The organism is Enhygromyxa salina, from assembly GCF_000737335.2.
In the GTDB taxonomy this organism is placed as follows: Bacteria; Myxococcota_A; Polyangia; order Nannocystales; family Nannocystaceae; genus Plesiocystis; species Plesiocystis salina_C.
Window position 1 is genome coordinate 1 of the sequence record NZ_JMCC02000001.1, and the last position, 115,343, is coordinate 115,343.

At 66.8% G+C, this 115,343-nt stretch carries 95 protein-coding genes (1 of these 95 running past the window's edge); 41 read left to right on the forward strand and 54 right to left on the reverse strand.

Annotation, left to right across the window (positions count from 1 at the left end; genetic code table 11):
- Window positions 1-701: 701 nt before the first annotated feature.
- Complete coding sequence (locus tag DB30_RS00005; RefSeq protein WP_052545841.1) at window positions 702-2,288, reverse strand: hypothetical protein; 1,587 nt, start codon at window positions 2,286-2,288, stop codon at window positions 702-704.
- A gap of 183 nt (window positions 2,289-2,471) precedes the next feature.
- Between DB30_RS00005 and DB30_RS00010 the strand changes: the two genes are divergently transcribed.
- Both DB30_RS00010 and DB30_RS00015 read left to right on the forward strand, forming a co-directional pair.
- Window positions 2,472-4,238, forward strand: a complete 1,767-nt coding sequence (locus DB30_RS00010) for an IgGFc-binding protein (RefSeq protein ID WP_240480133.1) — start codon at window positions 2,472-2,474, stop codon at window positions 4,236-4,238.
- Between the two features lie 335 nt (window positions 4,239-4,573).
- A complete protein-coding gene (locus DB30_RS00015) occupies window positions 4,574-5,119 on the forward strand; it encodes a hypothetical protein (RefSeq protein ID WP_052545844.1) in 546 nt (181 codons plus the stop codon).
- Here DB30_RS00015 and DB30_RS00020 read toward each other — a convergent pair.
- On the reverse strand, window positions 5,116-6,093 hold the full coding sequence (locus tag DB30_RS00020) for a hypothetical protein (RefSeq protein WP_052545845.1): 978 nt from the start codon (window positions 6,091-6,093) through the stop codon (window positions 5,116-5,118). The genes DB30_RS00015 and DB30_RS00020 overlap by 4 nt on opposite strands.
- A gap of 162 nt (window positions 6,094-6,255) precedes the next feature.
- On the opposite strand from DB30_RS00020, the gene yaaA reads away from it, so the two are divergent.
- The 3 genes from yaaA (at window position 6,256) to DB30_RS00035 (ending at window position 9,488) form a co-directional block, all read left to right on the forward strand.
- Window positions 6,256-7,047 carry a peroxide stress protein YaaA gene (gene yaaA, locus DB30_RS00025; protein ID WP_052545846.1) on the forward strand — a complete coding sequence of 264 codons (792 nt, stop codon included), beginning with the start codon at window positions 6,256-6,258 and terminating at the stop codon, window positions 7,045-7,047.
- 24 nt (window positions 7,048-7,071) lie between these two features.
- Window positions 7,072-7,602, forward strand: coding sequence for an AgmX/PglI C-terminal domain-containing protein (locus tag DB30_RS00030; protein WP_052545848.1), 531 nt, complete (start codon window positions 7,072-7,074; stop codon window positions 7,600-7,602).
- A 179-nt stretch (window positions 7,603-7,781) separates the two neighbouring features.
- On the forward strand, window positions 7,782-9,488 hold the full coding sequence (locus DB30_RS00035; RefSeq protein ID WP_052545850.1) for a vWA domain-containing protein: 1,707 nt from the start codon (window positions 7,782-7,784) through the stop codon (window positions 9,486-9,488).
- 76 nt (window positions 9,489-9,564) lie between these two features.
- Here DB30_RS00035 and DB30_RS00040 read toward each other — a convergent pair whose 3' ends face one another.
- Window positions 9,565-11,214: a zinc-dependent metalloprotease family protein gene (locus DB30_RS00040; RefSeq protein ID WP_052545852.1), complete on the reverse strand. Its 1,650-nt coding sequence runs from the start codon at window positions 11,212-11,214 to the stop codon at window positions 9,565-9,567.
- 212 nt (window positions 11,215-11,426) lie between these two features.
- Between DB30_RS00040 and DB30_RS00045 the strand changes: the two genes are divergently transcribed.
- Window positions 11,427-12,569, forward strand: a complete 1,143-nt coding sequence (locus DB30_RS00045; RefSeq protein ID WP_146657705.1) for a sensor histidine kinase — start codon at window positions 11,427-11,429, stop codon at window positions 12,567-12,569.
- A gap of 16 nt (window positions 12,570-12,585) precedes the next feature.
- Here DB30_RS00045 and DB30_RS00050 read toward each other — a convergent pair whose 3' ends face one another.
- Window positions 12,586-13,446 (reverse strand): hypothetical protein, encoded by an 861-nt coding sequence (locus DB30_RS00050; protein WP_052545855.1) that lies wholly within the window; start codon window positions 13,444-13,446, stop codon window positions 12,586-12,588.
- Between the two features lie 411 nt (window positions 13,447-13,857).
- Here DB30_RS00050 and DB30_RS00060 point away from each other — a divergent pair, with 411 nt between their 5' ends.
- The 4 genes from DB30_RS00060 (at window position 13,858) to DB30_RS41140 (ending at window position 19,262) form a co-directional block, all read left to right on the forward strand.
- Window positions 13,858-15,636, forward strand: a complete 1,779-nt coding sequence (locus DB30_RS00060) for a DUF1549 domain-containing protein (protein ID WP_052545856.1) — start codon at window positions 13,858-13,860, stop codon at window positions 15,634-15,636.
- A gap of 16 nt (window positions 15,637-15,652) precedes the next feature.
- Entirely contained in the window at window positions 15,653-17,059 is a 1,407-nt protein-coding gene (locus DB30_RS00065; protein ID WP_052545858.1) for a DUF1501 domain-containing protein, read from the forward strand.
- A gap of 10 nt (window positions 17,060-17,069) precedes the next feature.
- Window positions 17,070-18,422, forward strand: coding sequence for a hypothetical protein (locus DB30_RS00070; protein WP_240480128.1), 1,353 nt, complete (start codon window positions 17,070-17,072; stop codon window positions 18,420-18,422).
- Between the two features lie 360 nt (window positions 18,423-18,782).
- Window positions 18,783-19,262 carry a hypothetical protein gene (locus tag DB30_RS41140; protein ID WP_052545860.1) on the forward strand — a complete coding sequence of 160 codons (480 nt, stop codon included), beginning with the start codon at window positions 18,783-18,785 and terminating at the stop codon, window positions 19,260-19,262.
- Window positions 19,263-19,326: 64 nt separating this feature from the next.
- Here the strand turns inward: DB30_RS41140 and DB30_RS00080 are convergent, their stop codons facing one another.
- Window positions 19,327-21,393 carry a cation:proton antiporter domain-containing protein gene (locus DB30_RS00080; protein WP_052545861.1) on the reverse strand — a complete coding sequence of 689 codons (2,067 nt, stop codon included), beginning with the start codon at window positions 21,391-21,393 and terminating at the stop codon, window positions 19,327-19,329.
- Window positions 21,394-21,504: 111 nt separating this feature from the next.
- On the opposite strand from DB30_RS00080, the gene DB30_RS00085 reads away from it, so the two are divergent.
- Entirely contained in the window at window positions 21,505-22,260 is a 756-nt protein-coding gene (locus DB30_RS00085) for a hypothetical protein (protein ID WP_052545863.1), read from the forward strand.
- A gap of 216 nt (window positions 22,261-22,476) precedes the next feature.
- On the opposite strand, the gene DB30_RS00090 is transcribed toward DB30_RS00085, so the two are convergent.
- The 4 genes from DB30_RS00090 to DB30_RS00105 all read right to left on the reverse strand — a co-directional run bounded on the left by DB30_RS00090 (window position 22,477) and on the right by DB30_RS00105 (window position 29,694).
- The gene (locus DB30_RS00090; protein ID WP_146657708.1) at window positions 22,477-26,610 is read right to left on the reverse strand and encodes a pilus assembly protein; all 4,134 of its coding nucleotides are present in this window, start codon (window positions 26,608-26,610) and stop codon (window positions 22,477-22,479) included.
- Between the two features lie 11 nt (window positions 26,611-26,621).
- On the reverse strand, window positions 26,622-27,335 hold the full coding sequence (locus tag DB30_RS00095; protein WP_240480129.1) for a hypothetical protein: 714 nt from the start codon (window positions 27,333-27,335) through the stop codon (window positions 26,622-26,624).
- 371 nt (window positions 27,336-27,706) lie between these two features.
- Complete coding sequence (locus tag DB30_RS00100) at window positions 27,707-28,276, reverse strand: DUF3501 family protein (protein WP_052545870.1); 570 nt, start codon at window positions 28,274-28,276, stop codon at window positions 27,707-27,709.
- Window positions 28,273-29,694: a heterodisulfide reductase-related iron-sulfur binding cluster gene (locus DB30_RS00105; RefSeq protein WP_052545871.1), complete on the reverse strand. Its 1,422-nt coding sequence runs from the start codon at window positions 29,692-29,694 to the stop codon at window positions 28,273-28,275. The genes DB30_RS00100 and DB30_RS00105 overlap by 4 nt, the downstream gene beginning before the upstream one ends.
- Window positions 29,695-29,921: 227 nt before the next feature.
- Between DB30_RS00105 and DB30_RS00110 the strand changes: the two genes are divergently transcribed.
- Window positions 29,922-30,515 (forward strand): hypothetical protein, encoded by a 594-nt coding sequence (locus DB30_RS00110; RefSeq protein ID WP_052545872.1) that lies wholly within the window; start codon window positions 29,922-29,924, stop codon window positions 30,513-30,515.
- 9 nt (window positions 30,516-30,524) lie between these two features.
- Here the strand turns inward: DB30_RS00110 and DB30_RS00115 are convergent, their stop codons facing one another.
- Window positions 30,525-31,085 carry a hypothetical protein gene (locus DB30_RS00115; protein WP_052545873.1) on the reverse strand — a complete coding sequence of 187 codons (561 nt, stop codon included), beginning with the start codon at window positions 31,083-31,085 and terminating at the stop codon, window positions 30,525-30,527.
- A 131-nt stretch (window positions 31,086-31,216) separates the two neighbouring features.
- Between DB30_RS00115 and DB30_RS00120 the strand changes: the two genes are divergently transcribed.
- Window positions 31,217-32,134 (forward strand): PAS domain-containing protein, encoded by a 918-nt coding sequence (locus DB30_RS00120; RefSeq protein ID WP_052545874.1) that lies wholly within the window; start codon window positions 31,217-31,219, stop codon window positions 32,132-32,134.
- A gap of 5 nt (window positions 32,135-32,139) precedes the next feature.
- Here the strand turns inward: DB30_RS00120 and DB30_RS00125 are convergent, their stop codons facing one another.
- The gene (locus DB30_RS00125) at window positions 32,140-33,162 is read right to left on the reverse strand and encodes a poly-gamma-glutamate hydrolase family protein (RefSeq protein ID WP_052545875.1); all 1,023 of its coding nucleotides are present in this window, start codon (window positions 33,160-33,162) and stop codon (window positions 32,140-32,142) included.
- A gap of 289 nt (window positions 33,163-33,451) precedes the next feature.
- On the reverse strand, window positions 33,452-34,297 hold the full coding sequence (locus tag DB30_RS00130) for a poly-gamma-glutamate hydrolase family protein (RefSeq protein WP_052545876.1): 846 nt from the start codon (window positions 34,295-34,297) through the stop codon (window positions 33,452-33,454).
- A gap of 221 nt (window positions 34,298-34,518) precedes the next feature.
- Between DB30_RS00130 and DB30_RS00135 the strand changes: the two genes are divergently transcribed.
- Complete coding sequence (locus DB30_RS00135) at window positions 34,519-34,695, forward strand: hypothetical protein (protein WP_153258163.1); 177 nt, start codon at window positions 34,519-34,521, stop codon at window positions 34,693-34,695.
- 247 nt (window positions 34,696-34,942) lie between these two features.
- The gene (locus DB30_RS00140; RefSeq protein ID WP_146657711.1) at window positions 34,943-36,289 is read left to right on the forward strand and encodes a sigma 54-interacting transcriptional regulator; all 1,347 of its coding nucleotides are present in this window, start codon (window positions 34,943-34,945) and stop codon (window positions 36,287-36,289) included.
- 429 nt (window positions 36,290-36,718) lie between these two features.
- On the opposite strand, the gene DB30_RS00145 is transcribed toward DB30_RS00140, so the two are convergent.
- Window positions 36,719-37,138: a rubrerythrin family protein gene (locus tag DB30_RS00145; protein ID WP_052545878.1), complete on the reverse strand. Its 420-nt coding sequence runs from the start codon at window positions 37,136-37,138 to the stop codon at window positions 36,719-36,721.
- A 159-nt stretch (window positions 37,139-37,297) separates the two neighbouring features.
- Between DB30_RS00145 and DB30_RS00150 the strand changes: the two genes are divergently transcribed.
- Window positions 37,298-37,765: a redoxin domain-containing protein gene (locus tag DB30_RS00150; protein WP_052545879.1), complete on the forward strand. Its 468-nt coding sequence runs from the start codon at window positions 37,298-37,300 to the stop codon at window positions 37,763-37,765.
- Between the two features lie 96 nt (window positions 37,766-37,861).
- Here DB30_RS00150 and DB30_RS00155 read toward each other — a convergent pair whose 3' ends face one another.
- The 7 genes from DB30_RS00155 to DB30_RS00190 all read right to left on the reverse strand — a co-directional run bounded on the left by DB30_RS00155 (window position 37,862) and on the right by DB30_RS00190 (window position 46,415).
- Window positions 37,862-38,857: an LLM class flavin-dependent oxidoreductase gene (locus DB30_RS00155; protein ID WP_052545880.1), complete on the reverse strand. Its 996-nt coding sequence runs from the start codon at window positions 38,855-38,857 to the stop codon at window positions 37,862-37,864.
- 73 nt (window positions 38,858-38,930) lie between these two features.
- Window positions 38,931-39,233, reverse strand: coding sequence for a hypothetical protein (locus DB30_RS00160; RefSeq protein WP_052545881.1), 303 nt, complete (start codon window positions 39,231-39,233; stop codon window positions 38,931-38,933).
- 98 nt (window positions 39,234-39,331) lie between these two features.
- A complete protein-coding gene (locus DB30_RS00165) occupies window positions 39,332-39,532 on the reverse strand; it encodes a hypothetical protein (RefSeq protein ID WP_052545882.1) in 201 nt (66 codons plus the stop codon).
- Window positions 39,533-39,639: 107 nt separating this feature from the next.
- Window positions 39,640-40,590, reverse strand: a complete 951-nt coding sequence (locus DB30_RS00170; protein ID WP_205632874.1) for a hypothetical protein — start codon at window positions 40,588-40,590, stop codon at window positions 39,640-39,642.
- Window positions 40,591-40,601: 11 nt separating this feature from the next.
- On the reverse strand, window positions 40,602-42,296 hold the full coding sequence (locus DB30_RS41145) for a serine/threonine-protein kinase (RefSeq protein WP_146657712.1): 1,695 nt from the start codon (window positions 42,294-42,296) through the stop codon (window positions 40,602-40,604).
- Window positions 42,297-42,317: 21 nt separating this feature from the next.
- The gene (locus DB30_RS00180; RefSeq protein WP_146657713.1) at window positions 42,318-44,534 is read right to left on the reverse strand and encodes a DUF4215 domain-containing protein; all 2,217 of its coding nucleotides are present in this window, start codon (window positions 44,532-44,534) and stop codon (window positions 42,318-42,320) included.
- 573 nt (window positions 44,535-45,107) lie between these two features.
- Entirely contained in the window at window positions 45,108-46,415 is a 1,308-nt protein-coding gene (locus DB30_RS00190; RefSeq protein WP_165703554.1) for an FG-GAP repeat domain-containing protein, read from the reverse strand.
- A gap of 158 nt (window positions 46,416-46,573) precedes the next feature.
- Here DB30_RS00190 and DB30_RS00195 point away from each other — a divergent pair, with 158 nt between their 5' ends.
- A complete protein-coding gene (locus DB30_RS00195) occupies window positions 46,574-47,536 on the forward strand; it encodes a PEGA domain-containing protein (RefSeq protein ID WP_165703555.1) in 963 nt (320 codons plus the stop codon).
- 168 nt (window positions 47,537-47,704) lie between these two features.
- Here DB30_RS00195 and DB30_RS00200 read toward each other — a convergent pair whose 3' ends face one another.
- The 3 genes from DB30_RS00200 to DB30_RS00210 are packed head-to-tail and all read right to left on the reverse strand — an operon-like array spanning window position 47,705 to window position 50,103.
- Window positions 47,705-48,250 (reverse strand): hypothetical protein, encoded by a 546-nt coding sequence (locus tag DB30_RS00200; protein WP_052545888.1) that lies wholly within the window; start codon window positions 48,248-48,250, stop codon window positions 47,705-47,707.
- On the reverse strand, window positions 48,247-48,966 hold the full coding sequence (locus DB30_RS00205) for a metallopeptidase family protein (protein WP_052545889.1): 720 nt from the start codon (window positions 48,964-48,966) through the stop codon (window positions 48,247-48,249). Before DB30_RS00205 ends, DB30_RS00200 begins: the two co-directional genes overlap by 4 nt.
- A 9-nt stretch (window positions 48,967-48,975) precedes the next feature.
- Complete coding sequence (locus DB30_RS00210; RefSeq protein WP_165703556.1) at window positions 48,976-50,103, reverse strand: cobalamin-binding protein; 1,128 nt, start codon at window positions 50,101-50,103, stop codon at window positions 48,976-48,978.
- 149 nt (window positions 50,104-50,252) lie between these two features.
- Here DB30_RS00210 and DB30_RS00215 point away from each other — a divergent pair, with 149 nt between their 5' ends.
- Window positions 50,253-51,008, forward strand: a complete 756-nt coding sequence (locus tag DB30_RS00215; RefSeq protein ID WP_052545890.1) for a 5'-methylthioadenosine/S-adenosylhomocysteine nucleosidase family protein — start codon at window positions 50,253-50,255, stop codon at window positions 51,006-51,008.
- A 12-nt stretch (window positions 51,009-51,020) separates the two neighbouring features.
- Window positions 51,021-51,662 carry a hypothetical protein gene (locus tag DB30_RS00220; RefSeq protein ID WP_146657718.1) on the forward strand — a complete coding sequence of 214 codons (642 nt, stop codon included), beginning with the start codon at window positions 51,021-51,023 and terminating at the stop codon, window positions 51,660-51,662.
- A gap of 60 nt (window positions 51,663-51,722) precedes the next feature.
- Here DB30_RS00220 and metG read toward each other — a convergent pair whose 3' ends face one another.
- Window positions 51,723-53,807, reverse strand: coding sequence for a methionine--tRNA ligase (gene metG, locus DB30_RS00225; protein ID WP_052545892.1), 2,085 nt, complete (start codon window positions 53,805-53,807; stop codon window positions 51,723-51,725).
- Window positions 53,808-53,877: 70 nt separating this feature from the next.
- On the opposite strand from metG, the gene DB30_RS00230 reads away from it, so the two are divergent.
- Complete coding sequence (locus tag DB30_RS00230; protein ID WP_146657719.1) at window positions 53,878-54,963, forward strand: Rieske 2Fe-2S domain-containing protein; 1,086 nt, start codon at window positions 53,878-53,880, stop codon at window positions 54,961-54,963.
- 533 nt (window positions 54,964-55,496) lie between these two features.
- Here the strand turns inward: DB30_RS00230 and DB30_RS00235 are convergent.
- Entirely contained in the window at window positions 55,497-56,723 is a 1,227-nt protein-coding gene (locus tag DB30_RS00235; RefSeq protein WP_052545895.1) for a serine/threonine protein kinase, read from the reverse strand.
- 377 nt (window positions 56,724-57,100) lie between these two features.
- Between DB30_RS00235 and DB30_RS00240 the strand changes: the two genes are divergently transcribed.
- Window positions 57,101-57,364: an RNA recognition motif domain-containing protein gene (locus DB30_RS00240; RefSeq protein ID WP_240480130.1), complete on the forward strand. Its 264-nt coding sequence runs from the start codon at window positions 57,101-57,103 to the stop codon at window positions 57,362-57,364.
- Between the two features lie 380 nt (window positions 57,365-57,744).
- Here the strand turns inward: DB30_RS00240 and DB30_RS00245 are convergent, their stop codons facing one another.
- Both DB30_RS00245 and DB30_RS00250 read right to left on the reverse strand, forming a co-directional pair.
- A complete protein-coding gene (locus DB30_RS00245) occupies window positions 57,745-58,734 on the reverse strand; it encodes a hypothetical protein (protein ID WP_052545897.1) in 990 nt (329 codons plus the stop codon).
- A gap of 251 nt (window positions 58,735-58,985) precedes the next feature.
- Window positions 58,986-59,942 (reverse strand): hypothetical protein, encoded by a 957-nt coding sequence (locus DB30_RS00250; protein WP_146657720.1) that lies wholly within the window; start codon window positions 59,940-59,942, stop codon window positions 58,986-58,988.
- A 428-nt stretch (window positions 59,943-60,370) separates the two neighbouring features.
- Between DB30_RS00250 and DB30_RS00255 the strand changes: the two genes are divergently transcribed.
- The 4 genes from DB30_RS00255 to DB30_RS00270 all read left to right on the forward strand — a co-directional run bounded on the left by DB30_RS00255 (window position 60,371) and on the right by DB30_RS00270 (window position 62,836).
- Window positions 60,371-60,667, forward strand: coding sequence for a hypothetical protein (locus DB30_RS00255; RefSeq protein ID WP_146657721.1), 297 nt, complete (start codon window positions 60,371-60,373; stop codon window positions 60,665-60,667).
- A gap of 396 nt (window positions 60,668-61,063) precedes the next feature.
- Window positions 61,064-62,173 (forward strand): hypothetical protein, encoded by a 1,110-nt coding sequence (locus DB30_RS00260; protein ID WP_146657722.1) that lies wholly within the window; start codon window positions 61,064-61,066, stop codon window positions 62,171-62,173.
- A gap of 64 nt (window positions 62,174-62,237) precedes the next feature.
- Window positions 62,238-62,495 carry a hypothetical protein gene (locus tag DB30_RS00265; protein ID WP_146657723.1) on the forward strand — a complete coding sequence of 86 codons (258 nt, stop codon included), beginning with the start codon at window positions 62,238-62,240 and terminating at the stop codon, window positions 62,493-62,495.
- Entirely contained in the window at window positions 62,492-62,836 is a 345-nt protein-coding gene (locus DB30_RS00270) for a hypothetical protein (protein ID WP_052545901.1), read from the forward strand. The genes DB30_RS00265 and DB30_RS00270 overlap by 4 nt, the downstream gene beginning before the upstream one ends.
- A gap of 662 nt (window positions 62,837-63,498) precedes the next feature.
- On the opposite strand, the gene DB30_RS00275 is transcribed toward DB30_RS00270, so the two are convergent.
- The gene (locus DB30_RS00275; protein WP_052545902.1) at window positions 63,499-65,148 is read right to left on the reverse strand and encodes a GMC family oxidoreductase; all 1,650 of its coding nucleotides are present in this window, start codon (window positions 65,146-65,148) and stop codon (window positions 63,499-63,501) included.
- A 109-nt stretch (window positions 65,149-65,257) separates the two neighbouring features.
- Here DB30_RS00275 and DB30_RS00280 point away from each other — a divergent pair, with 109 nt between their 5' ends.
- Complete coding sequence (locus DB30_RS00280) at window positions 65,258-66,367, forward strand: serine hydrolase domain-containing protein (protein ID WP_052545903.1); 1,110 nt, start codon at window positions 65,258-65,260, stop codon at window positions 66,365-66,367.
- 66 nt (window positions 66,368-66,433) lie between these two features.
- On the opposite strand, the gene DB30_RS00285 is transcribed toward DB30_RS00280, so the two are convergent.
- Both DB30_RS00285 and DB30_RS00290 read right to left on the reverse strand, forming a co-directional pair.
- Window positions 66,434-67,633, reverse strand: coding sequence for an FIST signal transduction protein (locus tag DB30_RS00285; protein WP_146657724.1), 1,200 nt, complete (start codon window positions 67,631-67,633; stop codon window positions 66,434-66,436).
- 93 nt (window positions 67,634-67,726) lie between these two features.
- Window positions 67,727-68,377, reverse strand: a complete 651-nt coding sequence (locus DB30_RS00290) for a YukJ family protein (protein ID WP_052545905.1) — start codon at window positions 68,375-68,377, stop codon at window positions 67,727-67,729.
- A gap of 157 nt (window positions 68,378-68,534) precedes the next feature.
- Between DB30_RS00290 and DB30_RS00295 the strand changes: the two genes are divergently transcribed.
- Window positions 68,535-69,647: an agmatine deiminase family protein gene (locus DB30_RS00295; protein ID WP_052545906.1), complete on the forward strand. Its 1,113-nt coding sequence runs from the start codon at window positions 68,535-68,537 to the stop codon at window positions 69,645-69,647.
- 40 nt (window positions 69,648-69,687) lie between these two features.
- On the opposite strand, the gene DB30_RS00300 is transcribed toward DB30_RS00295, so the two are convergent.
- Together DB30_RS00300 and DB30_RS00305 are read right to left on the reverse strand one after the other, a co-directional pair.
- Window positions 69,688-70,845 carry a hypothetical protein gene (locus DB30_RS00300; protein WP_052545907.1) on the reverse strand — a complete coding sequence of 386 codons (1,158 nt, stop codon included), beginning with the start codon at window positions 70,843-70,845 and terminating at the stop codon, window positions 69,688-69,690.
- A 103-nt stretch (window positions 70,846-70,948) separates the two neighbouring features.
- Window positions 70,949-72,094, reverse strand: a complete 1,146-nt coding sequence (locus DB30_RS00305; protein WP_165703558.1) for a hypothetical protein — start codon at window positions 72,092-72,094, stop codon at window positions 70,949-70,951.
- A gap of 276 nt (window positions 72,095-72,370) precedes the next feature.
- On the opposite strand from DB30_RS00305, the gene DB30_RS00310 reads away from it, so the two are divergent.
- The 4 genes from DB30_RS00310 (at window position 72,371) to DB30_RS00325 (ending at window position 76,768) form a co-directional block, all read left to right on the forward strand.
- Window positions 72,371-72,985 (forward strand): DsbA family oxidoreductase, encoded by a 615-nt coding sequence (locus tag DB30_RS00310; protein WP_052545909.1) that lies wholly within the window; start codon window positions 72,371-72,373, stop codon window positions 72,983-72,985.
- Between the two features lie 33 nt (window positions 72,986-73,018).
- A complete protein-coding gene (locus DB30_RS00315) occupies window positions 73,019-74,617 on the forward strand; it encodes a class I adenylate-forming enzyme family protein (protein WP_146657728.1) in 1,599 nt (532 codons plus the stop codon).
- A gap of 34 nt (window positions 74,618-74,651) precedes the next feature.
- Window positions 74,652-76,118, forward strand: coding sequence for a B12-binding domain-containing radical SAM protein (locus DB30_RS00320; RefSeq protein ID WP_052545911.1), 1,467 nt, complete (start codon window positions 74,652-74,654; stop codon window positions 76,116-76,118).
- Between the two features lie 92 nt (window positions 76,119-76,210).
- A complete protein-coding gene (locus tag DB30_RS00325; RefSeq protein ID WP_052545912.1) occupies window positions 76,211-76,768 on the forward strand; it encodes a hypothetical protein in 558 nt (185 codons plus the stop codon).
- 204 nt (window positions 76,769-76,972) lie between these two features.
- Here DB30_RS00325 and DB30_RS00330 read toward each other — a convergent pair whose 3' ends face one another.
- The 12 genes from DB30_RS00330 to DB30_RS00390 all read right to left on the reverse strand — a co-directional run bounded on the left by DB30_RS00330 (window position 76,973) and on the right by DB30_RS00390 (window position 91,470).
- Window positions 76,973-77,233, reverse strand: a complete 261-nt coding sequence (locus DB30_RS00330) for a hypothetical protein (RefSeq protein ID WP_146657729.1) — start codon at window positions 77,231-77,233, stop codon at window positions 76,973-76,975.
- Window positions 77,234-77,424: 191 nt separating this feature from the next.
- Window positions 77,425-78,216, reverse strand: coding sequence for a DUF3050 domain-containing protein (locus tag DB30_RS00335; RefSeq protein ID WP_052545915.1), 792 nt, complete (start codon window positions 78,214-78,216; stop codon window positions 77,425-77,427).
- A gap of 7 nt (window positions 78,217-78,223) precedes the next feature.
- Window positions 78,224-79,942 (reverse strand): asparagine synthetase B family protein, encoded by a 1,719-nt coding sequence (locus DB30_RS00340; protein ID WP_165703559.1) that lies wholly within the window; start codon window positions 79,940-79,942, stop codon window positions 78,224-78,226.
- Window positions 79,943-79,944: 2 nt separating this feature from the next.
- On the reverse strand, window positions 79,945-80,733 hold the full coding sequence (locus DB30_RS00345) for a hypothetical protein (protein WP_052545917.1): 789 nt from the start codon (window positions 80,731-80,733) through the stop codon (window positions 79,945-79,947).
- Window positions 80,734-80,858: 125 nt separating this feature from the next.
- Entirely contained in the window at window positions 80,859-82,622 is a 1,764-nt protein-coding gene (locus tag DB30_RS00350; protein WP_052545918.1) for an asparagine synthetase B family protein, read from the reverse strand.
- 33 nt (window positions 82,623-82,655) lie between these two features.
- Window positions 82,656-83,375, reverse strand: a complete 720-nt coding sequence (locus DB30_RS00355; RefSeq protein WP_146657731.1) for a hypothetical protein — start codon at window positions 83,373-83,375, stop codon at window positions 82,656-82,658.
- A 19-nt stretch (window positions 83,376-83,394) separates the two neighbouring features.
- Window positions 83,395-85,281 carry a hypothetical protein gene (locus DB30_RS00360; protein ID WP_052545920.1) on the reverse strand — a complete coding sequence of 629 codons (1,887 nt, stop codon included), beginning with the start codon at window positions 85,279-85,281 and terminating at the stop codon, window positions 83,395-83,397.
- A 61-nt stretch (window positions 85,282-85,342) separates the two neighbouring features.
- Entirely contained in the window at window positions 85,343-86,023 is a 681-nt protein-coding gene (locus tag DB30_RS00370) for a hypothetical protein (RefSeq protein ID WP_052545921.1), read from the reverse strand.
- A 2-nt stretch (window positions 86,024-86,025) separates the two neighbouring features.
- Window positions 86,026-86,802, reverse strand: a complete 777-nt coding sequence (locus DB30_RS00375; protein ID WP_052545922.1) for a hypothetical protein — start codon at window positions 86,800-86,802, stop codon at window positions 86,026-86,028.
- Window positions 86,799-88,553, reverse strand: a complete 1,755-nt coding sequence (locus tag DB30_RS00380) for an asparagine synthetase B family protein (protein ID WP_052545923.1) — start codon at window positions 88,551-88,553, stop codon at window positions 86,799-86,801. The genes DB30_RS00375 and DB30_RS00380 overlap by 4 nt, the downstream gene beginning before the upstream one ends.
- A gap of 141 nt (window positions 88,554-88,694) precedes the next feature.
- On the reverse strand, window positions 88,695-89,909 hold the full coding sequence (gene rocD, locus DB30_RS00385; protein ID WP_052545924.1) for an ornithine--oxo-acid transaminase: 1,215 nt from the start codon (window positions 89,907-89,909) through the stop codon (window positions 88,695-88,697).
- Between the two features lie 250 nt (window positions 89,910-90,159).
- Window positions 90,160-91,470 carry a hypothetical protein gene (locus DB30_RS00390; protein WP_052545925.1) on the reverse strand — a complete coding sequence of 437 codons (1,311 nt, stop codon included), beginning with the start codon at window positions 91,468-91,470 and terminating at the stop codon, window positions 90,160-90,162.
- A 460-nt stretch (window positions 91,471-91,930) separates the two neighbouring features.
- Between DB30_RS00390 and DB30_RS00400 the strand changes: the two genes are divergently transcribed.
- From DB30_RS00400 to DB30_RS00415, 4 genes are all read left to right on the forward strand, one after another.
- Window positions 91,931-93,373: a serine hydrolase domain-containing protein gene (locus tag DB30_RS00400; protein ID WP_165703562.1), complete on the forward strand. Its 1,443-nt coding sequence runs from the start codon at window positions 91,931-91,933 to the stop codon at window positions 93,371-93,373.
- A gap of 132 nt (window positions 93,374-93,505) precedes the next feature.
- Window positions 93,506-94,531 carry a protein NO VEIN domain-containing protein gene (locus tag DB30_RS00405; RefSeq protein WP_052545927.1) on the forward strand — a complete coding sequence of 342 codons (1,026 nt, stop codon included), beginning with the start codon at window positions 93,506-93,508 and terminating at the stop codon, window positions 94,529-94,531.
- Between the two features lie 262 nt (window positions 94,532-94,793).
- A complete protein-coding gene (locus tag DB30_RS00410; protein ID WP_052545928.1) occupies window positions 94,794-95,990 on the forward strand; it encodes an ImmA/IrrE family metallo-endopeptidase in 1,197 nt (398 codons plus the stop codon).
- Window positions 95,987-96,574, forward strand: coding sequence for a hypothetical protein (locus DB30_RS00415; protein WP_052545929.1), 588 nt, complete (start codon window positions 95,987-95,989; stop codon window positions 96,572-96,574). The genes DB30_RS00410 and DB30_RS00415 overlap by 4 nt, the downstream gene beginning before the upstream one ends.
- Here the strand turns inward: DB30_RS00415 and DB30_RS00420 are convergent.
- From DB30_RS00420 to coaD, 4 genes are all read right to left on the reverse strand, one after another.
- On the reverse strand, window positions 96,567-98,612 hold the full coding sequence (locus DB30_RS00420; RefSeq protein ID WP_052545930.1) for a TolB-like translocation protein: 2,046 nt from the start codon (window positions 98,610-98,612) through the stop codon (window positions 96,567-96,569). The two genes, DB30_RS00415 and DB30_RS00420, sit on opposite strands and share 8 nt — an antisense overlap.
- A gap of 104 nt (window positions 98,613-98,716) precedes the next feature.
- Complete coding sequence (locus DB30_RS00425; protein ID WP_165703563.1) at window positions 98,717-98,893, reverse strand: hypothetical protein; 177 nt, start codon at window positions 98,891-98,893, stop codon at window positions 98,717-98,719.
- A 15-nt stretch (window positions 98,894-98,908) separates the two neighbouring features.
- A complete protein-coding gene (locus tag DB30_RS00430) occupies window positions 98,909-99,541 on the reverse strand; it encodes a hypothetical protein (RefSeq protein ID WP_052545931.1) in 633 nt (210 codons plus the stop codon).
- Window positions 99,541-100,086, reverse strand: coding sequence for a pantetheine-phosphate adenylyltransferase (gene coaD / locus DB30_RS00435; protein WP_052545932.1), 546 nt, complete (start codon window positions 100,084-100,086; stop codon window positions 99,541-99,543). Before coaD ends, DB30_RS00430 begins: the two co-directional genes overlap by 1 nt.
- A gap of 23 nt (window positions 100,087-100,109) precedes the next feature.
- Between coaD and DB30_RS00440 the strand changes: the two genes are divergently transcribed.
- From DB30_RS00440 to DB30_RS00450, 3 genes are all read left to right on the forward strand, one after another.
- Window positions 100,110-101,057, forward strand: a complete 948-nt coding sequence (locus tag DB30_RS00440; RefSeq protein ID WP_052545933.1) for a hypothetical protein — start codon at window positions 100,110-100,112, stop codon at window positions 101,055-101,057.
- Window positions 101,058-101,072: 15 nt separating this feature from the next.
- Window positions 101,073-102,140 (forward strand): phosphotransferase enzyme family protein, encoded by a 1,068-nt coding sequence (locus DB30_RS00445; protein ID WP_052545934.1) that lies wholly within the window; start codon window positions 101,073-101,075, stop codon window positions 102,138-102,140.
- 61 nt (window positions 102,141-102,201) lie between these two features.
- Entirely contained in the window at window positions 102,202-102,870 is a 669-nt protein-coding gene (locus DB30_RS00450) for a hypothetical protein (protein WP_146657733.1), read from the forward strand.
- Window positions 102,871-102,873: 3 nt separating this feature from the next.
- Here the strand turns inward: DB30_RS00450 and DB30_RS00455 are convergent, their stop codons facing one another.
- The 3 genes from DB30_RS00455 to DB30_RS00465 are packed head-to-tail and all read right to left on the reverse strand — an operon-like array spanning window position 102,874 to window position 108,995.
- Window positions 102,874-104,658, reverse strand: coding sequence for an NACHT domain-containing protein (locus DB30_RS00455; protein WP_146657734.1), 1,785 nt, complete (start codon window positions 104,656-104,658; stop codon window positions 102,874-102,876).
- A 17-nt stretch (window positions 104,659-104,675) separates the two neighbouring features.
- The gene (locus DB30_RS00460) at window positions 104,676-105,977 is read right to left on the reverse strand and encodes a hypothetical protein (protein ID WP_052545937.1); all 1,302 of its coding nucleotides are present in this window, start codon (window positions 105,975-105,977) and stop codon (window positions 104,676-104,678) included.
- Window positions 105,978-106,007: 30 nt separating this feature from the next.
- Window positions 106,008-108,995 carry a DUF4215 domain-containing protein gene (locus DB30_RS00465; protein WP_052545938.1) on the reverse strand — a complete coding sequence of 996 codons (2,988 nt, stop codon included), beginning with the start codon at window positions 108,993-108,995 and terminating at the stop codon, window positions 106,008-106,010.
- Between the two features lie 287 nt (window positions 108,996-109,282).
- Between DB30_RS00465 and DB30_RS00470 the strand changes: the two genes are divergently transcribed.
- Entirely contained in the window at window positions 109,283-109,852 is a 570-nt protein-coding gene (locus tag DB30_RS00470; protein WP_146657736.1) for an FxLYD domain-containing protein, read from the forward strand.
- Window positions 109,853-109,877: 25 nt separating this feature from the next.
- Here DB30_RS00470 and DB30_RS00475 read toward each other — a convergent pair whose 3' ends face one another.
- Together DB30_RS00475 and DB30_RS00480 are read right to left on the reverse strand one after the other, a co-directional pair.
- Window positions 109,878-110,603, reverse strand: a complete 726-nt coding sequence (locus tag DB30_RS00475; RefSeq protein ID WP_146657737.1) for a dsRNA-binding motif domain-containing protein — start codon at window positions 110,601-110,603, stop codon at window positions 109,878-109,880.
- Between the two features lie 166 nt (window positions 110,604-110,769).
- Entirely contained in the window at window positions 110,770-111,102 is a 333-nt protein-coding gene (locus DB30_RS00480) for a hypothetical protein (protein ID WP_146657738.1), read from the reverse strand.
- Window positions 111,103-111,199: 97 nt separating this feature from the next.
- On the opposite strand from DB30_RS00480, the gene DB30_RS00485 reads away from it, so the two are divergent.
- A complete protein-coding gene (locus DB30_RS00485) occupies window positions 111,200-111,490 on the forward strand; it encodes a hypothetical protein (RefSeq protein ID WP_052545942.1) in 291 nt (96 codons plus the stop codon).
- Between the two features lie 24 nt (window positions 111,491-111,514).
- Here DB30_RS00485 and fumC read toward each other — a convergent pair whose 3' ends face one another.
- Entirely contained in the window at window positions 111,515-112,897 is a 1,383-nt protein-coding gene (fumC, locus tag DB30_RS00490) for a class II fumarate hydratase (RefSeq protein ID WP_052546015.1), read from the reverse strand.
- Between the two features lie 40 nt (window positions 112,898-112,937).
- Between fumC and DB30_RS00495 the strand changes: the two genes are divergently transcribed.
- Window positions 112,938-115,343: the 5' portion of an ion transporter gene (locus DB30_RS00495; RefSeq protein WP_052545943.1), read on the forward strand. Its footprint extends 618 nt past the window's final position; 2,406 of the gene's 3,024 nt are visible here — the first part of the coding sequence; its start codon is at window positions 112,938-112,940; its stop codon lies beyond the right edge, outside the window.

Genomic DNA, 115,343 nt, shown 5'->3' on the forward strand with positions numbered 1-115,343 from the left:
TTTTTGTGGGGGCAGCCTAGTCTTCGCCTGGTCCGTGGGCGAATCACTGATCCAACGACCAAATCGGCGACTCCGAGTCTGGTCCTCCGGGTGGCGCTCCTCCCCCTATTCCTAACGTGATCCAACGACCAAATCGGCGACTCCGAGTCCGGTCCTCCCTATTCCTATTCCTAACGTGATCCAACGACCAAATCGACGACTCCGAGTCCGGTCCTCCGGTCCTCCCGGTCCTCCGAGTCAGTCCGGTCCTCCCGAGTCCGGTCCTCCTCCGCTCCCCCTTTTCCTAACGTGATCCAACGACCAAATCGACGACTCCGAGTCCGGTCCTCCGAGTCCGGTCCTCCAAATCGGCGACTCCGAGTCCGGTCCTCCCGTTCAGGCGACTCCGAGTCCGGTCCTCCGGTCCGAGTCCGGTCCTCCGGTCCTCCTATTCCTAACGTGATCCAACGACCAAATCGGCGACTCCGAGTCCGGTCCTCCTAGTGTGCACTCGGTCCTCCTATTCCTAACGTGATCCAACGACCAAATCGGCGACTCCGAGTCCGGTCCTCCTAGTGTGCACTCGGTCCTCCTATTCCTAACGTGATCCAACGACCAAATCGGCGACTCCGAGTCCGGTCCTCCTAGTGTGCACTCGGTCCTCCTATTCCTAACGTGATCCAACGACCAAATCGGCGACTCCGAGTCCGGTCCTCCTAGGCTCACGGGTCGGCTCCATTCGGCCACAGCAGCCACCACAGCGCAACTAACGGAAGCAGGCTCACGGGCCCAGGCAGCCCCAACAGCCGCCCCAAATTCGTCGCCATACCCGGAGATGACGGCGCAAACAGCTTTGGAACCGCATACGCCCAGATCGGGTTGCCGTGGCTCGGCGCCTCGGGCCCGGCCGCGGTGATCAGCACGATCTGCAGACACGCCACGGCCCCAAGCACCGCGGTGGCCCAGGGAACCCGTCGCAACGCCGGTCCAAAGCCCACTGCCAAAAAGGCCAACATCGGGACCGCATGGCGGGGACCCAACGACGCGCCGCCGTCCCACATGTAATAGCCGCTGTTGAGCAGCAGGTACCAAGCGATGATCGCAACCGCCAGCAACAGGTCGCCGCGCCGCAATGGCGCTGCCGACCCTGGGTCCGACGCAGCCTCCCGCGACGCCGCCTCGGTGTCCGACTCGGCGGCGTCCGACTTGGCGAGCGCGCGCGTCCCCGATACGAGCCGCAGCCCGAGCCCCCACGCGGCGAGCAACAACACCGGCGAGAGGTAGAACAGACCGCGGTAGCTGCCGAACAGCAGCTGCCCGAGCACGGCCAGATCCGGCCGCCCGATCCCGTAGTTCACGGCCATGCCCGCGGCGAACTCGTCGAGGTACACGAAGTCGTAGCCAGTCTTCAGCGGCCCCCCAAACGCCCACGCGTGGTAGCCAGCCAGCACCAGCGCCCACGGCAGCCCGCCCACGCACACCCACGCGCCAAACCGCGGGCCGCGGCGCCAGCTGGCCCAGGCGACGATCAACGCGACCGGGATCGCGGCCGTGTACTCGCTGAGCACCGCCCACCCCAGCAGCGCGCCGACCAAGATCGGCAACGAGGCGGCGACCCGTTCGTGCGCGTCGCTGAGCACGACCAACGCAAACCCGGCGATCAGCAGATCCGCCGTGAGCTGGTGGCCATAGAACCCGCAGGCGTAGCCGAGCGCCGGGGTCGCCAACAACCACGCGAGGGTCGCCCAGGTCGCGGTCCGCCGATCCCCGCCGAGCTCGCGCAACATCAGCAGATAAAACAGCGCGCCGGCCACCAGCGTCGGCAGGCTGACCGCGAACATCCGGCACAGCCACAGGGCCACCAGCGTCGCGGGGTTGTAGACCAACACGTCACCGGGCTCGCGCTGTTCGGGCGCAGGCGTGAGGCCAGCGGCCTCGACCGCCGGATCCAGCGGCTGGACCCGCACGCTCGGCAGCTCGCCACCGGTCGCCCGCCGCGCCACGTAAAAGCCGGCGTAGGGCAGCGCGGCCAGCAGCGAGGTCCCCGGCGCCTTGTCGCTGTAGAAGTGCCCGTCGCGGTAGCTCTTGTCGCCGGTCGTCACGTGCCAGTCGTCGATCTGCACGCTGCCGTGCTCGACGAGCGCCCGGGTCAGCGCCAGGCGCGAATTTTGGTTCCAGGCGGGGGGCCCGACAAAGAACGCGAAGGTGCACGCCAGCGCGAGCGCGAGCGCTGATCCGCGCGGATGCTCGCGCAGCCGTGCGAGCAGCTGGCGCGCGAAGGCGCGGAGGGTGAGGGGGGCTCGTGACACGGGAACGAGAATTTGGGGCGGACCTGCGCGGAGCGTGCCCGCCCAGCCGGTCCTGGCGCAAGGGCGAGACTTCGCTGCACGCCATGGCTCCGGGACGCTGAGGCGACCGGGAGCGGGCGAGAAAGCTCGTGCGGGCTGAAAACAGCGCGGACACCCACGCGGCCGTGCTATCGATCGTGGGTGATGCGTCTTACCTTGCTCGAGCCCCGAACCCTGCGCCTGCTCGCGCCGCTGCTACTACTGGCCGCGAGCACGATCGCCTGCACAGAGCCGCCAAGCACCGACAACGGCACCGGCGACGGGGACGGCGACAACGACACCAGCGGCGACGGCGACGGCGACGGCGACGGCGACGGCGGCGACGAGAGCCCGCAGATCGTCTGCATGCCCGGCGAGACCCGCTGCGCCGACCTCGACACCCTCGAGATCTGCGAGCCGACCGGCCTGGCGTGGGAGCAGGTCCCCTGCGAGGGCTACGAGCAGTGCGACCCAACGATCATGAACGAAGAGGGCGAGACCATCACCGTGTGTGCGGGTCCGTGTGAGAAGCTCGAGGGCTCGTCGTCCTCGGAGGGCTGCTCGTTCTTCACGACGAGCATGTACCAGGCCACGCTGCCGTTCAACGTGACCGAAAAGCCGGCCGACGCGATCGTCATTGGCAACCCGCAGATCGACCGAGACGCGACCGTCGAGCTGCGCTTCATCCCTTACGGAAGCCACAAAGAAGAGGTCGTCGAGGGCCCGATCGTGATCCCGCCGGGCGAGCAGCACACCTTCTTGCTCGACCCCGAGATCACGATCTACCAGGGCGAGCAAGACACGTCGCTGTATCGCTCGGGCGTGGTCTATCACGCGGTCAGCGATCTGCCCGTCGTTGGCTACCTGCACGCCCCCTACGAGGGCCAGAACTCCAACGGCTCGACCCTGCTGCTGCCCGAGAACGTGATGCAGAACGACTACGTGGTCTACAGCCACGGCGCGTGGCAGACCCCCAACTACTTCACCGTCATCGCGCTGCACGACCAGACCACCGTGACGTGGAATCCCAGCGTCGAGACGGCCGGCAACGGGTGGCCGCTCGACTTCGTCGACGCCGGAAACTCCGGCACCCAGCTGCTCAACCGCTACGACAACATCCGCATCGACACCTCGATCAAGTACGACCGGCTCAAGTGCGAGCAGGACCTGTCGGGCACCGTGGTCAGCGCGGACAAGCCGATCTGGCTGGTCTCGGCGGTTCGGGTGCTGCGGCTGCCCTGGTGCGGCGGCGTGGTCCCGGGCTGCAACGACGTCGCCGACAGCAGCTGCAACTACGGCTCGGACTTTGCGATGGAGCAGAACCTGCCGCTCGACTACTGGGGGCAGAAGTACGTGGGCCCGGCCTCGCCAGTGCGCGGCGCCGAGCAGCACTACTGGCGGGTGTTCGCGGGTGACGACGACGTGACGATCAACGTGACCCCCGCCCAGCCAGGCACGCCGATCAACCTCGCCAAGCGCGGCGACTGGCAAGAGATCGTGGTCCCAGCCGGCACGGATCTGGTGTTCGAGGGCAACGGCGCGTTCATGCCCGTGCAGTACGTGACCGGGCACTACGACAACGCCAACAACGTTGGCTCGCCGGCCATGATCCAGATGGTCCCAACCGCCCAGTTCCTGGATCGCTACCTGTTCTCGACCGGCAAGAACTACAAGGTGCACTACGTCCAGGTGATCCGCGAGAGCGGCACCGCGGACGTCTTGCTCGACGACGCCAGCGTCAGCGGCTGGACACCGGTTGGGGACTGGGAGATCGCCACGGTCGAGGTCGGCGAGGGCCCGCACGAGATCCACAGCGCCGGCTCGTTTGGCATCGTGCAGTACGGCTACTCGGACTTCATCAGCGCCGAGCAAAACTCCGCGGGCTACGGCTACATGGGCGGCATGAAGGCCGAAGTGATCTTCATCCCCTAGAGAGGCGGACCGTGCCAGGGTGCGTCTCGGGCCGTTCCTGACAAGGAGCGAGGCCGAAGCTGGATCGGGATACTGGTGCGTGGGATTCAGCGGTTCGCCTCTCCAGGCTGCCGCCTGCGCTTCGTCGGCCGCGCGCCAGCTGCCTGTGTTTAGGCGCTGGTCGCCGATGTCGTGCTCGAGCGTGGCGAGACCGAGGCGCCGACCCGCGAGTGACCGGGTTCGCTGCGCGAGCTTCGTGGGCCAGGCTAAATAATCTGGCTCGAGCAGTGATCGATGCGCGAGGTTTGGGGCACGATAGAGCCGTGCGCCTCACGAAAGGATTTCTTCTCGTTGCGATGACCGCGAGTCTTGCGCTTGCCTCGGGCGACGCGCTCGCAACCGGATCGGGCGGTGGCGACACCGGGGGTATTCCCGGCGACTTCACCTCTGCATGGTTTATCGCGCCGCTGCCAAACGCCGCCTACGAGGGCGCGCCCGTGACGATCGACGCCGAGGTCGGGGTCCACCAGGGCGTGGACGACGAGCCGATCGCGTCGGTCGAGGTGTTCGTTGGCGGGGAGTCGGTTGGCTCGCAGCCCTGCGACGCAGGCTGCACCTTCCCTGACATCGAGCTCGCCAAGGGCGTACATCTGTTCGAGCTCGTGGCTGACACCGGCTACGCCACGAGCGTCACGGTCTACGTCGACGAGGATCCGCCAGAGGATCCGGCCGACACCGGCCAGGATGAGGACGGCGGCGGCACAATGGGTGGCGGCGGTGGCGGTGGCGGTGGCGGTGGCTGCAGCGTCGGGGCTCAACCAGTCTCGCCCTGGGCTGTGATGACGCTGCCGATGCTGTTGCTGGTCCCCGGTCTTCGTCGGCGGGGTAAGCCCCCACTCTAAACGCAGGTCTGGTTGGGGATGTCGCAGGTCTGCCCGTCGGGGCAGTCGGGGGTGGCGGTGCACGGTGTGTGGCCTGCGACCTCGAGCGTGGCGTCGCGGTGCGAGCGGACCTGGAGCTCCACGCAGCCATTGTCGGTGATCGTGGAGTCGACGGTGCGCCGGTACGCGTGGCCGGTGGGAAACCCCGAGATGCCGGCGTCGAGCAGGGCGTCGATCATGGTGGCGGGCACCTCGAAGCTGCCGGTGTCCGGGCCTTCGCAGACCAGCGTGGACGGCGAGATGCCGTGTTGGTCGACGTTGATCGTCAGATAGAAGCGCGCCTCGCCGTCGTCCTCGGCCACCCAATTGACGATCAGCGGTTGGCCGGGCTGCGCGATCCAGGCGGACTTGGCCAGCTCGATCGGCGCAAACCCGCGGCCGCTGAGCTCGAGCGGGCCAACTTCGCCGCCGCTGCTGGTCAGGCGGATCGCCGTACCCGGGCTGAACACCGGGTGCGGCAGGGTGGTCTCGAAGTAGCGCTTGTCCGCGCGCGGCTGCATGACGACGCCAACCGCGAGCCCGTCGATCGTGACCGTGCCCGTGTCTTGTCGCTCGGGGTAGGGGATGCAGCTGCCCGCGTGGGTGCAGGCTTCGCCGGTTCCACACGCCGGATCGCAAAACGGGTTGTCGCGCGTGAGCAGCTGGCAGCCACCGGCCGCGAGCGTCTCTTGCACGATCGTCGCCGGGATCACGGCTTCGTTGATCTCGCCGTCGACGGCCGAGTAGTCGGCCTCGTGGACGACGCTGAACAGGCCAACGCGCTCGTTGAGCGGGCACGCGCCGTCGAGCTCACCGGGCTCGACGACGCTGGTGTCGGCGTCTTCGTCACCGGGCGCCGTGGTACACGCGATCGTGCCCGAACACGCGAGCAGACAGGACAGCGCCGCGGTGGCGCGCGGTGAAAGGTGGCGTGACGGTTGGCGAGGTCGCGGCATGGCTGCGTCCACCAGCCTACTGCGCCGAGGCTGGTTGGGTTGAGATAGTTTTCAGCTCGGGTCGACTGGCTCACCGTGGGCAGCGAAGACTCGCACGATGACGGACTGCGGCCAGGGTACGCTGTTCTCGCTTCCACGCATCGAGTAGCCTGCGACCGCCCAATGCTCGCTGTCCTGTCTCCCGCCAAGAAGCTCGATTTCTCTCCAGCGTCCGCGTCCGTTCACCCGACAACGCCTTCGCTCATGAAGGACGCGGAGTCGCTGATGCGTACGACCCGGGGCCTGAGCCAGACCAAGATCCGCGAGCTGATGCACCTGAGCGCTGATCTGGCCAAGCTCAACTACGATCGCTACCACAGCTTCGAGCTGCCGTTTGGCCCAGACAACGCGATGCCGGCCGCGCTGGCGTTCAACGGCGACGTCTACCGGGGGCTCGACGCCCGCTCGCTGTCGGCCACGGATCTTGGCTGGGCGCAGGATAAGGTCATGATCCTCTCGGGCATGTTCGGGTTGCTGCGGCCCTTGGATCTGATCCAGCCCTATCGGCTCGAGATGGGCACCAAGCTGGCCACCCGGCGCGGTCGTGACCTCTATCAGTTCTGGGGCTCTCGGATCCGCGAGCTGATCGACGCGACGCTCGAGGGCCACCCCGACCCCAGCCTGATCAACCTCGCCAGCAACGAGTACTTCAAGGCCGTGCAGGCCAAGCAGCTCAACCGGCGCACGATCACCTGCGTGTTCGAGGACTACAAGCAGCGCCCCGACGAGGGCAAGGTGATCAGCTTCTTGGCCAAGATCGCGCGGGGCACGATGGCCCGCTACATCATCACGGAGCGGCTCGATCGCGCCGAGGGGCTCAAGGACTTCGCGCTGGATCGCTATCGCTTTGACGCGGCTCGATCCACGGACACGCGCTGGATCTTCTCGCGCAAATTCATCCCCGTCGCCAAGTGAGCTGGGGCGAGTAAGATCGCCGCGATGGCTTCGCTCGCCTGGCTCGTCACGCTCACGACCGCGGTTGCGATGGTCGCCTGTGTCAACACTCCGGCTCGGACGATCAAGCCTGATGTACAGGCGGATCCGCAGGCAGATCCGCAGGCAGATCCGCAGGCAGATCCGCAGGCAGATCCGCAGCCCGATCCGCAATCGGTCGAGGAGCCCGAGCCCACGCCCGCGTCGCAACCTCCACCAGCGCCGGAGCCCGATCCCGAGGCCGACGCGCAGACCAAGCAGGCCCTGCGCGCCTCGATCCAGACCTACCTCCGCGATCTCCAAGCTTGCTACGAAGCCGCGCTCGTCGACGACGCCACGCTCGCCGGCAAGATGACCTACACGATCACGATCGAGCCCAGCGGCGAGGTCAGCGGCGTCATCATCGAGTCCGACACCGTGGGCAGCGAGGCGGTCGCGGCCTGTGTGCGCGTCGAGATCCAAAGCTGGGTGTTTGACCCGCAGCGCGGGACGGAGGCGTCCGAGGTCACCTTCTCGGCCAAGTTCGTGGCGATCTGAGTAGTTGGCAGTTTGGCTGCCAACTGCCAACCAGGTTGACGTGCGGTTGGCGCTCGGGCCCGCTTCGCTTGTAAAATCACTAAGAAAATCGGCTGGCCCCAACCTTGCTTTGAGTGACCGTAGCCTGACCTCAGTTGGTCAGGCTCCACCTCATCGATTTGCGTCGTCGGAGCAAGAACATGTCACGCCTCAGCCTTGGACCCACCCTCACCCTCCTCACCGGCTGCGCCATGGCGATGGCCATGACCAGCGGCTGTCTCAACCACCCGCTCAAGCCGGTCGAGCTCGAGAAGGGCGAAGAGAAGACCCGCCCGGTGCAGCTGACGGTCAACAAGGACGTCGACATCCTGTTCGTGATCGACAACTCCGGTTCCATGGGTGAGGAGCAGGCGATCCTCGCCAACAACTTTGGCTCGTTCATCCAGAAGCTCGAGGAAAAAGACGTCGAGGCCAACTACCGGCTTGGGATCACGACCTCCGACAACGGCAATGAGTGGTGCGGACTCGGTGCGACCACGCCCGAGGCCGGCAACCTGGTGCTGAGCTCGTGCAAGTCGCGAATTGGCGACTTCATCTTCAACAGTGGCGAGACCGACGTGACCGACCTCGCCTGCAACGACATCTGTACGCTCGACGCGGACGCGCTCGAAGTGCTGCCCAGCACGACCGACTACGACAGCACGCCCAAGCCGCGAAAGTGGCTCGAGAACATCGAGGGCAAGAAGAACATCCCCGAGGGCACCAGCACCGAGGACGCGTTCAAGTGCTTCGGGCCGCAGGGCATCAACGGGTGCGGCTTCGAGTCGCAGCTCGAGTCGATGTACCTCGCGCTGATCCGAGCCCAGAACGCCGAAGAGGTGGACAGCTACGGGTTCCTGCGTGCCAGCGCGATCCTGGCGGTGGTGTTCGTGACCGACGAGGCCGACTGCTCGTACAACAAGACCTACGCCGAGATCTTCAAGCAAGACGGCAACCGCGTGTTCTGGTCGGATCCAGCCGCCGCGTTCCCGACCTCTGCGGTGTGTTGGAACGCTGGCGTCGACTGCGAGGGCGATCCCAACAACTACGACACCTGCAGCGCGGTCAACAAGGACGTCAACGGCAACAGCGGCGTCGACAACAGCCAAGCGGTGTTGCATCCGATGAGCCGCTACATTGGCCTGCTCGACGGTCTCGAGAAAGAGAAGCAACAGGTCAACGAGGCGCAAGAGGTCATCGTCGCGCTGATCGGCGGCGTGGCGAATGACGGCACGCCCTTCTACGGCGACGTCGGCGGCACCAACCCCATGTTCCAAAACAGCTTTGGCATCGGACCTGGCTGCGAGGCCCCCAACCCGATCAACCCGGCCGAGCCCGTGCAGGCGGTCCCGCCCGTGCGTCTGCGCGACCTCGTCGAGGAGTTCACGCCTGGCAACATGTTCTCGATCTGCCAGCAAGACTACTCGGACGCGATGGTGGCGATCGCCGATCGCATCCGCGAGCAGATCCAGCCGGCTTGCTACGCCAACTGCGTCAAGGACACCGACGCCTCCACGGAGATCGTCGAGCCCGAGTGCACCGTTGAAGAGGACCCGCCCGGCGACGGCAACGACGTGAAGATCGAGGAGTGCCTCAAGGACGCCGCGGGCTACATCGTTGATGGCGACGGCGCCTACACCATGCCCGGTCCGAGCGTGAACGTCTGCTACGTGCTGCTGACCGACAACATGGGGATCACCAACTCGCCGGCCGACGACATGTCGGACGAGTGCGTCGACCTCAACTACAACTTGGAGTTCAAGGTCGAGCGTCGGCCTGGGTTCCCGGCCGTGGGCGGAACCTCGATCTCGGCGACCTGCTCGCTCGCCGACTTCGAGAACGTCAGCTGCCCCGGCATCGGCGGCTGAGCCAGCCAGCTCCGCCCGCGCGGTCGGGCTGCCAAGATGCGCTCACGAGGCTCGTGGGCGTATCTTGCTTTGTGGCCTACCGTCGGCTCAGCTGCACGCGGCTCTTGGGCAACGAGTGAGCCTGCTGCAGGTCGTCGAAGCGCACGATCTCGTCGATCCCTTCGAGCCCCTCGAGCTCGGTTGGCAGCTCGGCGGTCAGCCACGCGGTCGAGTAGTCGTTGGTGTAGCGCACGATCGCCGGCAGCAGCGCGACCAGCTCACCGGCGTTGCGCAGCTCGATGTAGTGATCGTAGTCGTCACCGTAGACGTCAGCGTTGGCCGGCAGCGTGCCGTGGGCGGTCCACCAAAACTCGGTGGCGTCGCCGTTGATCGAGCCGATCAGCAGCTGCTTTTCTTCGTAGCCAGCGGGCCCCAGGGTGAGGTCGAACCCGCCGCTGCCAGCGTCCGCGTAGTCCCAGCTGGTCAGGGTCTTCGCGCGGGTGAAGGTCTTGGTCCAGCTCCACTTCGAGACCCACGAAGGCCCGCAGTAGCTCATGTAGTCGTAGTGGTTGTCGGGCGAGTACAGCTTGAAGCTGAGCACGCCAAACCCCCAGGTCCCGAGCAGACCGTTCTGGTAGGGGTAGGTCGGGTCTGGGCTCGCGGCGGCGGCGAACGGGCAAAACACGTGCTGCAGGCCCTCGTTGTGGCCGATCTCGTGGACGACCGTACCCGCGGTGTTGTTGGGGCTGTTGCCGAGCGCGCTGACGGATACGCGGCTCTCGCCTTCGCCCTTGCCGTCGCCGGGAACCGAGGCCACGCCCGCGACCCCGGCCACGCCGCCGTTCGGGACCGGAAACAGCGCGTGGTAGTACTCGTTCGGGAACGCCATCTCGTTGTCGCGCAGCGCCGACATCGGCCCCAGCACCGACCCCAGGTTGTCCATTGGCAGCTCCCACAGGACCGGCTCGTGGACCTCCCAGATCAGCTCCTCGATCGGGTTTTGCTCGAACAGCGCGTCGGTGATGATCTTCATCGTCTCGTCGGTGGTCTGGGCGACGCGATCGATGTTCTCGTACAGGTGGTGATAAGGGACGAACACGATCTTGAGCTCGACCGGCTCGGGCTGGATACCGACCTGGTCGGGCTTAGCCGGGGTCTGCCACACGCCCTCGGTCTCGCCTGTGCCCGCGCCCGCCTCGACCTCGTGGAGCTCGACCTTGTAGGTCATGCCCGGGGCCACCTCGCCCTGCTCGGCGACCAGCCCGAAGTAGAAGATCTCTTGCAGGGTGTTGGCCTGGCTCGGGCCCGTGATCTGGCGGACCTGGGTGCGGGTCGTGGTCGTGCCGTCGGGCAGCTCGAGCAGCAGGCGCGCCTCGATCTCGCGCGGGGTAAAGCTCGGGTCGATCTCGTAGTGGACGCGGATCAGCGTGTCGCGGTTCTTGACCAGCGGCGCGAGCCGTTCGGCGCCAGGGACCCACTCTCCGTTCTCGCCAATGATCACCGCGGTGCCCTGGTTGGCCTCGACCTGGGTGATCGAGATCCCCATGGCGGGGAACTGCTCCATGGGCGTGGGATCGGAGGTGTCCTCGCTGGTCGAGGTGTCGTCGCCGTCGCCGTCGCCGTCGCCGTCGCCGTCGCCAGTCGCGTCGTCGAGTGTCGGGTCAGTCGTGTCGCTGCCGCAGCCAAGCAAGGCGAGCGAGAGCACGGCCAACCCGGTGGCCACGCGGTTGAGCTTCGGTAGGAACATCAGGCCTAACATACGCAAATCCACGCTAGGACGGAAGATGGGCCCTTCATTCCTGATCTTGCCAGTTAAATGGCCATGGATACCCAATCCAGACTTCTAGCACCACACGAGATGCCATTCGCCACCCTAATTTTGCCTGTATAGCCAGTTCTGGTCACGAACATACGGTCATCTGAATTACGTCTGTTCATTGAAGAGTGTAGGCTGGAACCGTGAGCTGGCCCGGCAGGATGGTGATGGGGACGTGGCTGGTGATCACCGTCGCGCTCTATTTCAACGCCGTCCAGGATCGCTCGCTGGCGATGGTCATCTGCATTCCAGTGTGCGCGACCTCGTGGGTGTTTGGGCTGCGCGGGGCTATCTACGCCGGCCTCGCCGCGCTGCCGCTGAGCCTTGGCATGCTGGCACTCGGTAGCCTCGATCTGAGCGACGTGCTGCGTGATCCCCCGACGGTCGTCGGCCACTTCATGACGGTGTTGGTTGGGCTCGTCATCGGCTACCTGAGCACGCTGCGCACGCGCCTCGAGCTCGAGACCCAGCGCCGGACCCACAGCGAGCGAGCCAAGCTAGAAGCCGAGATGGACGCCCACATGGCCCGCGCGGATCGGCTTGCGACGATCGGCGCGCTGGCGTCTGGGGTCGCGCACGAGATCAACAACCCGCTCACGTACTTGCTCAGCAACCTCGAGTTTGCCCAAGACGACCTGCAGCAGCTGCGCTCGGCGAAGGGGGAAGAGGCGGCTTGGGCCGAGATCTGGGAGCGGCTGCGGACCAGCCTCGAGGAGTCGCGCGAGGGGGTCGAGCGCATTCACAAGATCACGCGCGAGCTGCAGCTGTTCGTGCGCGACCGGCCCGGCTCGATGCGGTCCGTCGACATCCGACGGGTCGTCGAGGCGTCGATCGAGCTGAGCCGCGGCGAGCTCGAGGACGGCACCAAGATCGAGTTTCAGCAGCAGCGGGTCGCGCCGATCTGCGGCGACGGTGGCAAGCTCACCCAGGTGTTCGTCAACCTGCTGACCAACGCGGCGCAAGCGATCCCGCCAGCGCGCGGCCACGGTCGGATCTTTGTCGCGGTCGAGCCCGGCGAAGCCGACACGGTCATCGTCACGGTCACCGACGACGGCGTGGGCATGGCGCCCGAGGTCGCCAGCAAGATCTTCGAGCCCTTCTTCACGACCAAGGCCGCGGGCACGGGGCTGGGGCTGTCGGTGGCCGCCAGCGTCATCCGCAACCACGAGGGCGAGCTCGTGTGCGAGAGCGTGCGTGGGCGCGGGACCACCTTTCGCGTGCACCTGCCAAGCTTCGCCGAGCAGGCCAAGCTCGAGCCGGGCTTGGCTGGCGCGAGCACGAAGTGAGGGGGCTCTTGAAAGTCTACTTGTGCTTGTTGGCGCCGAAGTAATAGGTGATCGACAGACCGAAGAACACGCCGCCGTGCTCGCCAAGCTCGAAGCCGAGACCCGGTCCGTTGCTGGTGCCGAGCCGCTCGCCGGCGCCGCTGCCAGGGTTGCTGTCCGAGTTGTCTTGCTCGTCCGGCTCGCGGTTGCCCGGGATGATGCGCGCCACGAACCCAAACTCTGGCGTGATCGCGACCGAGTCGCCAATGAACACGCTGGTCGTGATGGGGATCTCGACGTCGATCTCCATTGGGCGATCGAGGGTGTCGGGGTTGTCGTCGCCCGGGCCAAAGCCAACGTACACGACGCCGCGGGCGCCGAACCCAAAGTCAGCCGAGATGTACTTGTTGCGGTCGCCGACGACGGGCCAGTAGAAGCCTTGCAGCCCGGCCCCGAGCAGGCCGACCGTGCGGGTCTGCTGATAGTCGCCGTTGTCGTCGGGCTCTTTGTGGGAGAAGGTTGCGAAGCCAACCAGCGCGCCAAGGCTGAACTTGGGCGCCGCCCAGTAGCGCAGCGAGATCCCGTTGACGCCGGACAGCGAGCGCGTTCCGCCGAGGCCGACCCGGCCCTTCATGCCCCCGCGCGCGGAGCTGGCCGTGTCATCGATGCTCGCGGCGATGTCGACCTCTGGCTCGGGGTCGGCGACGGGCTCGGGCTCTGGCTCCGGCTCCGGCTCTGGCGCCGCCTCTGGCTCTGGTTCGGCCTTGGCTTTGCCCTTGGACTTCGCGGGGGCGTCGAACTCCTCGTCGCCAGTGGACCCGTGGGCGCTCGCAGGCAGGGCGAGGGCCGCGATCGCCGACGCTGACACCACGAAACGCTGAACTTGGCCGAGCTTCATGGGCCGGAAGATACCGCGGCCGGCGGTGGCCCAAAAGCACTAGATGGAAGTAGCGAGCGGTTCCAGGCCCGGATGCGTGCGTGCATGGACAGCAATCCACCCCACCAAATCGTCACCGCGATCGCGCGGGGGTCTGGACCTGGGGGTCGATGACCACGCCAGATCCCCGTGATTGAGGCTCGGCGAAGGCTGGGCGCGGCGCATTTGTACACATATCATTGCCGAGCATTGACGCGTCTTGCCCGCTTGGAGCGAGCACGTCCCGATGCCGACCTGCACAGGAGCCTCATGCACGCAGCCTCGAATTCTCGGTCCCACCGGATCAATCGGTCCAACCGCCTGGTTTCAGCTCGGCCAAACCTTCTCGCCCGCCTGCGGACGGCGCTCGTTGGTAGCGAACTCGTCGCGCTCATGACCATGGCCACGCTGGTCGGCTTGGGCACCACCGGCTGCCTGCAAGTGGAGGGCATGGATCCGGCCAACCCCCAGCGCGGTCCGGGTGAGTTGGTTGGCAACGGCGGTCCAATCACCGACGGCAATTTTCCTGGGGGCTACGACGAACCTCCGGCACCGCGTGACACGCCGCCGCCCGCCGAAGGTCCGCTCGAGTGCGACGTGATGTGTCAGTCGTACTGCGATGACCTTGGCTTGACCAACCCGGTCAACCGGGGCGTCTGCACGAGCCTGTGGGGGGTTGGCCTGGCCACGCAGCCGGTCGATCGTCGGTTCGCGTGTCGCAAGCTCTACGTCGACATGATCGGCCGCTACCCCACGCCGGCCGAGATCAACGACGTGTGCAACACAGAGGATTGGAGCGAGACCGTCAAGGCGCTCATGGCCACCGACGAGTTCGTGCTGGTCCAGCAGCAGCGCTGGGCCGACTTGCTGCTCTACAACAACCGGATCGTCAACGTCGAGCGCGTGTACGACCAAGACGATCTGGTTCGCAAGGCTTACCAGGGCTACGTGCCGTGGGATCTGTTCGCCTCGGTCACGGCCTCGCACCCGGTCCTGGTTCGTCGCTACGACACCGCTGGCGATCGCGCGGAGGCTGCGTTCCGCCTGTTCCTGCACCGCCCGCCCTACGAGAGCGAGCGGGCTGACATGGGCCGGCTGTACTCGGTGTGGTCCAACGGCTACCGCGATCACTCGCACCTTGGCACCGTCCCCGACGCGTACCTCAACTACCGGTGCCAGACCGGCGCGGATGATCAAGACACCGACGCGGGCGCCTGCACCAGCGTGCTGTGGGGCTACAACAAGCTCACGCTCGACCCCGATGATCGCCGTGAGATCGACGGCGAACAAGAGGGGCTGATGTGGAGCGGCTACATGAGCGCCGACGAGTGGGAGGCCGTGCAGCTGCCCGGTCGGATCATGGCGCAGCAGTCGATCTTCTGGGAGGCGGCCGTCGACGACGTGCTCATGCAGTACCTTGGCTACGACCTTGGCACCGAGGTTCAAGAGGTCCGCCACCAGCTGGTGGAGTACCTGCTCGAGAACGAGGCCGACATTCGCGCGGTCCACTACGCGGTCGCCACGTCCATCCCCTACTTGCAGAGCAACCAAGGCCTGGACGAAGAGAGCGCGTTTCGCTGGACCTACGGGCCGCTCAAGCAGATCCAACCCGAGGGTTGGCTCGACTCGATCAAGCGGACCACGGGCGCCGACCTCGCGACGTGCGACCACCGGATCTCGCACCCCGAGGACTACCTGAACGAGGACATGGGCGCGAACGGGTGGACCTTCGCGCTGGTCAACAACTCGCGCTGGATCATCAACCAGGATCGGGAGCTGGTCACCGACTACCGCGGGCTCGCGCAGACGCTTGGCGGCTGCCCAACCAACGAGATCGGCGGGCGCTTCACGACCGTGTCGATCCTCAACACCGCGGTCCAAGAGGCCTACGTCGCAGAGATCTGCGATCCGGCGCTGCAAGGTGGGGGCGTGAGCGCCTCGATCTTGCTGCCGGACGGGATGGACTCGAAGACCGCGCTCACGGTCGACACGGCGCAAGAGATCGTGGCCCGGCAGACGCGGCTGTTCTACGGGCGCGAGCCCAGCGAGTACGAGTATTCGCAGGTCGAGCTCTACGCCGATCAGTGCACGCCCAAACCCTGCACCGCAGAGAGCTTCGCGCGGCCGACTTGCTTCGCGCTGCTCTCGTCCGCGGAGATGTTGTTCTACTAGACCTCGGGAGCCAACCATGACCACGCAAGACAAGAAATTCAAGACAAGTCGGCGCGGCTTCTTCAAGGCGGCGGGGCTCGGCGGTGTCGCGACCGGCGCTGCGCTTGGGGCTCCGTACCTGTGGATCCCCAAGGCCCGGGCGAACACGATCGGGTTTGGCACCGCCAAGCACCTGATCTGCATTCGCCTGTCGGGCGGGTTCCGGTTCCCGACCGCGTTCAACTCGGACGTTGGCGAAGAGTTCAGCCCGTGGGGCACGGCCAACGGGGTCGCCAGCGGGACCGACTGGGGCGTCGGCAAGCTGCTCGAGACCGCGACCGGCGACGGCAGCTGGTACACCCAAGAGCTTCAGAACCTGGGCGTGCCCAAGTTCACCGACGTCACCAACGAGGTCGCCGTGATCCCCTGTGTGGATCACGAGCCGCTCGCGGGCTCGGCCGACGGCAACCACCAGACCGGGCTCGAGCGCTACTTGACGGGCCACGTCAACGGGCAGACCGGGCTGTTCACGATGATCAACTACGGCCTGCGCGATCGCTACGCGCTGGCCCAAATGGAGGGCGTCACCTTGCTGCCCGCGATCATCATGGGCCAGCCCGGCATGGGCCGCGGCATCGGTGAGTACGCCGCCTACCGGCCGCCGGTCATGCGTGGCGATGATCTGGATCGCTTCGGCTTCAACACCGACGAGCTGCTGCCCGACTGGGCGCGCACGATGACCAACGACTACGACCTGCGCTACCGCGACCGGGTCCAGCAGCCGCACTACCCCACGGTCGACGCCTACTTGCAGTCGCGCGAGGCGACTAAGGCCTACGCAGAGATCTTCTCCAGCGACCCGCTCAAGATCCAAAACGGCTCAACCGAGCCGTTTGACGGGGTCAGCAACGCGCAGCTGGCCACCGTGTTTGGCCAGGGCGGGACCTCGAGCAACCTGCGGCTGGCGCTACGCTTGTTCCACTACGGGTGCCCGGCCGTGTACCTGGATCAGGGCGGCTACGACTATCACTCCGGCGAAGAGGACGCCCTGCCGGGTCGCCTGCAGGAGCTGACCCGGGTGCTGTCGGGCTTGTTCTGGGCGCTCAAGACCATGACCCACCCCGACGGCGGGACCTACTGGGATCACACGATCGTCACGATCGGCAGCGAGTTCTCTCGCAGCACCCGCGGCGGCCGGTTCAACTCGGCGCGCGGCAGCGACCACGGTGGCGACTACGCGACCCGGTGGATGTCGATGCCCTTCTTCGGCGGGCCGATCACGGCGGGCGGTGCCAGCATCGGCGCGACCGCGGCCGGGGATCTGTCGCCAACCGGCAAGGTGCCCAGCTATCGCTCAACCATGAAGACCATGTTCGACGCGCTTGGCTGTGACCACTCGCCCTTCTTCCCGGCCGACGAGCCCTTCGACGATCTGTTCGCCTAGGAGCACCATGATGATCGCCAAGCGCAAACTGTTTTCAGCTGCCCTGCTCGTGGTGGGCGGCTGCACCGTCGGGACCAGCTTCGACCCCGGCGAGATCCAGTTCGAGCCCGAGCGGCCCGAGACCGAGGCTCCCGACGATCCCGCGCCCTACTCGGGTGACGACGAGTTCGTGCTCGAGGCCCAGTCCAACTTTCGCACCGGGATCGAGCTGCACCAAAAGGTCATCTGGCGGACCTGCACGCCCAACGGCGGCGTCTGTCACAACAGCAAGGAGTTCCCGGATCTGCGGACGCCGGCGAACTTCGTCAACGCGTTTGGGGCCAGCTGCAACGTGCAGTACGGCGAGTATCAGTCGGTCTACGATCGCTGCGAGCGGCCCGGGGATCGGTTTCGGATCTCCGGCGGCGGCGTCAACACCGGGCAGATCGAGATCGGCTGGATCGAGTCGATCCCCGGCGAGTACTACACCGGCGAGGGCCTGCCGCCCGAAGACGCGCCCGGCCTCCACATCCACCTCGCCGACCCCATCCCCGGCGAGCAGACAGAGGTCTACACCAGCGGCGAGTTCCAGCGGACCTTCATCAACGACGGCAAGGTCGAAGACTTCACCTTCGCCGAGTACTCCACGCTGTGGTCGATCCTCCCGGGGCGTACCCACGTCATCGGCGAGGTCCGCGATTTTCAGCTCGATCAGGTCCAGAGCTTGCTCTCGGTCGGCGTGGTTGAAGGCGACGCCAACCGCAACGACGTGTTTGGCGCGCGGCAAGACGACCCCGTCCACCTGCTCGAGCCCGGCTCCCCCGAGACCAGCTATCTGATCGCGCGCTTGCGCGGGACCATGGCCGGCGAAGACATCCCTGGCTCGCGCATGCCGCTTGCCAATTCGCCGCTCACGATCCCCGAGATGCTCGCGCTGTTCTGCCTGGTCGAGGGGTTCCCGGATCAGGGCACCGAGGCCGACCTCAACCGCGGCATCGACTACGCTAACTGCTCGTACAGCGATGATCCGGCCGGGCTCAACTTGCTGGGCGAGGGCGTGACCTGGGCCGCGCGGATCTCCAAGATCCTCGAGTTCAACTGTGGCGGTTGCCACGGCGGCGACTCACCGCAGGCCGGGCTCAACCTGGTTGGGGACAATGTGTACCTGCGCCTGCTCGAGCCCTCCACGCAGGTGCCCGAGCTCGCGCTGATCACCCCCGGGGCGCCCGAGCAGAGCTATCTGTACCTCAAGCTGATCGGCGACGACGCGATCGAGGGCAACCCCATGCCGTACAACCCGCTCACGGGTGAGGGCACGCTTGGCGAGGCCGAGATCGCCGACATCCTCACGTGGATCACCAACGGCGCGGTCGAGAACGAGTAGCGCTGGGGCCCCCCAGGGTTCGTGGCCATGGCGCCGCGTGCCGCGACGAGCCGAGCCGGTCTGAACCCGCTCGGCTCGTTCGCGATCGTCGCCACCAGTTCGCTGCCCTCGGTGAACCAGTCTAGGAAAGCGTCCGCAAGCGGGCGAGAAGCCCTCGCCCGAGCTGAAAGCAGTTCGCTGCCCTCGGTGAACCAGTCTAGGAAAGCGTCCGCAAGCGGGCGAGAAGCCCTCGCCCGAGCTGAAAACAGTTCGCTGCCCTCGGTGAACCAGTCTAGGAAAGCGTCCGCAAGCGGGCGAGAAGCCCTCGCCCGAGCTGAAAGCACGTGCCGCTGCGCCGCCAGCTTGCGTATACTCGCGGACATGGCTTCTGCGGACTACGCCCGACTCCTGCTCTGGGGTGCCCTGATCGGCTCGAGCTTTGGACTGGGCTGCAACACCAGCCCCGACGTCTCGCTCGAGACCTACAACGACGGTGCGGCCGAGGACTACGGCTGCATCGTTGGTGACCTCGACTGCGAGTGCGCGGCCGGTGACAAGTGCGACGACTATCTGACCTGCCAGCAGGGGGTGTGTCGGTGCCTGACGCCAGAGTGCAAGGAGCCACCGCCCACGACTGGAGCGCCGGATACGGAGACCGGCGGCACCGAGACCGCTGGAGATGGGGACGGTGATGGCGACGGGGATGGCGACACCGGGGACGGGGATGGCGATGGGGATGGCGACACCGGCGACGGCGACGGGGACGGGGATGGCGACGGGGATGGCGACGGCGACGGGGATGGCGACACCGGCGACGGCGACGGGGATGGCGACGGCGACGGGGACGGCGACAGTGGTTGAGTCGACCGCCGGTTGAGCCGATCCCAACAGCAGGCGCGCAGCGCTTCGGCCCGCAGGATCGAGCCTATGTGTCGCTTGCAGGCGGCTCGTCGACCTGGCGCGTGAGCAGCAGCGTGGCGGCCTCGACTGCGTGCTCGGCCCCCGCGAGCGCGATCACGTCGCCCGCGATCACGAGATCGTGGCCAGACGGCACGCTGAGCGTCTGCCCATCGCGGGAGATCGCCAGGATGGTGGCCCCCGTCGTGGCGCGGACGTTGAGGGCAGCCAATGATTGCCCGGCGGCGCTGGCGTTGTCGGGCACGACGACCCTGCTCGTCGAGCCAAACCCCGGCAAGAGCTGGTCGACCGTGGGCAGGTTGGTGCTGGCGGCCTCGTCGGCCATCTGGCGTCCGAGCAGATCGACGATCGCCGCGGCTCCGGCCCGCACGTGACCCTGGAGGTTGGTCGCCGAGCGCCAAAACAGCACGCCCAGGACCACCGTCACCAGGCCCAGGCCAGCCAGCGCACCCGGGACGCCGGTAAAGGGGGCGAGCGCCAGTATGATCGGCGCGGCGGCGGCGATCATCACCATGGACTGGACCGCGACCACAAACGCCCGCCGCGGGGCCGCGCCCGGATCGAAGGCACCGGGGTCACGGGCCGGGAACACGCGCTCGGCCAACAGCTGCCCCGCGCGTCGAGCCGAGCGCAGAGCGGCCGCGACCAGCGGTAGGGTCAGCAGCACGCCGACCCCCGTCACCAGCAGCGTTGGCACTGGGCCCGCGAGCCCCAGCGACGCGCCGAGCATGGCGCCAAGGTGCATGCCCCAGCGAGCGATGACCACCCAGATCGCCGCGATCACGGTGGCGTCGATGGTGATCACGATGCCGGCGTTGCGTAGGTGCGAGCGATTCCGGGAGCCGACGGGGGCCCGCCGCGCCGCCTCGAACCACGACTCGCACAGGCTCGCAAAGGTCTGCAGCGGCTGCGGTAGCGCGCGGTCGACCGCGCCCGCGACCCGCCCGGAGATCCGCGCCATCAGTGGAGTCGTGAACGCGGTCATCACGGCGACGGTGACCACGACCGGCTGCAAGAAGGGCCCAACGACGCCGGCCGAAGCCCCGATCGCGGCGATGATGAACGCGAACTCGCCAATTTGCCCAAGCGACAGCCCCGCCGTGATCGAGCGGCGGACCCCGTTGCCGCTGAGAATGCCGGCGGCGCTGACCGTCAGAAATTGCCCGGCGACAACCAGCAGCGCGACCAGCAGGGCCACGCCCACGTGCTCGATCGCCAGCATTGGATCAACGGACATTCCAATCGAGACGAAGAACACCGCGGCGAACATGTCCCGGATCGGATGCACGAGGTGCTCGATCTGGTGGGTGCGCCCAGCCTCGGCGACCAGCATGCCCGCCAAGAAGGCCCCGAGCGCGACCGAGTAACCCAGTGACTCGGCCAGCGCGGCCATCCCAAAGCACAGCGCGACCGCGGCCACGACCAGGGTCTCTGGTTTGTCGAGATCCGCGATGTAGCGGATGACCCGGGGCACCACGAACAGCCCCGCTATCGTCAGACCCACGAGCAGGCCGAGCAGGTTGGTCAAGGTCGAGGCCAGCACGTCCGTTGACAGCCCCGCCCCCGCCGCGACCGCGGTCAGACCCGCGACCAACACGATCGCCGCGAGGTCTTGGACCACGAGCACGCCAAACACCAGCTCGCGGACGCGGCCCTCGGGTGGGTGTTCGTCGAACACCTTGGCGACGACCATTGTGCTCGAGATCGCCACGCAGGCGCCCAAGAACACGCTCTCGATCGTGGTGTACCCAAGCGCCTCCCCGAGCCCAAATCCAAGGCCCATCATCGCGCAGACCTGGACGAGGCCCGTGAACCCCGCGACGGGGAGCACCCGCAGCAGCCGGCGAATGCTGAATTCGAGCCCGACCGCGAACATCACCAAGACCACGCCCAGCTCCGAGAGCGCCGCGATCCGCCCGGCGTCGGCGAAGATCGGGACCGGGATGTAGGGGCCGACGACCAGGCCGGCGAACAGGTAACCCAGCACCGTTGACTGACCCAGCCGCTGGAACACCACGCTGATGAGCGCGGCGACGCTCAGTACCACAGCGAGGTCGACGACGAGGTGGTTCACTCCGGCTGGTATGACTAAGGTTGGCCGGTAGGGCAAGCCCCAGTCTGGGAGCTCGCTGATCCGCGCGCTTGCGATCCGCTGGCTCGCTGCGTAGGGTCGTCACGCCGCAACATGCGTCGTCCTGTCGCAATCGTGCTCGTGCTCGTGTTCACGGCCGGCTTGGTCGCCAGCGCGTGCACGGTGATCTTCGTGCCAGGCGAGGGCGCCGACGGGGTGATCCGGTGCAAGACCAGCCAAGACTGCCCGGAGCTCGAGGACAATCGCTGGCGGCTTCAGTGCGTCTACGGTCAGGATCAGCCCCAAGACACCGATAAGATCTGCGCGCCCTACTTCGAGCAGGTCGAGTGCAGCCCGGGCGCCTACCCCGACGATCACCCCTTCGCGCTGCTGTGGGCCGACGCCACCAACGACCTGTCGCGGATCATGTACGGTCAGTGCGACCCGAGCCTGGGTGGGGCGCAGGGCATGCAGGGCTGCCCTGCGATCGATGGAGTCAGCTGCGAGGCCGGGCTCGAGGTTCGTGAAGATGGGATCTGTGATGATCCAAACGCGAGCTCGCCCGCCGTCTATGGCCCCGATGTGGGCGGCGCCGCCAACATCGCCGGACAAGACGTGCGCGACCAATTTTGCCGCGCCCGGTTCTGCGACGAGGCGTTCGTGTGTGACACCAGCGGGTTGAAGCGGCTGTGCAAGCCCTGCGAAGGCAACGACCCCGAGGACTTCGGATCCGGCGGCTGCGGAACGCTGTTCGTCCAGGGTGCTCGCTCGCCGGTCTACACGGATCTCGCGGGCGCCAACTGCAGCGGCGATCAAGCTGATGAAGACGTCGAGCTGGGCACCGCGCCCGTTCAACCCTCCATGCCCTGACCGCGACGGCGAGCCGCTCCCCAAATCCTGCGGCGGGCGATGCCGATGGGGGAACCAGCAGCGACGCCTCGAGCACCCACGGCGACGGCGACGGCGACGGCGACGGCGACGGCGACGGCGATCTCGGCGACGGTGATCCGGGTGACGGCGACGCGGAGATGGAGACGGAGATGGCGATCCGTAGCGCGATCGAGCTGGCTCAACCAACAAGCGCGACTACAGCGGCAGCTCGAGCGGCGTGAACCCGCGCAGCTCCGAGTAGCCGGTCTGAATCGAGATCGACCCGCCGACCATGGGCGCGTCCTGATTCGGATCGCAAGGCGAGCTCTTCGGCGCCTCGAGGATCGGACCACAGTTGCCGTCGGGGCACGAATCCAGCTGGCGGACGACCGGCGAGGCCAACGCGCCGCCGGTCCCAAACCCATCATCGGGATCGCTCGGCAACACGAACCCATTGTTGAAATCAAACGCCTCGTCGCCGCCAACGGCCACGCGGAACGTGACCTCGTAGGTGGCGCCCTCGTCAAAGCTCCACTCACCGGTGTCATCGTCGTACCAGCGCGGATCACAGAGCGAGTCGCCCGGCTCGTAGATCATGAAGCTCACGTAGTACAGCGAGGCGTCGACCTGATCGGTTCCATCGGCGACGCCCGTGACGTAGATCAGCGGCGCTCGGATCGGTCGCGCGCGCTTGGAGAATGGCCTGGTTTGATCCTCGACCGTGCCGTCGGCGTACTCGACGTGGCGGGTACGCTCGATCTGGTTGAGGGCCAGGCGCATGAACTTGGGGTGCGCGCCGGGGCTGGTGAGCGCGCCGCCGCCAGGGATCTCCAGGCCGGCGCTTGGCGTCACGCGGTGGTCGTCGACCAGCATGTACAAGCTGCTGTGAAAGTCGCTTTCCTCTTCGCCCGGGTCGATCACCTGATCGTTGGGGCTGCCGCTGATCAGCGCGACGAGGAATTGATCCCGATCGCCCTTCGCCAGGACCCCGCCGGGGTCGTCGATGTCGTCGATACGGTTGTTGGCCGCGACCGCCGGGGAAAAGCTGAACACGTCGCCCTTGCTGGTGCCGGGGGCGATCGGCTTGACGTTGCACGAGAACTCGCCCTTGCCCTGACAGGCCGGGAACCGGGTCGCCGCGCTGGCGACCGCGAACCCCTGCGGGTCGACGGGCCACGGCCCCTGGCTGTCGGCGACGTGCGAGAATTCCTTGGGGTCACTCAGATCCGCGCCGAGATCCCAGCGATACAGGCGACCCGCCGAGTCGACCCAATAGGCCTCTTGCATCTCGCCCCAGTAGCGCGACAGACAGTGCGAGGTCACGGCGATGTTGCTGGCCGCGGTCACGTCGTCGAGGGTGTCGTAGGTGGTGCCGGCCTGCGGCGACGGCATGTAGGCCTTGGCGGTCACGGCCTGTCCGGTGATCGCGTCGACCATCCACGCGACCCGGCCGCGGCGCTCGTCGCCAGCGCCGTTGCGGTAGCCGCTGCCAAACACGAGGTAGGCCGTGGGCTCGAGCGACATCGAGTCGTTTGGCACCGCGTAGGCCAGCGCTGGCTTTGACCAGGTCTCACCCAGGGTCTGGGCGTAGTCCTGCGCCAGCGCCGAGGTCGAGGAGGTCCACACGACCTCGATCGGCTCGTCGTCTTGCAGCCGGCCCATGTGCGAGACGTCGAGCGTGACCAGCTCCGAGCCCCCGGGCCCCAGCCCAAACACCGCCAGGTGCCGCCAGACCTTGGCCTGCTCGTCCCACGCCCAACCAGCGTTGACGCTCGAGGCCACGCCGTACACGTGGGCGCCAAGTCCGTCGGGTTGGCCGAACTGGCTTGGCTTGCCGAGCGAGAGCACCCGCGAATTGTTGATCAGCGCGAGCGGCAAGAACCCGAACAGCTCGTTGCCGCTGTCGTAGTGAAAACCATGGACGAGCCCGGTGTCGTCACCCACGATCACGGCCTCTGCGTAGTCGTAGTGGTCGCCAAACCCACCGCCAGACTCGAGCGCCCAGGCCTCGCTCGAGAACGCCTCGAGTGAAGCCGGAATGTTGTCACCCACGACGTTGCGGCGGCCGGCGCAGTGTGGATCGCGGATCCCAACGGTGGGCAGATATTGCCCGTTGTAGCGCGCGACCCGACGGATCAGCAGCGGCGCCGAGCGGGGCAAGCCCGGCAGCTTCCAGCCTTGCGGGCCGTTGCGCCCGAGCAGCAGGTTGACCATCGCCGCGATCTCTTGGGTCTCTTTGCCTGGGGTCAGCGCCGGCTCGAGCTTGCCCTTGGCGTTGAGCGTCTTGACAATGTTCACGAACGCGTCTGTTGGCTCCCCAGCTTCGGCGATGCGGACCAGGTTGTTGTCGAAGTCGTGGGTATAGAGCCGACGGTCGCTCCACTCGGTCTGGGCCAGGCACTCGCCTGCGTCCCAGATCCGCCCGAGCGGGCAGGGGCCAAAGCTCTCGGTCTCGCCGGTCTCGATCGGGAGCTGGGCGGCGTCTTTGCAGTAGCTTGCGAGCTCGCCGGGGTTGTCGGGATCTTCGTCGGTGCAGGCGCCGCGGGTCACGTGCCCGCGCCACGCGGGGGTCTGGGTCCACGCTTCAATCGTGGTCTGAACCGCGGTCGTGTCGCTGTTGGGGCTGTTGGGATCGGCGGCCTGAAACTCGGTCGCCACGGTCGGCGCGCCGGCCGGGACCTCGGTCTCGATCACCCCGTCAATGATGCTGGACAGGGCCTCTGCGAGCTCCTCGGAGTCGTCGGCCAGCCACGCGCAACCATCTTCGGGGTCCTCGGGGTCGCGGCAGGTGTCCCAGTCGTAGTCGTTGGTGCCGTTGCAGGGCGCGAGGGTGCTGTTGGCTCCCGCCGCGGCGCAGGCCATGTGGTGCATGCGCTCCCACGCGAGCGGGTTGTTCCACGAGCCCTGACCAAACCCGACCAGGTAGACCTTGGCGCCAAGCACCTTGCGCAATTTGGCGAGGCGGCTGTAGAGCTCCGTGCCGCCCTGCGACGCCCAGGGATCGGGCTGGCCGTCCGTCACGAGGATCGCCATCGTGGGCCGACAGACGTCCTCGTCGGCGACGGTGGTCAAGAACGCCAGGTACGAGGCCACGGTCGTGTGCGAGAACGCGGCGTTGCTCTTGGGCGTCGCGGGCTTGGCCTCGAGGCCGTTTTGGGTCTGCTTGACCTGCCAGTCGACGTTGCCAATCGCGACGCGCCAGGGCGTGCCGCCGCTGACGTCGATGCCGCCCAGGTGGTTCTCGGAGGTCAGCCCGTCGAACATCACCGAGGCGTCGTTGGAATCGAGCGGGCCCTTGTCGGCCGCGGCGACCTCGTTGGAGCTGAGCACGGCCTTGGAGTAGAACGGTACATAGAGCGTGGCCCCATCGTCGTAGAAGCGGCGGTTGACGCCAAGCCGATGAGTCTGCGAGTTCGTTGAATAGCAGTAGCCATCGTCGTCACACTCGACGTGCCACATGTCGTTGAGCGAGTAGGCCGAGTAGTAGGAGTACCCGGGGTTCCCGTCGACGTAGGGCCAATAGTAGAAGTCCCGGCCGCAGATGTTGGAGAGCTTGCTGTTCTCGGTGTTGCCCCAGTCGCCCCACGACGCGGTGACGATCGCCTTTTGCTTGTCGTCGTTGCAATTGAGGTTGGCGCGGCGGCCGATGAAGCGCGGGAAAAACTGCACATCGCGGCTGTAGTTGGCGCTGCTCTTGAACTTGTTGTAGTCGGCCTTGGTCTTGTACAGCGGCTCGTCGGACAGCACTTCTTGGCTGTTGTTGGGCAGCGAGAACCCGCCAAGATCGTCGTGGCGCAGGTACGGGAACGGGCGATTGTCACCGCACAGCATCCACGTGCCCTGGCCGCCAAAGATGTTGGTCAGCGGCTTCCACACGTTGCCGTAGGGCTGGTTGGCGTAGGCGACCCAGGTGAAGCGGTACCACTTCTTGCTGTCCCACGAATAGCACTCGTAGGGGAGGTCGTCGCTGGTCTGGGGCGGCCGCGCCATGCCGAAGCTCATCAGCGCGAAGTCGGCCGAGCCGGCGGCGTGGGTGACCACGTCGTTGATGACCTTGCGGGCGGCGTGGACCCGGCTCTCTCCGGGCCCGTCGCTCTCGCAGCCGTCCCAGGTGCACTTTTGGTCGGGCCAGGGCTGCTCGAAGCCCATCGAGCCCGAGGTGTCGAGCACGAACAACACCCGCGGGATCACGGTGCCGTAGCTCTGGCCAGTGACAATATAGAAAGGGTCGAGGCGAGCCTCGCTGTCGCGGGCATGGGTCAACATGCCAAGCATGAAGGTGAGCAATAGCGCGACGCTGAGCCGCTGCTGCCAGGCGCCCGTTCGAATGGATTTCGTTCGCGTGCTCATGGGTGGATCGCTCACTCTTGGTAGCCGGCAAAATTCTCGATGCAGACCGCGGCCATGACGTTGTCGCCGTTGTGCCCGCCGCCCTCGCCAACGTCAGGCGTGTTCATGGACCAGGCCTGGGCCGACGTCCCCGGGGTCAGGATGTACTCTTGCTCGACGGTGACGGTGGTGTTGCGGAGCGTCGCCATTGCCGTCAGGACCACGCGGCCGTCGCTGTCGGCGAGCCACGACGCGGCGCCATCGCCGTTGATCGCGTCGCCGTTGTTGTTGCGAACCCAGAGCGTGACGCGGACCTCGGCGTCAGCGCCCTCGAGCAGATCTCGCAGGGGGATCTGCACCCAGTCGGTCGGCACGCCCTGGCGGTTGGGCAACATTGCGATCGCGCCTTGGCGCATGCACGGCCGCCCGGCGCAGTCCGACTTTCCCGTGACCATATGGTTCTTTTGGCCAGATTGCGGGATGTCTGGCAGTCCGCCCCCTCCAGGGATGCAGTCGTCGAAGATCGAGAGACACGCGCTCTGGTCGCCCGGCGTATTGTAGCCAGCGAGGGCTGCGTTGATGACCTGCTGGGCGTTGTTGGTCTGATTGATCGCCTGGCGAAGTTGCGCCGCCCCTAATTCTACGGTTGCCTGCGCGGCCATGAGCGCACGTTCGCGCGCGACCGAGGCGTTCGCCTGGGACAGCTCGCGGTTGGAGGCGCGAACTACCAGAACAGCGATTGTCATCATTGATACGGTCAACAGCAATACGCTGACCATTGTCGCGCCACGCTGGCTCGGTCGCCTCACAGCATTGGGGGTGGCGATTGCACGGTAAACGGCCGATTGCGCGATAATGTACAGCATGAACTAAACCGCTCGTTCGGACTGGCCAGCCGGCCGGTCAGGTCGCGGGATCGCGCATTACAGCGCGAATGATCGGCAGCGTGAGTCGAGTGTCCTGTCGGACCGAACACGGTGCACTTAATGTTTGGCAGGGTACTAGAAAAATTACAAGTATCAGGATCGCACGCGCGATATTGCGTCGATCGATCTCACGTGCTCGGAGCGCACGCGAAATCGAGCAGCCAATTGCACAATCGCGCGTGTTCGCGCAATCACGCGTCTGCTTGGTCGAGGTCCGCCTGCAACGCAGCCACCTGCTGCGCCTCGAGCGTGGCCTCGACGACCAGATCGCGCTCCGGCCAATCGATACCAATGGCGATTGGGGCGCACCCATTGAGCTCGAATGTCAGGTATTGGACCGAGCTCAGGCGATCTACCCCGACCTGGCGTGGGTCCCACTTGGGTGTGATCCGGCCCCCATCTGCGGTCTTGGCGTACACATGGTCCAGCAGGCCAATCCACGCACGAAGCTTGATTGCGCGCTCGGCCTCGTCGGCGATGCCAATCAACAAGGTTGCGCACAGCGCTCCATTGCGGCCCAGCAGCTCGTTGTAGGTGGCGATCTCGTGCTGAATGTCGGCCTCTTTGATGATCTGCTCGACGCGGACCATCTCGAGGATCTGGTAGCGCACCGTCTCGCGGCTCTCGAACAAGAAGGTGAACACGTCGCCCACGGTGACTCGCCGGGCCCGCTTGGCCGCGAGGGCGGCGTCGCGGATCTCGTCACGGCGCTCCGTGTAGGTCACGAAGTCGAGGATTTCGGTGCGGGAGATGGGCTTCATGAGTTGTCCTTCTTGGCCGCGGCGGGGCGGGCTGACTCGGCCGGCAGGATCGGTAGCCGCCGCTTGCCGTCCGCGGGCTTGGGCGCCTGCTTGGGCGAAAAGCTGTCGCCTCGGTAGGCGCGGGCGAGGATCGACATGGGGTGCATGGGCTGGACCCCGGCGTGCTGCTCGAATTGGATCGCTGCGAGGGGGCAGTCGGTCGCCCATAGCTCGGTCTTGGGGTCTTGCATCTGCTCGAAGGCTTTCTTGCCGACGCGCTTGGAGTACTCGAAGCCCTCGACCTTCATCGCGTGGGTCCCGTCGTGGCCGCAGCACTCCATGACGGTGGTTGGTTCGATCTCCAGCAGCTTGCGGATCAAGTCGCGACCCTTGAAGCCAACCGACTGCGCGCGCAGGTGACAGGGCACGTGGTACGCAAAGCGCTCGACCTCGGGCTTTGAGGCGAACTCCGTGTTGAAGCGCTCCTGCTTGCGCAGCCCCCACAAGAACTCGCCGGGATCGCGGACCGCGTCGGCGATCTTCTGGACCCGCTGCCTGTGTTCGCGCTCGACGAGCTCGGGCCACTCGCGGCGCAGCATCATCGAGCAGGTCGGGTTGATCGCCACGACCTGGGCGCCGGCTTGCACGTGGGGCTCGAGCAGCGCGACGTTGTGGTGGATCTTGGCGCGGACCCGGTCGAGATCCCCGCGCTCCCACGCCGGCATGCCGCAGCACTGCAGATCACGCTGGCAGCGAACGTCCACGCCGTTGCGCTCGAGCACCTCGACGGTGTCCTTGCCGATCTGCGGCTCGTTGTGCTGCACGTAGCAGGTCTGGAACAGCACGACCTCGCCGCCGGGTACCTGGCTGGCGCGGCCGGTCTGGGTCGCCCAGCGATCAAAGGTTGTCGCCGCGAAGTCGGGCAGCTGCTTGTCGCGGTGGATGCCAACGACCTTCTCCATGAACCACCGGTGGGCGCCAACGCGGTTCATCTTGTTGACGATGCCAAGGCTCGCGCGCGCGAGCGTGGCGGTCTGGTCGGGATCTCGCAGCGCCACATCGCGCAGCGTGGGCCCCTCTTGGGCGGCCCGCTGGGCCTGGAAGCGGTGGACCAGCTTGGGGAAGTCGAGCTGAAACTCGTGGCCGTCGCGCGGGGTGTAGGGGCACTGGACCTCGCACAGCTTGCACTGAAAGCACTCGTCCATGACCCGCTGCTTGTCGGCGCGGTCAAGCCGGGTCACGTCGCCGTCGTACTTGTTGTCGATCAGGTCGAACAGGCTGGGGAACGAGTCGCAGTACTTGAAGCACATGCGACAGCCGTGGCAGACCTCGAACACGCGGGTGACTTCTTTGTCGAGGGCGCGCTCGCTCCAGTAGTGGGGATCGTTGGGATCGTAGGTCAGGCCGTCGGTGGGCTTGTAAGAGATGGTCTCGGCCATGTTCGCTTCGGGAACCTAACCCACCGCGGCGTGGCAAGAAACCGCGGGCTCGCAAGCGCCTGTGGTGCAATCCATCGCGTCGCCACGGCCGGACTCTGCGTCGCGCCAGCGGCGGCGAGCCCCCGAGCGCAGCGGGCGACGAGCACGGACTTGGCGTAGCTGCTCGTGGCTCGCGCGTGCGGGCGTGGGGATGCGGTGCGCTCGCGCGGCGGTGCTAGTGAAGACACGTGCCCCGGACGCAAGTGGTCTTCGCCTTGGCATGGCTCTCGCTCGGGCTCGCCTGCGTCGTGTCGGCGCCCGACGACGACCCGACCGACGCGGTCGCGGGTGCGTGCGGGATCGGCTGCGCGGACAACGACGCGCGCGAGCCAAACCAGAGCCACACCAGCGCCGCTGCGCTGGTCTGGGATGACGTCTCCGCATTCGGCGGATACCTCTCGATTGACGCGTTCTTGTGCCCCGGCGAGAGCGACTGGTACCGCGTCCCCGTCAGCGAGCTGAAGTTCGACTTCTACGGTCTGCACGTCGACGCGATCGCGGCGGGCAGCAGCTGGTGCGCAAGTGTCGAGGTCTGCGGCGAGCCGGCGCTCCCCGAGGCACCCGAGCACACCATGCGGGTCGAGGTGTTCGACGCGACGTCCTTGTTGTTGGTGGCCGAGGGCGTGGGCTTGGACGGTCGCGTCGACGTCAATGGCTTCGACGAGAGCTTCGCCAATGATCTACTGCTCAGAGTCTCTGGCCCAACGCCGCTGGCGACCTACGCCTACGAGCTGCACGTCGAGATCCGCAGCTTTGGCGGTGAAGACGAGTGCGAGTGCTGAGGGCGGTGGTCAGTGATGCTCGCTCACGTCGACTTCGACGTCGTAGTGGCCGTCTTGGGTTGGCGTGACCGTGACGTTGATCTCGCCCTCGACCCCCTGCGCGCGCAGATCGTCGATGACCTTCTGCTTGACGGTCTCGGGGTCGTCACCGGGCTCGATGCCGGCGTCGCTGGGCGTGGGCGCGTTGGCGCTGCCGAGCGGGGTGACGCCGATCTCGGCGTCGGCGAGGTAGCCAAACTCTTGGCGGAGCGCGTCTGCGACCTCGTCACCGGGGAGCGTGCCCGCCCACATCTCGATCGAGAGCGTCTGGGTGCCATTCTCGTCGTCGGAGACGATGACCTTGGCCTTGTGGACATCCTGACCGGTGGACTCGACGAACTGCGCGATCGCGTGGAGCTGATCCTGGGTCAGCGCGGCGCTGGTGGTGATCTGGTAGCTCGCGCCATCGACGACGGCGGCGGCGCGGGTGTCTGGAACATCTGGGTCTTGGTCGTCAGCCATCAGGCAGGCCCCGAAGGTGGTGACAGAGCAGAGCAGGGCGGTGAAGGTGAGGAGCTGGAGCTTGTGCATGGTCGAGGTCCTCTACGGGCGACGCGGGAGAGTGTGACCGGGCCCAGCCCGCGCGCTGAGCCTGCGGGAGCGCGGTCACCAGATCGACTTCTACCATCGGATCTGGGACGGTATCCCCAGGGGCCAACGCCATGGCGACATCGGAAGACCAGCTCGAGGCACTACGCCGGGAGCTCGCCGCGAGCCAGGCTCGAGAGCGCGAGCTGCAGGCCGAGGTCGCGCTGTTCAAAGGAGCGCTCGACGCCATCCCCGACTCGGTCAACATTCGCAATTGCGACGCGACGCACCGCTACGCAAACCCGGTCGCGCTCGAATGGATGAACGTTGGGGAGCTCGCCGAGATCGGGGCCGCCGAGCGACAATGGCGGTACCTTGGCGAGGATGAAGTGTCGGAGGTGCCCCCGGAGGACACGCCGGTCCGGCGCGTGCTCAACGGGGACCACGACCCGCCCACCATCACGGCGCTGCACGTTGACACCCGCACGGGCGCGCGCCGGTGGCTCCGCGGTACAGCAGCGCCGATCCGCGATCCATCCGGGGCGATGATCGCCGTGGTCAACGTCGTCCGGGACATCACCGCCCGGCGCGCCGACGAGCAGGCGCTCGCGCTGAGGACCGAGCAGCTGCGTGAGCGTGACGCCGAGAAGGCGGCGCTGATCCGTGAGCTCGAGGAATTGGTGCTCGAGCTGTCAGCGCCCGCGCTGGAGGTCTGGGACGGGGTTGTCGTGATTCCAGTGCTCGGCGCGCTCGATGAACGACGCGGACTCGACCTCGTAGAGAGCACCCTCGCCGCCGTCCAGCGGTACCGGACTCGGGTGGTGATCGTGGACCTCACGGGCGCCAGTGTCGACAGCGCCAGCTCGGCCGAGCAGCTGGCCCGGCTCAGTCGCGCGGTGGCGCTGCTGGGCGCGAAGTGTGTGCTCGCGGGGATCCGCCCCGCGCTCGCGCGCTTCATGGTCGAGCGAGACCTGATGCCGGCGGCGGGGCCCACAACGATTCGCGCCTACAGCAATCTAAAGCACGCGCTGCGCGGGATCCTTGCGCGGTGACGGGCTCAGACCAGTCCGCGAAATACGTCGGCCACGGCCTGGGCGACGGCAAACCAGTACTTGCTGCGGATCAGCGGGCCTTGCTCGATGTGCACGCCGCCGCCGCCGCCCGCCGTGATCCAGTTGACGATGTTGTCGGGGGAGGTGCCCCCATTTGGGTCATCGTCGGCGGCGAGCTCGACACTGTAGCCGCCAACAGCAGACTGGATCGCCTGTCGAAGCATCTCCTTGAGCTCGTCGGGCGCGCTACCACCAATCCGCACGCCTGCGGCGTTCATCCCATGAAAGGCGACGGCGTAGGCAAATCCACGATCCGCGATGGTTGCGAGGCCCGGAAAACTGGCCGGATGGATCTCGGTTGATGCGACGTGCCAGCGGGCGTGAGCGCCGCCTTCTGAGGTCCAGCCCGAGCAAATCCAGCAGCTGACGTCGGCGTTGGGCAGCGCGTCCATGACCCACCTCGCTTGCAGATCCGTCTTGACCTCGATGACGCCGCCGTGGGGAGCGAGGACAGCCAAGCCGTGGTGATGGGGGGCGTCGGCGATCCGCTCGACGAACTCCCCGGCGTTCTTGGCTTGCGTGTCGCTCATCAGCTTGGTCGCCAATGCCGTGTGTAGCGTGGCCGAGAACACATTGGGCGTACCCACCCGCTGGCGCGCGGCGCTGCCCATGCGGACCCTGTTGACCGGATCTTGGTAGCGAACATCGGCGACGGTGTAGATCGCAAAGTTGTCGATGTTGCGTCGTACCCGGACCTGGCTGCCCAACCCAAACACGTTGGCGATCGCGCCTGACACCGAGCAAGACCACGGGTCGTCGTTCAGGCCCTGATACTCATAAGGTGATGTCACCGAGACCGAGATCGACACCGGGATCGGGACCATCTGAATTTCCGAGGCGGCTTGCGCCTGATTGTGGGGGATGCCCGCCGCGAGCGCAAAACCGGCGATGCCAAGTCCTGCACCGAACTCGCGGCGGCTGATGTGGTGAGTGGTGCCTGGTAGTCGGATGAATGTCTCATGTTTCATGACAGCGCTCGCGATGCGATGTCCCCCAATCAGTGTAATAGAGGGAGAACGCCACGAGAGTGTAGGACGCTCGACGAACGAAAACAGGCACCCCTCGAAAACGGGGTTCGCGAGGGGAGGTCACCCTGTGGTTTTCACCTCGCCTGGTGTAACAGGGCAATTCATGCAGTCGTGCGCCTATGCCGCTGATGTCTGCCAGGGTGGCTCTGACGGCGCCTGGGCACATTTGTGTGACCGGCCCACGCGACGGTCCCATATTTGTGACACTCGGACGCGTGAACTGAATCGGTCAGATCAGATCAGCAAATACATCGGCGACCGCATGCGCGACGTCGCTCCAGTATTTGCTCCGGATCTCGGAGCTCTGCTCGAGTTGGATGCCGCCGCCGTTCCCGGCGGTTATCCAATTGACGACGTTGGTGTCGGAGACGCCCGAGTTCTTGCCGCCGTTGACGACCGTCACAGGGTTGTTACCAACGACAGACTTGATCGCTTGGCGGACCATCTGCTTGAGCTCGTTGGGGGCGCCGCCGCCAACGAGCACGCCGTCGGCCTTCATCCCGTGAAACCCGACGGCGTAGGCGAAGCCCCGGTTGGCGATGGTCGCGAGGCCCGGGAAGCTGAGCGGGCTGATCTCGGTCGTGGACACATGCCAGCGGGAGTGGGTGCTGCCGTTGTCTGTTCGCCAGCCCGAGCAACACCAGGTGCTGACGTCGCCGCCAGCGAGGTCCTTCGCGGCCAGGCGCGCCTGGTGGTCGGTGTTGAACTCGATCCTGCCCCCGTGCGGCGCCATCAGCAGCAACCCCTGATTCTGGGGGTGGTCCGCGATGCGCTCGACGAACGCGCCAGCGTTCTCGGCTTGGGCGTCGGTCATCAGCTTGGTCGACAGCGGCGTGTGCAGGGTGCCAGTGAACACGTCAGACGTGCCCAGTCGCTGGCGGGCGATGCTGCTCATGCGCACCACGTTGGCGGGATCCTGCTCGCGGATCTCGGCCACGGTGTAGACCGCCAGATTGTCTACGTCGCGACGTACGCGGAGTTGGCTGCCCACACCAAACACGTCGCCGATCGCCGCGGAGACCGAGCACGACCAAGGATCGCTGTTGAGCCCCTGATCCTTTAATGTCTGTGTCACATCAACGGGAATCGACAATGGGACTGGGACCATTTGAACTTCATTGGCAGCACGTGCCAAGTTGGGGCGCATGCCCGCGACCGCCGCGAAACTAGCGAGGCCGGCGACTCCTGCCCCGAAGCTGCGTCGGCTGATATGGCCATTTTGGTCGTGTGATCGGAGGTACGTTTTGTGATCCATCGCTGTTCTCCTCGAACGCAACTGTCCCTGCGATCACCACAATGGAGACGATCGATACAAATCCGGGAATGGTCGCGTTGATGTTCATAGTCAGGGAATCGGCTTATCGTGGCAAGCTCAAAATCGCTCTTTCTGCATATGCGCAATCGACGAAAAGCAATGGCGTTTCTCTTGGCGAACGAGAGGCAATGTGCGGGGCGCGGATTTCAGCGAATTAGCGTGGAACCTGGTCAAAAGGCCAAATGCAGCGAGTGACACGAATGCGTACAGTACCAATGCGCGGACCTGCCGGCGCCGCGCGAATCACAACTGCGCTAATTCCGAAACGAACAGGGGGGCGAACGCGCGCCAAGTGTGCGGATATGTAGGTGCGCAGGTCTGCGATGCGCAGCGCGGGTTCAGCGGGCCTGGATCGCGCCCGGCGCCCGGCCCCCGCGCAGGCCGTGAATCGAGTACAGTCAGGTGGTGCGAGACGGCGACCACACGATGCCCACCCAGCGGGCCGCGTACGCCTTCGAGAAGACCCGCCGGCCGGGGCGACTGGTGCTCCGGTGGTTGGACGGCAGCATGCCTGGGGTGACGGTCGACGTGACCGGCGCGGTCGTGACCGTGGGTCGCAGCAGCTTGGCGGATGTGAGGGTCTCCGATCGTTCGATCAGCTCCGTGCACTTCGAGCTGCAGCCAACCGCGACCGGCGCGATCCTGCGCGACCTTGGCAGCACCAACGGCGTATGGTTTCACGACCGAAGAGTTCAGACCCTGCACCTCGAGGCAGGTGATCAATTCAAGGCGGGAGACTGCCGGTTTGTGCTCGCCGCGGTCGCCACCGTCGAGGTCGACGCGCTCGCGACCAGTCGGTTTGGCCAGCTCACGGGCGGCAGCCTGGGCATGCGCGAGCTCTACACGCAGATCGACGCCCTCGCCCGGACACCCCTCGACATCTTGTTGCTCGGTGAGACCGGCACCGGCAAGGAGCGGACCGCCAGGACGATCCACGCGGCGTCCAAGCGCCGCGGTCCGCTCGTCGTGCTCGACTGCGGGGCGCTCTCGCCCACCCTCGCCGAGGGCACGATCTTCGGGTTTCGCAAGGGAGCGTTCACCGGAGCGGACCGCGACCAGCCCGGCGTGTTCGAGGCCGCGAACGGCGGCACGCTGTTCATCGACGAGGTCGGCGAGCTCGCGCTCGAGCTCCAGGTGAAGTTGCTGCGCGCGCTAGACAACCGCGAGATCACCCGACTCGGCGAGCCCGGGATCCAGCGAAAGGTCGACGTTCGGATCATCGCCGCCACCCATCGCGATCTGCGGCAAGCCGTCGCCCAGGGCAGCTTCCGCGAGGACCTCTACTACCGGCTCGCGCGGGCCGTGCTGCGGACCCCTCCGCTGCGCGATCGAGGTGAAGACGTCGTCGATCTCGCCGAGACCTTCCTCAGCGACGTCTGCCGAGAATTCGGGCTGGAGGCCTATCTGGGCGAAGCCGCCATGCAAGCCGTTCGGGCGCACGAGTGGCCCGGCAACGTCCGCGAGCTACGCAACGTCATCGAGCAGGCCGCACACATCAAGCGACGCGGTGAGATCACCGCCGCCGACCTACGCATCGGCGAGGGCCGGGCCCAGCCCTCGAACAAGGTCGAGGACCTGATCGCCTCGAACGCGAGCTATCACGAGATTCACGCGGAGGTCGACAAGCTCTTGTTGCCCCGCGTGCTCGAGGCCCACGACCACAACCTCAGCCAGGTATCCAAGCGCGTGGGCATGAGCCGCGACAAGCTGCGAGCCAGGCTAAAAGAGCTAGGCCTCTACTCGCGGGATTGATTATTACCCCCACAGGCGCCTTCGCACTTCGCAGGTCACTCGCTGCGCTCGCTCCCGATGGGCTGGTTGTTCGCGGCCGCATGTGTGGCCCCCTGGAAGGGGGCTCGGGCGGCTTCGGCGGACGTGTACGGGTGCTTCGCCGACTGCTGGCGCTGGAAGGGGGCTCGGGTGGTTCGGCGGACGTGTACGGGTGCTTCGGCGGACGTGTACGGGTGCTTTGGCGACTGCTGGCGCTGGAAGGGGGCTCGGGTGGTTCGGCGGACGTGTACGGGTGCTTTGCCGACTGCTGGCGCTGGAAGGGGGCTCTTGTCTGGGCACCTGCAGGTGTTGGGCTCACGTGTGGTGTCTTGTTGGGTGGGGGGGAGTTGCGGTGCTTAAATGAATCCGGCCGCCAACAAGTGGCGGCCGGCTTCACTGCGCAGCGGTGCTCTAGAAGTGCTCTTCGAGCAGCTTCTCGAACCGGCCGGCGTGGGACTTCTCGGCCTTGGCGAGGGTCTCGAACCAGTCGGCGATCTCCTCGAAGCCCTCTTCCCGGGCGGTCTTCGCCATGCCGGGGTACATGTCCGTGTATTCGTGGGTCTCGCCAGCGATGCCTGCCTTGAGGTTGTTGGCGGTGTCGCCGATCGGCAGGCCGGTGGCCGGGTCACCCGAGCGCTTGAGGTAGTCGAGGTGGCCGTGCGCGTGGCCGGTCTCGCCCTCGGCGGTGTCGCGGAAGTTGCCCGCGACCTCGGGGTAGCCCTCGACGTCGGCGATCTTGGCGAAGTAGAGGTAGCGGCGGTTGGCCTGTGACTCGCCGGCGAAGGCGGCCTTGAGGTTGTCCTCGGTCTTGGATCCCTTGAGCTCTGGCATGTCTGATCTCCGTGTCCCACTTATCATGCAGGCGTCCGGCTGGCCACACGAGCGGGCCTGCGCGTGATGAGCCTCTCGCACAAAAGCTCACGCACAGGCCTCCACCGCGCGAGAGTTTGGCCAGCCGGCGTCAACGCGCGGCGTTAGGCTGCCCGCCTCATGCCAGACATCGGTTCCGACGCTCCCGACTTCACCCTTCCCGACACCAAGCGCGAGGCCGTCAAGCTGTCTGCGCAGCGCGGCAAGAACGTGGTGCTCGCGTTCTTCCCAGCCGCGTTCACGGGCGTCTGCGAGAAGGAGCTGTGCACCTTCCGTGACTCGCTCGCTGCGTTCAACGATCTCGACGCCGCCGTCTATGGGATCTGCGTTGACGCGCCCTTCTCCAACGCGGCCTTCGCCGAGAAGAACGGCCTCAACTTCCCGATCCTGTCCGACTATGCCCGCGAGGCCGTCCGGGCCTATGGCATCGAGCACGCCGACTTCGCCGGCATGGCTGGCTACACCGCCGCCAAGCGCTCGGTGTTCGTGGTCGACAAAGAAGGCAAGCTGCGCTTCGCGTGGGTCGCCGACAACCCGGGCCAAGAGCCCAACTACGACGACGTCCAGGCTGCGGTCAAAGCTCTGTAGTAGGCGACGGACGCCGGAAGCGGGTCGAGAGACGCCCGCTCCCGGCGACCCAACCCCGCCCTCGATATCTGTGTGCTCGAGGCCCCTGCCCGGGGGCTAAAAATGCGCCTGCGCGAGCAGCTCGAGCGAGCGCAAGCGGGCGTCGAGGGTGGCGGCTTGGTGCACGACCATCAGCTCGTCCGCGTTCGCGTAGGTCGTGAACTGATCGATCGCCGCCTTGACGGCGGCGGGGGGCCCCATCGCGGTGTGGATGAGCATCTGGTCGAGGACCCTGGCCTGCGGTGACGCGAGCATCACGTCGACCTCGCTGTCGTTGGGCCGATGTCCCGGGCGACCAAACAGCGCGCGGGCGAACGCGCGTCGCCGCCACCGCATTTGCTCTTCGGCAGCGGCTTGGGTGTCCGTGGCGATGACGTTGATGCCGGCGATCACGTGGGGCCGGTCGAGCTGCTTCGACGGCTCGAATTGCGCCCGGTAGGTCGCCACCGCTTCAACCAGCTGCTGCGGCGCGAAGTGGGATGCGAACGCGTAGGGCAGGCCGAGCCTGGCGGCGAGCTGGGCCCCGAACAGCGACGAGCCAAGGATGTAGAGCGGGACGGTGGTCCCGCGGCCAGGGACCGCGTGGACGTGGGGGATCCGGGTGGTGCCGCCGAGGAAGCCCTGCACCTCCAGCACGTCTTGCGGGAAGCTCTCTGCCGCGGCGGCGCTTCGTCGCAGCGCTCGCAGTGTGTTCTGGTCGGTGCCGGGAGCGCGACCCAGGCCAAGGTCGATGCGGTTGGGGTGGATGCTGGCGAGGGTGCCAAACTGCTCGGCGACCACGAGCGGGGCGTGGTTGGGCAGCATGACCCCGCCTGCGCCAAGTCGGATGTGCTTGGTGTGCGCGGCCACGTGAGCGATGAGCACGGCGGGGGCCGAAGATGCGATCGACTCCGTGTTGTGGTGCTCCGCGTACCAGACCCGCCGGTAGCCCAGCTGCTCGGCGCGCTGGGCCATGCGCACGCAGCCCGCGAGGCTGTCTTGGACGGTCTCACCCTCGGCCACGAAGGCGAGGTCGAGCACGGACAGGGGCACGACTGCTGAGGCGTCGCTCATTCCGGGGAGGCTACGCGAGACCGAGGGTCATGTTCCATGGGCGCGTCGCGCCATGCTGCTGCGCCGCCGAGGTTCACATCGCCGGGATCAGGTTGCTCTCGAGCGCCGAGATCGGCGCCTCCCAGCTGGCCATCGCCCGACGCAGGGGCTCGTCGAGCTCGACGGTGACGATCTTGAGCGCCGCCGCGGTCAGCTCCTCGCGAGTCGGACGCAGCATGGTCGCGATGCACGTGAAGCCACGCAGCTCGAGCATGTCCTCGGGTTCGGCGTGGAACAGCTGGCCGTTCTCGCCGAGCCACACGGTTCGATAGCCGTGGAACTGGGCCAGTTCAGACACCATGTCGTCAATCCGGGACTCGAGGGCGGCGAGCAGCATGCAGCCAACCTGGCACAGTGAAATCGGGCTCGCAAAAAATCGCCGATGTGCGGGCAAGAAGCGAGAACTCTGTCTGTCGGGCGATCGCGGCGCCCATCTCAGCTCCCGACCAACACCAGCCCCGGCGCGTGCTCGGTGTCCAACACGATCGATGTCCCAACCGGCGCCGCGAGCAGGTATTGGAGGATGTAGCGGGTCCCCACGACGTCGTAGCCGTAGTGCACGCTGCCTTGCAACGAGCTGGTGTCACGCACGACGAGCTCGACCGCGTCGCCGATCGCGACCCCGTGATCAGGCACTTCTTGGACAGGCAGGCGAGGCCGCTGGGTTTGGTGAGCGGCGGGGGGACGTCCCTGCGGGGGGGGCGAAATTATCGCGCTCGGGCAGTGGCAAGCCCTACGCAGGATCAAAATCGCAGTGTCCAAGCCAGCATCGCCGTGGTCTCGCGCTGGCGGCCACGGACCTCGCTCACGGTCAACCACACGCTCGCGCCGACGAACAGGCCCCCGCCCACACCGAGCAACGCGTAGCCCGGCGCCGCGTTGGTCCAGACTTTAGCGCAGCTGCTCGAGCCGACGTTGTCCGGGGTCGGTGTGCTGCCGTCTCGACAGTTGCCGTCGAGGGCCATCAAGATGCCGCCGGCCACGGTCAGGCCCGCGCCCACGCCGATGCCGACGATCTTGACCCAACGCGGGAGCTTGGACTGGGCGGGCTTGGCTCGCTCGACGGAGCGCTGGGCCGCAACCGTGCTGTTCGGCGGCGCCTCGCTCGGTAGTAGGTATTCGAGCTCGACCGGCTCGTCGGCGCGCTCGAGCTCGACGTCCTCGTAGCGCGGGTCGAGTCGCTCGAGAGGATCGAACAGCCACACGCGGTGGCGACCGAGCAGCAGCGGCGCGCTCGGGTTGCTGGCTCTGGCCTCGTCGATCAGGATCTCGCACGCGTCGCAGTCGACGATGATCGTCGCGTGGCCCTGGGCCTCGAGCAGCGCGCGGCGTTCATCGTGGAGCTTGCTCGGGCTCGGCCCCAGCCCAGACAGGGGCAGCTCTTGGGCGTCGGTGCTGCGGATCGCCAGATCGATCAGCGCAGTCGCAGCCTCGGGTTGTTCGTTGGCGAGATAGGCCCAGACCAGGGCCATGCGTGCGCGCTGGATCTTGTCGAACGCGGCCGGGTCGTCGAGCAGCTCGCGCGGGTGGGCCTCGGCCTCGGCGAGGGCCTGCTCGAGGGTCGAGACCGCTTGCGCGGGGGTGAGATCGGCGATCGAATCCGCGGCGGACTCGAGGTTTGCCTGCGATTGTTCATAGGTGACTGGCGGGGGCGATGTGGCCAGTGTCACTGCGAGTATGGGCGAGATCAGCATGGGAGTTCCTGCTATTTGGTGACGCTGGCCGAGTCGGACGCGACTTGTAATTTCACGGGTCCGTCGGCGGGGATGTTGACGGTTCCAAGCTGCTGCCACGCGGCTTCGGGATCATCGCGAAAGCGCACGGTGTATTCGCCGGGCTCGACCTTCGCGGATTCTTGATTTTGACCGCTGAGGTGATCGAGCGTGTACACCTTGCTGCCGAGCTTCACTTGCGCGTAGACCCCGGTGGCGGTGATCGTCACTGAGGTCATGGTGTTGGTGTTGGGCTTGGGCTTGGTGTTGGGCTTGGTGTTGGTGTTGGTGTTGGTGTTGGGCTTGGGCTTGGGCTTGGTGTTGGGCTTGGGCTTGGGCGCGGGCTCGGGCTTCGGGGGGGGCGCTTCCTTGGGCACCCGAGCGACCGGCAAAGGTTCGAGCTTTGGTGCCGCGGGTTCGGGTCGCTCGAGCTGCACGGGTTCGGACGGCTCGGGCTGCACGGGCTCGGGTGTCGTGGCCGCTCGTGCCGGCTCGTCGTCATCCGACCACCAAACCAGCAATCCCGCGCCCATGCCCAGCAGGGCGAGCAAGGTGACGCTGCCGAGGGCCAGCGGGACCCGCGGGACCCGCCGGAATTGACGCGCAGGCGCGAGACGAGGGGCGCTGCGGCTCGTCGCCGCGATGCCGCGTTGTCGCGCGCTCGCCGACTCCTCGCCAGCCGGTCTGCGGGCGGTGGCCGTCTCCGAGCCGCCGCGGGCGAACAGCTCGGTAGCGATGCCCTCGAGCGCTGGCGGGTCCACGTCGATCATCACGGAGGGCAGCGAGCTGCTGCTCACGAAGCGCTGGATGATCTCCTCGAGCTCGAACCTCGCGTCTCGATCACCTGGCCACTGGCTGAGCAGGCGATGGGCCTCGCGCGCGCTGGCGATACGATCGGCGCTCGCGGGCGCGAGCAGGCCCCTGCGCAATTGCTCGAAGATCGCGGGCACCCGCTCGGGCGGGCAGGACAAAGGTGGGATCTCGCCTCGTGCGACGATCCCGACCAATCGCGTCTCCTCGAGCGCGCCGCCGCGGAACCGCTTGCCGTCGAGTAGTTCATGCAAGATCGCTCCGATAGGGAAGAGGTCGATCGTCGGCGCCTTGGTCTCGCCGTCGAGCTGCTCGGGCGGCATATAGCGGAGCTTGCCCTTGGCGAACGAGCCAGAGGTCTCCTCCGAGGCCAATCGGGCGATGCCGAAATCCATCAATTTGACCTCGCCGGAGCGCGAGAGCATCACATTGTGCGGTGAGATGTCGCGGTGAACGATCGTCCTGCGGGTGCCTTCGTGGTCGAGTTCGTGCGCGTACGCGAGCGCCTTGAGCAGCTCGCCGATAATATACCCGATCGCCGAATGCGACAGCGTCTCGCCCTTGGCCTCGAGCTGCTCGGTGAGGTTGGCGAGATCGATGCCCTCGACGTACTCCATCGCCAAGTAGCAGGTGCCGTCGTCGGTCTGGGCCGCGTCGAACACCTGCACGATGTTCGAGTTCGACATCAACATCGAGATCCGCGCCTCGTCGAGAAACATCCGCCGGGCGGTGGGATCGTGGGCCTTGGTGGCGAGCAGGGTCTTGATCGCCACGAGCTTGGATGCGCCGCCGAGGGCGGGGCGGCGGGCGATCCAGACCTCGCCCATGCCTCCGGCGCCGAGGCGGCGGAGGAGCGTGTAGGGGCCGATGGTTGTCATGATGGAGGTGTTGGGGCGGGGTTAGTAGAGGTAGACGGCGCCGGCTTTTGGCGCGGAGTTGTCGAGCTGGTCGCCGCTGATGCCGGTCGCGCTGCTGTCTTCGTACCAGGCTCCAACCGCCAAGGTGCCGCCGTCGCCCGACAGCGCCACGCTCCACCCGAAGTAGTCGCCCGAGCCGGAGTTGGAGGCCTTGACGTAGGCTTGCTGGGACCAGACGGCCTCGCTGCGGGTGAATACGTAGACGGCCCCGGCATAGGACACGGAGTCATTGGCCTCATTGCCGTCGATGCCCGTCGCGCCGCTGGCTTCGTAAGCGGCGCCAACCGCCAAAGTGTCGCCGTCGCCCGACAGCGCCACGCTCCGCCCGAAGTAGTCGCCCGAGCCGGAGTTGGAAGCCTTGAGGTAGGCTTGCTGGGACCAGACGGCGCCGCTGCGGACGAACACGTAGACGGCTCCGGCACTGGACGCGGAGTTGTCGGCCTGGTTGCCGTCGATGCCCGTCGCGCCGCTGTCTTCCCCGTAGGCGCCAACCGCCAAGGTGTCGCCGTCGCCCGACAGCGCCACGCTCCGCCCGAAGTAGTCGCCCGAGCCGGAGTTGGAAGCCTTGAGGTAGGCTTGCTGGGACCAGACGGCGCCGCTGCGGACGAACACGTAGACGGCTCCGGCACTGGACGCGGAGTTGTCGGCCTGGTTGCCGTCGATGCCCGTCGCGCCGCTGTCTTCCCCGTAGGCGCCAACCGCCAAGGTGTCGCCGTCGCCCGACAGCGCCACGCTCCGCCCGAAGTAGTCGCCCGAGCCGGAGTTGGAAGCCTTGAGGTAGGCTTGCTGGGACCAGACGGCGCCGCTGCGGACGAACACGTAGACGGCTCCGGCAACGGACGCGGAGTTGTCGGCCTGGTTGCCGTCGATGCCCGTCGCGCTGCTGTCTTCTCCGTAGGCGCCAACGGCCAAGGTGTCGCCGTCGCCTGACAGCGCCACGCTCCACCCGAAGCGGTCGTCCGAGTCGGAGTTGGAAGCCTTGAGGTAGACTTGCTGGGACCAGACGGCGCCGCTGCGGACGAACACGTAGACGGCTCCGGCAACGGACGCGGAGTTGTCGGCCTGGTTGCCGTCGATGCCCGTCGCGCTGCTGTCTTCTCCGTAGGCGCCAACGGCCAAGGTGTCGCCGTCGTCCGACAGCGTGACGCTCTGCCCGAAGCGGTCGTCCAAGTCGGAGTTGGAAGCCTTGAGGTAGGCTTGCTGGGACCAGACGGTGCCGCTGCGGGCGAACACGTAGACGGCCCCGGCATTGGACGCGGAGTTGTCGGCCTGGTTGCCGTCGATGCCCGTTCCGCCGCTGGCTTCGTAAGGGGTGCCAACCGCCAAGGTGTCGCCGTCGCCTGACAGCGCCACGCTGAACCCGAAGCGGTCGTCCGAGTCGGAGTTGGACGCCTTGAAGTACCCCACCGCCTCCGCCAAGCTCCCCGCCACATAGACGATCGCCGACTCCGAGCATCCCTCAGCATTGCACGCCCACAGCTTGTAGCTCGACTTCACTCGAGAGTGCAGCGGGACCGTTAGCGCGACCGACTCCCCAACAATGTCCCCACCAACCTGCACGAACTCCGCCCCTACGTCCACGCGCTCGAGCAATTGATAGTACTCCGCCCCCAGCACCGGCTCCCAGCTAAACTCGAATTGCTTGACCTGCGAGAAGTCCAGCTCGAGCGTGGGCACCTCGGGCGAGTGAGTGCAGAGCGACGTGCACAGGTCGAGCTCGCTCATATTGCCATCATCGCACGTCTCGACCCCCTCCCAGACGAAGCCATCTCCGCACGAAGCCTCGACACAGGTGCTGAGACACGCGTCGGTCTGGTCCGCATTGCCGTCATCGCACGCCTCCCCGGGCTCGACTATGCCATCACCGCACGAGGCCAGCGCGCAGGCGTTGGTGCACTCATCGTCATCGACGATGTTTCCGTCGTCGCAACTTTCCCCAGGGCCGAGCTCACCGTCGCCACACACATTCAACATGCATTGGCTGGTACACGGATGGCCGGGTCCATTGTTCGGCCCCTGGTCGCACGCCTCGCCGGCCTGGACGACACCATCGCCGCAATCGTCGTCCTGCGTGCCGCTCTCGTCCGCCTTCGCGTTGATGCAGTGCTCGGGGTACACCTCGCAGTGCTCCGACAGGCACCCCGTCACCGCGAAGAACACCCCAAGCAGCACCACTTTAGCGAATCGAAGATTATCCATGACGGCTCGACGCGCCTTCCCGCCCAGCGCGTGGAGTACTTTGCCAGTCGCACACAGACCGCGGTGACCCCCGCGTGGACACTGGGGGCTCGATCACGAGGTCGCGGACATCGGGCACACGATGGCGGACCGTCAACTCGACGACCACCTTGAACTTGGAGCGCCGCTTCTTGGCCCAGTGATCGAACTCGAACCAGTCGAGCGGGAAAATCAATCACGGTCGCGGGGCGCGGGGTTGTAGACGGTGGAGCCGGTACCAGTCGGCTGGGGTCAGGCCGTCTTGGAGGGCGCGAAGCAGGCCGGCGACAGGAGCTCGATGACCGTTCGTATGACTCGCGTCGTGTCAATCTTCATCGCGCTCGCGGCGCTGACTGGATGTCCCCAGGATGACGTGAGGGCAAACGACAAGCAGGGCCCAGCTCGACTGCGCGATAGCGCAGACACTGGAGACCAGTCCTGTTGGGTTGCGATTGATTCAGCGATGACCTGTCGCACCTCGAGAGCCCGGCGACTCGGAGCGTTCGTGGGACCGACCTGATCTACGAGAGCGGCTCGTCGATGCCGGCGTGCCGCTCAGGGGTTGGAGAGCACCACGCCAATGCTCGCGTTGAGGTGCAGCGCATAGGCAAAGTCCATGGCCAGGTCGCCGTTGAGGTCCGCCGCGATCACCTGACGGGGATTTATGCCAACGTAAATTTGCTCCGCGAAGTCGAGCCCGCCAAGCCCGTCGCCGAGCAGCAATGTCACCGTTCCGCCGTCGTGGTCTCCCGACACGATGTCGGGGTTGCCGTCGGCGTCGAAGTCTGCGGCCGTGACCGAGCGCGGGCGAACGCCAACGCCGAATATCGTGGGGCTGAGCAGCCCGCCAGCGCCGTCGTTGAGCGCGAGCCCAACGCTGTCCTCACCTCGGATCACGACGACGATGTCCGGCCAGCCGTCGCCATTGAAGTCGGCGACGTCGAGACTCTCGGGGCCGTCGCCAGCCGCGACAAAGGTCAGTGGAGCCAGGAACGTGCCCTGGCCAGTGCCACGCAGGATCGCAATTTCGTTGGCGCCCATGCACACGACCACGATGTCGGACTCTCCGTCCTTGTCGATGTCGACGACGACCAGATCGGTAGGCTGCGTGGGGACGGCGAAATGATCGACCCCGGCGAATTGGCCGTTGCCGTTGTTGAGCAAGACCAGGACCTCATCGTCGCCAGCGGACACGACCGCGAGGTCGGCCGCAGAGTCGTGGTTGAAGTCGGCGATCGCGGCGTCGCGCAGGTCCGCGCCGATCGAGGTGTTGATCTGCGGGCCAAAGCCGCCCGCGCCGTTGTTGATTAGCAGTCCGATCGCGTCGGTATCGTTGCCGTGGGTGGTCACGACATCGGGGCGACCGTCACCGCTGAAGTCGCCGAGCGTGATCGACCTGCTGTTGGACGCGCTGCCGTATGCACCGACGTACATGAAGGCGCCCGCGCCGAGGTTGTGTAGCACTTGGGCCGACTCCGCGAATAGATCGACGCTGACGAGATCGAGCTTGCCGTCGCCGTCGACGTCGCCGGCTCCGACGTAGTGCGGGTGCGCGAAGGGAGCGAGCATGAGCTGAGTTGGCGGGTGAAAGCAGAGGTCGCCGGGGAATGGCGGGTTGCCGTCGCCGCAACCCTGGATTGGCGGATCGCCGTCGCCCGAGTCGCCATCGCCGTCGCCGTCGCCCGAGTCGCCGTCGCCGTCGCCAGCCTGGTCGCCGCTCTCGTTCCCGCTCTCGGCTCCGGTGCCGGTCCCGTCACTCCCGGTCCCCGCCCCTGTGGAGGCCCCGAGGTAGTCGGGGTTGGGTCCAACGCACGCGAGCGTGAGCCATCCAAGCCCGACCGCGAGTGCCTTCGCATGATCCACCCGCATAGGGTACATGTGTCCGCGATTGGCAAGTAAGTGCTGTCGAGCTCGCGGGGCGATGACGGGCGCTCCAACTGCCGCAGCGGTGATATTGTCTGTCCATGCGTCATCGACCTCTTGTCTGGGCACTGGGCTCTAGTATGGTCTGTATGCTGGGCATGGCGGGGCCCGCTCGCGCGAGCCCTAGCGAGTTTGGGGTGGCGCCCGTCGAGTACACCGGGGAGCTGCCGCAAGATTTTCGTCGGGAGTTCGAGCAGACCTTAGCCAAGTCGCTCGAGCGTGCAGGCCGAACCGCTGTGGTGCTGCGCTCCAACGACTGCGCGAGCTTCGAGTGCATGCGCGAGGCCGCCACGGCGGCCGAGATCCCGGTCACGCTGGCGGTTCGGGTCAACAACGGGTCTCGCGAGTACAGCGCCGAGATCCTCGCGCACGACTCCCGAACGGGCGAGAAATTGGCCCAGGTCTCGATCACCTGCGGCGTGTGTGGGCAGCAAGAATTTCTCGACGCCATCCCGGCCAAGATCATCGAGCTCGAGTCCGAGATCGACCGGATCTTTGCGGGGCGCACCGAGCCACCGCGTCTGCGAGTCGCCGGGACACCCAACGCAGCGGAGCTCACCCTCGATGGCGCCATGATCGGCGTCAGTCCGCTCGACGTCGAAGTCAGGACGGGCGACCACCAGCTCGAGATCCGGGCCCGCAACCACACGACGCAGGTCCACCGCTGGATCGCGGTCGGGGGCGTGGAGGAGGTCGTCGAGTACGAGCTCAAGCGCCTGCTCGTGAAGAGAGAGCGCGAGCGAAAGCCACGGCCCGGACTGCGCGTCGGTGGGTGGTTCGCCGTCTCGCTTGGGGTCATCAGCGTTGGCACGGGGGCCGTGTTGATCGGCATTGACGGGCGTCCGCACATGCCAACCTGCGCGCCGTCATCGCTCGACCTCAACGGTGCCTGCCCAAACGTCTACACGACGGGAGCGCTCGGCGCTGTCGCGCTCGCTGTCGGGCTGGCGGGTGCGGGGACCGGGGCCGGGTTGCTGATCTTCGAGCACCAGGCGCGGCCGAAGGAGCCTCTGACCGCGGAGCTTCGGTTGAGCGCTGGCGGGCTCGCGCTGCGCTTTTGAGCGACGCGCCTGGTCTGGCCGCTAACAGGTCAAGCGCCTGGCGTTGCCAGCACGCAGCTCTCGATCTCGTGGCAGGTGGGCCGCTCCGCGCACTCGCCAAGCCGCAGCTCTTGCTCGTCGTCCAAGATCGAATCGCACTTGTCGATGCACTGCGCGATCCTGGCGTGGTCACTCTCGTTCTCGGCCCTGACACCGCGCAAACGCCCAGCACGCGCGGTCGCAGCCCTTGGCAACAGGAACGACCACCGAGCTGGTGGGTCCGGCGCTGGCCGCTTGGTCGGGCCACGCATCACGGACGCACGCCAAGAAGGGATCGCAGCGAGCTGCATCCGCCCTCGATGCAGCTGGGAGCGCGCAGCCAAACAGCGACGGGCTCGCGGCGCTCGGCGGAGGGCTCGTCACGCAAGCTGCGAGGCACTCGAGCTCGATCCAGACCGCCGCCCTTGGCCCGTGAACGCCCGCCTCGATCACGCAGTCGTGGAGCTCGCCGCATGACCGCTCGCAGGGGGAGCCGCCTCGAGCTGGCGCGGGCTCCCAGTCGGAGGAGTCGGAGGAGTCGGAGGTGTCGGGCGTGACGCCGGTTGGTCGGGGCTGTGGTGTCGGGCTCGACGCGGTGGCCGGGCTCGACACCTGCGGCGGCGTGGGCGGGGTCGCAGGCTCGGATCGCTGGCAGCCGATCACGCAGCCCAGCGCGATCAGCCAGCTTCGCGTCATTCGAGGCCAAGCCGCTCGACGTCGTCCTCGTCGAGCCCAAAGAAGTGGCCGATCTCGTGCAACAAGGTGATCTCGATCTCGTCGAGCAAGCTCTCGTTGTCCGGCGCGTCGTCGAGCAAGTTGGCGTAGAACAGCACGATGCGGGTAGGGGCCTGGGCGAGCTCCCCGGCCGCGAGCCGCCCCTGCTCGAGACCCTCGAACAACCCGAGCGCGCGCGGATCAAACCCCTCGCGCACGATGTCCGGGTGCGGCCTGGGCTCGAGCACGATCGGGACGTCGCGCAGGTGCTCGCGGAACTCATCGGGGATCCGCGTCATGAAGTACTCGGCGGTGGTCTCGATGAAGTCGAGGTCCTGCTTGCGGAAGCGCTCGTCCTGGTCCGCGTCGGCCAGGGTGTCGAGCCGCAGGCACTCGAGGAAGTGGATGATCATGCCCTCCCGATCATCGGCCTCCTCGCAGGCGAGCGCGCGCAGGTAGTGCGCGTCGGCGTGGTTCGGATCGAGCCGCAGCAGCTGGTCCAGGATCGCGATCCCGGACTCGGGGCCCTCGCGCTCCCAGGCCACGACCGCGCGCTCGTACAGCACTTGGGGGTGCTGCTCGCCGAGCTGCTTGGCGAGCTCGTCAATGACCGCGCTCGCGCGGTCGAAGTCACGCAGCTCGAGGGCTTCCGCGATCACCAGCCAGCGCGCGTCGTCGAGGTCGTCGTCAGTAGACACGCCCGCAGGCTAACCCAAGTCGGGCCCGACCAAGCGATGGGCGCGCTGAATGCCGGCCGCCATGATCCGCGCGGCCTCCAGCATGCGTGGCCCCGGTCGGCCCGAGAACCGCTCGTCGAGCGGGTACACGTGACCGCGCCGGGCCGCGTCGAGCTGCTCGAGCCCGGGCCGGTCGATCAGGCGGCGGGGATCGAGCTTGTCGAGCGCGACCCCACACCATGAGACGAAGCACAGCTGCGGCTGCGCGGCGATCAGTTGTTCGGCGGTGATCTCGAGGCTCGATCCGGGCTGAGCGCCAAACACGTTGACGCCGCCAGCCAGGGCGATCAGCTCGTTGCTGTAGCAGGCGGAGCCAGGCGTGAACATGGGGCGCGGCCACCACTCGAGGTACACCCGCGCCGGCTCGCGCGCGCCCGCGTCGCGCTCGAGCGCGGCGATCTGGGCCCGCATGTCTGCGATCACAACAGCGGCGCGCGGCTCGACCCCAAGCGCCCGACCCAGCAGCTCGAGCTCGGCGAGCACGTCGGCGATGCTGCGCGGCGCCAAGACCAGCTGCGGGATCCCGCGCGCGCGCAGGCCCGTCACGTTGCGCTCCATCCCGGGGACCGAGAGCGATGACACGACCAGATCGGGCGCCAGCGCGGCGATGCGATCCAGATCCGGTCCAAGATCGGGCCCAAGCCGCTCGAGCGCCGTGACCTCGGGCGGGTAGTCGGAGCTGTCTTCGCAGGCGATCACGCGATCGAAGCAGTCGAGCGCCGCGATCGCCTCGAGGTTGGACGGGCAGATCGAGATCAGCCGCGTCGCCCGCTCGACGTTGGGCTGCTCGAGGGTCGCGGGTGAGATCGGGCCGGTCGCCAGCGACTCCCCAGCGGGCCCGCGAAGCTCGATCCTGCGGGCGCCCCGAGCGATCAGCCAGGCCGAGATCGCATGAACCGTGTCGGGGTCGGCCGCGCCGCGCTCGTCGACCTGCTGACGCTCGAGCCCGCACTTGGCCCAGCCGGGCTGGCCGTCGTGCTGGCCGTCTTCGAACACGAGCGTGAACGCCTCGGATCGCGGGTCATCCTCGAACGGACGCTCGGGCGCCCGGATCGCCAGGTGCCGTCGCGTCTGCCATTGATGGGCTGGCTTGATCACGTGGGTTACATACCCCAATCGTCCCGACTCGACCCTCTCGCCGCTGATCTCGAGCATCGTCCATGCGTTCCGGGACGGTCGTGATCGCCTTTCGAGGTGCGAGGTCGCTGGTGTAGGATGATTTCAACCGAGGCGGTGGAGCGAGGAACATGGCCAAGATCGAAACCTGCGATGTCGTTCTGTTCGTGGCCACCACTTCGGAGGTCGAGGCGCTCGATACAGTCGCAGATGAGCTGGAAATCCCCGTGCACGTTCGGGATGGACCGCTGGGCGAGTTTCGCTGGCTAGGCATCGTCGGTCATACCCGAGTGCTCGCCGCCCGGACAACGATGGGGGCGCTTGATTTTCACGGGTCCGGCTCTCGGGCTGTGCACTACGTCAACGCCACGCAGGCCACCGGAGTGATCTCGATCGGGATGGCGTTCGGTTGCGACCCCGATAACCAGAAACTCGGCGATGTGTTGGTGGGCACCCAACTCGTCCCGTACGACAACCGAGACGTCGGGCTGGTGGATGGGGTGATCACCACGACATACAACCGGGTCAAGCGGCGACGGGCGAAACGATCGTTGGTGCGGTTGATGGAGGGCCACGCCAAGGCGCAGGGTCCGACGACAGCGCACTTCGGTGCCTTGCTCACAGGCGCTGCACGCATCCACTGTGCCGCATTCCGCGACCAGCTGAGGGCTCGTGTCCCGCAGAAGGGCGAGCCAATCATCGGCGGTGAGATGGAAGGAGTGGGCCTTCTGGCGGCGTCGGACCCGCAAGAGCCCAACTGGCTCGTTGTGAAGGGGATCTCGGACTTCGGCGACGAAGAGCGGCACAGCGTCATCAACGAGTCGCGCGAGCAGGCTTGCCGGGCCGCGGCGCGTTTCGTGCTGGGAGCCCTGGCCGAGCAGCCGTAGTATGGAGAGACCATGAGCCTACAACAGCTTGTCCAGCCCCCGGCGTCGCGCCCGCTCCACGGAAGTGTGGAGTTCTGGATGCAGAAAGCCAGGGAACTTGGCGGGCGCGTGACGGTGGAGTTCGATCGCAAGCGCGACGGCCTCTCGTTTCGGCCGGCTCGGCTGACGGTCTTCATTGTGGACGCCAGCGATGTGCGGGTGGACGGCTCTCCTGATCCCACGTCCGAGCTCTGGGATGAGGAGGTCAACGAGGACTACATCTCCATCGGAGCCAAGGCTGTTTCGGTTGAGAACGAGATGGAGCGCCTTGGCTACTCTCTGAAGTTCAAGCTCGAGCCGGTCGAGGCGCGCTACGGCGATGGGTATTTCAACTCGATGCTCGTGTTGGTGCTGACCGAGCATGGTTTCGCCGACGCGCCGAGTGTTGCGCGGTGCCTAGAGCGGACCTCCACGAATCCTCCAAGCACCGTCCAGCCGCAGTTCACCCATGCGCGGCGGGACATCGAGTCTGCGCTGCGAAGCGCGGGCAGCCGGCTGACCGCTGCCCTTGGGTACGACGCCGGAATCGCTCAACAGATCCTGACGGGCGCTGTGGCCTACTACCTGGATGAACGTTTCCACATTACGAATCGGGAGCGTCTCGGCTTCGGGTAGTCGTGCTGACTACCCGAAGCATCGCCGAGCCCCGGTCGGGCCGGCCCTCGATCCGGTCTCTTAGCTGATCTTGTCGCCCGGCAGCGAGCGCGGGTCGAGCTCGATCACGGTCACCTTGTCGTCGCTCTGACCGGCCGCCATGATCATCCCCTCGCTCACGCCAAACCGCATCGTCCGCGGCTTGAGGTTGGCGAACATGACCACGTGCTTGCCCAGCAGCTGGTCCGGGGCGTAGCTCTGCGAGATGCCCGAGAACACGTTGCGCTGGCCCAGCGGGCCCAGATCCACGGTCAGACGCAGCAGCTTCTTGGCCTTGGGCACCTGCTCGCACTCGACGATCTTGCCAACTCGCAGATCGATCTGTTCGAGCGCGTCAATCCCAACTTCTTCGGCGAGCGGCGCGACCTCGTAGTCGAAGCTTGGCCCCGCGTCCTCGCTCTGGGTCGCGCCCACGGCCTGATCGGCGGCGACGTCTTGTTTGCTGGCTTCGATCAGCGCGTCGAGGGTCGCGCTCTGCAGCCGCTCGGCCAGGGTCTCGTACGCCCCGAGCTCGAGCCCGGCCGGCAGTGGCTCGGCCGCGTTGGCGAAGCTCAGCGGCTGATCGAGCTTCAGCATCCGCTCGATCTTCTCGCCCCACTCGGGCAGCACCGGCTTGAGCACGGCGCCGACCAGCTTGCTGACCTGCACGCCGACCGTGAGGATCGCCCGCGCGCGCTCGGGGTCGGTCTTGATCACCTTCCACGGCGCGTGCTCGTTGATGTACCCGTCACACGCTTCGGCCATCTCCATCGCCAGGCGCAGGGCCTTGGCGCTGTCGAAGTTGCGGTACAGATCCGGGACCTCGAGCAGCTTTTGCCGCGCACCCTCGAGCACCGCCGCGCCATCTTCCGGGATTGGGCCAAGCGTGCCGCCAAGCTTGTTGTTGAGGAACTTGATGCTGCGGCTGGCCAGGTTGGCGGCCTTGCCAACCAGGTCCGCGTTGACGCGCAGCACGAAGTCGTCCATGGCCAGGTCGAAGTCGTCTTGGTTGCTCGACAGCCGCGCGGCCAGGTAGTAGCGCAGGTACGCTGGATCCACGTGCTCGAGGTAGGTGTTGGCGAGGATGAAGGTCCCGCGCCGCTTCGACATCTTCTCGCCGTTGACCTTGAGCCAGCCGTGGACTTGGACCCGCGAGGGCACGGTGTAGCCAGCGGCGTTGAGCATGGCTGGCCAGAACAGGCAGTGGAAGTAGACGATGTCCTTGCCGATGACGTGGACGATCTCGGTCTGACCGTCCTCGCGGCCGGGGGGCGCCTTCCACCAGTCATCTAGGTTCTTGCCGTTGAGCTCGCACCACTTCTCGGTCGCGGCGATGTAGCCGATCGGCGCGTCGAACCACACGTAGAAGTACTTGCCCGGGAACCCCGGGATCTCGATGCCAAAGTAGGGGGCCTCGCGCGAGATGTCCCAGTCGCGCAGGCCGCCGTCGACCCAGCTCAACACGAAGTTGCGCACGCTGTCTTGCAGGATCGTGGCGCCGCCCTCGGACGCGGGGGTCAGCCACTCGCGCAAGAACGCCTCGTGTCGGGCCAGCGGCACGAACAAGTGCTCGGAGGTGCGCAAGACTGGGGTGTCGCCCGAGATCACCGAGCGCGGCTCGATCAGCTCGGTTGGACGATAGGTGCTGCCGCAGCGCTCGCACGAGTCGCCGTCTTGGTCGGGCGTCTTGCAGACTGGGCAGGTGCCCTGAACCATGCGGTCGGGCAAGAACATCTGGTCGACCTCGCTGTAGAGCTGCTCGACGTCGCGGACCTCGATGTCGCCGCGCTCGCGCAGCGCCTCGAAGATCGCCGCGGCGTGCTTGCGGTTCTCTTCGCTGTGCGTGGTGTAGAAGATGTCGTAGCCGATCTGAAACCCGTTGTAGGCCTTGACGTGCTCGTCGTAGACCCGGGCGATCAGCTGCTCGGGATCGATGCCCTCACGCAGCGCGCGGATCTGGATTGGCGTGCCGTGGGTGTCGTCCGCCCACATGAAGATGACCTCGTCGCCCATCATCCGCCGGGCGCGAACGTACACGTCGGTCTGGATGGCCTCGAGCACATGCCCGAGGTGGGCGGGCCCGTTGGCGTAGGTGAGCGCGGCGGTGACGAGGACCTTGTTGGCCATGGGGGCCGTTTCTAGCAGATGGACTCGTTGTGTCTATCCTTGCGAGGGATCGTGGTAGCCTACGACCGCCATGGCCACGGCGAAGAACGCCTCAAAACGGTATATGCGGCCGCCGCCGCAGTACGTGCACGACTGGTTCTCGCCGCTGCGCTCGAGCGACGTGGTCGCAGGCAAGATCACCAACTTCACGTACATGGGCCACGATCTCATCGCATTTCGCGACGAGGCGGGTGAGGTCGTGGTGCTCGACGCCCAGTGCCCGCACTTCGGCGCGCATCGGGGCGTTGGCGGGCGCGTCGTAGATGGCTGCGTGCGCTGCCCCTTCCACGGCCTGTACTTCAACGGCGACGGGCAGTGCGTCAAGGGTGACTTCGTCGCGGACGCGACCAGCTTGCGCCACGTCAAGTCGGTGCCGTGGACCGTCCACGAGGTCGCCGCGTCGATCTTCATCTGGCACGGCGTGGACCGGACCAAGCCCGATCGCCCGCTGCGCTTCCTGAAAGACGGCTTTTTTGATGGCTGGAGTGAGCCGGTGACCAACGCCGGGCGCCCGCTCGCGCCAACCAACGTGTTCTTCCCAACCGAGAACATCGTCGACATCCAGCACTTCTACGCTGTGCACTTTTGGGAGCTCAGCGGGATCGATCGTCACCCAGGCGAGGATGAACTCGGCGACTTCTCCACGGTCTTGCGGGTGACCTGGACCTTGGGCGCGCAGAGCCCCAGCCCGCTGCTGCAGCGGCTGGGCAAGGTGATCAAGACCCCCTTCGAGTTTGACGTTCGGGTGCTTGGCCCAGGCATGGCCCTCTCCATCGCCAGGCTGGGCCCGGACCAGGGCAACCTCGAGGTCATGAACATCATCTTGATCACCCCGGTCAGCCCCACCGATTGTCACATTCGCGTGGTCAGCTCGGTCAAGCGCACGATCGACACCCCGATCAACAAGCTCGCGCGGCGGGTCGTTGGGCGCGGTCTAGAAGACCTTCTGGCGCGGGTGTTCTTGGCGATCGCCACCAAGGACTTCGACGGCGACGAGATGATCTGGACCAAGCGCAAGTTCTTGCAAAACCCCAAGCCGCTCGCCGAAGACGGCCCGATCATCGACTTCAGGCGCTGGTGCGAGCGGTTCTGGCCGCCCGAGTACCTGCCGGAGTAACCTGCCCGAGCCGCGCGCCCGCGCCAAGCAAGGGCTATGTGGGGGTCACGTATCGGCGGGGCAAGAGCGGCGCCTTGGGGCGGCGACGCTGCACGGCCCGCGACCACGTGCGCGGCTGCGGAGGCGGGCTCGAGGGCGGCCCCAGCGGTGGACCCGTCGGGGTCGGTTGCGCCGGGATCTCGATGATCGCGTTGGCTTGTTTGATCGAGGACATTGGACTGAGCGGGGCTCGACACCCGTCGCCATTGGTGCAGCTGCAGACAAGTTGACGAGGGGGGCGAAGCAGCAGCGCCAACATGGCGACCTTCGAGCGCGGAGCGTCGACGCGCGGCGTCGAGGTCGTGCGCTTCCCGGTACCTCAAACCAACTATCCCGTTCTCACGATTTTCGCAATGCAGCTCCTCGTGCAAAGCGAGCCGCCCGTCGAGATGAACCTGGGGCAAGTTGCCGGCGCGCGCGAACAGTCGCTCGATGTTGCGCAGGTCCTGCGTCTCACTGCTCTAGAACGGCGGGCGATCGAGCTCGAGCTTGGCTCAGCGCGGATATTCGATCGTCATGCTCAGGTGCCCAGCGCGGATTGTGCTGCCAGCCGGAAGCCGCATCGGCTGCGTTGCCTCGACGCCGTCAACGCTCAGCTCGGGCTGCCCGTGGCGCGGCTGCGCAGGCGGCTCGGCGGGCGCGAGCACGGCCTCGGTGCCGTGTCCACCCCAGTGCAGCACCGCCTGGACCCGCTTGCTGCCGTCGCTAGCGGTCTGGATCAGGCACTTGTCGCTGGTGCCGATCGTCTGCTTGCCGGGGATCACGAACGCGAGGTCCTTGGTGCCGCGCGCGTCGTGGATGTGCATGACCGCGGCGACCGGGGTCTCGAGCTCGCGATGCAGGATCGACGCGAGCTCGCGCGCGACCACGCCACCGCTGGCCGGGCGCTGCTCAGGTTGCTTTTGCAAGGTCCGGTGGACCAGCTGAATCAGCCGCTTGGGCAGGCGCTTGCGACAGTCGCGGTAGCGATCCAAGGGCACGAGGTCACGCTTGACGTGGGCCGAGAGCCACTCGAGCGGCTCGTCGAGCAAGCGCTCGCGGACCGCGTTGCACGGCTCCTTGGCGAACAGCGGCATGCGGGCCGAGAGCAGCTCGTAGAGCACGATGCCGATGCTGTAGACGTCGCTGGCGGGGACCAGCTCGGTGCCAACGACCTGCTCGGGCTGGCTGTAGTGGGGGGTCCCGATCAGCATGTGACCCATGGTCGCGGTGATGCCGATCGTGGAGCCCGGGTCCCACGCCCGCGCGAGCCCAAAGTCGATCACCTTGCAGGTGCCGTCGGGCAGCACCCACAGGTTCTCTGGCTTGATGTCACGGTGGACGATGCCCTGCTGGTGGGCCTCGTCGAGCCCGACGCAGGCTTCATAGGCGAGCTTGCAGGCGCGGATCGTGTCCATGGGGTCGTGGAAGTGATGGACTGCCAGCAGATCCGCGCCCTCGAGCAGCTCCATGATCATGTACCAGCGCTCGTCGGCGCCAAGCCCATGATCGAGGATCCGGACCACGTGCGGGTTGCTCAGCGACTCGAGAATTCGGATCTCGCGGAGCGCTCGCAAGGCGGTGGCCTCGGCCTCGACGGGGACGCGCGACAGCTTGAGCGCGACTGGCTTCGGGTGGCCGGGCGCCCGGACCTCGTACACTTTGGCGAAGGTTCCGGTCCCGAGCTCGGCGAGGATCTCGAACTCCTCGTAGCGGTCTCCTGGGGCGAGTTCGAGGTTCATCGGTGTGGCGGTGGCTCGAAGCCGAGCGAAGGATGGGCGAGGATCGTCGATCACGCCCGTGACGGCGCTCGATGCCACCAGTACCACGCTTGGGCCCCGCGCTGGAGCGCCGGAATGGGCCATGGGCTCGGTCCCAGCTGACACCCGCGTCACCCCTACGAACGCGCGTGGGCGGCGTGAGGAGCCTGGCGGGACCGCGCGCCGGGTGGGCGCCGACCTGGAGGGAGGCCTTGGCGCTGTCGAAAACCGCGCGCGCCGCCAGACGTCGAGTGCCAGCCCGCGCAAGCAATGCAGAGGTAGTTCTCAGGTAGGCCCTGGTCTGACCTTGGAGACTGACCCCATACTAATTGTTCGCGCTCATGAGCAACCGACTTTACGTGGGCAATCTGTCCTGCGACATCACCGAGGACACGATCCGCCAGCAGTTTAACGCCGTCGGTGAGGTGACGGAGGTATGTATCGTGAAAGATCGCGAAACTGGGCGGCCGCGCGGGTACGCGTTCGTAACGATGGCGACGGTCGATGATGCAGCCACCGCGATCGTCGAGCTCAACGGGAAGATCTTTGCCGGGCGAACCCTGCGGGTCAACGAGGCGGAGCACCGAGTCTCTCGACGCGGCCGCCACGGTCGTTGCGACTAGAGGCGATCCGCTCAATCCAAAAGATCCGGACGGGGAGTCTTCTGTGAGCGTCGGTCTACTCGAGGGCTGAGTTGCTCCTCCGACCTCCTCCGAGTCACGAGTTCGCACCCAATTCCGCTCGACGAAGACCCAAAATGAGGTGATCCACCCCAGAGTCACGGAAAAGATCCGGACGGGGAGTCTTCTGTGAGCGTCGGTCTACTCGAGGGCTGAGTTGCTCCTCCGACCTCCTCCGAGTCACGAGTTCGCACCCAATTCCGCTCGACGAAGACCCAAAATGAGGTGATCCACCCCCGCGACACCCCCAAAATTGCCGCCGAACCAATACAAACCGGCAGGATGGCTCGCGCGACCCCGCCGTCTGGCTATTTTGGCGCCCGCTACGGCGCCTGAGAGATCACATCAACGCCCGCGAAGCGCCGCATCCAGTACGTCCCCGCAGGAAACACAGCCGGCTTGCCCGCGAGCAGCAACGCCCGCGCCGCGGCGTAGTCACGCTCCCACGCCCGGTCCCGCGCCACTTCCTTCAGCACGAGCCTCAGGCACGGACCCGCGTGCTTTGGCGTGACCGTGAACCGCTCTTCAAAGCTCTGCGGCGCACGATTCCACCGCTGCCCGGCAAGCTTGCGCGGCCCCATGAATCGGCGCCCATGCTTGCGCATGTATCGATGGACCTCGAGCTCGCGCTCGCGCACTGCGTCCATCAGCTTTTCGTACAGTGCGTCGTCGTCGAGCTCGGAGAAGATCGGCGGCCGGACCAGCGTCAGCGAGACCTCCTCGGGCATGTCGCCCTTGTCGTCGAACAGCCCTTTGGGCCGCTTGAAGGTCCGCGTCTCGCCGAAGCGCCAGCCGATCGTGGTGAAGCCGGGCCACTGGCGCGACCACTTCACGAGGCCCGCCTCGACGGGGTTGGTCAGGGTGTAGACGATGTCCATCAGCGACTCGCCCTCGGTTGGCCGCCGGGTGTCGCAGGGGCCATCGCCGCTCCAGACGCTGTCACTGCGGCCGAGCTGGGCGTTGCGACCGCGAGCGATGAGGCTGTGCAGCAGCTGCTTGAAGGGAACGAGGTTGGCGTCGGGATCCGTGAGGTCGGTGTGGTGGTGGTTGGACATCCACAGGCTCGAGTGGATCTGGATGCCGTAGCGCGCGGCCGCGTGGGCGAGGCAGTAGCCGACGAAGTTGTTGAACTCATCGGGCTCGGGCCCGGGGGAGAACAGCATCAGGCGGTTGATACAGCGCCGGGTGATCTTGTACTGGCGACCACGGTAGATCGGCTGCGCGCGGACGCGCGGGTAGTCGCGGGCGAGGCCGCGGGCTCGGTTGTTCGCCCGACGGGCGGCGCTCTCTTGTTTCTGCGCGGGAGTGGCCACGCAGGGCTATCGGCCCGCGGATCCTGGGTGTTGCGTTAATTTTGATGCGCTCGTGGAGCCCAGTGATCCGAGGATCAAAATGGAGACTCTGAGTCCGGCGAGGCACCCATACAAGTGATCCGAGGATCAAAATGGAGACTCTGAGTCCGGCGAGGCAAGTGATCCGAGGATCAAAATGGAGACTCTGAGTCCGGCGAGGCATGGGAATCTTGCCCCCCATACACAGCTGGGTCGCACGACGTCGTGGGAATCTAGCCAGCCTGCAGCTCGGCGAGCATGGGATCGATGATCGTTGCCCAGGTGGCGTGGCGAAGCTGGGCTTGGGCGCGAGGATCCAGGCGGCCGTGCTCGGCCAGCGCCTGGGCGTGGGGATCGGCCGTGGGGATCGGCCCGGTCGGTCGCAGCTGCTCGCTCACCTCGCGGACAGCGAGCAGCACGGGGGCACCATGCTTGGCGATCGCCCACGCGAGCGTGCGCCAGGCCAAGGCCGCGTGCTCGCTCTCGTCGTCGGCGATCTCGGCCAGCACCTGCGCGACCGCGGGATCCGTGCAGCCGCGCGCGGCTCGTTGGGCACCGGCGGCGGCGACCGTCTCGCCCACGCAGCCCTCGATGAAGGTGTCGATCGCAACGCGGATCAGCCCGCCGTCGCGTGGGGCCAGTTGGGGCGAGGATGCGGGGGCACACGCGCGACCGTAGCGAGCGGCGAGCTCGAAGCAGCGCGCGGCGTGGCGCTGCTCGTCGACGGCGGCGCGCTCACAAGCGGCGAGCAGCTGGTCGGGTGCGCCCACGGCCTCGAGCTCGGCGCGCACACGCAAGAATGACGCGATCGAGGCGTGCTCGATCAGCGCGTCGGCCAGCCACGCTTGCGCAAGGCGCTGACGCAGCTCGGTTGGAAGCTCGTCGCGGGTATCGGCCTGGCCGGCCTGGCCGAGCTCGACGAGCTCGGCGAGCTGGGGCTGTCCGCGATCATCGAGCAACGGCCGACCACCTGGGCACTGCTCCATCCAGGTGTAGCAGCAGGCGTCGGCCTCACCGGCCGCGCGCTTGGCCCTGGTCGCCACGTGGTCGATGTTGGCTTGTGCCCGCATCCCCAACAGCGCCTTGCGGGCGTCCTCGTCGATGTCCGCCATCCCGGCAGAAGTGATGGTCCCGGGGCAGCCCTCGATGTCCGGGATGTGGGTGCCGAGCGGCACGTTCTGGCTGCGCACACTCGCAACCAGAGACTGCGGCCCACACCATTCGCGCGTGGGGCAAGTCGGTAGATCGTTCGAATCCGGCGGTGGAGCTGACGATGGTACGCCACCGGAGCCGATCGCGGTCGTCGGCTCGTCCCCTCGATCAGCGCCGCTGTCCTCGGGCTCGAGCTGGTCGGGGGCCGCCTTACCCCCATCCGCCACCGCGACGTCGGGTTGCGCGGCGCTCTTCTCGTCACCGCTCGTGCAGGCGAGGGTCAACAACAAAGCGGGCGAGAGCTGCAGTGCACAGCGAAGTCGACGATGCAGTCCAGCGAGATCGGACACGGAAGTCGAGAACAGCGAGGGCGACATGGCGGCCAGGATACAATGAAGCACCGCGAAGTTTGTGCGCCGTGTCGAGTTCATGCTCCCGATCCACGTGGGCCGCCTATGCTGATCGGGTGAGAGATGTGCAGCCCAGCGGCGATGGGTTGAGCGAGCACCTGCGCGCGCTCGAGCGGCGCCTGGCGATCGAGCTCGAGCGCTTCGGTCGACAACAGGCGCTCGGGCCCGAGCTGTTCCCTGGTGTGGTCATCCACGCTTCAGAGGCCGCCCGCGCGCTGGAGGAGCTCCACGACCACCGCGGCGATCCGGGCATCGACGCGGACTATCTGCGCGCGCCATGCAGCGACGCCAGAGCCAGCCAAGCTCGGGGCCTGGCGGATAAGACATCCGATGCGAGTTTGGGGGTGGAGTGAACGCCGCGCCGCTCATTTTCGGGATGTGGATAGGCAGGCGAAGTGGGCTCGGGCCGGGTCGGGTGGCGAACAGGCCCCCAACTTCACCCCGTTCGGCTCGGTCTCGCGCCGGGCCTGCCTTGGTCTCTGAGCCCAAGCCACGGCTCCGCCATCTCGGCCTGGTCAGGGGACGGGTCGTTCACGCCGCGAAGTCGAGTGGTTCGACCGTGGGCCGAGGAACGTCGGCCCCCAAGAGCACAAGATCAACTGAACGCGAGCACACGAGACACTCGGGCGGGCAGCGGGGGACGTCGCGCGAGTGGCTGCGACGCAGCCGACGCGCCGGATGCTGCTCCAGCACGCGCCGTGTGTTCAATTTACCTGGAGCGACCATGCTCCGAGTAAAACTGGGCCAGGATGATCGTCGAACGCACCACTTCCACGCAAGCGCAGGGGTGGTCGAGCGCGGGGATGCTCGTCGCGCTGCTGCTGCTCGGCGCCTGCACGCCCGAACTCGGGCACTCCCCAGCACCGCTCGCGCCGTCGGCTGCGGCGCTGGCTGAAACCGCCGAGCTCGCTGCGGGCCTCGACGCCGCCAACGGCATGGCGCGTGGGCGCGCAACGGCAGACCTCGGCGGTGTTGCCCTCTCCCTCGCTGACGCGACGCTGCTGCAACTCACCGGCGCCGGCAGCCCCTGCACACTCGACGAGGACGCGAAGCTGCTGGTCATGTTCGAGGGGCCCGAGGCGTTTGCGCTGGTCGGCGATCGGTCGCCGCGGATCGTCGCGCGCGAACGTGACTCCGGGGACCTGCAATGCTGGCCGATATCCGCCCGCGGGCGCGTCGAACCGACCGACTTCACGCCCACGACACCGCAGCTCGAGCTCGCGCTCGGACCCGCAGAGGATCACGCAGCGGCTCGGCAGCTGACGAGCGCGGATCTGCGGCCCGAACTCGAGGGCGCCGAGGCGATGACGCTCGAGCTGCTCGACGCGGCGCTCCACCTGCGGGTCACGAGCCAGGCGGGCGCGCTGCTGCTGGACTGGGAAGCTGGCGAGCCGTGCGAGCGACACGAGGCGTCCGTCGCCGCGCTGCGACGCGAGGCGGGCGTCGTGCTCGTGCTCGCGCAGCTGTGTGACGCGTGCCCGAGCTGCGACCACGGGGAGAATCGCTTGCACACGACCGACGAGATTTGGTGGCCCGATCGCGGGTCCCCCTTGCTCGCCGCGAGCCAGTCGCTCCACACCAGCGCCGAGGGCTCGATGGACGCGGGCCAGCGCAGCGTCGAGAGCCGTACGCGCGAGTCCTGGCGGCTGAACGCGGGCGCCCTGCACCACGATCTCGTCGAGCGCGAGATCACCCACAGTCGTTACGAGTGCGCCGACGATGACGAAAGCGACTGCTGTGTGCGCGAGTCCGTCGAGGCCGCCCGCGCTGCGTCGTGGATCTACGCGCCGAGCTCGGGCGCTCCCCACACCTGGATCGTCGACGAGGCCAGCGCCACGGACGACGGCGAGTGCGAGTGATGAGGTCTCCTCTCCACTATCGTCGGATTGACACCAACGGTGGTCGCAGATAGCATTTTGGGCCATGTTCGATGTCTTTGACGCTGAACGCCTCTGCCCAGTGTGCGATTTGGTGACTTTTAGTCCGGTCATATTGCAAATCCAAACGCAGCTGCCGTTGATCAATCGCCTGCGTTATTATGGCGTGGGCGATGCGATCGAGATTCCCGACACGAGCTCTGCTTGGGCCGTGACAGCGACGACGACGACGACCTCGATTCAAACGACGGTTGAGGCCCCAGGCCCGAGCGCATCGCACCGCGGCAGCGGGGGCAGTTCATGACGTGCCTGATTCCCGACCCGCCGCCGGCACCCGAGCCGCGTTGGTCAGGCAGCGGGTACCTCGAGCTCGAGGCCGAAGGCTTACCTGGCGCCGTCGAGGTCCGCATCTCCACCTACACGGACGAGGGCGTCACCTTGCAGCCGATCAAGCTCCCCGTCGGCACCGTCATCGCCTCGGGCGAGGCCGAGCATACGGTCGCCGGTACCCCTGATGACGAATTGGTGGTGCCAGTCGACGAACAGCTGGCCAAGGCCCCGTGGGAGAGCTTCAAAGATCCGTATGGGAAGGTCGACTGGCCGATCACGTTCACGGTGACGACCCCCCCGGTCACGAGCCGCTGACCGCGACGACGCGGACTTCGCCGGAAACCCCGGCTGTCCCAAGCAGGTCGTCGCTGGAAGCGGCAGCAACCAAGGGCCGACCTTCAAGACAATGAAGGCGTGGGCCAGCGATCAATTGCCGAAGCTTGCGGGTGCGCTGAACAAGGGTCGGGAAAAATAGCTCGATACGCGGTAGAAGAACACCCACCCCAGCGTCGCGTCTCATCACCTGCCCCATCCACAAAAAGCGCGTCAAGAAGCCCGACGACCCCGCCGAAGCGAAGCGTTTCGATGACCTCGATGCCAAGGTCCAAGACATCGTGAACGCTGCCCGCCTCCGATGAGCACCATGTCTGAACCACGGCAACATGTGCGGTACCTGCCTCCTCCCTTTGTCGGAGATCAATGGATGATGTTCGGCCAAGGGTTCACGCTCGAGGGCCCGCTTCCGCAGGGACTGGGTGATGATGCCAACCTGCTCGATGCCAATCCGAGGATGCGCCTGACATGTGTGTTCGTCCAGACGAGCACGGGGAATTTCCGCAACGCAGCGGCTCTTGTAGCATTGTGTGACGAGCCGGATGTCGCGGTGGATTGCGCGACCTGTCTGTCACGACCGCAAGCTATGCGCCGACATGCCTCAGCTCCGCACCTAACCCGGAACGAACTTAGGGTGTGCAGCGCTAGATCGGAAGGGCGGACCGGGCCGAGCTGGGCAGCGGGGACTCGTGGCCGGGTTGCTTGCTGGGGATCTTGCTGATCGCTCGCTCGGCGAGCGCGGTGATCGTGAGGCTGGGGTTGACGCCAGGGTTGGCCGAGATCGCGGCGCCGTCGATCACGTACATGCCCTCGTAGCCGAACACGCGGTGCTGCGGGTCGATCACGCCCTCGTTGGCGGTGCGACCCATGCACGCGCCGCCAAGAATGTGTGCGGTCGTGGGGATGTTGAGGGCGGTCTCGGTGACCATTGAGCCGGCGAAGCCTTGGACACGGTCGGCGACCGCGGCGGCGAGCTCGGTGGCTTCGGGGATCGAGGCGGTTGGAGCCTGGCCATGCTCGAGGTCGCTGCCCATGTGCTTGCGCAGCGCGCCCTTGCGGCGGAATCGGAGCGTGCCGTCGGCCGAGCGCATGTACAGCAAGATGATCGTGTACTTGGCCCAGTCGGGGACGAAGTAGCTCTTGAGAAAGTGCCGTGGACTGGTGATCGCGCGGCCCATGGCCTGGAACAGCTTGACGATGCCAGGGGCGGTGCCGCCAACGTGGGGGGCCATGAGCGTGCGGAAGAAGCCCGAGCCGGCGCCGTAGCGGACGACCTCGAGGTGCGACTGCGGGTCGGTCTGATAGATCGATCCAATCGACACGCCCTTGCTGAGATCCCGCTCGCGCTGCTCGCTGACCACACCGATCAGCGACTCCGAGTTGGTGCGGATCCGCCGGCCAACCTGCGCTGACAGCCGCGGCAGCGAGCCCTCGCGCAGCCGCAGCAGCAGGTCCACGCTGCCGAGCACGCCAGCCGAGAAGATCACCTGCTTGGCGGTGTAGCGGTTGCGCTTGCGCAGCGCGCCGAACAGGCCCTTGCCTTCTTTGGTCAGGATCTCGTAGCCGCCGCTGCCGTCGCCGGGCGCGAGCGGGCGGACGTCAACGACCTCGCAGTCGGCGCGCAGGGTCAGACCAAGCTTGCGCGCGAGGTACAGGTAGTTCTTGTCGAGCGTGTTCTTGGCGCCGTGGCGGCAGCCGGTCATGCACGCGCCGCACTTGATGCAGCCCGTCCGCGCGGGGCCGTGACCTTCGAAGTAGGGATCGGGCGCGGTCACCCCTGGCTGGCCCTCGGACTCACCACCAAAATAAACGGCGACGTGGGTCGACTCGAAGGCCTGCGGCTGGCCGCGATCTTCCGCGATCTGCTTCAAGATCCGATCGGGTGGGGTCAAGAACGGGACCGGAACCGCGCCAAGCATGCGCCGCGCGACCGCGTAGTGGGGCATGAGCTCCTGCTCCCAGTCCGACAGCTCCGCCCACGCGGGGCTCTGGAAAAAATCGCGCTTGGGGATCGGCAAGGTGTTGGCGTAGACCAGCGAGCCGCCGCCGACGCCAGCGCCAGCGAGCACGGTGACGTGCTTGAAGAAGCGCATCTGGAAGATGCCGCGAAAGCCCAGGCGCGGCATCCATAGCCAGCGACGCAGGTTCCAGTTGGTCTTGGGAAAGTCCTTGGCCTGAAACTCGGCGCCCTTCTCTAGCATGAGCACGTCGTAGCCCTTCTCGAGCAGGCGCAGGGCGGAGACGCTGCCGCCGAAGCCGGAGCCGATGACGGCGAAGTCGTGATCGAAGGGCATCGTGCTCGATTGTTAGCATGACAATTGGTTTGTCACGAATGCTCGGGCGACGGCTCTTGGCGGCGGCCGAAGGTGTGTGGCAGGCTGCCGGTCCCCCGACGAATCAACCATGCGCTGGACCGTGCTCGTGATATTCGCCCTGTTGGGCCTCGTCGGTTGCGCCGGGCCGATCGGCGATCGCTACGGGTCGTACACCCAGCCGCCGCAGCTAGACGATGGCTGGCCAGTCGCGGACGCGGCCGCGAAGGGGGTCGACGTGTCGGCGCTCGAACGGATGAGCCGCGGCTTGGCCAGCCACGGCTTCGTGCAGCTGCGATCGATGCTGCTGGTCCGTGACGGGGCGCTGGTGTTCGAGCTCTATGATCGGCCGTCTCGCGCCCGCGCGCTGCAAGACCTTCGCTCGACCACCAAGAGCGTGACCGGTCTGCTCGTCGCCGAGGCCGCCGCCCGCGGACACCTCGACCTCGACGCGCCCGTCCTGCCCCACCTCACCCCTGATCCCGCGAGCTTCGACGCGGACTGGCAGACCACGACGTGGCGTCAGCTGCTCACGATGCGCAGTGGCCTGGCGTGCAACGACCACGACGCGGGCAGCCCTGGCCACGAAGAGCGGATGTATGCCTCGCGTGATTGGGTCGCGTTTTGGCTGAAGGTGCCACGCGAGGGCCCAGCCGGAGCGCAAGGGCGCTACTGCACGGGCAATGCGGTCGCGCTTGGCCGCGCGCTCGAGAGCGCCGTGGGCGAGCCCGTCGATGCCTGGGCCGCGCGTGTCCTGTTCAGCCCGCTCGGGATCACCGACGCGCGCTGGGCCACCTACGCAGGCGGTGATCGGGTCGACACGGGCGGTCACTTGCGCCTGCGCCCTCGCGACCTCGCCCGGATCGGACAGCTCGTGCTCGAGGGCGGATCGTGGCAGGGCGCTGCCGTGCTCAGCCCGGCAGCGGTCGCGGCCAGCGTCGCCCCGATCAGTCGGCTGGAGGGCAGCGACTACGGGCTATTGTGGTGGGTGTCCACATTCGAATCCGTCGATGGCCGCGCGCTTCGGGTCTGGGAGACCCGCGGCAACGGGGGCCAGCATCTATTTGTGCTGCCCGAGCTCGGGCTCGTCGCAAGCTTTACGGGTGGCGCCTACAACCACCCCGACGCCGCGCTGCCCTACGCGCTGATGGCTCGCCACGTGCTGCCCGCGCTAGGCGTTCAGGTTTCCCCGAACATCTGAGTCTGCGCGCGGCCCAGCTCATGTTCGCCATGTCCAGCTCGCGGTGCCATGTTCCTCGCCGCCCAACTACCCGTCGCCAAACACGACCATGGCGAGGGACAGGTTCGCGTGGACGTTGCCAGCGTTGCCCGCCGGGCCTTGCTCGCCAAAGGTACACAGCCCGAGGATCGGGGCGTCGCCCAGCACGCCAAGGTGCTCTTGCAGGGCGCTGTGCAGATCGTCGCCCACGGCGCCAGCACAGCCCGCGCAGTAGATCAGCAGCGCCGCCCGAACCTCGTGGTCTTCGATCTTGGCCTGCTCGAGCGCACGCTGCAGCAGCAGCGCCACGCTGCCGGTCAGGCGCTGCGGATCACTGTGCATTCGATACAGTCGCTGGCGGTTGTTGACGCGGGCAAACACCGAGACTGCGCCAGTGTCGGCTTCAATCTGGGCCGGGTGGATCGTTAGGTAGTGCATGCCGCGGCCGGTGTCGAGCCGCAGCCCCAGGGGCGCGAGCGCGCTCTGGGTCAGGATCGTCCCGCCCGCCGCAATTTGGTCGGCGATGCTCTCGCCAAGCCACTCGCGCAGCTTGTTCGCGGCGGGCTCACCGTCGAGGGTGAGCAAGCAGCGGTCGTCGGCCTGGGTGACGAGCGCGCTGTCACGGGTCGCCGAATACGGGGCGAGCAGGGCTCCGCCACAGCGAAGCGAGCCGCACACGCCGGCCAGCGAGAGCGCGTTGGCGTGGACCGAGTCATTTGTGATCACCTTCCAGTCGCCGCGCAGCGAGTCGTCGGCCGCGCTGCCACCAAACGCGGGCACCCCCGGGAACACGTCGTTGACACCCGCGAGCAGCCCCTCTTCGGCGCCGGGGGCTGCGTTGAAGAGCAGCAACTTTGGCTGGCTTGGCAGCCGGTCGCGCAGCTGTTCGGCGACGTGACGGCCAGTCGCGCGGGGATCGCCTGCGTCGATCGGCGAGCCGCTCACGCCAAAGCTGACCCCCTCACCCGCGAGCAGCAGCACCCCCAGCGAACCGTTGGGCCCGCGGGTGATACCCCGCGCGCCAAGCAACCCAATCGAAGTGGTGAGTCCATGCAGCGGCACCCGGGGGAGTTGCTCGCGGATCCGCTTTACGACGGCGTGTACGTTGAATCCAACCGTGGTCCCGAGTATCGCCAGGCCAGGCGTCAGGCCCTCGAGCCTCGCCAGCGCGCTGGCGAGCGCTTCGTCGACCGCTTCGGCCTCCGAGGCTGCGACGCTGGTGCCCAATCCTGCGAGAAATCGTGACATCGAGTGGCGAGCAATGCTGCTACACCAAAAGCGTATATCAGCTCTTGCTCGCGTGCAGCGGTTGTTATTGCGCACCCAACTTTGCGCGCGCGCTCAGGTCCCCCAGCGCTGTGACGAGAACGCGACAAACACGGCAACCCAGCGCTCTCGCAGCTTGACGCGGCCATCCTCCACGATCGCGGGGAACCACAGCAGCAGCGCGCCGTCTTGCCACGCGCCATCGCGCTTGGAAAACCCCGCGTCGCTGCCCTGATTCATGTGGACCCGATAGATCCCGGTTGCGGGCCGGAAGCCAAAGTGTGGGTCGGGCTCGTGCGTGGGACCAAAGCGCTCACCGAACGCGTAGATCAGCGCGTCTTCATCACGCAGCGCTCGACCCACCCACAGGTCCAGCAGCTCGTTGAAGTCATCGTCGGGGCCCGGCACATCCCACGGGAGCTCGGACATGCGCTCGCGCGCCAGCAAGTTGTCGCGGACGTAGTCGAGCGCCGCGCCGCCCGAGCTTGGCGCCTGCCCACAAAATCCCAGCGGCAGCGCACGCAAGCGCTCGAGCAGCGGGTGCTCGAAGCGATCGTCGATCAGATAGAGCAGCTGCGAGGCCCCGGCCGAAGACCGCACGCTGACCGACACCCGGTAGTCCTCGCCGTTGTCGACGGCGTGAATGTGGTAGTGCGGCGTCCGCCCACGGCCCTGGCGGCTGGCGATCGGACGGGCCTTGAGCACGCCGTAGCGTTGAAGGGGCATGCGCCACTCTAGCTGGTCTGGGCCGCGGTGAACCCCCGAAATCCCCCTCGCCAGCCCACGCCCGGGACCCGAATCCGCGCCCCCACCCGCCCTGGCGCGCGTCTGAGCAAAAGATCCACGACAGCCGGCTGCAGTGTGAGTAGCATCGCCAAGAACCGTGAACATCATCGCCGCGCTGCTGCTCGCCAGCTTGAACCCAAACATGGATCGGGCGGACAGCGTCCCCGGCTTGGTGACCCGCTCGGTCGTGATCGAGACCCCGCGCGCGCAGCAACGGCTGTTGCGGGGCGACTATGAGCGGCCCGATCGCGTGGTGTTGGTCTACATCGATCTGTGGCCTCGGCTGCTCGATACGCTGGCGAGCCAAGTGTTGGCCAGCGACACCGAGCTGAGCGTGCTGTACCAGCTCGACTCGAGTCGTGGCCAGGCGCGCGCGTGGGTCCGCGCGGTCGAGCGGCGCGAGCGGGCGCGGGGCAGCGCCGGGCAGATCGAGTTTGTCGAGTTTGGCACCGACACGGTCTGGGTCCGCGACTGGGGGCCCTTGCAGCTGACTGATCGGGTCGCTGACCCGCGCGGCATTGACCCGCGAGGGCGGCCACTGTGGCTCGACGCCGACTACATCGACGAGGAGCGCGAGCGGGACGACGAGGCCGCGCTCGCGCTGGCCAGCATCCGCGGCGCCGCGATCGTGCCGCTGCCCCACGAGATCGACGGCGGCGCGTTCATCAGCAACGGCCAGGGCCTGTGCGTATTGACCTTCGGCTACATCGAGTTCGAGGGCTACGTCGAGGGCGAGCTCGAGGACATGCTTGGCCAGCTTGGCTGCTCGGTCACCGCGATCGTCCCAACGATGCTGCGCGAGGAGACCAAGCACGCCGACATGATCGCGCAGTTCGTGAGCCCGACCCGGGTGCTGTTGGCCGAGATCGATCCAGATCTCGATCTCGAAGACTCGCTGCGGCTCGACGAGGCCGAGCTGGGCCTGCGCCGGGCGGGGGCCGCGATGGGTCTCGACCTCGAGGTCGTCCGCGTGCCAACGCCGCCCACCATCAAGAACGTCACGCGCAGCTACGTCAACGGGCTGCGCCTCGGGGATCGCTTCTTGATGCCCAGCTACCCGCGACAGCCCCGCAGCGCCAACCTACAGGCGCGCGCAGTGATAGAAGGGGCGCTCGATGGCGTGGAGGTGGTGATGGTCTCGGTTGACGAGCTCGAGAAGCTTGGCGGCGCGCTGCACTGCGCGGCGCTCGGCGTGTTCGAGGATCGTTGATCGCTGAGCCCGTGTGCCGGTCATGGAGGGTCATGGAGGGTCATGGGCGCAGACAGCCCAGACTCACCAGCATGGTCAGGACCTCGAGCACGTCGGACTCGAGCAGGGATTGATCCGCGCAGCTGCCGATGACCTCGCTCACCGACACGCGCTCCGTCGCGTTGACCCGCTCGAACAGCCCCACCGCAGCCGGGATCGACGTGCGGTCCGGCCATTGAAAGGTTCGGCCGCACACGCCGATGATCAGGTGATCCTCCCAGCGCTCGTACACGATCCGGGCGCCAACGCGCCGCTGTAGCGACGCGTCGCGGGCGACGAAGGCGTGCTCGTCGGGCAGCGGCAGCGCGGCCCTGCCCGCCATGCTCTCGACCTCGAGCGCGGCGATGACCTCGTCGCGTGTGCGCGGCGAAGCGCGATCAATGACCATGCTCAGCGCCATCGAAGGCCCGACGGGCGCGAACCCATGCACGTGGGTGCCCGGCCAGAACACGATGTCGCCGGGCTCGAGCTCGAAGCGCAGCTGGGGCGGCTGGCGTGGGGTTGCGAGGCTGTTGGCGTCCTCGACCCAGCGCGCGTCTTCGCTGGTCAGGGTCAGCCCCTCCCAGAACATCGCGGTGCGCTGGCCGTGCACGACGTACTGAAACACCGCCTCTTGGTGCGGGTCGACGTGAAACCCGAACGGCGTCATTGGATAGTCGCCAACGAAGGCATTGTAGCGATAGCTGCGGGGCCCGGTCAGCGCCAGCACCGGACCCAGCAGGGTCTGCAGCCGCTCGAGCGCGTCAAAGCTGGCGCACTCGAGCCCGGGGGCCTGCATGCCAAACTCACCGCCGAGCGCGGCGTGAGCGTCTTCGACCCACTGCGCGAACTCGTGGTCGGGGGTCGGCAAGAACGGCGCGGGCTCGAGCAGCATCGCGCCGGCCCTGTAGATCTCTGCTGGGCGGCCTGGATCCGGCGCGCCGTAGCTGGGCAGCTCCTCGACATCCAGCCCCCAGCTGCGCTTGAGCGCGTGGATCTTTTGTTGCGAGGTGCCGGCGCGCTCGCGCGGGTGCACGCGCTTGATCCACTCGAACACCTCGGCGGTCTCGAACAGCGGCCCGACCCCGCGCAGCACCGCTGGGCTGCCGTCTTCGTAGAGCGCCCGCAGCTGGTCAGACACGCGAGCGAGCGAGGAGGCGAGGTCGTTGCGACGCGTCACGCCCGTGGGTCTCGCAGCTTTGGCGGGCGGCGTAAAGCCGTGGCGGGTGGTGGCGAGCCTGCATGCGTCAGCGCGAGTCTGGCCGGACGCGCCGCGCGCGTGCTCACTCGGCGAAGCGGTCGTTGAACTCGGCCTTGGGGAAGTCCCAGATCTTGATATTGTCGATCACCCCGTCGAGCCCCTCCCAGTGGTGGCGCTGCCAATCGCCAGAGACCAACCGGCTGCCCAGCCGCAGGACCGCCTCGGGGTGCCAATCGTGCAAGCGCGGGTCGCCGTACCAAGCGGTGCTCGGCAGCGCGACGCCGTTGACGAACACGGCGAGTCGGTCGCTGGGTCGGGGCGCGTCGCCGTTCCAGGACAGGGCCATGTGGACCGGCTTGGTCATGGACCAGCCTGGAATTGTCGCGACTTCATGCACGAACACGCTGGCGATCGTGCTGGCATCGAGGGCGCCGTTGTTGAGCCGGTTTTGCCGGTCATTGAATGTCATGGCAACGTGCGTATTGTAGGGATCATCGGGGATCCCGTAGGACAAGATGTCGACCACGTGGCCGATCGCCGCGTCTTCCCAGTCTGGCTGATACCAAAATTCGATGCAGCCTCGCGCGCCTAGCTGCAACCCCGAGAACGAGATGTAGTTGTCGGGGATGTTGTGATTGCCGGCGCGCGGCTCCGGGCGAAATCCGTCGCCGTGCTGGGCCCGAAACCATGAGACATCGCCGACCACGACCCCGTCGGGTCCGACCTCGCTGTGGGTCACTTCGTGGGCGGAGCCCAGCTTGTTCCACAAGATCAGTCCGCGCAACCCACGAAGATCGACCTGGACGTAGTTGGCGGTGTCCGAGCAGCCGGTGACGCTGGGCCCGTCGGCCCAAGCTTGCGCGTGGCCGTTTGTCCACGACTGGAGGTCGGCGTGGGCGGCGAGCACGATCTGGTCGACCTCCGCGAGTCCAACGTTGGCCAAGTCAACGGTGAGCTCGTGGTGATCGAGCGGTGGATTGAGCGCATGCGTCCACGGAAATTGGTCGACCTCGGGGCAGCCCGACGCGCTCGTTGGGAGCTCCTGAGCGGTCTTCGCCACCGTCACCTGGAGTCGCTCGAGCTGCCAATCACTGGCCGGCATGACGCGCGCGTGCAAGCGGCGAGCCTCCAACCACACCCAGACCTGTCCGATGATCCGTTGGTCAGTGGCGACCAGCGGCACGGCGATCATGTTCGCGCCGCTGCGACCGAGGTGCGGGTTGTACACGACCGCAGACTTGCCTGGGAGGTCTTGCGCTGGGGGGGCGCTCTGGGGCGTGCAACCTGCGATTGCCGCAGCCAGCGCGAGCTGCATGGATCTAGCACCTGCCCTCATTACAACACTCCGCAGATCATTCGTTGCAGTACAGCACCGAAACAGGACGCCGCAAACGCATGCCCTGGCGGTCACGTGGGCGCCGCTGCGCTGGGTTTGCGTGGGGCGATCCGGGACGCCAGCGCATCGGTGATGCACGCGCCGCGCAAGTGTGCGATAGCAGAGCCCATGAGCGAGCGTGAGCCCGTCGTGATGTTCAGTGACTATGCGTGTCCGTGGTGTTATCTCGGTCGCGCCAGGCTGCTGCGCGCAATCGAGCCCGACCGGCCAAGTCTGATCCGCCCGTTTCCGCTCAGCCCCGACACCCCACCGGAGGGCCGCGACATCGTCGAACATCTGCGCGCGAAGGGGATTGACGTCACCCAGGCGCTCGCTCGGCTGATTCCGCTCATGCAGGAAGAGGGCCTCGAGTACCCGACCGATCTCGCTGGCCGCCGGCAGTACAGCACCCGTCGCGCCCAGGAGCTCGCGCTGTGGGCCCAGGATCACGGGACCCACGCGCAGCTCGAGGCGCTGCACGATCGGCTGTTTCGCGCCTACCAGGTCGAGAATTTGGACGTTTACAGCCTCGACGTGCTCGAGCGCCTCGCAACCGAGGTCGGGCTCGACGGTGGAGCGGGGCGCGTTGCGATTGAGCGCGGGGACTATGCGAGCGCGCGCGAGCAGGCGTGGCGCGTCGCCATGCAGGCGGGTATCACGGGCGTGCCCACGTACGTAGTTGGCCAGCAAGGGGTCATGGGCGCGCAGCCGGTGGAGGTGTTGCGCCGGCTGCTGGCGGGATAGACTGCGCACGCAGTGAGTACAGTTGGAAGCACGATGAGCACGGATGCGACCGCCCATTTGTTCGCGGCGCTCGAGCGCGGCGGCCCGGAGCTCGCGTACGAGTTTGCGGGTCAGCGTCTGAGCTGGGCCGATCTCGACGCCCGCGCCCGCAGCTATGCGCAGGCGTTGGCCAGCGCGGGCGTGGTCAAGGGCGAGCGCGTCGTCGTGTATGCGCAGACCTGCCTCGAGCTGGTCGTCGCGCTGTTTGGCAACTACTACCTCGGGGCGATCCACGTCCCGGTCAACCCTCGCTACCGCGAGGCCGAGCTCGCCCACATCCTCGCGGACTCCCGACCCAGCGCGATCGTGTGTGACGTCGAGGGTGAGTCGGTCATGGCGGGGGCGCTCGCCCAGGCCGGGCTCACGCCAACGCCGGTGCGGGTTGGGATTGGCGACGGGGCGGCCGGGCTGGCGTTTGCGAGCTTGCTCGAGTCTGCGCCCACGCCCCGCGAGCGCCCTGGCGATGGCGACGCCGCGCTGATGATCTACACCTCGGGCACCACCGGCCCAAGCAAGGGCGCGCTGCTGTCACACGCCCAGGTGATCAACAACATGCGCGCGCTGACGGGCCTGTGGACCTGGTCGTCACGCGATCGTCTGGTCTTGGCGCTGCCCCTGTTTCATGTCCACGGTCTGTGCATTGGCGTGCATGGTGCCGCGATCCGTGGGATGGCCGTGCTGCTCGAGCGCCGCTTCGATGTCGCCTCGATCGTCGAGCGCTTCGGCGACCACGAGCGCGGTCGCGCCAGCGTGTTCATGGGCGTGCCCACCATGTACACCAGCTTGGTCGAGCACCTGCGCGAGCACCCGGCCGCCGCGGCCAAGCTCGCGTGCGCGCGAATGTTCACCTCGGGCAGCGCGGCGCTCTCGGCCGAGCTGTGGCAAGAGTTCGCAGCGCTGACGGGCCAGCGGATCGTCGAGCGCTACGGCATGACCGAGACGCTGATCACCCTGTCAAACCCGTACATCGGCCAGCGGATCGCCGGCGCCGTGGGCCAGCCCGTGCCCGGGTGTGACGCCGCCGTGATCGACGAGGCTGGCGACGAGCTGCCGCCCGGCGAGTCGGGCGAGCTCATCGTCCACAGCAACGGGCTGATGGACGGATACTGGAACCTCCCCCAGCAGACCGCCGCCACGCGGGTCATCGACCGCGACGGTCGGAGCTGGTTTCGCACGGGCGACATCGCCTACGTGGACCCGCAGGGGTATTTCCACATCGTCGGTCGCAAGTCCGTCGACATCATCAAGTCCGGCGGCTTCAAGATCTCCGCGCGCGAGATCGAAGAGGCGCTCGCCGGCCACCCGGTGGTCTACGAGGTCGCGGTGGTCGGCGTCCCCGATGAAAAGTGGGGCCAGCGGATCGTCGCGTGCGTCGTCCCGGACGCACCGATGGCCGGGATCCTGGACAACCCGGGGGAGCTGCTGCAGTCACTGGTCGCCCTGCACCGCGCGTTGCTGGCAGACTACAAGCAGCCGCGCGGGCTGTACCTGTGCGACGAGCTGCCTCGCAACGCGCTGGGCAAGCTGCAAAAGCACCGGCTGCTCGAGGCGATCGAGCGCGACGGGCTCAATGCCGAGGGCGAGGGCTCGTAGGAAGTTTGCGGGGCTGGTATCGTCCGCCTCGCGCATGGACGTCGTGCTCCTCACCAGTATCCTGAGCAACACCAACCGGCTGTACCGCCCGTGGGGCCCGTACCAGCTGGCTTGGTATCTGCGTGAGCACGGCTATCAGGTCCAGGTCCTCGACTTCCTGCACAAGTACGAGAAGTCCAAGATCCTCGCCATGGTCTCGAAGTTCATCGGCCCCGAGACCAAGATCGTTGGCTGGAACTGCATGTTCATGCCCGGCGACGAGAAGTGGTGGATCAAGCTGATCTGCGAAGAGATCATTCCGGTGCTGCGCCGCCGGTTTCCCCACGTCAACTTTGTCACGGGCGGGGCCGCGGTCCACCAGGTCAACCGGCTGTACCGCAATCGCCGGGTGTTCGACTACCTGTTCTACGGCCACGCAGAGGACACCCTGCTCGCCTTTTGTGAGCACGTGTACCGCGGCAAGAGCCTGCCCGACACGGAGATCGTGCTGGGCAACAAGGTCATCCGCGAGACCGTGCCCTTGCTGCAATTGCGCAAGCGGTTTCAGATCGAAGAGTGCGCCCACGTCTGGCACGAGCGCGACTGCATCGCGCCCGGCGAGAGCCTGCCAATCGAGATGGCGCGCGGTTGCATCTTCAAGTGTAAATTTTGTCGGTATCCCTATATTGGCAAGAGCAAGAACGACTTTGGCCGGCGCATTGAATTTGTGCGCGACGAGATCATCCAGAATCACGAGCGCTTTGGGACCCGCAATTACTACATGTTGGAGGACACCTTCAACGACAGCAACGACAAGGTCAACGCCTTCGCCGAGATGTCGCAGCAGCTCTCGTTTCGCCTGGGCTTCGCCGCGTACTTGCGCCCTGACCTGATCTGGAGCTTTTCCGGGCAGGCGGAAAAACTGCGCGACGCCGGCCTGGTCTCGGGCTTCTTGGGGGTCGAGAGCCTGGGCGAGCAGAGCAGCCGCCTGATCGGCAAGGCCTGGAGCGGCCAGCATGCGCGTGCGTGGCTGCCCAAGCTCTATCATGACATCTGGCAGGGCCAGGTCACGTTTCGGACCAGCCTGATCATTGGGATCCCGCCGGACACCCGCGAGGATCTATACGACACCCACAAATGGGCCGTCGACAACGGCATGCCCAACTGGAAGTGGCACGTCCTCAACGTCAACCGCGACCACCAGAGCGGCTGGATCAGCGAGTTCGACAAGAACGCCGACAGCTACGGGTTTGACTGGTACACCGAGTACGGCAAGACCCGGTGGAAGACCAGCGTCATGACCTGGCGCGACGCCAAGAACCTCCAGGCCGAGCTCGAGACCCTGGGCAAGCCGCACCAGATGCAAGATTGCTGGGGGCTGATCGAGCGGGGTACCTTTGGGTATGATCTGGCGGAGGACAAGCACTTGCTGATCGTAAAGATGGATCGCAAGGACGCGGCCACGCGGCGCGGGCAGTTCTTGGATCAGTACTACGAACGGGTGATGGCGCTGCCAGCGTAGGCTTGGCGGCGCCGGGGCTGATCGGCGTGCTTGGCGACGGCCGCGAAGACCCTGCGCGTTGCCGCGGGGCTGACTGCAACTAGATTTTGACCATGCTGACCCACACCGTGTTTTCACTCGCGCTCTCCGCGTCGGTATCTCCGCCGTACCAGCCGCTAGTGCTCGCGGACGAGTACACTGCACCTGACGGTCACCGCACGCGGTGGGCGTCTGTGACCTACACGTTGCCGGATGGCCAAGCGGCGGAGGTTGTCTTGATTGCTGACGACGCAGACCGCGGCGATGGCTACGTCTATGTTGATGGCGAAGCGATTGTCCACTCGAGTTGGGACGCGTCCCGTGGTGTCGAGAACTGGACGTCCACTGTTCCAGGTAGCGACGGATTGGCCGCGGCCGCTCTAATCGCACTCTCGGACGGCCCCGCTGAAGAACTGCTCGACGCGTTTAGCGAGGGGCCCCAAGAGTTCCCGTGCAGCGAGTGGGGGAAGAAGGTTCTGCGAGCAGGTCGATATATCTGGACGGGCATGGTGGCGGCCAGCGTCGGTGCGTGCTGCGTCGAGACGGCGTTCTTTGGTTGCGCGCTGTGCTCCGGCGCTGGCGCGATGGCGGGGATGGCGGGCAACGAGGCGCTGGGAGGGTACTGTGACTGACGAGGACTCGCTCACGTTTCCGTTCAGGGGCTCGCGCTTCCGAATTGTTGTTGCGATCGTGGCCCCCTTGATTGTAGTCGCGGTGGCGCAGCTCAACCTCCCACTGTGGGCAGCCGGCTTGCTCGCGGCAGGGCTCATCTTGGTGGTGTTCGGTACTCTGCAGGCCGTGCTTCGCGCTCGATACCGACGCTGATTGTGAAAGTCCTAGTATCCGGCGACGACGCCGATTGCATAGGCGACCCACAGATACACGACATACAGCATACGATCGGCCGCATCGGGACCCGTCAGGCGACGAGCGGAGCGCCACATCGCTATTGACGCCACGACCATGATCGCCAACCAGAATCCCGCCCACCAGCGTCCTGCGAGCGCGGGCACGATGGCAAAATAGATAGCCGTGCAGCCAAGTGCGGCGGCCAATACGGCGATGCGTCGCGGGGTTGGCGTCAGTGGGTCGGGCACTCGATGTCCTCGAGCTCATCACTGAGGAACGGAACACGCTCGCACGTGAGCATCGTTGTTGTGAGCGCTCCGTGGACCATGCTCGAACTCTAGCCGTCGGGATCCCAGGTGCCAGAACTGGAGCAGCGCAATTGCGTCGCCGATCGGGCGAGCGAGCCGCCCGCCGCGAGTCGTTACGAGAGCGGGCCGGATCAGTTGTGCCGCAGCGCCGGCAACTCGTTGCGGATCGCCTGCTCGACCTCGTTCCACAGCCGAATCCGCGCCTCGAGGGCCTCGATCGCGGCCTGCTCGGCCTCGTGGATGTGGACGGGGTCGTGGTCGCAGAGCGTCTCGACCAAGGTGATCGCGGCCGGGCCGTGGTGCTCGCCGTCGACCTCGATGTGCCGCTGTAGATAATAGTGAAACTTGGGCGCCACGACCTCCGAGAGCTCGAGCCGGTCCGCGATGTGCTGGAACATCTGCGGGATCACCTTCTCGCGCCCAAAGCAAAACGCAGCCGCGACGATGTGGGGTTCGCCCGTGTCAATGAATTCAAAGGTCCGGTTCATGAAGCGCAAGCTGGGCGCGGGCACGTTCATGTTCTCCAGCGCATACCGAACGCCGTCGGTCATCACACAATTGACAAAGTCCTCGAGGCTGGTTGGATCGGCCCCGACCTCCAGCATCGCCTGGCAGTAAAGATCATGGTGGCTGATCGAGCTCTCGCCGTCCATGTCGATGTCGCTCTCCTCGGACAGCACAATCTCGTTGATCAGCCGCGCGGCGCCGCTGCGGATCCAGCGGGTGGGCACCCAGCAAGTGGTGCTGGGGCAGACATGGTGTTGCAGCCCCTTGGCCAGGCTCATGAAGTCCCACACCGCAAACACGTGGTGCTCCATGAATACGTGGAGCGCATCAATGCTGTTGATCACGTCACCGCTGAGGAGCGGGTGCGCGTAGAGCTGCTCGGTCTTGGCTTTGATCTTGCCCAGCGGGAGTTTCATGTTGGTCTCAGGTCGTTGAAGCAGGGGCCGTGAGCACCCGACGAAGCCAGGCTTCGAGGGTGATCAACAGCCAGATCTTGGGCCCCCGTCGCTCGCGCAGGCCGGTCGTCTTGGGGCTCAGCAGCCGCTCGAGGTAGGCGCGCTCGAAGATGCCAAATTGGGGAAGACCCTCGAGCAGGCGCTCGCGCGCGTAGCTGCGCAGCGGGCCGTAAAACCATGACTCCACCGGCACGCCCATGCCGCTCTTGGGCCGGTCGAGGATCGGCCGCGGGAGCAGGTCCTCGACGGCGGCCTTGAGCAGGTACTTCTCGACCGCGCCGTACAGCTTGAGCTGGGGCGGGATCGTGAACGCGTTCTCCACGACTTGGCGATCCAACAAGGGCGAGCGGCCGCGCACGCCAAAGCTGCCGCTGAGCGCGTCAACCTTGGGCAGAATGTGATGACCTGCCTTGAGCACCAGGTTCATCATCATCAGCTTGTTGACGAAGGTGCCCCAGCGGGTATCGGCGAACAGCGGGGCGAGCTCGCGCTCGAGCACGTCGTTGGCGATCCGCTCGCGGGCGTCTGCGGTCAGGAACGCGCCAATGTCATCGTAGGCCCGCTCGTGGGCGCGCAGGTAGGTGCGCTCGCGGGCGAAGGGATCGCCCGGGGCGTTCTTGGCGTCACCGTAGAGCTCGGCCAGGACCATGGGCAGGTTCTTGGGGCCGCCAAAGCAGGGATCGCCGCCCTCGCCGTTGAGCAGCACGCCAACGTGCTCGGTCACCTCGCGGAACAACAGGCCATTGGGGACGGACAGCGGGTCGCCAACCGGGCGGTCGAAGCAAGCGGCGACGTCGTCCATGTGATGCACGACGGCCTGCGGTGTGATCTCGAGGATCGTGTGGTCGGTCCCGCAGTGCTCGGCCACGAGGGTGCTCCAGGCCAGCTCGTTGGGGTATTTGTCGCCAAACGAGATCGAGAAGGTCTTCAGCGGGGCCTTCGAGACGTGACGCGCGACCGCGACCACGAGGCTGGAGTCGAGGCCGCCCGAGAGACTGCAGCCGGCGACCTCGCCCGCGGGGAGCCGCCTTCGCACTGCCGTCTCGATCTTTTGGCGCAGGTCCGCGCGCAGGTGCTCGGCCTGCGAGACTGGCAACATCTGGGTCTCGGCGGGGGGCGACCAATAGGGCGTGCGCGTCACTCCGGTGGTCGTGAGGCGGACGATCTCGCCGGGCATCACCGCGCTGATCCCCTCGACGAGGGTGCGCTCGCCCGGCACGTAGGCGCAGGCCAAGTACTGGGCGACTCCCACCGGGTCGATCGTGCGCGGGACCAGCCCGGTGGCGAGCAGGGCCCTCACGGTCGAGGCGAAGGCGTAGCCGTGGGGCGTCAGGGCGTAGAACAAGCTGCGCTCGCCGACGGGATCCCGGGCGAGGCACAGCCCACGATCGGCGTCGAACCAGGCAAGCGCGAACGCCCCGTCGATCTCGCGCAGACCCTTGGCATTCAGTCGCGTCGCAAAAGCCTCCGCCGAGGCGACGTGCCGGGCACCGAGCCAGCACGCGTCAAAGTCGGCGACGAATTGGCCCGGCTGCCCACCCTCGAGCACGCTGGCGTTGGCACCCAGCGCTGCGATCAGGGCCTCGCGCGGCCCAGCACCGATCGGGCCCACGCAGCCGCCGATCCGCCCGACCGGGCGACGGCGCGCCGACTCGAAGCGCCCCGGATCCGCCGACACCACACGCACGATCAGTCGACCTCCTCGCCCGCCGCGATCCGCTTGTGCTTGCCGGGGCCAAGCAGCTCTTTGTCGGTGTACACCTCGCCCACGCGGGGCCCGTTTGGGAGGTCGAGCAGCGCGCCGTAGCGCCGGCTCGCGCGGAACAGCCGACGCATCGCCTTCTCGGGCCGGACCACGGCGAAGTCCAACATGTAGCGCGACAGCCACTGCGCGTCTGGGTCGTCGGCGTTCGCGGACTCGCCGATCGGCTCGCGCGCCTGCCACAGCTCACCGTAGAGCTCGCGGTGGGCCGGCGTCAGCCCGGCGTCGACGACGTAGCCATGCTCGCGAAACCACCCATCCTCGGTCACGAGTCGGCGCGGCAGCTGGCAACCCTCGCTCGAGGCGTCGTGGATCGCGATCACGATGATCTGCGGGTTCTTGTGCAGCATGGCGCGGATCATCTCGAAGCGTCCCGCTGGGTGACCATCGATCGAGAGCACCGCCGAGTTGGTCTCGAAGTGGAAGTTGTTGCACAGCAAGAAGTCGACGATCCACGCGTGATCGGTGATCACCACGCGGTCGAACGAGTAGTCGCCAATGTCGTCTTCGCGCAGGGTTGGCGCGGCGGCCTGGGTTGGCCACGGCGTCACGATCATCGCGGGCGCGCCGTGGACCGCCAACCACCGGGCCCAGAGCTGCTCGAACACGCCGCGGGCGACGGGCCCAAGCGTGCGGCACAGCTCGTAGTACAGCTGCCCCTCTGTAAAGCGCAGCTTCCCCTCGGCCGAGACCCGATCGATCGTGCGGGCGAACATCTTGTCTGAGACCGGGTCCCCCGCGCGAGGCGAGAACGCGATCTCAGCGCCGCAATTGGGGCAACGCCTGTCGTTGCTTGGGCCCGATCCTCGGGCGCGCGAGCCGGTGCCGCATCGAATGCAGTTCATGGTGTGTGTTGCCCCTTTCCACGCCCGTCGATGTACGCGCGCATCCACAATTCCAGCATCAGCAGCGCCCACAGCTTCTCGCCGATCCGGCGCGGTCGCAATTCATGGGAAAGGTCCCGGCCGGCGCGCAATCGGGCGATGTACGCGGGGCGAAACAATCCGCGCCGGGCGACCGCGTTGGGCCCCAGCAGCTCGCGGGCGAGTTCGTGGAGCGGGCCAAGCACCCAATCGGTCGTTGGCACGCACATCCCCGACTTTTGCCGCCACACGATCTCGCTGGGCAGCCGGCCGGACATGGCCCGCTTGAGCACCGCCTTCTCGCACACACCCTGCAGCTTGTGGCGGGGATGGAGGGTAAACGAGTGCTCGGTCAGCGCGCGGTCGAACAGCGGCGAGCGGACGTCCAGCCCAAAGCTGCCTGCGATCCGCTCGGCCCGCGGCATGATGTTGTCGAAGCCCTTGATCGCAATGTCGGTGTTGCGCAGCCGGCCCATGAAGGTGGTGAGCCCGGGGCGGTCCAGCTCGCGCTCGAGCAGGGCGAGGCGCTCGTCCGGCTCGTCGGTGCCAGCGGGGGCGTGGATCGTGGCGGCGAATTCCTGGGTATAGAGATCGTCCTCGAGCCGGTAGAAGCGGTGGTAGGCCCCAAGGTAGGCCCGCGCGCGGGTCCGTGCGCTGGGCGTGGGGGTATAGACCTCGGCCGCGATCATGGGCTTGTTGGTCCAGCCACCAAACAGCTGATCCCCGCCTTCGCCGTTGAACACCGCCGTGATCCCGTCGCCGCTGGCGGCCCGGGCCAGCAAGTAGTGGGGCCCCGTCACGCCGTCGCCAAACGGAAGGTCCATGCGCCACGCCAGGTCGCTCAGGATCGGGGCGACCGCGTCCGGGCTGGCGTCCACGAAGCTCAGGGGCAAGCCCAGCGACTTGGCCACGAGCGCGGCCTCGTCACGCTCGACGCTGTGCTCGCCAAAGTCCAGGGTGTACGCGCGGACCGGGACGTTCAGCTCGTACAGCCACCTGCCGATCGCCGACGAGTCCAGACCCCCCGAGAGGTACAGGCCCACGTTGCTGCAGCTGGGCAGCCGGCCCTTCACCGCCGCCTGCGACAGCGCCTCGACGGCTGCGGTCGCGGCCGCGTCGTCTTCTAGGGCGGGGTCGAGGGCTTCGACCAAGCGCAGGTAGGGCCGCTCGGTCCACGCGCCTCGCTGCAGTTCGCTGATCCGTCCGGGCGAGACCCGCCGGACCCCTTGGACCGGCATGCGATCACCCGCAACGAACGAGAAGGTCAGGTAGCTGTGAATCGCCTGCGGATCGATCTGGACAGGCAGCGTGGGGATTGCCAGCAGCTGCTTGAGCTCGCTGGCGAAGTAGACGACGCCGCGATGCTCGACCCAGTAGATCGAGCGCAGACCAAATGGATCGCAGATGATCGTGAGCCGGCCCGCGTCGTGATCCCAGGCCGCCGCGGCAAAGCTACCGTCAAGGCTGTTGCGGGTGGGATCGCGGCTCTGCACGCAGTCCAAGATCGCGTGGGCAGGGCAGGGCACGGTTGGCGCGAGGTCCCCCGCGCAGGCGATCGTGAACGGACCGCGGGCGAGGATCGACGCTGCCTGGCCCGGACGACCGCGCCAGCTTCGATAGCCAAGCGCCGCGCCCGGCGGGAACGCGCGCTCGATCTGATCACCGCGGTGGCCGATCGCGTCGAGCATGAGATCCAGCGTTGCCGGGTCTGCCGCGCCGACCCACCCGGAGATCCCACTCAAAGCAGCAGCCTCGTTGCCATGGTCAGCGCAGGCTCAGCCCAACAGCCGCAGCCGAAAGTCCATGGCGATCGTGCGGTTGCCGGCCTCTTTTGCGGCGGCTTGGGCTGCGAACTGGGCCGTGCGCGCGAGCTCGACGATCAGGCCGTCGATCGCGTCGGCGTTGGGGTCGTCCGAGCATGGCGTGCTCTGTGACTCGAGCCTGCGCAAGCTCGCGAGCGCGGCGCTGGCCTTGGCCACGGCTTCGTCGCCGCCCGAGTTGGACACGACCGCTTGGATCTCTGGCTCGCCCAGGGTCTCGATCAGCAGCTCGAGATCCTTGGCGTAGATCTGATCGTCACCGCCCGGCTGCGAGGTCTGCGTGAGCACCTGCTTGATCACCGTCATCACGTCCTGCGTGTCCGGCCCGCCCGTGGCCCGCAGCCGCCGGTAGGTGCTCGACAGCACCGAGCGCGCGCGGGCGCGGGCGTTCTTGGCCTCCGTCAGGCCCAGCACGTAGGTGGAGTCGGTGACCTTGAGCCCGGCGCGGGCGCGGCTGGTCTTGTTGCGGGCGGCCGCGGCCTCTCGCGCGGCGGCGAGCAGCTTGGCGTCGTCGTTGCTGAACCCGTGCAGGCGCAGCTGGTCCCCAAACCGACCGTGCGCAGCCAAGGTCTGACCCGCCTGGGCCAGCACCTCTTCGGTGCCAAACCGGCGACCGATCCGGGCGAGAAACGCACGCCCGGTCTCGGACATCGAAGCAAGGGGATCGAGCGACATGGCGGGGCTTCCTGAGTTGCTACGCGGCCGCGCGGTAGCGATCTTGCGCGGGCGTGTACTCGCGGGTGTTCCAGCGGGCCAGGTACGCGAGATACTCCGTGTCGTCGTGGGTGATGGCCTGGGCGTTGTAGCGACCCATGTGCCGCCGCGGCATCGGGCCCACGTTTTGCGTGAGCTCGGTTGGACCGCTCGCGCCTGGGACCACGCGCGGCTTGTAGACCAAGTTGGTGCGCAGGAACACGCTGGTCTCGAACCCGGGCGGGGCCTCGGGCACATGCTCGAAGCGCAGCGACACGACGTCGCCCTGGCGCATCACGACCACGTGATCATTGGGGGCCCGGACCAGCGGTGTCACGTCGCCGTAGCGGGTGAAGCGGCCGTAGGTGCCGACGTCATCGTGAAGCTGACCGCCGCCGTCGTTGTGGCTGATCCGCGGGTGATCGTCGGCCGCGAGCAGGGTTGGCGCGCCGCGGAATGCCAGCTGAGCCTCGCGGACACCGACGTTGGCGGTGGCCAGCGGCGCGGGCGTGGTCTCGACCAGGCGCACGCGATCCAGGTACCACATCGCGTGGCCGCCCTCGTGGGTGCCCGTGAACAGCCGCATCTGGTAGGCGCCGGTTGGCCAGCTGAGCTCCGCCAGATCCACGGCGATCGTCTTGCGATCGCCGCGCGGGGTCGAGAGGGTCTTCATGCGCAGCCAGCTGCCATCGGCCTGGCGAACTTGCAGCTCGGGCTGACGGCCGCGCAGCTGCTGGGGCAGGTCGCGGTTGCGCTTGAACTTCCAGCCGTCGATTAGCAGCCACGCGCGCTTGCTGTCTTGGACCTGGCCAAAGTCGAGCTCGTAGAAGTTGTCGCGGGCGTGCGCGTAGGCGGCGGGCGTGTTGGTCTGCTTGGCCAGCGCCTGGGTCTGATCCAGCTCGTCACACCAGCTGGCGCGCTGCGGCGGCCGGCACTGGGCGGTGGGGAACGCCCAGAATTGCTGCGGGTCCTTCTTGCGCAGCGTCGACCACTGCATCGCGGAAGAGCTGACGACCTCGTGGCCAACGGGGTGGTGGACGGCGGTCAGCAGCGCGTGATCGAGGTACACGATCTCGTCTTCCGAAGCCAAGACCTCGACCTGCACGCTGCGGTTGGCGAGGACGCTGGCGGGGTCGAGCCGCGACCACAGCGGCGCAAACCGAACCCGCTTGCCGTTGCCGGGGAGCAGGTGTCGCTCGCGTCCAACCAGCGCCGCGCCGCCGACAGAGGTCTCGTACTGCCACGCGCTGCCGTTGAACGCGTAGACGTAGGGGCAGCCAAAGCAGAACTCGTCGACCTGGCCGTCGCAGTCGTTGTCGAGGTTGTCGAAGCAAACCTCTGCGCTCGCCGTGCCGCCCATGCACTGAAGACCCTCTGCCGTGCAGGTCTGAACACCCATCGCACACACGCCCATGCCGTTGCTGACACACGCGGCGCCGCCTTGCGGGTTGCCGTTGTCGACGTAGCCGTTGCAGTCGTCGTCGAGGTTGTTGCACAGCTCGATGATCGGGTGGACCTCGCCCTCGCAGGCTCCCCACACGCCGTCTTGGCAGGTCTGGATCCCGGCTTTGCACTCGCCCACGCCCTCCGTGAACATCAGGCCGGTGTAGCAAGACTGCATCTCGCCGTCGCTGCAGGTGTTGTCGCCGTCGCCGTCGCCCGGGTCGCCGTCGCCATCACCATCACCGTCGCCGTCGCCGTCGCCGTCGCCGTCGCCGTCACCGTCACCCTGATCGTTGGACTCGGTCCCGGTCTCGGTCCCGGTCCCGGTCGAGTTGCTGTCCGCCGAAGTGTCTAGCGTGGTCCCAACGGTATCGTCGGCGCACGCGGCCAGCGGAACGATGAGGATGCCCAGTTGCTTGAGGCGAAGTAGCGTCTTGATCTTCATCGGTACGTCTTTCGAGCTGGCCCAGCGACTCGCCGATTCTATCCCCGATCTCACCCCGATATCATCGGAGATACGTGCGGTTCAGCATGGGGTGAATGCCGTCGGTCGGTCCCCAATCCGAGTCGGGGTGGAAGGCGATGATGTCGAGAGAGCTCCCACTCTCGGCGGTCGAGAACGCGTGCATCTCGTGGGCGGGGAGCATGAACATGGACCCGGGTTGCAGCGCCAGCCGCCAGTCGGCCCCCGAGCCCGCGCCGCCACCCCCCGGCCCAAACGCGAACCCAGCCCCACCCGCGACCACACCCAAGCGAATGCTGGGGTGGCTGTGCACGCTCTGGCGCACACCGGTAGGGAAATGGAGCAGGTTCAACACCGGATCGCCCTGCCGGGCCGGGGCGACCAGCACGGTGTCCGAGCAGCCGTCGATGTAGGCGAGCCGACCTTGGGCTTCGACGCTGCCGGCCTGGGGCAAGCAGCGGTAGCCAAGCCGCTCGATGACGATCGTCAGGCCGTCCGCGCGGACCTGGACCGGGCCCGGACACGCAAAGTAGGTGCCCGCGCGACCGGTGACCTCGAGGTTGCGCGTGGCGATCTGGGCCGAACCGTCAACGACGTAACCAAAGAAGCTCGAGGTTGGGTTGGCGAGCTCGCCCTCGCCCCGCAGCGCCGAGATCCGCGACGGGTACATCGTGGCGCTGGCGTCGATCGCCGCGTCATTTGTGGGTGATGCGATCAGCTTCATGGTCATCCAAATCCGACGTCTTCCGCACCGCGGGCGACGTGTCCGTAGATCCACCGCATCGCGCGGAGCGGGGACAGCTCTTCGAGCAGCGCGTAGCTGCCCGCGCGCGGCTCGGCGTCTGTCGGCGCCGCAGCGCTGGGTGCCCCGGGGGATGCCTGGGGCCCACGCACGGGGATCCGCAGCCGGTAGGCCCACGGCGTGGTCAGGCCGATCGGGAACACCTCGGCGGCCTCGTGGCCACCTAGCTGCTCGTCGATGCTCGCCAGCCACGGCCCGCTCGCGGGGCTGTAGTCGTGGATCGCCAAGAAGGTGGTGCGCAGGCCGGTGTTCAGCTGGGCGTGGATGCGACCCCACACGTGGCTGGGAAACTCGGGCGGCACGGTCAGCGCGACCTCGATCTCGCGGTGAAAGCCGTTGGCGATCAGCATCAAGCACAGGTCCATGCGCTGGAACAAGGCCACGCGACCGATCGCGTAGTCGAACAGATCCGCGGGCAGATCATGGGCCTCGAGATCTGCTGGCCCCACCCCGGCGATCGCCTGTTCGGGACGCACCAAGCGCTCGAGCTGGCCAGACGTCTGCTCGTAGCTGGCCAGCGCCGCCGCGAAGTTCTGCTCGCACGCAGCAAGGTTGGCGCCCGGATCGGGCCACACCCGGCGCCGACACAGCTCGAACATCAAGCAGCGGCGGGTGAACCAAAATCCGGTCGAGCCCGACAGAGCCTTCGCCGCGGCCAAGACCGTCTGCGGGTCCAGGGCTGGCGTGGCGTCGGTGCTCATGACGTGGCCCCGCTGGTGCTGGTGAAGCCCCCGTCAACCTTGTCGACGAACACCCGGTGCCACAGCTCGATCGCCAGCAGCATCCACAACATCTCGCCGCTGCGATCACGGCTAAATTGCTGCGGCGGCCCTTCGTCGTTGAGCAGCGCCTCTACGAAGGGCTGGGCAAAGTAGCCGCGCTCGCGGGCGCGCTGGCTGGTCAGGATGTCGCGGGTGTACTCGCGCAGACGGGTCTTGCGAAACCAGTGGTTGAGCGGCACGCCCATGCCGGCCTTCTTGCGATAGACCACCGCGTAGGGCAGCAGCGACTCGATCGCCTGCTTGAACGCGTACTTCTCTACGTCGCCGCGCCGCTTCGCGCCTGGGGGAATGCGCATGGAGTACTCGGTGAGCTGGCGGTCGAACAGCGGCGACGCGCTGCGGACCCCGTTGCACGAGAGCATCTTGTCGACCTTGACCAAGATGTTCTGGCCACCCTTGAGCCGGATGTTGAGCTTCATCAGGCGGTTGAGAAACGACGCCGTTGAAGGATCGTCGAGGAAGGGCGCGACCTGGTCGCACAGCGCCTGGGTGCCCCCCGACGACTCGCGCAGCTGCGGGGTGCACAGGGCGTCGTAGTGGGCGAAGAACTTGTGATAGCTGGCCAGGTAGGCTTGGTGGCGATCATAGCCGCCGTAGGGCTTGTACCACTCACCCAAGATCATGAACTTGTTCTTGGGCCCGCCAAACAAGGGATCGCCGCCCTCGCCGTTGAACACGATCGAAGCCTCGGCCGCGGTCTGCCGGGCCAGGATGAAGTTGGGGACGGTGATGCAGTCGCACAGCGGATCATCCAGGCGCCAGATGATCTCGGGCAGCAGATCGATGAAGTCGTCCGGCTCGACGTCGATGATCCGATGCTCGACGCCGCAGTGCTCGGCGACGTGGCGGGCGTGGGCGAGCTCGTTGGGCTGGCCGAAGCCAAACCCGACCGACAGACACACTGGGGCGATCCCAGCTTCGGCCATCAACGCAACCACCGCGCTCGAGTCGACGCCGCCAGACAAGAACGCAGCGACCGGGCGTCCGTCGGTTGGCATGCGGCGGGCGATCGCTTCACGGCACAGCTTGGCGATGTGCTGGGCCCCACCCGCGTCCGTCCACTCGGGGTCGACGTCTTCGCGCGGGGACCAGTGCGACACCGGGGCTTGGGGGGCCGCGCCCGGACGGATGCGCACGTACGAACCGGGCTCGAGCTCGCGGACACCCTGAAACATGGTGTCGGGGCCGGGGATGAACGAGAACACCAACACCGCGCTGAGCGACGCCAGGTTTGGACGCACGTCCTGGCCCAGCAGTGGCAGCATGGCCTTGATCTCGGTCGCGAACAGGGTCGTGCCCGCGACTGTCTGCGCGTAGTAGAGCGGGCGCTCGCCCAGCGCGTCGCGGACCAGGAGCAGGCCCTCGGCGTCCTCGGCTGCAAGCCCGAACGCGCCGTCGAGCTTGGAGATCGCGGCCACGCCTTCACGGGCCAGCAGCTCCGCGACCACTTGGGCGTCGTCGACGTTGGCGGCGTCCGGCAGCGCGAGCGCGCGCGCGAGCTCGAGCCGGTTGAACAGCGAGCCACCGAGCACACAGCGGACCGAGCCGTCACGGCTGACGGCGACGGCCTTGGCGTGGGGACGATCCGCGTTCCACAGCTGGCCCATGCCGCCGTGACGGCCTTGGGCGTGGGCAGAGCTTGGTCCGCGGTGCTCGAGCACGCGGGCCATCGCATCCAGCAGCGAAGGCTCGCCCTCGCCGACGTATCCGAATATCGCGGTCAGAGCCGGGATGATATCCGACCGGGCGCGCCAGGGTCGAGGGGGCGAGGCGACGGCGGATCGGCGGCGCGTGTGTTTGCGCCAGCCCGATCAGGCCGTACCCAACACCGCCTCGAGCTGGACCAGCGCCCACTCGAGGTCCGCGCGCTCGACCACCAGCGGGGGCGCGAGCCGGATCGTGTGCTGGTGGGTCTCTTTGCACAGCACCCCGCGCTGCTCGAGCGCCTCGCAGAACTTCCGCGCGCCGCCGGCTTCGGGGTGCAGCTCGATCCCGTACCACAAGCCGATCCCGCGCAGCTCCTTGATATGTGACGAGGTCATCTCGTCCAGCTGGGTCTTCATCCACGCGCCAAGCTCGGCCGAGCGCTGGACCAGCTGCTCGTCAACGATCACGTCGAGCGCTGCGTTGGCGACGGCGCAGGCGATCGGGTTGCCGCCAAAGGTCGAGCCGTGCGAGCCGGGCGTGAACACCTGCATGACCCGATCATCGGCGAGGAACGCCGAGACCGGATACAGCCCGCCCGACAGCGCCTTGCCGATCGTCACCGCGTCGGCCCGCACGCCCGCGAGGGTGTGGGCGAACAGCGAGCCACACCGGCCAAGCCCCGACTGGATCTCATCGCAGATCAGCAGCGCGTTGTGCTTGTCACACAGCGCGCGCAAGCCCGGCAGGTAGTCCTTGGGCGGAATGATGACCCCGCCTTCACCCTGAACCGGCTCGACCAGCACCGCGACGACGTGCTCGTCGAACGCGGCCGCTGCCCCGGCCAGATCCCCATAGCCCACGATCTCGAAGCCGGGCGTGTACGGGCCGTAGCCATCGCGCGCGCCTGGGTCCGTGGACATGCCAACGATCGTGGTCGTGCGCCCGTGAAAATTGCCCTCGCACACGAGGATCTTGGCCTTGCCCGCGGGCACACCCTTGACCTCGTAGCCCCACTTGCGCGCCGCTTTGATCGCGGTCTCGACCGCCTCGGCGCCGCTGTTCATCATCAGTACGCGCTCGTAGCCGCTGAGCTCGCTGAGCTTCTTGCAAAACGGTCCGAACTTGTCGTTCCGAAACGCGCGCGAGGTCAGCCCCAGGAGCTTGGCTTGCTCGACCAGCGCCGCGATGATCCGCGGGTGGTTGTGGCCTTGGTTGACCGCCGAGTAGGCCGCGAGGCAGTCGAGGTAGCGCTTGCCCGCCACGTCCCACACCCACGGTCCTTCGCCGCGCGTGAGCACGACGTCGAGCGGGTGGTAGTTGTGGGCGGCGTAGCGCTCTTCGAGCGCGATCAGTTCGCTGGCTGCGGCGGGCTCGTTCATTACTGCGGCATCATTGCGCTAGTCGACCAAGCTGAAAAGCCCAGCGCAGTGGCGTGACTCACGCGGGCCGTGCGCAAAAGCCGACGTTTGGCCATTGCGGCGTGTAGCTTCACCAGACCCTGGCGGCAATTTCGACTTTGATTTTGGTGCGACGGCAACTGAACGAAGAGCGCCTCCCGTCGCAGTGGTGTACGCGAGGGGAGGCGGCTTGGATCTGGAGGTTCGGTGACCCCCAGTCTCGCGATTGGGATCAGTCGCTGGCGTTACACTCGGCCCCGGCCACGGTGACGTCATCGATGTTCCAGCTGCCGCGCTGGAAGGAGCCGTTGCTGTCGATGTTCTTGCACCACCGGAACTGCATGTCGGCGTTGGCGTAGGCTGACACGTCGTAGGCGAAGTACATCCAGTTTGGATCGTTGACGCCCGGCGACCCGAAGGTCTCGAACACGATCACCCACGCGTTGCCGTCCCAGACCTCGATCTTGTTCTTCATGTACGGCGTGTAGTCGCTGTACAGATCGCGGTAGTAGGTCATCCACACGCTCATCTGGCCAGCGGTGTCGATTGTCGGGCTGGTCAGGCAGTAGTAGTCGTGGATCGTCGTGGTTGCGCAGCCGCCAAGCACGACACCCGCGACGCCGTTGTTGTCGTTGGGCGTGTGGTCCTCGCCTGGGTCGCCGCAGCCCGCGACCGCCGGTCCGATCTCCCACTGCGTGTCGAGGGTCCAGCCGGCGTCGTTGTTGGCGAACTCCTCGTAGAAGTAGGCGCCGCCATCGGGATCGCTGCAGACCCCGGCGTTGCAGACCTCCGCCATGGAGCACGAGTCGCCGTCGTCGCAGGCCATGCCTTCGTTGATTGGTTCGGCGAAGCAGCTGCCGTCGTTGGGGTCGCAGGTGCCGAGCGAGCAGGCGCTGTCGTCCCCGCTGCAGTCGACGTTTTCTTCTAGGCAGACGCCCGCATCGCACATGCCGTTGATGAGGCACAGATCCCCGCTTGCGCAGGGTTGGGCGTCATTGGCCGGTGCCGCCTCGCACATGCCCTCGTTGCACACGCCAACGTTGCACTCGTCGCTGAGATCGGCGCAGGCTTCGTCGTTCACGCAGCCGGAGAAGCACATGCCGTCGACGCACTGGTCTGACATGCAATCGCTGCCTTCGAGGCAGAGGAGACCGTCAGCGCACGTCTCGCAGAGCAGGCCGCCGCAGTCGATGTCGGTCTCGTCTTGGTTCTGGACGCCGTCTTCGCATGACTCGCCCGGGTCGCCGTCGCCGTCGCCGTCGCCGTCGCCGTCGCCGTCGCCATCGCCATCGCCATCACCGTCACCATCACCATCACCGTCACCGGGATCGCCATCGCCGTCGCCGGTGGGATCGTCGTCACCATCACCATCACCATCACCATCACCGTCGCCGCTGGGATCACCGTCACCGTCACCGACCGTCTCGCTGGTGGTGTCGAGACCACTGGTGAGGGTGTCTCCAGTGACGTCGTCGGTGCAGGCACCGGCGAGCGTGATGCATGGAAAGAGAAGCGCAACGTAGCGTAGTTTCTTGTTGAACATGGGGGGCCTGTACTGGATGTGCGCGAACGCGCGAAGGTGCCGCCATCGAATGGTGGCAGCAAGATCGATATGTACCGCCCACCCTAAGGGAACGCAGGCTCTGTGGTCAATCAGTTTGTGGCGTCGGTGAATATTGATCATTGAATCAGCTCAGGTGGGTCATTTCTGAACATTCGTCGGACTGTCTTCAGCTCGGGCCAGGGCTTCTCGCCCGCTTGCAGGCGGCACTCGTAGACTGGTTCACCGAGGGCAGCGAACTGTCGGTGCTTACAATCGATCGCAGATCGTCAGCAAGGCGCCTCCGAGCTGACGGTGGCGCACCGTGCCGAGGGTCCGCCGTTTGCGCGCGTTGCTTCGCGAGTGTCGTCCAGGCTCAGGTTTCGTACGATCGCCGATGCGCTCGACCGGACAGAAGGCCAACAAAGCTCGGACTGCTCAGATTGCGCTACTGGGCGCCACCATGACCCTCACCGCGTGCAGTGGAGCGCTCCGGTCCACGCCACCATGCCCGTCCGATCCACCCCAGCGGGCGCAGGTCCTGGTTGCACAGGTCGAGCAGGTCCCGCCGGAGGTGTTCGATCTCGCGGGGATCGACGCTTACTTGCAGATGCAGACCGAGCAGATGGGATTTGTTGGACTGTCGGTGGGGATCATGCGTCGCGGTGAGGTTGTGTTCGCCAAGGGCTACGGGCAGCGCTCGCTCGAGCCGGCTGCACCGGTCGACGAGCTCACGCAGTTCGCGATGGCATCGAACACCAAGCAATTCACCTGCGTCAGCGCGCTGCTGCTCGAGCAGGAGGGCAAGCTCGCGCTCACGGACACGGTAGCGACGCACTACCCCGAGCTCACCCGCGCCGCCGACATTCGCCTGCTGGATCTGTTGCAGCACACCTCGGGCTACCCAGACTTCTATCCGCTCGACTTCGTCGTCTCACCGATGGCCAAGGCCGCGCAGACGGAAGACTTGGTGCGTCAGTACGCCTCGCTGCCGCTGGACTTCGAGCCGCGCTCGCGTTGGTCCTACAGCAACACCGGCTACCTCATCGTTGGGCGGGTGATCGAGCGACTCAGCGACCAGTCCTTCGCAGACTTCATGCAGACCCGGATCTTCGACGCGCTTGGCATGAGCGACAGCATGGTCGGTGCCGTGTCACCCTCGCCGAGCGCGGCGACGGGCTACGTCTCGTTCGCGCTTGGCGACCCAGAGCCCGCCGTGCGCGAGGGGCCGGGCTGGCTGCACGCAGCGGGTGGGCTGTGGTCCACGCCAAGGGACATGCTGCGCTGGGACCTCGCGCTCATGGACGGCGAGCTGCTCGAGCCAAGGTCGTGGGCGCTGATGACCACGCCCGCGACGCTCAGCGATGGCCGCGTGACCACCTATGGGTGCGGAATCGGGATCTCGCGCGTGCACGGCGAGCAGGTGCTCAGCCACGGCGGGGCGATCGATGGGTTCTTGTCGCGCAATACCATGATCCCGCGCACGCGCTCGGCCTTGGTGGTGGCGACGAATGGGTACTTTGTCGATCCTGGGCCGCTGATCGAGGATCTGCTGGGGCTGTTGATCGAGGCCGAGCAGACTCAATTGGGGGCGCCGGTGATCGATGGACCGCCCGCGACGCAGGTCGCCGTGGAGCTGCTGCGGGAGATGCAGGCTGGGACGATTGATCGGAGTAGGCTCAGCGACGAGTTTAGTCTGTTCATGAGTGAGGCGCGGCTGCAGCAAGCTGCGGCTCGGCTCGCGGCGCTGGGGGAGCCGGTCGCGGTCGAGCTCGAGCACGCGGGCGAGCGCGGGGGGATGGAGAGCGCGAGCGTGCGGTTGGTGTTTGCTGGGGAGGTGGTGGTCACGGCGAGGCTGTTTCGGGCGCCGGATGGGACGATTCATCAGTTTATCTTGCAGCGGTGACCTGACCCCGCAGAAGTGCTCCGATCGCGGGCTGAGCGATTTGCGCATGCGTGCTGGATGGACGCAGCGTGCGAATCTTGACGATCTCTCGCGAACACTTGCGAAGCTCGACGTAACTCGCGAACAAATGGCGTGGGTGAGCAGCAGAACACGACCTACTCGTTGCTTGATGCCGATGATCGAGAACTCGCGGCTAAGTTCTCGATCGAGGAGGACAACGGCGAGCCATGCGTGGTGTTCGAGAGCGCGGGCGACACCAAGCGCCCTCGCAATAGCGACTACAACGAGGCCCTCAAGCTAATGCTCCAACGGCTGGGTCGCGCGCGGGCAACGCTGACAAAAATCGAGGTCGCCTCGCGCGAGATGATGCATCGACCGGCTGACGAGCTGACGTTCGTCCCCGACGGGTATCCGCTCCCGCTCGCCCTCGTCAATGTCGAAGACTACATGGATCTGCGCAAGAAGATCGGCGGGGCGGCAGGAAAGACAGCTCAGCGCCCGACCGCAAAGCCCACCTCCAGCGGAAATCCAACGAAGCGGCTACGTTTGTTCCTGAGCTTCAAGCCTGGGCCACCTCGCGACTCGGCGCAGCTTCGGCAGATCATTCGATTCGCGCCTAAGTACGACGCTGGGTCGCCCAAAGCTTCGATCGGTGAGGATGCGCCGCGAACTCGGACGAAGCGCGCAGGCCCATCATCGGGTGGGCAGGGCTTCGAGCAGGATCCGCGGACCCGTCTGGCCGTCGAGGAGTATGCGATGCGCCAAGCGGAGTTGCACTACGCGACGTGGCAGGCACAGCGACGACACCTTGAAAAAGGACTCGGATACGACATCGAGTTTAGCCGCGGTGACGAGCGGTTGTTTGTAGAGGTCAAGGGCACGCAGACGCCAGGCGACCGAGTCATGGTGACGAACAACGAGGTGGAGTTCGCCCACGCGAACTCCGAGAGGTCGGTGCTGTTCGTCGTGACGAACATTGAGGTGAGCGAGGACCTGGTGTGCCGCGGTGGAAGGTACTGGGTGTTCGAGCGCTGGGACCCTAAGGCGCGCGAGAGGCTGTTGTCGGTCAAGGACTACTGGTACGAGCTGCCGAAGCAGGAGTCGGCGCCGTGCGAAGTTGAGCCAGGGCCGGGATCGGCGGGCCCAAGCAAGGCTTGAACGAAAGCTCGTCACGCGCAGGCTTTCACGCCTGCGCCGAGTCCGGCATCCTGCACCGCCCACGACGGGGCGAGGTCGTCGCCGAACCGTTAGCGACCGTCTCCGTGAGACCTCCCCCGCGAGTCTGGAGGCGGTCTCGATCGTTGGCCGTGGCGCTGTACGTCCTTGGTACTGGTGAAGTGCGTCATCATGAAGTCCCGCAGGCGCGTCACTGGGTGCTCCGATCGTCACAAGAGCCGGGCTGGGTTATCCTGTCCAAGAGATGAAGAGTTCGTTCGAAAATTTGCTCGAGCTGCGCGAGTCCCTGCTCGGCTACAGCAGCAACTTCGTGGCCCGTCACGCCTCGATTTCCGGTGAGCGGCTCGCTGAGATCGAAGCGGGCGAGCCGGCGGCGCTCGACGAACTCGACCGGCTAGCATCGCTCTACGGACTGGACCCGGAACAGCTGGAGGACGAGCCCATCGTGCTCGCGCCGGGCGACTCGATCGGTGCTTTGCCTAGCCTGGATGAGTTTCGTGAGCTTGGAGACATCGTCCGATTGCGAATTATCCGCGCGGCGTCCGCGGCGCGCGAGCTGATCGCTCTCGAACGCCTCGCCGAACCCGAGGGCCCGTCGCGGGCGCAGCGGTTTCTCAGTGACGCTCCTTCGCTTCGCATCCAAAGCACTGCGGCGTCGCACCGACAAGGAGCGTCGCTCGCTGCGAGCCTGCGCCGCAAGCTCGAACTCGGGGTTGATCCGATCGCGTCAGTGCGCGATTTCGTGTCCGAGTATTTTCCAATGATCGCTGTGCTCCATGCGGACTTGACCGCCAGCGGTCCCGCGGGGCTAGCGTTCGCGGACAACTATCGCGGCCCAGCGATTGTCCTCAACACTCGGGGTAAGAACGAGAATCCGACAGTTCGACGGTTCAGCCTTGCGCACGAGCTGTGTCATCTCCTCGTCGACTGGAACCGGCAAGAGCCGATCGCTCGAATCTCGGGCTACCTTCACGACTCCCGCCTCGATGAAGAGCGTCGCGCGAACGCGTTTGCCATTCGCCTGCTATGCCCCGAGGCGATAGTGCACAAACTCGAACCAGATAGTCCGTCAGAGCAGGTCAAAATCATCGCAAGTTTCGGCATCCCATACTCAGCGATTCGAATCTACCTGAAGAATGAGGCGGGTACAGACATCGCGCCACGCCCGCCAATCGAGGTTCAGCGGTCTACCGTCGATTCCAAATGGTCAACGGCAGAGGGCGAGCCAACCCTCAATGACTTCCCGTTGCAGGACGTGCCCCCCGAGCGCCGAACCCTCGTGGCTCGTACGGCCGCGTCCTTGTACTCTGGGGGCAAGCTGCAGCGGGATGCCTTCGCCGAGTCGCTTGGTGTCACGCCTGCACACGAGGTCGAGCGTGTGCTCGATTTCTATGAAGTGCCCTGGCCGAGTGACGAACGCGAATCCTCGGGCGCCGCATGACCATCGTGTTAATTGATGCCGACGCGTTCCTGTGTGCGCGAAAGCTCGAGCTCATTGAACTGCTCAGGTCATCCCCGGAGCTGTGGCCGAAGCCGAGCCTGTACTGTACTTCCATTGTCGCTCGAAACGAACTCAACGACCTGCAATCGCTCATCGGCGAACTCGAGGCACTTGGCCTGTTTCGAGTCGAGCGCGTGCTAGCGAAGACACCAGCGGCTCGAATGAAGCGGGAGATACAGAGCAGGCTCAGAGTTCACAAGGGCGAGGCCGAGGCGATCGCCTGGGGGATCGAGGCGAGGCTGACTTTGAACTGTGTCGTAGCATTCGTGTCCCTCGATGCAGAGGCCAGGCGCGCTGCGACGGCGTCGAAATTGGCGGGATGGGATCTCTTCGATCTAGGGAGGCACTGGTTGGAGCGCGGGTTGTTGAGTAAAAGTCAGTTTCGCTCGGTGTTCGAGGCTTGGGAGGATGGGCCGCATGTTTTTGGTCGACCGCGTGACTTCGAGGGGCTCGAGGCCACCTTCCAAAGTCGATTCGGTGTCAGCCTCGCTGACTTCCCGAGCCCAACCGAGCCCGCTACTTAATCACAGTAGTACAAAACCCACCCACGCAGGTCGCCTCGGGATCACAACAATCCTCATCAACCAAACAAGCACTATTATTAGGCGAGCACATCGGCGGGTCATCGTCACACACGAATTCCCCGTTCACCTCAATACAAAACCCCGAGCAACAGTCATACCCAGCCTCGCAGGTCTCGCCGATCTCCTTGCACTCGTTGAGCGCCGCGTACCCACGCATGTTGTTGTTGTTCAGCTCCTGCCCCGGCAGCCAGAACGCGGGGTGACTTGGATCCACCCCAGGCCCAGCGTTGATGTCGATCGCGGTCACCCACAGCTGCTTGGTCCGCGTATCCACGGCCTGGTTGGTCAGCGTATTGCCGTATTGCCGCTCGGACACGAACACCATCCAGAAGTACCCGCCCGAGGCGACCGGGACGAAGGTTGGCTCGTAGTTCTGCGACGTCTGGGGATCCGGGATGTGGCCAAAGCCATTGGCAAGATCCAGGCGCACGGGCTCGCTGCCGTCGTCGCGGACCATCCAGATCTCGCCCGCGGCGCCGCGGGTCCGGGCTTGGGTCGCGCGGCCGAAGGCGATCCACTCGTCGTCGGGGCTCCAGGTCGGGTAGCTGACCGTGGGGCGCTCGGGGTCGTTGCCAACGATCTGCGCGGGGTTGGAGAACGCGGGCACGTTGGTGTCGATGTCGACCGTCCACAGCGTGGAGTTGTTGAAGTCGAGCCAGTTGCCGTCGCTGCGGACCCCGTAGGCGACGCGGGTGCCGTCGTTGGACCAGGCCGGGTGCACGGGCCAGCCCGAGGCCTGGAACATCTGGGTGGCCTGGTCGATCGCGCCTTGCTGGCTGAGCACCATGTAGCTGGGCTGGCCCAAGAACGCGCCGTTGCTCTGGCCCCACAGCACCCACTGACCGTCGGGTGAGATCGCCTGAAAGCCCGAGGCCGAGTCCGAGGCGAAGATCGCCGAGCCGTCGGGGTTGAAGGTCGCCCACGGGCTGTAGCCGCCGTGCTGCGAGGCGACGATCGTGCTGCCGTCGCGCGAGACGCTGTGGCAAGCCACGCAGGTGACCCCGGGCGGCTTTTGGATGAACTGCTCGGGGGCCGAGGCGCCGGGCTGGATCCGCAGCACGTCGCCCTGGTTGACGGCCCAGTAGTAGATCGTACCGGCGAGGTTGGCGGGGGCGATCGACCAAAACCGGGTGCCGGTGGTGTAGGCGGTGAGCCCGTCGTAGCGGCGCAGCTCAACGGTGAGATCGCCAGCGGACGAGTCGGTCAGCTTGAGCCAGATGTCGTCGGGGATGACCGGGAAATTCCAGCGCGAGGGGTTGGGCACGGCGCCGTACCAGTCGAGCTCGAAGGTCGGGCTCTCGACGTGGACCTTGTAGATGTCGGCGTCGTTGCCCCCGTTCCACTGCATGGTCGGGCCGGCGAGCCCACGCGGGAACACGGTGAAGTCGTAGGGATACAGGATCGTCGCGGCGGGATCGACTTGGTTGGCGTTGTCGAGCGCGCCCTTGGCCGCGGGGTCAACCGGCTCGGGCTCGAAGGTGTACTTGAGCTTGACGGTGACGGCGGCCTCGGCCTCCAGACCCTGATAGCTGAACTTCAAGGTCCCAAGCCCGCCGAGCAAGCCAGTGGCCGTGAGCCCGCCGATCGCCGGATCGAGCAGCGCAACGTCTTGGCGATCAAAGGTCCACACGCCGCTGGCGTCGACCTGGTTCTCTGCGCCTTGGTTGTTGGTCGCGAGCGCGGCGAAGTCGAGCTGGGCGGGAATCACTCCGTCGACGATCTCGATCACCGCATTGGGTGGCTCGATCTTCAGGTCGACGACCATGGTCTGGTCCGGGAGGTCGAGCAGCGGTCCGTCGCCGTCGCCATCACCGTCGCCGCTGCTGCTGCTCTCTGTCTCTTCGTTCGCGTGGGTCTCGCTGACGCCCACCTCGGTGTCGGTGGGGCGAACGTCGTTGCCGCCGCAGGCGATGAACGCGAGCGCGAGGGCAGGGATCGAGATCAGGAGGACTCGGGGCGTCGGCGGTAGCGAAGTCATGGCGGCGAGTGCCAATGTACTCCCGCTGCCAGGGTGTTGGGGACGCCGCGTGTAGGTTGCTTGGATCAGCGGGCAGGGGGCTCTCTGCCAGCGGTCACCGTGTGTCACGAGCCTGCAACAGGCGCGCCCCGTTCGTGGTGGGGGCAGCGAAGCACCGGAAGCGGGGGGTACTTCGGCCAGCCGTTGATCCGCTCGGAGACCGCACAGCGCCAAAACACGGAGCCCTTGCCGCTGACGATCTTGCGCGCGTGGACGCAGCGCTCACACAGTCCAGGGCTCATGTTCAGGGCTCGTGTTCAGGACTCTGGGCTGACGCGCGCCCGCGATGGCGGCAAGATCAGCTTTTCTTGTTGGGCCAACATCGCCAGCGCGACCGTGAGCCGGGCGCCCAACAACGCGCGCCCCGATACAGCGCCCTGGCGCAGCACGTAGCCGCCGCCGACCAGCGCGCCGCCCCACAAGATCGCGGCGAGCCAGCCCAGGTTGAACCAGTACCAGGCGAGCATGCCGACCAGGCCCAGACCAATCCACAGCCGCAGCACCAGCCGGGCCGAGTCCAGCGCTGGCTTGGCGGCCTCGGCTGCGTTCTCGCTGACGCGTAGCTCAAACTCGCCGTCCGTGACCCGCAGCGCGACCTGGTCAGCGGGGATCGCCAAGAACCGCAGCGTGGGGTGGAGCGCCTTGCTCATTTGGGCCTCGCGCAGGACGGTGCGCCCGCGCAGGACGATCGAGCGGTCGGCCGGATCATCCAGGGTCATGCCGGCCTTGAAGCCGTCTGTGAACAGCCCGACTTCGACCTCGTTGACGTCTTCGGTCTCGAGCCCGGCTTCGCGGGCGGCCTCGAGCCGGAGCTCGTGCTCGTCGCCGCGCCACGGTTGCCCGCCAGCGAGTTTGGCCAGGGCTTTGGATTCGGTCTGCGGTTCGCTCATCAGGCTTGGCGTTTGTCCCCGTAGAACTCTGGGTAGCGCGCCTCCATGGCCAGCGCCACCGGCTCCGGGACGAAGGGTTGAAACTGCCCACCGTGGCTGGCGATCTCGCGGATCAGCGAGGACGAGATAAATTGTTTGGTGGGCTCGGGGATTAAGAAGACGGTCTCGACGGCCGGCTCGAGCTCGCGGTTGGCGAGCGCCATCTGGAACTCGGGCTCGAAGTCCCCGGCGGCTCGCAGGCCGCGAACGATCACGCGGGCGCTGATCGAGCGGCAAAATTCGATCATCAGGCCAGTGTAGTGGGCGGCCCGAGCGTTGCCGATGTGCGCGATGCTCTCGTTGATCAGCTGGACGCGCTGCTCGAACGCGAAGAAGCCGGGCTTGATCGGGTGGTGGCCCACGGCGACAACGACCTCGTCGAACAGCGAGGCCGCGCGCTCGACGATCTCGAGATGCCCGCGCGTGATGGGATCGAAAGATCCGGGATAGACGGCGAGGTAGTGCGCCGCGGCCCGCGAAGCGCTAGCCGGCTTTGAATCGGTCACTCGCGCAGTATACTGCCCAGCGCATGCGACCGTCGTCTGTTCGCTGGGGTCAACTATCTCGAGTCTTCGCCCTGGCGCTCGCTGGGGGCGCCGTCACGGTCGCAGCGACCGGGTGCGGCACCCAAGAAAAGGTCGAGCCCAAGCTGGTCGAGCAGGGGAGCCCCTTCGATCGGGGCGCGAAGCCCAAGCCGCCGCCAGATCCCAACGATCCGCTGCGCAACCCCGCCTACGAGACCCCGCGCGGTCGAGACGGGGATCAAGTCAGCGACGAGCGGATCGACGCGGTGCTGGCCGAGGCCGCCGGCTTCGCCAAGATCGATGATGTGGCACAGCAGCGCAACGTGCTGCGCGAGTGCGCCAACAAGACCCCGCCAAGCGCCCGCTGCGATGGTGAGATGGGGCTTGCGATGATCCAGGCCAAGAACCGGCGCGCAGCCGCGCTCTACTACTTGACCGAGGCCGCGGCGGTCGACGATCCCAAAGCCGGCGCGGAGCTGTACGCACGGATTGGCGAGCAGCTGCGCCAACACGGCAAGCTGGTCGAGGCGACGGTTGCGCTCGAGCGGGCGATCGCCCGCGACGAGGCGGCCGAGTACTTGTTTGCGCTGGGCCAGGTGTTGTCGCTGCAGCAAGAGCACCTCGTCGAAGGGGCCAACCGGATGGCGCAGGCGCGGGCCAAAGACGACCGCATCGAGTGGCTGCACGACGAAGCGGTCATCCGCGGGCAGATCCCGGTGCGCGAGCAGGCGGTCGCGGCCCTCGAGCTGTTCCAGCTGTACGTCGAGCGCGCGAAGGGGCTGCCGGCCGAAGGGCTGCCAACGCCGCCCGAGGGGCTGAAGGGGCGGATGGCAGAGCTCGAGATCTTGTCCAAGCAGTACGCGACCCAGGCCGAGTGGGATGAGCTCCAGGCCAAGGCGAAGGCCGAGGCCGCGGCAAACCCCAAGCCCGAGCCCACCACGCCCCCAAGCTGACCGAGCACAGCGGTGATGTCCACGATCGTCCGCGAGCAGGGGTCCGAGCCGCAGGTGCTCGAGCAGGTGCTTCAGCACTGGGGCCTTGGCGGGGCCCAGGTCGCGCCTTGTGGCAATGGACTGATCAACACGACCTACGCGGTGACGGCCGACTCGGGGGCGCGGACGATCCTGCAAGCGCTCAGCCCGATCTTCGATCCGGCGATCCACCACAACATCCAGGCGGTGACCCAGGCGCTCGCGCGCGCGGGCATTCACACCCCGCAGCTGCTGCCCACCCAAGCCGGGCAACTGTGGCTCGAGCACGCGGGCGGGGTCTGGCGGATGCAGACCGCGATCGAAGGGGTCAGCTTCGACGCGCTCGCCGACGCCGCGCAAGCGCGCGCGGCCGGGGCGTTCGTGGGTCGCTGGCACGCCGCGCTCGCGCAGCTCGATCATGAATTCGTGGCGCTGCGCGTGGGTGTTCACGACACGCCGCGGCACCTCGCCCGGCTCCGCGACGCGCTTGGGCAGCTCGAGCAGCACCGCCTCTACGCGCAGGTCGAGCCGCTCGGCCGGGCGCTGCTCGACGCTGCACAGAGCTTGGCGCCGCTGCCCGAGTGTCCGCCGCGGGTCGCCCACGGGGACCTCAAGATCAACAACATGATGTTCGCCGGGGGTGACGGGCGTGGCCGCTTGCAGCCGCTCGCGCTGATCGACTTGGACACGGTCGCGCCCATGCCCCTCGCCCATGAGCTCGGCGATGCCTGGCGCTCGTGGTGCAACCTCGCGAGCGAGGACCAGCCCGAGGCTCGGTTCGACTTCCAGCTGTTCGAGGCCTCGTGGGCCGGCTGGCTCGCGGGCCACGGCGCGCCGCCGAGCCCGGTCGAGCGCGAGGCGTTGCTGCTGGGTCCCGAGTGGATCAGCCTCGAGCTCGCGGTCCGGTTCGCCGCCGATGCGCTGTTCGAAGACTACTTCGGGTGGGACGCGCAGCGCTTCGCAGGCCGGGGCGAGCACAACCTGGCGCGGGCCCGCGGGCAGGCTTCGCTGTACCAGGCAATGAACGCGACCCGGCGCGAGCGTGCGGTGGTGCTCGGCGCGTGACGAGCCCCGCCAAGCGTTGCAAGCGTAGCCATGGACTGCGTGGTAGCCTCTCGCCTCAACCGTGCCGGTCCGACTCCAAGCCCGACGCGCGCGCCCGATCTGCGGGTTGAGCCTGCTCGCTGCGTTTGTCGTGGCGAGCTGGCTGCCGGGGCTTGGCCACGCGTCCACGGTCGCCGAGCAGCGCGCGCGCCTGCCACCGCCGGCCGCCTGCAAGGATCCCATCGCCGGCGTCTGGAAGTCGCACTCGTACGACGCCCGGTTTCGTGACTGGACGATCTTCACGCTCGAGATGAACCGCGTAAGCGCCGGCCGCGACGAGTTCGAGGGCCGCATCACCAACCACAGCTGGCTGGCCGAGCCGCACGAGAGCTCGCCGCCGCCGTGCCGCGGGGAGCTGCGCTACGTGATCTCGATGGACGCCCAGGGCACGGTCGTCGACGGGCACCTCAATTTTTATGGGGTGGGTACGTGGAGCTTGGACGAGGTCCCCTGCGGCTCGTGGAACATGGGCTACAACCTGGATCACTTCTCCGGGGACATCGACGCCGACCTGCTGGAGTTTCAGACCGTCAACAACGACGGCGGGCGGGCGGTCAATGATCCGGTCGTGTTTCGCCGGGTCCACTGCAACGATGGCGAGCAGATCGATCAAGAGCCGCGGATCGCCGTGGCGCCGCCGCCCTTCACCCCGCCCGAAGACGGCGAGCGAAGCGGCTGCGGGCTGCGCTGAGGGTCAGGTTGGTGGTTGGTTCGCGCGCGCGAGCAGCTCGGCGATCGGTGCCCACAGGTGCTCTGGTTCTGCGTCCCGTTGGGCTTGGTCCAAGGCGCTCGTTGCCCGCTTCATAAATCGTGCGCGTAGGTTGCGATCACCGTGAGCGATCGTCACCCGCAAGACGAGGGCACGCATGGACCAGCGCATCGGAGCCGGCTCCTGCTCCGCCGCGTCCCAAATGGCGTCGGCTGTGCGCTCGAGCGCTCCGGGGGCCAACATGGCAAGTGCATGGCGGGTCGCGGGCTGCCAGGTCGGATCCGCCGCGTAGCCGGCAAGTTCGGCGGTGAACTCGGACGCGGCTAGCCACAGGCCGGCGAAGTAGTCGAGAAAGATCCGGTGGGTGAAGCCATAGCGCCTCGCGTCGGGACCGATTGAATGGGTGTGAACGAGCGTTGAGTGTTGAGCCAGGTACTCCAGCACCGGGCTGCGGCTCGATACCGTCTCTGCTTGGGAGTCCGTCAATTCTGCGGCCAGCAGGGACAGGACGGTTCGGGCCGAAGTGATGGACCACGCCGGCCTGAACAACACCCCCGTGTCCATGTCTCGGCGCCCAAGTTGACTGCCCACGACCTCGGCGATCAACTCGGTCAAGTCGTCGAGCAGGCGCCGCCGCCCTCGCTCGCGAGCGAACGAGGCGACCAGCTGCAGCAGGTGTGGCGTGGAGGCCCAAGCGACGTCCGTACCCAGATCGATCCCCATGCCGTCCAGCCAGGTTGCGATCGCGGCAGGCTGCAAAGGCAGGAGCTCCGCGCGCTGCCAACCACCGATGTCCTGCGAGAGGGCACGGCCGCTCATCACGACGCGCATTTGCGCGTTGGAGTCTGCGAGGGCGCTGATCTGGGTCGCGCGCTCGGCCGATAGATCCTCGTCTAGCGCATCGATGAGGAGCAGCGTCGGGGCCGACGACAGGTGTTGCGTGAGCCATGAACGAGCCTCGTCGTCGAGCGAGGGCGCGGCTGCGCGGGACAACGTGGGCCAGTCGATGTCGAACCGAGGCAGCAGTCGGGCCGCGACAAAGACAGGCAGCTCGATCGTGGCGCTGTCGTCGAGCAACGACGCCGCTTGCCTGGCAGCGTGACGGCGCAGCGCGGTCGTCTTTCCAGATCCGGGGGCGCCCACCAACAGTCCCCGCCGGACGCTTTCGAGCCAGCGTTCAACGCGGGTGGGCTCGTCCTCGCCCGCGACCCGAACCCAGAGCTCGAGTTCGTTCGCGGGGCTGTGACCGCTCGACTCGGGCGAGCCAGGCGGGGGCGAGCTCGCCTCGGCCGTCACAAGCGAGACGAGATAGTCGTGGCGGAGGCGCCGGATGTCGTGCTGCGGCCCATCGACATAAACGGTCAGCGCGCGCCACTGAAACAAGTCCACGCACAAACGACGGAACTCATCGGCGAGCTCGACGGGGACCCACATCACCACAACCGCGGGGTGCTGGTTGAGCGTGTCTCGCAGCAGGTTCATGCTCGCTAGCAGCTGCTCGCGGCGCGGGGCCGCCATGCGCTCGAGCCCACTGACGAGCACGACCGGGTGCGGAAGATTAACGCTGGCGATGGTCCTGGCAATGTCGGGGCCGAGCCGATCGAGCCGATGCTGCACCACGCTCGCGCTCGCGCCGATCAGCTCTTGAACCTCTGCGAGCCCCTCGGCGGCCAGGTAGCTGGGGCCGACGACGAAGATCAACGTGAGCCGCTCGCCAACGCCGACCGTGAGCGCGATGTCCTTGTGCTGGTCTGGAGTGAGCGTTGCCACGATGTGCCCCGGCCACGTCAATTGCGAAGCAGCGGGTGCGACTCGAACCACACCCTGCCATTTGTGTATGGCAGCACGTAGCCCCACAAGAGCAGCCTGTGGGCCTCGGGCTTGCCCGACGGCTCGCCGAGCTGCTCGACGTGGGCGAGCTCGTCACGCAGCATCGTGTTGAGGCTGACGTCCATGTCTTTGCGCAGCTCGTTGCAAGCGGCCTGAACGTCTTCCCGCGAGATGCGGGGCGCGTCCCGCTTCAGCGCGCTCCGAATCGCCCGATTGACGAGGTGGACCAAGTCGCGGACCAGACCGCCAGACAGATCAATCAGCAACTCGAGCGATTCATCGTCGCAGACATCGGCGATCTCGAACCCGCCGGTGGCGACGCGGAGGCGGATGAGGTCGCGGAGCCGCTCGCGGTCGTCTTCGACGCGCGCGGCGGCGATCTCCACGCCCTCGGCCCGCGGCGGGCGGACGACCAAGTTGGACAAGCGAATGCGTCGAAAGTGGTCACCGGTGGTCTTCCACTCGGGCGCCAGCATCAGCGTAATCGGACCCGTGTAGACGATGACGCAAGCTGGCTCGCACAGGGTTCGGGTGGTCACGAACAGGTCACGGATCTTGTCTAGATCGAACAGCTTGTCCAGACCATCGACGAGGATCACGGGAGCGCGGTAGGAGGTTCGGACCTCCTCCAAGATGAGATCGAGCGCCTCGAGCAAGCGCTGAAGATCCGGTGAACCCTCCGACACATGTCGGGTCTTGCCGCCGAGCGCGGACGGCCGATGGCTCCGACGAGCGAGGCCAGCGGTCTTTGTTGCGGCCGCGGCCACCTTGCCCGCGCCTGGAACCACCAGGTCGCCCAAGAACAGCGCCACGCCTTCGAACACCGAGTTCAGATCGAGGTCGCGGTCGGGCACGAGGCCGGCGAAGGCCTTGATCAGCCGATCCTGCGAGGCGGCCTCGACCTCGTGTCCCCACAGGTCACGCGCAGCCTTCACCGTTGCGGCCCCGGCCAGGAACAGGATCTCTGCGGGTTGCAGCATGTCCACGCGGGCGACCGAGTTGGGGAGATCCAGCGGAATTACCGCGTAGTCCTGTCGCAAGAGATCCGCCAGCTTGACCAGCTCGCTGCTCTTGCCGCAGCCGACCGAGCCCGTGATGACCCACTTGCCCAGGGGATCCAAGCCAAGTTGCAGGTCTTCGAAGATGGTCTGCGCGCCTTCTCCCCTGCGCTCTACGAATTGGCCCAGGGTCGCTTGCGAGACGGGCTCCGCGGGATCGAAGTCGCGATAGAGCTGGACCAGCTGCGGCCGGGAGGGCATGCGGGAGGATAGCAGGTCGGTCCCACGCGCTCAGGCCGGTCGGCGACGTCGTCGCACGCCCAGCCCCAGCAGCCCAAGCAGCGCGAGCGCCCCGGCGCCCCCAGGTCCACCGCCGAACCCGGCGGTGTCGGGCGCGGCCGTGCAGCCGCAGCCGCGACCGCCCGGATCCCAGCCCTGTTCCTCGGGATCGGGCTCGGGCGGGACATAGTCGAACAAGCACCCCGAGCTGCAGCCGTCGCCGTTGCTGAGGTTGCCGTCGTCGCACTGCTCGTTGGCCTGCACGATCCCATCGCCGCAAGCGGGCGGCGTGAGTGGTTTGGGCGGCTCGGGCGGCACGGCCGGCTCGTGGGCGACGATGCACAGCTGGTCGATGTTCCAGCCGCCAAACTCCAGGCCGCCGTCCGAGCCCAGCGAGAAGCTGACGCTGAGGTTGCCGTCGGCGCCGACCATGGGGGTGAGCTCCACGTCGTGAAACCGCCACTCGCGATCGCTGTGATGCACGCTGGCGCTGCCCCAGTCGTCGGCGCTGGCGGTGTTGGCCCAGGCGATCTGACCGTTGGCCGCGATCGTGGCTTGGTCAAAGTAGCCGTCCTCGACGTTGAGCCAGCGGCGGTACTGCAGGCGCACGACCTCGTGCTCGCTCACGTCGATCGCCGGGCTGGTCAGGGTGGATTGAGTCCAGGGCGCGTAGGTGCCAGGCCAGCTCAGGGCGACGCCGGCGACGCTCTGGCCGGAGAAGGCCTCGGTCGGATCGCCGCCGCCGCCCTCGGGCGGACCAAAGCTCCACTCACCGTCCACGCTCCAGCCTTGGCTGGCGGGCGCGCCCTCGAAGTCGGCGCACCAGATCTGGGTGACCTCGCCAGAGAAGTACTCGTACCACTCGTCGGCGCGGTTGTCGGGACGCGGAGCCACGGTGCCGTTGCCCCAGTCGAGCTCGACTTGGTACTGCGTGACGGTGTGCTCGGGCTGGGCCGGGATCACGGCGCGCAGCAGCCCGGGGCTGACCTCGTTCATCTCGAGCTCGGTGCTTGGGGTCTCGGGGCCGTTTGGGACCGGGCGCGGGCGCCAGCGCATCAGCGCGGAGGGGGTGACCATGCCGGGGCAAGCGTCGAAGCCGGTGCCGTAGCTGAGCGTGAGCTCGACGCTGCCGTCGGCGAGCTTGGTCTCGCTCAGATCGACCGCGGCGCCGAGCGGCTGGTACAGCCCGTGGGCCGCGAACGCCTCGTTGATCTCGCAGATGTCCGGCGTGCCGTTTTGCAGGTTGCCGTCGTCGTCGTTGGTGATCAGCGCCTCCATGTACCAGGAGGGGGTGTCGACCGAGCGCCGGATCCCATCAAGCCAGATCTGATCGGTCTTGGCCACGCCCTGCGCGACGCCGTATTTCTCGATCAGGCTGGTGCGAAGGTCCCACAGCGTGCCGCCGATGATCCGACCTTCGTCGTGGACCTCGCCCCCGTCTTCGGGCCAGTGCCACTCGTAGCCTGGCGGGTCGAGGTCGCGGATCGGATCACTGGTGTCCAGGAAGAACCCAACGCCAACCTTGGCGTCGTTGACGATCGAGGCCGACAGGTAGTCCGAAGCGCCCTCGCTGACGCCGCCGTTGAACAGCCCAACGCCCGGCTGCAGGCCCAGCACGTGCGCGACGTGGCCGTACTCGTGATAGACGACGTCGGCGATCAACGCCGAGTTCTCGCAGCCGCCGCCGTTCAGATAAAAATTGAGGGTGTTCTCTTCTGCGTAGGCGTTGCAGACGTCCGAGATGTTGACGGTGACCGTGGTCTGGAGATCGAGCGGCGCGAACTCGGGGTCGATCCCCCGGACGTAGTCCTTGACCAGCTGGGTGTGGACGTAGGCGCTGAGCTGCGCGTCTTGTTCGGGATCGGCGAACAGATCCCAGACGTAGGACTGGCTGGGAACGAACTGCTCCATCACCGAGCTGACTGGGCCGTTGTCGTTGACGACCCGCTGCGAGGGGCCCTGCGGGGAGAAGCTGACCGCCGCGCTGGGGGCGGGGACCACGAGCTGGCCGTTGGCGTCGGTGAACGCGACCTGGCCGTCAACGGAGACCTGCATCTGCGCGGCCGCGAAGCTCTGGCGGGGGCCAAGCGGGGAGCGTTGCCAGGTGTCGATCTCGAGCTCGGCCCAGTGCAGCAACGAGCGCCGCGCGATCGGCTGGGCGGTGGCGGCGTCGACGTACACCAACCACCGACCGATCGGCTGATCGAGGCTGACCTCGAGCGCGACGACCTCGCGGTACTCGATCGCGCCGCCGGCCTGCACGAGCGGGAGGATCATCGGGGTCATGGGGGTCATCGCCGCGCTGCCGTGGCTGGTGACGCTGCTGCGACCGATCGCTCCCGCGGCGAAGTCGTTGCTGATCCACGTGCGGGCCTGCAGCTGAACCTTGGTCTGATCGATCGCGCCACCACGCGCGGGGATCCAGACGTTGGGCAGCGCCTGCGAGCGCACCGCGATCAGGTGATCGGCCTTGAACGAGAGGCTCAGCTGCGCGTCGATGATCGGCAGGCCGGCGTGGTGCTGCACGAAGCCCAGCGTGCGCACGCCGTTGCTGACTTGGTTGCTGACCAGTACGAAGTCGCTGGCGGCGGCCCCAGGTGCGAGCGCGTTGACGTGGCGGGCGACAAAGCCCAACGCGAATTGCTCTGCGAGCGCGGGTGAATTGTTGGCGCCGTACACCTGCGCGCCGCGTGGGATCAACAGGTCGGCGACGCCGGTGTCGGCGTCGATGCTGACGAGCAGATCCTGACCAAGCTCGCGCTCGAGCGCTGCGAAATTGACGCGATGCCCGCTCGGGGTTGTTTGCTTGTCGACCCACGCGTGGGTTCGGGTCGCCCGCAGGGTCAAGCGGCTCGCAGCTGGGTTGAGATCCAGGCCCGCTTGGTTGGCGTGGCCTTGGAGGTGCGCGGGTCGCTGGATCGCGTGGGCGGTCGACAGCGGCAGGCTCGCGAGGACGAGTCCCAGCAGCGCGCTCAGGTGGCGCTCGTATTTAGTACGCATGAGGCAGATGTGCAGAGTATGACGGTTGTGGGCGCTTACCCAAATGACCAATGTATGTCGAAGTGTGGCGTTGGCTTCGCGCTGTTGTGGCTCCGCTCGCGCTGGTACCCTGGGGTGTGCGGTCTCCCGCCAGCAGCAGCCCTTGGGGGTTGGTCTTGCTCGTGTTGCTGGGGTCAGGGTGCGGGGGGAAGGCGGAGCCGGGCGCGGCCGTGCCTCGCAGCGAGGTCGACCCGGCGCCGAAGGTTGGGGACGCGGTGGGCGAACCAGGATTGCCGTCCGATCCTCCAGTGCCATCAGCAGCGCGGATCGATCTCGACGCGGAATTTCACCGGACCCGCGTGGGCGGCGGCGGCGGGTTCTGGGTGCTCGGCGTGATCTCCAACCCCCACCCGCACCCGGTCGCCGACGCGCGCGCCGAGGTCCAGTTTCTGAACGCCGAGGGTGAGGTCGTGGGCACGGCCGAGAGCGGCGTCGCGCAGCCGCTCCCCGGCGACGCTCGCGTGGCCGTGGCCGTGCTCGTGCCGCAGCCGGTCGAGCATGATCAGCTGAAGCTGGTTGCGAGCGGGGTCGCCAGCGAGGCGCCGCCGCCACCAACCCCGGCGCTCGAGCTTCAGCACGAACCACCGCAGCGGGCCGACCTTGGCGGATGGTTCGTGGTCGGGAAGCTCACCAACACCAGCGCCAAGCCGATCGACGGCGCGCGACTCGAGATCCAGGGCCTGGATCGAGACGGCAAGCTGCTTGGTGTCGACTGGCTCGAGCTCGACCCGATCCCGGCGCAAGCAACGATCGAGTTCGATGTTGGCGACCTTCGCTACGACGAACCTCCGCACAGCTTCAAAATTACGGCGAGCTGAGCCCCTTTCCCGCCCAAGCGCGAGGTCAGTGGCTCTCGAGTTGGGGCGTGCCGATGTAGTCCTGGGCGATCTCCAGGATCGACTGCAGCGCGCAGTGCAGCTCGAACTCGCGGGCCTCGACGCGCTTGCGGTAGACCGTGCGCCCCAGTGACCACGCGCTGGCGACCCAGACCCCCATGCCCAGGGGGATCAGGCCGGGCAAGCCCAGGATCGCGAGCGGAATGATCGGCAAGATCGCGCCGCCGCCCCCGAGCCCGCCGAGCAGCGTCCCGAACACGCTGCGGACCAGCTGGTCGAGCTTCTCTTCGATGCGGATCCGCGTGCGCCCCGATCGAGGCACGATCGTCAGGGCGATCGAGCGCGACCACCCCGGGCCCGCGCGGCTGTGCGAGGGATGGGCGGTCCACGTCAGCGAGCGGCCGATCAGCGAGGCGACGCCAAGCTCACCCGTGTGGCGGCGGACCGCTTCAATCACGTACTCGTAGGCCGGCACTGGGATCTCGCCGTCGAGGGTGACCTCGAACAGGATCGTCCGCGGCCCCCCCACGCTCGGTGAGCTGCGGTCACGCCGGGACTGGCGCAGGGTCAGCTCGGCGGCCGCGCGACGCACATAGACTGGGTTGATGCCCGCCGACGACGCGACCTCTTCCAGCTCTGCAACCGTCATCCGCATCACGTCCTCGGCCTGCCGCTGTAGCTCGGCCGCTCGCTCGAGGATCAGCGCCGCTTCTGGCTCGGGGTATCTCTGCACGTAGCGACCTGTCTGTGGCATTGACTGTCAACCCTTGGGGCGGGGGAACACCAGCTCGCAACGAGCCGCACTGCGTTGCATCCTTGGCAGGCTCGGCTTCATGGCCTTCGCTGGACCGCTATTGATCCTACGTCCGGTGCCGCGTAGGCGCATGGACTTGGATAGCTCAAAAGTCGCGGGCGCAAGTTCTGGTCGTGCAGAGATCCGCTTGGTCGTGAAACTCGCCGTCGCGCGGGCGTGGAGTCAGGCGGCTGCGACTCGCGACGAGCGAGCTGTTTGAACAGCGCTTTTCGAGCAACGCGGGCTCGCGTTCACACGATCCTGGGGCGCAGGCCAGGCGCGCGAGCGGGTCGGCGACCCGCTCGTCGCGCGTGGCGACGGTGACCCCACCTCTGCTCTTTGCGGGGTCGGCCTCGTGCGTGCGTGTGTGGCTCTGTACGGTCGCGCCGGCTGCGTCGCCGCCAGCCTGGGTCACGAGGGCGTGGCGAGGCGTCCGCAAGCGGGCGAGGAGCGGGCGAGAAGCCTCGCCCGAGCTGAAAACAGTTCGCACAGGCGCCCGTAACGTGTTAGCGAGAGCGTCGAAAGAACACCCAAAGATGCTCCAGCAGATCACGCTGCACACATTTGCAAAGAACGACACCTGGGAGCAGGTCGACTCGTACTGGGGTAGCCCGTTCTATTTTTGGGAGCGCTCCGGGGTACGCATTGATCCACCCGCGCCGGTGCGCGTGCGGGTGTTCGCCAAGGTCGTAGAGGAGTCCGCCAATGGACGCGCCGAGATCGGCGGGTTCTCGTCCATGTTCGTGCAGATCGTCGAGGCACGCGGGCGCAAGGGCGAGACGATCCGCGTCTCGATCGGCGAGCCGCTCTCGGCCGACGACGGCTGACGCGGATCCCAGCTGCTTGGCGCGCTAGCCAGGTTTGGTCATGTGCCCAGGCACGACCCACTCGTCGAACTGCGCGGCCGTCAGGTAGCCCAGCTCGATCGCGGCGGCCTTGAGCGTGGTGCCCTTCTGATACGCCGTCTTGGCGATCTTCGCGGCCTTGTCATACCCAATGTGCGGGTTCAGAGCGGTGACCAGCATCAGCGAGTTCTCGAGGTTGTGCTGGATCCGCTCGGTGTTTGGCTCGATCCCGACCGCGCAAAAGCGCGTGAAGTTGTTCATGGAGTCGCTGAGCAGCCGCAGCGATCGCAGCACGTTGTGGATCATCAAGGGCTTGAACACATTGAGCTCGAAGTTGCCGCTCGCGCCACCGATCGAGACGGCGACGTCGTTGCCCATGACCTCGGCGCAGACCATGGTCAGGGCCTCGCACTGGGTCGGGTTGACCTTGCCGGGCATGATCGAGCTGCCCGGCTCGTTCTCGGGGATCGTGATCTCGCCGATCCCGCAGCGGGGGCCCGAGGCCAGCCAGCGCACGTCGTTGGCGATCTTCATGAGCACGCAGGCGAGGCCCTTGAGCGCGCCGTGTAGCCCGACCAGGCCGTCGTGGGCGGCGAGCGACTCGAACTTGTTGGGCGCGGTCACGAACGGCAGCTGGGTCAGCTCGGCGATCTTGTTGGCGCTCTGGACCGCGTAGTCGGGGTGGGTGTTGAGCCCGGTCCCGACGGCGGTGCCGCCAAGGGCGAGCTCCCAGATGTGGTTGAGCGCGTCGTCGACCTTGCCGCGGGCGTGGGCCAGTTGCGCGACCCAACCGGAAATTTCTTGGCCCAGGGTGATCGGCGTGGCGTCTTGCAGGTGCGTGCGGCCGGTCTTGACGATGCTCGCAAACGCGGTGGCCTTGGCGTCCAGCGTGCGGCGCAGCTCGTCGAGCGCGGGCATCAGCGCGGAGGTGGTCTGCTCACCCGCAGCGATGTGCATGGCCGTGGGGAAGGTGTCGTTCGAGGACTGCCCGCGGTTGACGTGGTCGTTGGGGTGGATCGGCGCCTTGCTGCCAAGCTTGCCGCCCGCGAGCTCGATCGCCCGGTTGGCGATGACCTCGTTGGCGTTCATGTTGGTCTGGGTGCCGCTGCCGGTCTGCCACACGAACAGCGGAAAGTGATCGTCGAGCTTGCCGGCGATCACTTCGTCGGCCGCGCGAACGATCAGCTCCACGGTCGCCGCGTCGAGCTGACCAAGCTCACCGTTGGCCAGCGCCGCGGCCTTCTTCATGAGCCCGAGCGCGCGGATCATGGGCCGCGGGAACTGGTCGGTACCAATGCTGAAGTGGTGCAGCGATCGCTGGGTCTGGGCGCCCCAGTAGCGGTCGGCCGGGACCTGAATCTCACCCATGCTGTCGGTTTCGGTGCGCATCGCCTCGCTCATGGCCCCCTATATAGGGTATTTCACGGGGGTGATCGACTCATCGCCGCCGCGCACGAGCTCGCGGGTGTTTGCATGGGTGGCGCGCCTGTTGGGCCGGGTCGAGAGCCGCCTGGTGCTGTCGGCGGCGATCATCGTGAGCTTGCTTCCCTTCGAGTGGGTGCCGCGGCTGGATGCCGTGTTCTTGCTGCTGTTCGCGGCCGAGTTCGTGCTTCGCTCGCTGCTGGTGTTCCGGGGCGAGGCCCGCCACTCGCACGGGAGCCGGCGCGGCGTGACCCCGACCGAGGCCGAGCTACAGGAAGACCGCGGCTGGGAGTGGCCCTCGACCGGGGCCCTGATCTTGACCTTCTTCGATCTGCTGGCGCTGCTCTCGTTCGTGCCCTCGCTGATCGGGGTCGATCCCGACGCGGGGACCCGCTGGCTGCGGCTGTTCCGGCTGTCGCGGATGCTGCTGCTGCTCAGCTACTGGGCGCCGCTGGTCCGCGATGTGTGGTCGGTGCTGCTGCGCCACGAGCGGGCCAAGCAGGTCACGCTGATGGGCATCATCGTGCTCGCGCTGTCGTTCGCGGGGGCGGTGGTCATGGATCAGATGAGCGTCGACGACGAAGAGCTGATCGACTTCGACGGCGACGACGTGTTCGGCCGCGACGCCAACGGCGAGGTCCTCGATCCCGACGACGAGCGGTTCTTCGTCCACCTGTGGTGGGCATTTCGGCAGATCCAAGACCCCGGCAACTTGTTGTCCTCGCCCGAGCAGACCGTCGCGGTGATCGTGAGCGTGGCGCTGACAGTCGTCGGGCTGTTCATGGTCTCGTTCTTGATCGGCCTTGGCACCGACGTCGTGCGCGAGATGATGGAGCTGTCGCGACTCAGACCGCCAGGCCTGCATGGCCACACGATCGTCGTCAACATTGATCCGTCCACGCAGCAGCTGCTTCACGAGCTGCTCAGGTACTCGCGCAAGCTGCTGCCGGTTGGCGCCCTGTCGCTGGGGTGGGTGCGGCAGCTGGTCCGCAACAGTCGGCGCGGCCTGCATGGCGGTCGCTACCTCGTCGTGGGGCGGGGCGCGGAACCACCCGACTTTCTGCGGCAGCCCGAGCTCGCCCGGATCGGCTACCGCCAGGTCAACGTCGAGGACGAGACCTTCTTGTACCGCACCGACGTCTCGGAGGCGCAGCGGGTCGTCATGCTCGCAGATCTCGACGCCAAGGATCCCGACGCAGAGACGATTCAGGCGCTGCTCACCATCACCGAGAGCCTGCGCGAGGCCGACGAGGACGCGCGTCGGCGCGCGTCGTTCTCGTGGCTGCCGATCCCCCGGGTGCGCGCGCGCCTGCTGATCGCCGAGGTCCTCGACGAGAGCAACATTCCCGCCGCCCGAGCTGCGATCGCTGGCGACGGCAGCGGGCGCGACAGCGTGCGTACCCGGGCGTTCGTCGTCCCCAGCGAGCGGCTGATCGCGCTGTTCGTCGCCTGCATCGTCCAGCGCGAGGGAGTCGGGCGACTGCTCGAAGAGCTGCTGACCAGCCATGGGCACGAGCTCTACACGCTGTTCTTCGACCTTCCGGGGCTTGGCTATCAGCGCAACCATCGACCTGATCTGTCGGACGATCCCAGCACGATCATGACCGAGCTGATCCGGCGGGCGCGCTCGTTGTCTTCGCAGCACCGCTTGGTGCCCGTTGGGGTGTTGATGGCGGGCGACGGTGACGAGGACATCATCGTCCACATCAACCCCGAGCCGGACTTCTCGAACCTCGGTGACCAGCGCCTAGACGATGGACTTGGGGATGAAGTGGGGGACCAGCCGGGGGACGGAGACGGGATCCCGCGCGCGCTCGAGCTCGAGCCCGAGCGCGACGTCGACATCACGACGATCGCCGAGTCGCAGATCTGGCGGCCCGAGACGCCCAGCGGGTCGGACATGTCGGGGATGAGCGGCACCTTCGAACAGATCTCGGTCGAGCAGGCCCTGGCCCAGAGTCCGAGTCGCCAGCCGCCCCGGACTCTGGGCGCGAGCGAGAGCCGCTGCATCGGCTTCGTGGCGATCAGCAACAACTTTGGCCGGGTCCGCGAGCTCGCCGACGATCTGTACGAGCGGGTCCGCGAGCGCGTGCCCGCCGACCTCACCCGGACCCGCGAGCTTGGCCCGTTCGTGTGCGCGCCCCTGACCCCGCTGCAGCGCGTGCTGGTGGCCGGGTTTCGCAGCGGCACCGTGAGCATGATCGAGTCGCTGATCCAAGCCGAGCCGCGCACGCAGATCCTGTTGGTGTTGCGCGATCAGTTCGCCCTCGAGGCCGCCTGGGACGACTTCGACGCGCACACCAAGCTGTGCGAGCGCGGGCTGCTGCGCGGGCACCACGGCGGGTTCGCGCCGGACAAGGACAAGCGCACGTTGACGTGGGTCGACCCGCGTAATCCCAACGCGCACGTCGAG

Bases quoted from the DNA above. Each gene is read 5' to 3' on its own strand.
- DB30_RS00010 (WP_240480133.1), top strand. From the start codon at position 2,472: ATGCGTCTTACCTTGCTCGAGCCCCGAACCCTGCGCCTGCTCGCGCCG.
- DB30_RS00015 (WP_052545844.1), top strand. From the start codon at position 4,574: ATGACCGCGAGTCTTGCGCTTGCCTCGGGCGACGCGCTCGCAACCGGA.
- DB30_RS00020 (WP_052545845.1), bottom strand. From the start codon at position 6,093: ATGCCGCGACCTCGCCAACCGTCACGCCACCTTTCACCGCGCGCCACC.
- yaaA (WP_052545846.1), top strand. From the start codon at position 6,256: ATGCTCGCTGTCCTGTCTCCCGCCAAGAAGCTCGATTTCTCTCCAGCG.
- DB30_RS00030 (WP_052545848.1), top strand. From the start codon at position 7,072: ATGGCTTCGCTCGCCTGGCTCGTCACGCTCACGACCGCGGTTGCGATG.
- DB30_RS00035 (WP_052545850.1), top strand. From the start codon at position 7,782: ATGTCACGCCTCAGCCTTGGACCCACCCTCACCCTCCTCACCGGCTGC.
- DB30_RS00040 (WP_052545852.1), bottom strand. From the start codon at position 11,214: ATGTTCCTACCGAAGCTCAACCGCGTGGCCACCGGGTTGGCCGTGCTC.
- DB30_RS00050 (WP_052545855.1), bottom strand. From the start codon at position 13,446: ATGAAGCTCGGCCAAGTTCAGCGTTTCGTGGTGTCAGCGTCGGCGATC.
- DB30_RS00060 (WP_052545856.1), top strand. From the start codon at position 13,858: ATGACCATGGCCACGCTGGTCGGCTTGGGCACCACCGGCTGCCTGCAA.
- DB30_RS00065 (WP_052545858.1), top strand. From the start codon at position 15,653: ATGACCACGCAAGACAAGAAATTCAAGACAAGTCGGCGCGGCTTCTTC.
- DB30_RS00070 (WP_240480128.1), top strand. From the start codon at position 17,070: ATGATCGCCAAGCGCAAACTGTTTTCAGCTGCCCTGCTCGTGGTGGGC.
- DB30_RS41140 (WP_052545860.1), top strand. From the start codon at position 18,783: ATGGCTTCTGCGGACTACGCCCGACTCCTGCTCTGGGGTGCCCTGATC.
- DB30_RS00085 (WP_052545863.1), top strand. From the start codon at position 21,505: ATGCGTCGTCCTGTCGCAATCGTGCTCGTGCTCGTGTTCACGGCCGGC.
- DB30_RS00090 (WP_146657708.1), bottom strand. From the start codon at position 26,610: ATGAGCACGCGAACGAAATCCATTCGAACGGGCGCCTGGCAGCAGCGG.
- DB30_RS00095 (WP_240480129.1), bottom strand. From the start codon at position 27,335: ATGACAATCGCTGTTCTGGTAGTTCGCGCCTCCAACCGCGAGCTGTCC.
- DB30_RS00100 (WP_052545870.1), bottom strand. From the start codon at position 28,276: ATGAAGCCCATCTCCCGCACCGAAATCCTCGACTTCGTGACCTACACG.
- DB30_RS00105 (WP_052545871.1), bottom strand. From the start codon at position 29,694: ATGGCCGAGACCATCTCTTACAAGCCCACCGACGGCCTGACCTACGAT.
- DB30_RS00115 (WP_052545873.1), bottom strand. From the start codon at position 31,085: ATGCACAAGCTCCAGCTCCTCACCTTCACCGCCCTGCTCTGCTCTGTC.
- DB30_RS00120 (WP_052545874.1), top strand. From the start codon at position 31,217: ATGGCGACATCGGAAGACCAGCTCGAGGCACTACGCCGGGAGCTCGCC.
- DB30_RS00125 (WP_052545875.1), bottom strand. From the start codon at position 33,162: ATGAAACATGAGACATTCATCCGACTACCAGGCACCACTCACCACATC.
- DB30_RS00135 (WP_153258163.1), top strand. From the start codon at position 34,519: ATGGAGACGATCGATACAAATCCGGGAATGGTCGCGTTGATGTTCATA.
- DB30_RS00145 (WP_052545878.1), bottom strand. From the start codon at position 37,138: ATGCCAGAGCTCAAGGGATCCAAGACCGAGGACAACCTCAAGGCCGCC.
- DB30_RS00150 (WP_052545879.1), top strand. From the start codon at position 37,298: ATGCCAGACATCGGTTCCGACGCTCCCGACTTCACCCTTCCCGACACC.
- DB30_RS00155 (WP_052545880.1), bottom strand. From the start codon at position 38,857: ATGAGCGACGCCTCAGCAGTCGTGCCCCTGTCCGTGCTCGACCTCGCC.
- DB30_RS00160 (WP_052545881.1), bottom strand. From the start codon at position 39,233: ATGCTGCTCGCCGCCCTCGAGTCCCGGATTGACGACATGGTGTCTGAA.
- DB30_RS00170 (WP_205632874.1), bottom strand. From the start codon at position 40,590: ATGCTGATCTCGCCCATACTCGCAGTGACACTGGCCACATCGCCCCCG.
- DB30_RS41145 (WP_146657712.1), bottom strand. From the start codon at position 42,296: ATGACAACCATCGGCCCCTACACGCTCCTCCGCCGCCTCGGCGCCGGA.
- DB30_RS00180 (WP_146657713.1), bottom strand. From the start codon at position 44,534: ATGGATAATCTTCGATTCGCTAAAGTGGTGCTGCTTGGGGTGTTCTTC.
- DB30_RS00195 (WP_165703555.1), top strand. From the start codon at position 46,574: ATGGCGGGGCCCGCTCGCGCGAGCCCTAGCGAGTTTGGGGTGGCGCCC.
- DB30_RS00200 (WP_052545888.1), bottom strand. From the start codon at position 48,250: ATGACGCGAAGCTGGCTGATCGCGCTGGGCTGCGTGATCGGCTGCCAG.
- DB30_RS00215 (WP_052545890.1), top strand. From the start codon at position 50,253: ATGGCCAAGATCGAAACCTGCGATGTCGTTCTGTTCGTGGCCACCACT.
- DB30_RS00220 (WP_146657718.1), top strand. From the start codon at position 51,021: ATGAGCCTACAACAGCTTGTCCAGCCCCCGGCGTCGCGCCCGCTCCAC.
- metG (WP_052545892.1), bottom strand. From the start codon at position 53,807: ATGGCCAACAAGGTCCTCGTCACCGCCGCGCTCACCTACGCCAACGGG.
- DB30_RS00230 (WP_146657719.1), top strand. From the start codon at position 53,878: ATGGCCACGGCGAAGAACGCCTCAAAACGGTATATGCGGCCGCCGCCG.
- DB30_RS00235 (WP_052545895.1), bottom strand. From the start codon at position 56,723: ATGAACCTCGAACTCGCCCCAGGAGACCGCTACGAGGAGTTCGAGATC.
- DB30_RS00260 (WP_146657722.1), top strand. From the start codon at position 61,064: ATGATCGTCGAACGCACCACTTCCACGCAAGCGCAGGGGTGGTCGAGC.
- DB30_RS00265 (WP_146657723.1), top strand. From the start codon at position 62,238: ATGTTCGATGTCTTTGACGCTGAACGCCTCTGCCCAGTGTGCGATTTG.
- DB30_RS00270 (WP_052545901.1), top strand. From the start codon at position 62,492: ATGACGTGCCTGATTCCCGACCCGCCGCCGGCACCCGAGCCGCGTTGG.
- DB30_RS00275 (WP_052545902.1), bottom strand. From the start codon at position 65,148: ATGCCCTTCGATCACGACTTCGCCGTCATCGGCTCCGGCTTCGGCGGC.
- DB30_RS00280 (WP_052545903.1), top strand. From the start codon at position 65,258: ATGCGCTGGACCGTGCTCGTGATATTCGCCCTGTTGGGCCTCGTCGGT.
- DB30_RS00285 (WP_146657724.1), bottom strand. From the start codon at position 67,633: ATGTCACGATTTCTCGCAGGATTGGGCACCAGCGTCGCAGCCTCGGAG.
- DB30_RS00290 (WP_052545905.1), bottom strand. From the start codon at position 68,377: ATGCCCCTTCAACGCTACGGCGTGCTCAAGGCCCGTCCGATCGCCAGC.
- DB30_RS00310 (WP_052545909.1), top strand. From the start codon at position 72,371: ATGAGCGAGCGTGAGCCCGTCGTGATGTTCAGTGACTATGCGTGTCCG.
- DB30_RS00315 (WP_146657728.1), top strand. From the start codon at position 73,019: ATGAGCACGGATGCGACCGCCCATTTGTTCGCGGCGCTCGAGCGCGGC.
- DB30_RS00320 (WP_052545911.1), top strand. From the start codon at position 74,652: ATGGACGTCGTGCTCCTCACCAGTATCCTGAGCAACACCAACCGGCTG.
- DB30_RS00325 (WP_052545912.1), top strand. From the start codon at position 76,211: ATGCTGACCCACACCGTGTTTTCACTCGCGCTCTCCGCGTCGGTATCT.
- DB30_RS00335 (WP_052545915.1), bottom strand. From the start codon at position 78,216: ATGAAACTCCCGCTGGGCAAGATCAAAGCCAAGACCGAGCAGCTCTAC.
- DB30_RS00345 (WP_052545917.1), bottom strand. From the start codon at position 80,733: ATGTTCGCCCGCACGATCGATCGGGTCTCGGCCGAGGGGAAGCTGCGC.
- DB30_RS00355 (WP_146657731.1), bottom strand. From the start codon at position 83,375: ATGTCGCTCGATCCCCTTGCTTCGATGTCCGAGACCGGGCGTGCGTTT.
- DB30_RS00360 (WP_052545920.1), bottom strand. From the start codon at position 85,281: ATGAAGATCAAGACGCTACTTCGCCTCAAGCAACTGGGCATCCTCATC.
- DB30_RS00370 (WP_052545921.1), bottom strand. From the start codon at position 86,023: ATGAAGCTGATCGCATCACCCACAAATGACGCGGCGATCGACGCCAGC.
- DB30_RS00375 (WP_052545922.1), bottom strand. From the start codon at position 86,802: ATGAGCACCGACGCCACGCCAGCCCTGGACCCGCAGACGGTCTTGGCC.
- DB30_RS00380 (WP_052545923.1), bottom strand. From the start codon at position 88,553: ATGGCCCGCGTGCTCGAGCACCGCGGACCAAGCTCTGCCCACGCCCAA.
- rocD (WP_052545924.1), bottom strand. From the start codon at position 89,909: ATGAACGAGCCCGCCGCAGCCAGCGAACTGATCGCGCTCGAAGAGCGC.
- DB30_RS00390 (WP_052545925.1), bottom strand. From the start codon at position 91,470: ATGTTCAACAAGAAACTACGCTACGTTGCGCTTCTCTTTCCATGCATC.
- DB30_RS00400 (WP_165703562.1), top strand. From the start codon at position 91,931: ATGACCCTCACCGCGTGCAGTGGAGCGCTCCGGTCCACGCCACCATGC.
- DB30_RS00410 (WP_052545928.1), top strand. From the start codon at position 94,794: ATGAAGAGTTCGTTCGAAAATTTGCTCGAGCTGCGCGAGTCCCTGCTC.
- DB30_RS00415 (WP_052545929.1), top strand. From the start codon at position 95,987: ATGACCATCGTGTTAATTGATGCCGACGCGTTCCTGTGTGCGCGAAAG.
- DB30_RS00420 (WP_052545930.1), bottom strand. From the start codon at position 98,612: ATGACTTCGCTACCGCCGACGCCCCGAGTCCTCCTGATCTCGATCCCT.
- DB30_RS00425 (WP_165703563.1), bottom strand. From the start codon at position 98,893: ATGAGCCCTGGACTGTGTGAGCGCTGCGTCCACGCGCGCAAGATCGTC.
- DB30_RS00430 (WP_052545931.1), bottom strand. From the start codon at position 99,541: ATGAGCGAACCGCAGACCGAATCCAAAGCCCTGGCCAAACTCGCTGGC.
- DB30_RS00440 (WP_052545933.1), top strand. From the start codon at position 100,110: ATGCGACCGTCGTCTGTTCGCTGGGGTCAACTATCTCGAGTCTTCGCC.
- DB30_RS00445 (WP_052545934.1), top strand. From the start codon at position 101,073: ATGTCCACGATCGTCCGCGAGCAGGGGTCCGAGCCGCAGGTGCTCGAG.
- DB30_RS00460 (WP_052545937.1), bottom strand. From the start codon at position 105,977: ATGCCCTCCCGGCCGCAGCTGGTCCAGCTCTATCGCGACTTCGATCCC.
- DB30_RS00465 (WP_052545938.1), bottom strand. From the start codon at position 108,995: ATGCGTACTAAATACGAGCGCCACCTGAGCGCGCTGCTGGGACTCGTC.
- DB30_RS00485 (WP_052545942.1), top strand. From the start codon at position 111,200: ATGCTCCAGCAGATCACGCTGCACACATTTGCAAAGAACGACACCTGG.
- fumC (WP_052546015.1), bottom strand. From the start codon at position 112,897: ATGCGCACCGAAACCGACAGCATGGGTGAGATTCAGGTCCCGGCCGAC.